Source organism: Marinobacter sp. L-80 (genome assembly GCF_056859395.1).
This window is the reverse complement of record NZ_JBSXOI010000070.1, coordinates 115,344-230,686: the sequence shown is the minus strand read 5'-3', so window position 1 is coordinate 230,686 and position 115,343 is coordinate 115,344. Positions and strand designations below refer to the sequence as shown.

At 57.8% G+C, this 115,343-nt stretch carries 101 protein-coding genes (2 of these 101 cut by a window edge); 39 read left to right on the top strand and 62 right to left on the bottom strand.

Annotation, left to right across the window (positions count from 1 at the left end; translation table 11 throughout):
* Positions 1-779: the 3' portion of an MBL fold metallo-hydrolase gene (locus AC13E3_RS14135; protein ID WP_008173589.1), read on the top strand. It extends 22 nt beyond the left edge of the window; the window shows 779 of its 801 coding nt (coding positions 23-801); its start codon lies beyond the left edge, outside the window; it ends in the stop codon at positions 777-779.
* A gap of 20 nt (positions 780-799) precedes the next feature.
* Here the strand turns inward: AC13E3_RS14135 and AC13E3_RS14130 are convergent, their stop codons facing one another.
* Complete coding sequence (locus AC13E3_RS14130; RefSeq protein WP_139043669.1) at positions 800-1,210, bottom strand: hypothetical protein; 411 nt, start codon at positions 1,208-1,210, stop codon at positions 800-802.
* Between the two features lie 339 nt (positions 1,211-1,549).
* Here AC13E3_RS14130 and AC13E3_RS14125 point away from each other — a divergent pair, with 339 nt between their 5' ends.
* From AC13E3_RS14125 to AC13E3_RS14095, 7 genes are all read left to right on the top strand, one after another.
* Positions 1,550-2,377, top strand: a complete 828-nt coding sequence (locus AC13E3_RS14125; protein WP_405417342.1) for a CHAD domain-containing protein — start codon at positions 1,550-1,552, stop codon at positions 2,375-2,377.
* 41 nt (positions 2,378-2,418) lie between these two features.
* A complete protein-coding gene (locus AC13E3_RS14120) occupies positions 2,419-2,661 on the top strand; it encodes a hypothetical protein (protein WP_008171491.1) in 243 nt (80 codons plus the stop codon).
* Positions 2,662-2,850: 189 nt separating this feature from the next.
* Entirely contained in the window at positions 2,851-3,129 is a 279-nt protein-coding gene (locus AC13E3_RS14115; protein ID WP_008171489.1) for a hypothetical protein, read from the top strand.
* 147 nt (positions 3,130-3,276) lie between these two features.
* The gene (locus tag AC13E3_RS14110; RefSeq protein ID WP_482902162.1) at positions 3,277-3,783 is read left to right on the top strand and encodes a hypothetical protein; all 507 of its coding nucleotides are present in this window, start codon (positions 3,277-3,279) and stop codon (positions 3,781-3,783) included.
* A 110-nt stretch (positions 3,784-3,893) separates the two neighbouring features.
* Positions 3,894-5,435, top strand: a complete 1,542-nt coding sequence (gene istA, locus AC13E3_RS14105) for an IS21 family transposase (RefSeq protein ID WP_008172940.1) — start codon at positions 3,894-3,896, stop codon at positions 5,433-5,435.
* Between the two features lie 11 nt (positions 5,436-5,446).
* The gene (gene istB / locus AC13E3_RS14100; RefSeq protein WP_008172942.1) at positions 5,447-6,202 is read left to right on the top strand and encodes an IS21-like element helper ATPase IstB; all 756 of its coding nucleotides are present in this window, start codon (positions 5,447-5,449) and stop codon (positions 6,200-6,202) included.
* A 1,098-nt stretch (positions 6,203-7,300) separates the two neighbouring features.
* On the top strand, positions 7,301-8,104 hold the full coding sequence (locus AC13E3_RS14095; RefSeq protein ID WP_039881979.1) for a dienelactone hydrolase family protein: 804 nt from the start codon (positions 7,301-7,303) through the stop codon (positions 8,102-8,104).
* Between the two features lie 50 nt (positions 8,105-8,154).
* Here AC13E3_RS14095 and AC13E3_RS14090 read toward each other — a convergent pair whose 3' ends face one another.
* The 6 genes from AC13E3_RS14090 to cysZ all read right to left on the bottom strand — a co-directional run bounded on the left by AC13E3_RS14090 (position 8,155) and on the right by cysZ (position 16,073).
* Positions 8,155-8,850, bottom strand: a complete 696-nt coding sequence (locus AC13E3_RS14090) for a lysophospholipid acyltransferase family protein (RefSeq protein ID WP_008172949.1) — start codon at positions 8,848-8,850, stop codon at positions 8,155-8,157.
* 170 nt (positions 8,851-9,020) lie between these two features.
* Positions 9,021-9,227, bottom strand: a complete 207-nt coding sequence (locus AC13E3_RS14085; RefSeq protein ID WP_008172950.1) for a cold-shock protein — start codon at positions 9,225-9,227, stop codon at positions 9,021-9,023.
* Positions 9,228-9,466: 239 nt separating this feature from the next.
* Positions 9,467-9,847 (bottom strand): fluoride efflux transporter CrcB, encoded by a 381-nt coding sequence (gene crcB, locus AC13E3_RS14080; protein WP_008172952.1) that lies wholly within the window; start codon positions 9,845-9,847, stop codon positions 9,467-9,469.
* A 17-nt stretch (positions 9,848-9,864) separates the two neighbouring features.
* Positions 9,865-12,315 (bottom strand): acyl-CoA dehydrogenase, encoded by a 2,451-nt coding sequence (locus AC13E3_RS14075; RefSeq protein ID WP_008172955.1) that lies wholly within the window; start codon positions 12,313-12,315, stop codon positions 9,865-9,867.
* Positions 12,316-12,445: 130 nt separating this feature from the next.
* Positions 12,446-15,307, bottom strand: coding sequence for an RNA polymerase-associated protein RapA (gene rapA, locus AC13E3_RS14070; RefSeq protein WP_008172956.1), 2,862 nt, complete (start codon positions 15,305-15,307; stop codon positions 12,446-12,448).
* A 16-nt stretch (positions 15,308-15,323) separates the two neighbouring features.
* On the bottom strand, positions 15,324-16,073 hold the full coding sequence (gene cysZ / locus AC13E3_RS14065) for a sulfate transporter CysZ (protein WP_008172957.1): 750 nt from the start codon (positions 16,071-16,073) through the stop codon (positions 15,324-15,326).
* Between the two features lie 97 nt (positions 16,074-16,170).
* Here cysZ and AC13E3_RS14060 point away from each other — a divergent pair, with 97 nt between their 5' ends.
* Positions 16,171-16,575 (top strand): VanZ family protein, encoded by a 405-nt coding sequence (locus tag AC13E3_RS14060; RefSeq protein ID WP_039881983.1) that lies wholly within the window; start codon positions 16,171-16,173, stop codon positions 16,573-16,575.
* A gap of 444 nt (positions 16,576-17,019) precedes the next feature.
* Here AC13E3_RS14060 and AC13E3_RS14055 read toward each other — a convergent pair whose 3' ends face one another.
* Positions 17,020-17,679, bottom strand: a complete 660-nt coding sequence (locus AC13E3_RS14055) for a class I SAM-dependent methyltransferase (RefSeq protein WP_008172959.1) — start codon at positions 17,677-17,679, stop codon at positions 17,020-17,022.
* A 133-nt stretch (positions 17,680-17,812) separates the two neighbouring features.
* Here AC13E3_RS14055 and mnmH point away from each other — a divergent pair, with 133 nt between their 5' ends.
* The 5 genes from mnmH (at position 17,813) to AC13E3_RS14030 (ending at position 22,404) form a co-directional block, all read left to right on the top strand.
* Positions 17,813-18,916, top strand: coding sequence for a tRNA 2-selenouridine(34) synthase MnmH (gene mnmH / locus AC13E3_RS14050; protein ID WP_008172960.1), 1,104 nt, complete (start codon positions 17,813-17,815; stop codon positions 18,914-18,916).
* 141 nt (positions 18,917-19,057) lie between these two features.
* On the top strand, positions 19,058-19,891 hold the full coding sequence (locus tag AC13E3_RS14045) for a mechanosensitive ion channel family protein (RefSeq protein WP_008172961.1): 834 nt from the start codon (positions 19,058-19,060) through the stop codon (positions 19,889-19,891).
* Between the two features lie 170 nt (positions 19,892-20,061).
* Positions 20,062-20,619: an aminoacyl-tRNA deacylase gene (locus AC13E3_RS14040; protein ID WP_008172962.1), complete on the top strand. Its 558-nt coding sequence runs from the start codon at positions 20,062-20,064 to the stop codon at positions 20,617-20,619.
* Between the two features lie 82 nt (positions 20,620-20,701).
* Complete coding sequence (locus AC13E3_RS14035) at positions 20,702-21,997, top strand: FAD-dependent monooxygenase (protein WP_008172963.1); 1,296 nt, start codon at positions 20,702-20,704, stop codon at positions 21,995-21,997.
* Positions 21,998-22,038: 41 nt separating this feature from the next.
* Entirely contained in the window at positions 22,039-22,404 is a 366-nt protein-coding gene (locus AC13E3_RS14030; protein WP_482902161.1) for a histidine triad nucleotide-binding protein, read from the top strand.
* 155 nt (positions 22,405-22,559) lie between these two features.
* On the opposite strand, the gene phoU is transcribed toward AC13E3_RS14030, so the two are convergent.
* From phoU to AC13E3_RS14005, 5 genes are all read right to left on the bottom strand, one after another.
* A complete protein-coding gene (gene phoU / locus AC13E3_RS14025; RefSeq protein ID WP_482902160.1) occupies positions 22,560-23,282 on the bottom strand; it encodes a phosphate signaling complex protein PhoU in 723 nt (240 codons plus the stop codon).
* A gap of 33 nt (positions 23,283-23,315) precedes the next feature.
* The gene (gene pstB, locus AC13E3_RS14020; RefSeq protein ID WP_482902159.1) at positions 23,316-24,203 is read right to left on the bottom strand and encodes a phosphate ABC transporter ATP-binding protein PstB; all 888 of its coding nucleotides are present in this window, start codon (positions 24,201-24,203) and stop codon (positions 23,316-23,318) included.
* A gap of 11 nt (positions 24,204-24,214) precedes the next feature.
* Positions 24,215-25,489, bottom strand: a complete 1,275-nt coding sequence (gene pstA, locus AC13E3_RS14015; RefSeq protein ID WP_482902158.1) for a phosphate ABC transporter permease PstA — start codon at positions 25,487-25,489, stop codon at positions 24,215-24,217.
* Positions 25,482-26,870 (bottom strand): phosphate ABC transporter permease subunit PstC, encoded by a 1,389-nt coding sequence (gene pstC, locus AC13E3_RS14010; protein WP_482902157.1) that lies wholly within the window; start codon positions 26,868-26,870, stop codon positions 25,482-25,484. The genes pstA and pstC overlap by 8 nt, the downstream gene beginning before the upstream one ends.
* Positions 26,871-27,007: 137 nt before the next feature.
* The gene (locus tag AC13E3_RS14005; protein WP_414673567.1) at positions 27,008-28,048 is read right to left on the bottom strand and encodes a substrate-binding domain-containing protein; all 1,041 of its coding nucleotides are present in this window, start codon (positions 28,046-28,048) and stop codon (positions 27,008-27,010) included.
* 197 nt (positions 28,049-28,245) lie between these two features.
* Between AC13E3_RS14005 and AC13E3_RS14000 the strand changes: the two genes are divergently transcribed.
* Complete coding sequence (locus tag AC13E3_RS14000; RefSeq protein WP_482902156.1) at positions 28,246-28,650, top strand: acyl-CoA thioesterase; 405 nt, start codon at positions 28,246-28,248, stop codon at positions 28,648-28,650.
* Between the two features lie 12 nt (positions 28,651-28,662).
* Here AC13E3_RS14000 and AC13E3_RS13995 read toward each other — a convergent pair whose 3' ends face one another.
* The 6 genes from AC13E3_RS13995 to AC13E3_RS13970 all read right to left on the bottom strand — a co-directional run bounded on the left by AC13E3_RS13995 (position 28,663) and on the right by AC13E3_RS13970 (position 37,055).
* Complete coding sequence (locus AC13E3_RS13995) at positions 28,663-29,655, bottom strand: dihydroorotate dehydrogenase-like protein (RefSeq protein ID WP_286811129.1); 993 nt, start codon at positions 29,653-29,655, stop codon at positions 28,663-28,665.
* The gene (gene nifJ / locus AC13E3_RS13990) at positions 29,648-33,241 is read right to left on the bottom strand and encodes a pyruvate:ferredoxin (flavodoxin) oxidoreductase (protein WP_482902155.1); all 3,594 of its coding nucleotides are present in this window, start codon (positions 33,239-33,241) and stop codon (positions 29,648-29,650) included. Before nifJ ends, AC13E3_RS13995 begins: the two co-directional genes overlap by 8 nt.
* 110 nt (positions 33,242-33,351) lie before the next feature.
* Positions 33,352-34,470, bottom strand: a complete 1,119-nt coding sequence (locus tag AC13E3_RS13985; protein ID WP_273157397.1) for a tRNA-queuosine alpha-mannosyltransferase domain-containing protein — start codon at positions 34,468-34,470, stop codon at positions 33,352-33,354.
* A gap of 11 nt (positions 34,471-34,481) precedes the next feature.
* Positions 34,482-35,666, bottom strand: coding sequence for an MFS transporter (locus AC13E3_RS13980; protein ID WP_482902154.1), 1,185 nt, complete (start codon positions 35,664-35,666; stop codon positions 34,482-34,484).
* Complete coding sequence (locus tag AC13E3_RS13975; RefSeq protein WP_482902153.1) at positions 35,663-36,460, bottom strand: ABC transporter permease; 798 nt, start codon at positions 36,458-36,460, stop codon at positions 35,663-35,665. Before AC13E3_RS13975 ends, AC13E3_RS13980 begins: the two co-directional genes overlap by 4 nt.
* Positions 36,447-37,055: an ABC transporter ATP-binding protein gene (locus tag AC13E3_RS13970; protein ID WP_482902152.1), complete on the bottom strand. Its 609-nt coding sequence runs from the start codon at positions 37,053-37,055 to the stop codon at positions 36,447-36,449. The genes AC13E3_RS13975 and AC13E3_RS13970 overlap by 14 nt, the downstream gene beginning before the upstream one ends.
* An 89-nt stretch (positions 37,056-37,144) precedes the next feature.
* Here AC13E3_RS13970 and AC13E3_RS13965 point away from each other — a divergent pair, with 89 nt between their 5' ends.
* Positions 37,145-37,771 (top strand): hypothetical protein, encoded by a 627-nt coding sequence (locus AC13E3_RS13965; RefSeq protein ID WP_482902151.1) that lies wholly within the window; start codon positions 37,145-37,147, stop codon positions 37,769-37,771.
* Positions 37,772-37,778: 7 nt separating this feature from the next.
* Here the strand turns inward: AC13E3_RS13965 and arsJ are convergent, their stop codons facing one another.
* The 3 genes from arsJ to AC13E3_RS13950 are packed head-to-tail and all read right to left on the bottom strand — an operon-like array spanning position 37,779 to position 40,789.
* On the bottom strand, positions 37,779-38,972 hold the full coding sequence (gene arsJ / locus AC13E3_RS13960) for an organoarsenical effux MFS transporter ArsJ (RefSeq protein WP_482902150.1): 1,194 nt from the start codon (positions 38,970-38,972) through the stop codon (positions 37,779-37,781).
* Position 38,973: 1 nt separating this feature from the next.
* Complete coding sequence (locus AC13E3_RS13955) at positions 38,974-39,978, bottom strand: ArsJ-associated glyceraldehyde-3-phosphate dehydrogenase (protein ID WP_008172982.1); 1,005 nt, start codon at positions 39,976-39,978, stop codon at positions 38,974-38,976.
* Positions 39,979-40,024: 46 nt separating this feature from the next.
* Positions 40,025-40,789 (bottom strand): metalloregulator ArsR/SmtB family transcription factor, encoded by a 765-nt coding sequence (locus AC13E3_RS13950; protein WP_482902149.1) that lies wholly within the window; start codon positions 40,787-40,789, stop codon positions 40,025-40,027.
* A gap of 91 nt (positions 40,790-40,880) precedes the next feature.
* Here AC13E3_RS13950 and arsB point away from each other — a divergent pair, with 91 nt between their 5' ends.
* Positions 40,881-41,951, top strand: a complete 1,071-nt coding sequence (arsB, locus tag AC13E3_RS13945; RefSeq protein ID WP_273018403.1) for an ACR3 family arsenite efflux transporter — start codon at positions 40,881-40,883, stop codon at positions 41,949-41,951.
* A 129-nt stretch (positions 41,952-42,080) separates the two neighbouring features.
* Entirely contained in the window at positions 42,081-42,878 is a 798-nt protein-coding gene (locus AC13E3_RS13940) for an undecaprenyl-diphosphate phosphatase (protein WP_459419725.1), read from the top strand.
* 37 nt (positions 42,879-42,915) lie between these two features.
* Here the strand turns inward: AC13E3_RS13940 and uvrD are convergent, their stop codons facing one another.
* Both uvrD and AC13E3_RS13930 read right to left on the bottom strand, forming a co-directional pair.
* Entirely contained in the window at positions 42,916-45,081 is a 2,166-nt protein-coding gene (gene uvrD / locus AC13E3_RS13935; protein ID WP_405417364.1) for a DNA helicase II, read from the bottom strand.
* Between the two features lie 239 nt (positions 45,082-45,320).
* Positions 45,321-46,772 (bottom strand): NAD-dependent succinate-semialdehyde dehydrogenase, encoded by a 1,452-nt coding sequence (locus tag AC13E3_RS13930; RefSeq protein ID WP_273069549.1) that lies wholly within the window; start codon positions 46,770-46,772, stop codon positions 45,321-45,323.
* Positions 46,773-46,957: 185 nt separating this feature from the next.
* On the opposite strand from AC13E3_RS13930, the gene AC13E3_RS13925 reads away from it, so the two are divergent.
* Entirely contained in the window at positions 46,958-47,971 is a 1,014-nt protein-coding gene (locus AC13E3_RS13925) for a histone deacetylase family protein (RefSeq protein ID WP_405417368.1), read from the top strand.
* A gap of 4 nt (positions 47,972-47,975) precedes the next feature.
* Here AC13E3_RS13925 and thiI read toward each other — a convergent pair whose 3' ends face one another.
* Entirely contained in the window at positions 47,976-49,430 is a 1,455-nt protein-coding gene (gene thiI, locus AC13E3_RS13920; RefSeq protein ID WP_273094864.1) for a tRNA uracil 4-sulfurtransferase ThiI, read from the bottom strand.
* A gap of 110 nt (positions 49,431-49,540) precedes the next feature.
* Between thiI and ppnN the strand changes: the two genes are divergently transcribed.
* Positions 49,541-50,923, top strand: a complete 1,383-nt coding sequence (gene ppnN / locus AC13E3_RS13915) for a nucleotide 5'-monophosphate nucleosidase PpnN (RefSeq protein WP_474545945.1) — start codon at positions 49,541-49,543, stop codon at positions 50,921-50,923.
* Between the two features lie 25 nt (positions 50,924-50,948).
* Here the strand turns inward: ppnN and AC13E3_RS13910 are convergent, their stop codons facing one another.
* Complete coding sequence (locus tag AC13E3_RS13910) at positions 50,949-51,284, bottom strand: c-type cytochrome (protein ID WP_474545946.1); 336 nt, start codon at positions 51,282-51,284, stop codon at positions 50,949-50,951.
* A 219-nt stretch (positions 51,285-51,503) separates the two neighbouring features.
* Between AC13E3_RS13910 and AC13E3_RS13905 the strand changes: the two genes are divergently transcribed.
* Positions 51,504-52,607, top strand: coding sequence for an enoyl-CoA hydratase/isomerase family protein (locus tag AC13E3_RS13905; RefSeq protein WP_474545947.1), 1,104 nt, complete (start codon positions 51,504-51,506; stop codon positions 52,605-52,607).
* Positions 52,608-52,618: 11 nt separating this feature from the next.
* Here the strand turns inward: AC13E3_RS13905 and AC13E3_RS13900 are convergent, their stop codons facing one another.
* The 3 genes from AC13E3_RS13900 to AC13E3_RS13890 form a co-directional block, all read right to left on the bottom strand.
* Entirely contained in the window at positions 52,619-53,116 is a 498-nt protein-coding gene (locus AC13E3_RS13900) for an ankyrin repeat domain-containing protein (protein ID WP_288367424.1), read from the bottom strand.
* A gap of 81 nt (positions 53,117-53,197) precedes the next feature.
* Entirely contained in the window at positions 53,198-55,354 is a 2,157-nt protein-coding gene (locus AC13E3_RS13895; protein WP_482902148.1) for a tRNA(Met) cytidine acetyltransferase TmcA, read from the bottom strand.
* Entirely contained in the window at positions 55,354-55,731 is a 378-nt protein-coding gene (locus tag AC13E3_RS13890) for a DUF2237 family protein (protein WP_008173000.1), read from the bottom strand. The genes AC13E3_RS13895 and AC13E3_RS13890 overlap by 1 nt, the downstream gene beginning before the upstream one ends.
* Before the next feature lie 38 nt (positions 55,732-55,769).
* On the opposite strand from AC13E3_RS13890, the gene AC13E3_RS13885 reads away from it, so the two are divergent.
* The 3 genes from AC13E3_RS13885 (at position 55,770) to AC13E3_RS13875 (ending at position 60,017) form a co-directional block, all read left to right on the top strand.
* Positions 55,770-58,091 (top strand): ATP-dependent helicase, encoded by a 2,322-nt coding sequence (locus tag AC13E3_RS13885; protein ID WP_482902192.1) that lies wholly within the window; start codon positions 55,770-55,772, stop codon positions 58,089-58,091.
* A gap of 160 nt (positions 58,092-58,251) precedes the next feature.
* A complete protein-coding gene (locus tag AC13E3_RS13880; RefSeq protein ID WP_053113221.1) occupies positions 58,252-59,460 on the top strand; it encodes an OmpA family protein in 1,209 nt (402 codons plus the stop codon).
* Between the two features lie 50 nt (positions 59,461-59,510).
* Positions 59,511-60,017 (top strand): DUF4124 domain-containing protein, encoded by a 507-nt coding sequence (locus tag AC13E3_RS13875; RefSeq protein WP_288944928.1) that lies wholly within the window; start codon positions 59,511-59,513, stop codon positions 60,015-60,017.
* Here the strand turns inward: AC13E3_RS13875 and AC13E3_RS13870 are convergent.
* Positions 59,974-61,248 (bottom strand): methyltransferase, encoded by a 1,275-nt coding sequence (locus tag AC13E3_RS13870; protein WP_482902147.1) that lies wholly within the window; start codon positions 61,246-61,248, stop codon positions 59,974-59,976. The two genes, AC13E3_RS13875 and AC13E3_RS13870, sit on opposite strands and share 44 nt — an antisense overlap.
* Here AC13E3_RS13870 and AC13E3_RS13865 point away from each other — a divergent pair.
* On the top strand, positions 61,247-61,975 hold the full coding sequence (locus AC13E3_RS13865; protein WP_008173009.1) for a tRNA/rRNA methyltransferase: 729 nt from the start codon (positions 61,247-61,249) through the stop codon (positions 61,973-61,975). The genes AC13E3_RS13870 and AC13E3_RS13865 overlap by 2 nt on opposite strands.
* Positions 61,976-62,100: 125 nt before the next feature.
* Here AC13E3_RS13865 and AC13E3_RS13860 read toward each other — a convergent pair whose 3' ends face one another.
* Positions 62,101-63,372, bottom strand: a complete 1,272-nt coding sequence (locus tag AC13E3_RS13860; RefSeq protein ID WP_273018543.1) for a D-amino acid dehydrogenase — start codon at positions 63,370-63,372, stop codon at positions 62,101-62,103.
* Positions 63,373-63,389: 17 nt separating this feature from the next.
* Complete coding sequence (locus AC13E3_RS13855; RefSeq protein ID WP_014578597.1) at positions 63,390-64,223, bottom strand: polyphosphate kinase 2 family protein; 834 nt, start codon at positions 64,221-64,223, stop codon at positions 63,390-63,392.
* A 128-nt stretch (positions 64,224-64,351) separates the two neighbouring features.
* Here AC13E3_RS13855 and AC13E3_RS13850 point away from each other — a divergent pair, with 128 nt between their 5' ends.
* The 3 genes from AC13E3_RS13850 (at position 64,352) to AC13E3_RS13840 (ending at position 68,051) form a co-directional block, all read left to right on the top strand.
* Positions 64,352-65,161, top strand: a complete 810-nt coding sequence (locus tag AC13E3_RS13850) for a TatD family hydrolase (RefSeq protein WP_482902146.1) — start codon at positions 64,352-64,354, stop codon at positions 65,159-65,161.
* Complete coding sequence (locus AC13E3_RS13845) at positions 65,158-66,366, top strand: cyclic di-GMP phosphodiesterase (RefSeq protein WP_482902145.1); 1,209 nt, start codon at positions 65,158-65,160, stop codon at positions 66,364-66,366. The genes AC13E3_RS13850 and AC13E3_RS13845 overlap by 4 nt, the downstream gene beginning before the upstream one ends.
* Before the next feature lie 68 nt (positions 66,367-66,434).
* Positions 66,435-68,051, top strand: coding sequence for a Na/Pi cotransporter family protein (locus AC13E3_RS13840; protein WP_482902144.1), 1,617 nt, complete (start codon positions 66,435-66,437; stop codon positions 68,049-68,051).
* On the opposite strand, the gene AC13E3_RS13835 is transcribed toward AC13E3_RS13840, so the two are convergent.
* From AC13E3_RS13835 to AC13E3_RS13800, 8 genes are all read right to left on the bottom strand, one after another.
* The gene (locus AC13E3_RS13835) at positions 68,021-70,300 is read right to left on the bottom strand and encodes a diguanylate cyclase domain-containing protein (protein WP_482902143.1); all 2,280 of its coding nucleotides are present in this window, start codon (positions 70,298-70,300) and stop codon (positions 68,021-68,023) included. The genes AC13E3_RS13840 and AC13E3_RS13835 overlap by 31 nt on opposite strands.
* Positions 70,297-71,256 carry an ABC transporter substrate-binding protein gene (locus tag AC13E3_RS13830; RefSeq protein ID WP_482902142.1) on the bottom strand — a complete coding sequence of 320 codons (960 nt, stop codon included), beginning with the start codon at positions 71,254-71,256 and terminating at the stop codon, positions 70,297-70,299. Before AC13E3_RS13830 ends, AC13E3_RS13835 begins: the two co-directional genes overlap by 4 nt.
* A 103-nt stretch (positions 71,257-71,359) precedes the next feature.
* Entirely contained in the window at positions 71,360-72,268 is a 909-nt protein-coding gene (locus AC13E3_RS13825) for a LysO family transporter (protein ID WP_482902141.1), read from the bottom strand.
* A 30-nt stretch (positions 72,269-72,298) separates the two neighbouring features.
* Positions 72,299-72,667 (bottom strand): PA4575 family protein, encoded by a 369-nt coding sequence (locus AC13E3_RS13820; RefSeq protein WP_482902140.1) that lies wholly within the window; start codon positions 72,665-72,667, stop codon positions 72,299-72,301.
* A 12-nt stretch (positions 72,668-72,679) separates the two neighbouring features.
* Positions 72,680-73,000, bottom strand: a complete 321-nt coding sequence (locus tag AC13E3_RS13815; RefSeq protein ID WP_482902139.1) for a DUF2288 domain-containing protein — start codon at positions 72,998-73,000, stop codon at positions 72,680-72,682.
* Between the two features lie 91 nt (positions 73,001-73,091).
* Positions 73,092-73,463 carry a response regulator gene (locus tag AC13E3_RS13810; protein ID WP_482902191.1) on the bottom strand — a complete coding sequence of 124 codons (372 nt, stop codon included), beginning with the start codon at positions 73,461-73,463 and terminating at the stop codon, positions 73,092-73,094.
* A gap of 40 nt (positions 73,464-73,503) precedes the next feature.
* Entirely contained in the window at positions 73,504-74,634 is a 1,131-nt protein-coding gene (locus AC13E3_RS13805; protein WP_482902138.1) for a response regulator, read from the bottom strand.
* A gap of 29 nt (positions 74,635-74,663) precedes the next feature.
* On the bottom strand, positions 74,664-76,352 hold the full coding sequence (locus AC13E3_RS13800; protein ID WP_482902137.1) for a diguanylate cyclase domain-containing protein: 1,689 nt from the start codon (positions 76,350-76,352) through the stop codon (positions 74,664-74,666).
* 106 nt (positions 76,353-76,458) lie between these two features.
* Here AC13E3_RS13800 and AC13E3_RS13795 point away from each other — a divergent pair, with 106 nt between their 5' ends.
* A complete protein-coding gene (locus AC13E3_RS13795; protein WP_482902136.1) occupies positions 76,459-78,252 on the top strand; it encodes an ATP-binding protein in 1,794 nt (597 codons plus the stop codon).
* Positions 78,239-80,308, top strand: coding sequence for a GAF domain-containing protein (locus AC13E3_RS13790; protein ID WP_482902135.1), 2,070 nt, complete (start codon positions 78,239-78,241; stop codon positions 80,306-80,308). The genes AC13E3_RS13795 and AC13E3_RS13790 overlap by 14 nt, the downstream gene beginning before the upstream one ends.
* A gap of 36 nt (positions 80,309-80,344) precedes the next feature.
* Here AC13E3_RS13790 and AC13E3_RS13785 read toward each other — a convergent pair whose 3' ends face one another.
* From AC13E3_RS13785 to AC13E3_RS13765, 5 genes are all read right to left on the bottom strand, one after another.
* A complete protein-coding gene (locus AC13E3_RS13785; RefSeq protein WP_372988490.1) occupies positions 80,345-80,884 on the bottom strand; it encodes a ferritin-like domain-containing protein in 540 nt (179 codons plus the stop codon).
* A 69-nt stretch (positions 80,885-80,953) separates the two neighbouring features.
* Complete coding sequence (gene acnA / locus AC13E3_RS13780) at positions 80,954-83,713, bottom strand: aconitate hydratase AcnA (protein ID WP_482902134.1); 2,760 nt, start codon at positions 83,711-83,713, stop codon at positions 80,954-80,956.
* 260 nt (positions 83,714-83,973) lie between these two features.
* The gene (locus tag AC13E3_RS13775) at positions 83,974-85,494 is read right to left on the bottom strand and encodes a methyl-accepting chemotaxis protein (protein WP_273017536.1); all 1,521 of its coding nucleotides are present in this window, start codon (positions 85,492-85,494) and stop codon (positions 83,974-83,976) included.
* On the bottom strand, positions 85,491-86,078 hold the full coding sequence (locus AC13E3_RS13770; protein WP_273017535.1) for an SCO family protein: 588 nt from the start codon (positions 86,076-86,078) through the stop codon (positions 85,491-85,493). The genes AC13E3_RS13775 and AC13E3_RS13770 overlap by 4 nt, the downstream gene beginning before the upstream one ends.
* Positions 86,079-86,247: 169 nt before the next feature.
* A complete protein-coding gene (locus AC13E3_RS13765) occupies positions 86,248-88,071 on the bottom strand; it encodes an ABC transporter ATP-binding protein (protein WP_482902133.1) in 1,824 nt (607 codons plus the stop codon).
* 144 nt (positions 88,072-88,215) lie between these two features.
* Between AC13E3_RS13765 and AC13E3_RS13760 the strand changes: the two genes are divergently transcribed.
* Positions 88,216-89,670, top strand: coding sequence for a hypothetical protein (locus tag AC13E3_RS13760; protein WP_482902132.1), 1,455 nt, complete (start codon positions 88,216-88,218; stop codon positions 89,668-89,670).
* A 120-nt stretch (positions 89,671-89,790) separates the two neighbouring features.
* Here AC13E3_RS13760 and AC13E3_RS13755 read toward each other — a convergent pair whose 3' ends face one another.
* Positions 89,791-91,239: a rhomboid family intramembrane serine protease gene (locus AC13E3_RS13755; RefSeq protein ID WP_092030596.1), complete on the bottom strand. Its 1,449-nt coding sequence runs from the start codon at positions 91,237-91,239 to the stop codon at positions 89,791-89,793.
* A gap of 322 nt (positions 91,240-91,561) precedes the next feature.
* Between AC13E3_RS13755 and AC13E3_RS13750 the strand changes: the two genes are divergently transcribed.
* Together AC13E3_RS13750 and AC13E3_RS13745 are read left to right on the top strand one after the other, a co-directional pair.
* On the top strand, positions 91,562-92,002 hold the full coding sequence (locus AC13E3_RS13750) for an OmpA family protein (RefSeq protein WP_014578618.1): 441 nt from the start codon (positions 91,562-91,564) through the stop codon (positions 92,000-92,002).
* Positions 92,003-92,310: 308 nt separating this feature from the next.
* A complete protein-coding gene (locus AC13E3_RS13745) occupies positions 92,311-92,964 on the top strand; it encodes a DUF2202 domain-containing protein (protein WP_482902131.1) in 654 nt (217 codons plus the stop codon).
* A gap of 65 nt (positions 92,965-93,029) precedes the next feature.
* Here AC13E3_RS13745 and AC13E3_RS13740 read toward each other — a convergent pair whose 3' ends face one another.
* The 5 genes from AC13E3_RS13740 to AC13E3_RS13720 form a co-directional block, all read right to left on the bottom strand.
* Entirely contained in the window at positions 93,030-93,431 is a 402-nt protein-coding gene (locus tag AC13E3_RS13740; RefSeq protein ID WP_041645712.1) for an MAPEG family protein, read from the bottom strand.
* Positions 93,432-93,433: 2 nt separating this feature from the next.
* Entirely contained in the window at positions 93,434-93,676 is a 243-nt protein-coding gene (locus AC13E3_RS13735) for a GlsB/YeaQ/YmgE family stress response membrane protein (protein ID WP_008175780.1), read from the bottom strand.
* A 95-nt stretch (positions 93,677-93,771) separates the two neighbouring features.
* Positions 93,772-94,470, bottom strand: coding sequence for a lysophospholipid acyltransferase family protein (locus AC13E3_RS13730; protein WP_014578620.1), 699 nt, complete (start codon positions 94,468-94,470; stop codon positions 93,772-93,774).
* Between the two features lie 48 nt (positions 94,471-94,518).
* Complete coding sequence (locus AC13E3_RS13725) at positions 94,519-95,109, bottom strand: class GN sortase (RefSeq protein ID WP_053113239.1); 591 nt, start codon at positions 95,107-95,109, stop codon at positions 94,519-94,521.
* Positions 95,106-97,175, bottom strand: coding sequence for a marine proteobacterial sortase target protein (locus AC13E3_RS13720; RefSeq protein WP_482902130.1), 2,070 nt, complete (start codon positions 97,173-97,175; stop codon positions 95,106-95,108). The genes AC13E3_RS13725 and AC13E3_RS13720 overlap by 4 nt, the downstream gene beginning before the upstream one ends.
* A gap of 367 nt (positions 97,176-97,542) precedes the next feature.
* On the opposite strand from AC13E3_RS13720, the gene pdsR reads away from it, so the two are divergent.
* The 3 genes from pdsR to AC13E3_RS13705 are packed head-to-tail and all read left to right on the top strand — an operon-like array spanning position 97,543 to position 101,604.
* Complete coding sequence (gene pdsR / locus AC13E3_RS13715; protein ID WP_008175773.1) at positions 97,543-98,244, top strand: proteobacterial dedicated sortase system response regulator; 702 nt, start codon at positions 97,543-97,545, stop codon at positions 98,242-98,244.
* Positions 98,245-98,247: 3 nt separating this feature from the next.
* Positions 98,248-100,278 carry an ATP-binding protein gene (locus tag AC13E3_RS13710; RefSeq protein WP_008175771.1) on the top strand — a complete coding sequence of 677 codons (2,031 nt, stop codon included), beginning with the start codon at positions 98,248-98,250 and terminating at the stop codon, positions 100,276-100,278.
* Positions 100,279-100,296: 18 nt separating this feature from the next.
* On the top strand, positions 100,297-101,604 hold the full coding sequence (locus AC13E3_RS13705) for a DUF3422 family protein (protein ID WP_008175769.1): 1,308 nt from the start codon (positions 100,297-100,299) through the stop codon (positions 101,602-101,604).
* On the opposite strand, the gene AC13E3_RS13700 is transcribed toward AC13E3_RS13705, so the two are convergent.
* Positions 101,605-102,396, bottom strand: a complete 792-nt coding sequence (locus tag AC13E3_RS13700) for an ATP-binding protein (RefSeq protein WP_008175767.1) — start codon at positions 102,394-102,396, stop codon at positions 101,605-101,607.
* A gap of 83 nt (positions 102,397-102,479) precedes the next feature.
* Between AC13E3_RS13700 and AC13E3_RS13695 the strand changes: the two genes are divergently transcribed.
* The 3 genes from AC13E3_RS13695 (at position 102,480) to cysK (ending at position 106,921) form a co-directional block, all read left to right on the top strand.
* On the top strand, positions 102,480-102,923 hold the full coding sequence (locus tag AC13E3_RS13695) for a methylglyoxal synthase (RefSeq protein ID WP_008175765.1): 444 nt from the start codon (positions 102,480-102,482) through the stop codon (positions 102,921-102,923).
* 67 nt (positions 102,924-102,990) lie between these two features.
* Positions 102,991-105,906: a transporter substrate-binding domain-containing diguanylate cyclase gene (locus AC13E3_RS13690; protein WP_339624318.1), complete on the top strand. Its 2,916-nt coding sequence runs from the start codon at positions 102,991-102,993 to the stop codon at positions 105,904-105,906.
* A gap of 43 nt (positions 105,907-105,949) precedes the next feature.
* Entirely contained in the window at positions 105,950-106,921 is a 972-nt protein-coding gene (gene cysK / locus AC13E3_RS13685) for a cysteine synthase A (RefSeq protein WP_008175762.1), read from the top strand.
* 38 nt (positions 106,922-106,959) lie between these two features.
* Here cysK and AC13E3_RS13680 read toward each other — a convergent pair whose 3' ends face one another.
* The 10 genes from AC13E3_RS13680 to AC13E3_RS13635 all read right to left on the bottom strand — a co-directional run.
* Complete coding sequence (locus AC13E3_RS13680) at positions 106,960-107,538, bottom strand: porin family protein (protein WP_008175760.1); 579 nt, start codon at positions 107,536-107,538, stop codon at positions 106,960-106,962.
* Between the two features lie 166 nt (positions 107,539-107,704).
* Positions 107,705-108,058 (bottom strand): hypothetical protein, encoded by a 354-nt coding sequence (locus AC13E3_RS13675; RefSeq protein ID WP_008175757.1) that lies wholly within the window; start codon positions 108,056-108,058, stop codon positions 107,705-107,707.
* Positions 108,059-108,399: 341 nt separating this feature from the next.
* The gene (locus AC13E3_RS13670) at positions 108,400-109,257 is read right to left on the bottom strand and encodes a nucleotidyl transferase AbiEii/AbiGii toxin family protein (RefSeq protein WP_405417421.1); all 858 of its coding nucleotides are present in this window, start codon (positions 109,255-109,257) and stop codon (positions 108,400-108,402) included.
* Positions 109,223-110,278: a type IV toxin-antitoxin system AbiEi family antitoxin gene (locus AC13E3_RS13665; RefSeq protein ID WP_039882122.1), complete on the bottom strand. Its 1,056-nt coding sequence runs from the start codon at positions 110,276-110,278 to the stop codon at positions 109,223-109,225. Before AC13E3_RS13665 ends, AC13E3_RS13670 begins: the two co-directional genes overlap by 35 nt.
* A 164-nt stretch (positions 110,279-110,442) precedes the next feature.
* Positions 110,443-111,708 (bottom strand): glycerophosphodiester phosphodiesterase family protein, encoded by a 1,266-nt coding sequence (locus AC13E3_RS13660; protein ID WP_008175750.1) that lies wholly within the window; start codon positions 111,706-111,708, stop codon positions 110,443-110,445.
* A gap of 100 nt (positions 111,709-111,808) precedes the next feature.
* Positions 111,809-112,066, bottom strand: a complete 258-nt coding sequence (locus AC13E3_RS13655) for an HP1242/YdcH family protein (RefSeq protein WP_008175748.1) — start codon at positions 112,064-112,066, stop codon at positions 111,809-111,811.
* Between the two features lie 115 nt (positions 112,067-112,181).
* On the bottom strand, positions 112,182-113,036 hold the full coding sequence (locus AC13E3_RS13650; protein WP_008175746.1) for a DNA ligase: 855 nt from the start codon (positions 113,034-113,036) through the stop codon (positions 112,182-112,184).
* A 77-nt stretch (positions 113,037-113,113) separates the two neighbouring features.
* Positions 113,114-113,563, bottom strand: a complete 450-nt coding sequence (locus tag AC13E3_RS13645) for a DUF4124 domain-containing protein (protein WP_227497864.1) — start codon at positions 113,561-113,563, stop codon at positions 113,114-113,116.
* A 20-nt stretch (positions 113,564-113,583) separates the two neighbouring features.
* Positions 113,584-114,459: a hypothetical protein gene (locus AC13E3_RS13640; RefSeq protein ID WP_008175742.1), complete on the bottom strand. Its 876-nt coding sequence runs from the start codon at positions 114,457-114,459 to the stop codon at positions 113,584-113,586.
* Positions 114,434-115,343, bottom strand: the 3' portion of a protein-coding gene (locus AC13E3_RS13635; protein ID WP_405417425.1) for a toxin VasX. The gene runs 1,958 nt beyond the window's last position; 910 of the gene's 2,868 nt are visible here — the last part of the coding sequence; its start codon lies off the right edge, out of view; the stop codon is at positions 114,434-114,436. The genes AC13E3_RS13640 and AC13E3_RS13635 overlap by 26 nt, the downstream gene beginning before the upstream one ends.

The window sequence follows — 115,343 nt, the reverse complement described above, 5'->3', positions numbered from 1 at the left end:
TCGGAACAGGAGGCGCGCACAGTGAGGACCTGGGAAGCTCAAGCGCGAAGATCTGCTTGCCCAATCACCAATCGATGCTCATCGATTTCGGCCCAGACACGTTCTTTGCGGTAAAAGAACGAAAACTCCAGTTCGATGCAATATTCCTGACCCACGCCCATCTTGACCATGTTGGTGGCCTCGAACGCTTGTTCTTTAACATCGCTTTCAAAGAGCAACGCTCAATAAAACTCTTTATACCTGTCGGCCTTGTAACCCGATTGCATCAGATATTCGGTTCGGCCGGCTCCCAGGTTGCGGAGGGCGGTATGAATTTTTGGGACAGCTTTCAGCTGATCCCAGTCAGCGATGCGTTTTATTTTGGAGGTTACCGTTTCAATGTCTTCCCAGTGCGGCATCACTTTCCTGGCGAGGCATTCGGTTTGGCTTTGCCCGGTTGTTTCGTTTACACCGGCGATACTCGGCCCATTCCCGAACAGCTCGTCGCTCATGCAGGACGGGGGGAGTTAATCTTTCATGATGCTACAACTGCAACAAACCCGGCCCACTCAGCATTGAACGATCTTAAGAGGGAATATGCTCTGCATAATGTTCTTGAGCGATTGATTCTTTATCATTTTGACAGTGCTGCTGAGCGTCAGTTCGCAGAAGGTCAAGGATGGAGAACTGCAAGGCTTGGTGTGATTTATCAGTTCGGATACAACCAAGGCTTCGCGGGTTCCGCAGAGTCAACTGACGAACAGAAGGCTGCGGAGGAATTGTCAGCAAACGTGCATTGATATCTTCCCGCACTCTTTGATCAGCTCCAGTCCTGGGTCAATTTGAGCATCTGGTTCTTGTAGGGGGCGATCGTCTCAAGCAAAACGTTGGAGCGGGCAAACCAACTGCGAGCCCAAGCGATTTCGTTCTCCGCTTCATCATAAATGGTCGACTCAATGGTCCATTGGTGCAACCCGGAGTGTATGACTCGGGCAACAGTTGCAACGCGGCTTTCCCAGAGGGCCTGGAACGGCTGCAATTCAAACTTGTCACATTTAGCCAGCAGCGAGGTTTCCTGGGTATTGGCGGCTAGCTGGGAGGCATCGTGCAACAGTTGAAAGACAACAGATTCCTTGACTACTCCCCATGGGGTGTTGGAAAAGGGCGTGAGACGTACGGAAATCGAGCAATAGCCGTATTCCAGCTCAACGCTGGGACAGAATCCAGGCATCGGAGGTTGATGACAAGTACAGGGAGGTTAATGCTTTAAAATGGCGGTTTCGCTTGCTCACTGAGATCTCTCCCTTAATCTGTAACGCCCGATAAACATGGCATTTCAGGGATTGAATCAGGACCCTTCGTCTACATCGGGAAAAGTTGAGGCATTTGGTCTCCCGAGCACAAGTGTGACTGCAATTGCGACCGAGAGTAGATTCATAACACTCCTGTAAGCTCTAGGATCCTCTAATAGTATTTCAGTGTTGAGACAATCGATCCGCAACACTGTTCATTGAAGCGAGGTAAAGTCATGCGGTACAGACTCAGTCCTAACGGAAATTTTGCGAAGCAGATGAGACGGCTGATTCGTTCGATCAATGACGACATCGCTCTCTCACTTCTCCGAGCGTGCCGGGAGCCTGAAACTGGCGTTCACGAGGCCCGGAAAGGATGCAAGGAAATTCGCGCAATACTGCGGCTCGTCAAGCCCCATGTGGATAAGGCGGACTTCAGCGATAATCAGTCATTCTACAAAGCAGTCTCGGGCAAACTAGCGGGTAACCGGGATGCGCTCGTCAGGACAAAAACCTGGAACGCTCTCGTAGCTGAAACATCGCATTTGGGAGCTACGCCTGCGGATACAGTTACTCGCTTTTTATCAGCACAAGCCCAACTCGATCCCCTGTCGGAAAAAGGCAGCGACTTTTTCGTAGATCTTGCTTTGGAAGTCGATTCAAACAGCAAATCGCCGAAAGATTGGAGTCTTCCAGAGTCCCTTTCCGATCTTGTCCCAAATCTTAAAAGAATCTATGAGAAAGCCCGTAAAGCAGAAAAGAAAGCCCGCGAATCGGATGATATCGAGGACTTTCATGAGTTTAGAAAACGGTCCAAGGACCTTTTTTATTGCTTGAGAGTTCTTCGACCGATGTTCGGAAAGGGTCTCAAATCAAAAGTGTCACAACTTGAGATTCTCACTGAGACTCAGGGTAACGCGAACGATTTTGCGGTATTGATGGATTATCTCATAGAGCATCGAGAGGCCCTGGACCTTGCTGAAAAGGATTTTGAGCCCATAAAACATGAAATTCAGAAGGAACTGGACAAATTACAGAACCGTGCACATAGAGAGGCGAAAAAACTTCTTTCTGAATCTTCGAGCTCCTTCATCAAACTGTTATAAGTTCAGAGTATGCCTGACTAGACAACACTGAGGATCTAGTCATGCCCGCACAACCACAGACCAAGGCACTTATTGGATACTCGTTTTTGATCGGCTTTGCCAATGATCATGTTTTTGATGCCAAAGAACTGATTACTCTGGAAGCGCTAGCGCGTGCACAAGGGCAGGTAGATGGATCACAGGTACTTGCACTTCGCGCGCTGCTGGATCGCCTGGAGGCGTTGAACTTGCCGATGAGTATTCGCTTGGAGATTGATCAATTTCGGGAAATCAACAACATTTAGCCGGTTGCCACGACTTTAATGATCTTAATCAATGAGGATCCGGTGCGCATTGGTCACAATGACTATGAAATGGCTAATTTTCATACAAAATGAGAATGGGTTTAGGCCTTTCCCCGCGGTAAAACCGGTCTATTATTGAGCGGTAATTTGCAAAGTGACAGCTTAGTGCCTGAAATGGAGTCCCCACTCATGAACCCAGATCTTCTTGCCCTTGCACTGATGAACGACCCCAATTGTACTCTTCAGACAGTTTACGACGAGCGGACTGACACGTCTGATCCCGACGAAACGCGCGCCTCTTTCGAAATGGTGGCAGATGATGGTGAGTTGATTGGTTACATCAAAACCTGGCATGACGACGATTACGCCGGTTTCGTCCACTTTGATGCGGAGTGCAACGTTGTAGACTGGAAGACGTTTGCAAAAGGTAGCGCACCCAAGCGGTACAAAGTCACGAGATTGTCATAGAAGGCAGTTATTCTTCTGCGCTGTGGATTAGCGTCATCGTGTTTTTCCACCAGTGGATCTTCATTGCCGGGAGCGTCGTTTCCCGGTTTTTTCTGTCATGGTATCCGTAGTGCGAAATTCCACTAAGGTGTACAGAAGGGCCCAGGCGTGGATTCTTTGAACAGCCTCAAGTCTGAATTTCTCTCCTCCACTGCGGGTTTACGGTTCCGTCCGAGTGTCGAGATTACGTCTGGTCATTGTTCTCTATCGATACATCTTTCGCCTTTCTCTCTCTCACCATCCGGCCTCATTCTCGATTCAACGATCTTTCAGCTTCTGTTCAACGCAGCCTCTCTCAGCGCGAACACCGTCGTTCCGGAAGGCGAGGTGAGCTGTATCGAGTTTGAGTTGCCGCCCGCGCCTCCGTCGTGTTGTTCCACGGCTGTTGCTGTTGCCGATGTTGTACAGGCTGATCCTCATCAGATCTTTGTGACTGCAAGCCTTTATGGAGACCTCGATTTTGAGATTGCCTACGCTGTCGGCAAATTCCAAACTCTTGAGAGACCTTACACGCAGGGTATGCTGAGTTCAGACCAGGCCTGCGTATTCCAGACCAAGGTTGCCACTGATTCCAGACGAAGCCTGCCACCCATTCCACGCGAAAGCTGCCACTGATTCCACGGCAAAGCTGCCACCCTGGCAGGCTGCCTGACTCGCCCCATCGAAGCCGCGTGACGCGGGATAACTTAACGGTACTCTGATCCTTTTCATCCGGAGAAGGTCAGATGCCCGCGAAGAGGTTATCCATGCGCAAGATCAAAGATGTCCTCCGTCTCAAATGGGACAGAGAACTGAGTAACCGCCAGATTGCGGCGGTCTGCGGCGTCAGCCGCCCCACTGTGAGCGAATACCTGCGCCGCACGGTTGAGGCCGGTCTGAGCTGGCCATTGCCAGCGGATCTGGACGAGGCCCATCTGGAGCAGTTGCTGTTCCCGCAGCCACCGGATCTGCCGGCACAGGCCAGGGGCATCCCCGACTGGCAGCACATCCGTGACGAACTCGCGGGCAAGAATGTCACCCTGTTCCTGCTCTGGCAGGAGTACCGACAAGCCAACCCGGACGGCTATCAGTACAGCTGGTTCTGCGAGCACTACCGGGCTTGGCGGGGCAAGCTGGACCTGGTGATGCGCCAGGACCACCGGGCCGGTGAGAAGCTGTTCGTGGACTATGCCGGCCAGGCCGTGCCCGTCATTGACCGCACCACCGGAGAGATCCACGAGGCGCAGGTCTTTGTCGCGGTGATGGGCGCATCCAATTACACCTACGCCGAAGCCACCTGGAGCCAGACATTGCCGGACTGGATCGGCTCTCACACCCGGGCCTTCCAGTATCTGAATGGAGTTCCGGAATTAGTGGTCCCCGACAATTTAAAATCGGGTGTTACCAAGGCTCACCGGTACGAGCCGGACCTCAATCCAACCTATCAGGACATGGCCGCCCATTATGGGGTCGCCATTGTTCCTACCCGCGCCCGTAAGCCCCGCGACAAGGCCAAGGTGGAGGGTGGTGTATTGATCGTTGAGCGCTGGATCCTGGCGGCCTTGCGCCATCACCAGCACTTCTCCCTGGGGCAACTCAACGCCACCATCCGTGAGCTGTTGGAGAAGCTCAACAGCCGCCCCTTCCGCAAGTTACCCGGCTGCCGGCGCGACCACTTCGAACAGTTGGATAAACCGGTTTTACAGCCATTGCCGGTAGAGCCGTATGTCTACGCCGAGTGGAAGAAGGCCCGGGTCCACATCGACTACCACGTCGCCATCGACAGGCATTACTACTCGGTGCCCTACACCCTGATCAAGAAAGAGGTGGAGGTTCGCATCACTCACAACACCATCGAATGCTTTTACCGGGGCAACCGGATCGCCAGCCACCGGCGCTCCGACCAGAAGGGACGGCACACCACCATCGCCGCGCACATGCCCGAATCCCATCGCCAGGCGGGCGAGTGGTCGCCGGAAAGGCTGATCGGCTGGGCCGCCAAGACCGGACCGGCGACGGAGAAGCTTATCCGCACCGCACTGGGTGCCCGCAAACACCCACAGCAGGCGTACCGCTCCTGTCTGGGCATTCTCCGGTTGGGGCAGAGCTACGGCGAGTCGCGGCTGGAAGCCGCCTGCCAACGCGCCCTGATGCTGGGCAGTTGCCGGTACAAGAGCATTGAATCCATCCTCAAACACCGTCTGGATCAGCAGCCTCTGGAAGAGCAACAGGAACTGGCTTTACCGGACACTCACGACAACATCCGTGGCCCCGCCTACTACCACTGAAGGAACCTGACATGTTGAAACATCCCACACTGGATAAACTCCACGCCCTCAAACTGGCCGGCATGGCCGCCGCCCTGGCGGATCAGTCGACCATCCCCGACATCACCGATCTGAGCTTCGAGGAACGCCTCGGGCTACTCGTGGATCGGGAAATGACCGAGCGAGATAACCGACGCATGACCAGCCGGCTGCGCCGGGCCAAGCTGCGACACACGGCCATTCTCGAAGACCTGGACTACCGGAACTCACGGGGCCTGGATAAAGGGCTGGTCCAGTCACTGGCCGGTTGCCAATGGGTGAAGGAACATCTGAACGTGCTCATCACCGGCCCCACCGGGGTCGGCAAAACCTGGCTGGCCTGTGCTCTGGCGCACAAAGCCTGCCGGGAGGGTTACACCGCCCAGTACGTCCGCCTGACCCGACTGCTGCGGGAGCTGACCATTGCCAAGGGAGATGGCCAGTACGCCAAGCTCCTGACCAACCTCGCCAAAGTGGATGTGCTGATCCTGGATGACTGGGGGCTCATGAAGCTGAGCGCAGAGAACCGAAGAGACTTGCTGGAGGTGCTGGAAGACCGCCATGGCAGACGCTCCACCATCGCCACTAGCCAACTGCCCATGGATCAATGGCATGACGTGATCGGTGACGCCACTCTGGCAGACGCCATTCTGGATCGGCTCGTACACAACGCCTACAAGATCAATCTGCGGGGCGAATCCATGCGAAAACAGCAGGCAAAGTTGACGAGCACTGAGACTTCGGAGTAAGAAGAGAAACCCCGCGTCGCTACGCTCCGATGGGTGGCAGCCTTGCTCCGGTCCGGGTGGCAGGCTTCACGTGGAATGGGTGGCAACCTTCAGCGGTTTACGCACAGGCCAGCCCAGAAGGCTTCACCTCCGCATTTGACATCGTTCGGCCTTGAGATTCTGGAAACGCTACTGCACTGGCACTATTTCCGTAACCAAATCGTCATTCTCTGCCTTCACACTACCTGCTCTCTCGAAGATCAGATGCTGATCTTATTGTCCGGCTTCCTGGACTGGAGCCGGTTTTTTCTTTCCCCACAGTGCTTTTCACGATCCCGAAACAAAGGATTGCTTGAATAGTCGCGTTGAAAGGAAAATCCGTTAAACACCGTATTTAGGGTGATGCGCTCAGGATGAGCCCTCTGAAGCAGATTTATCTGCGCGTCGTTTCAACGAGGGCATATATGTCAATCATGGAAAACGCGATCGAAGGTGTGGAAGCCCGTGTCCTTTGGTCCTGTAAGCAGAGATGTGTAGAGCTATTGGAACTAGGCTTCAAGGAGGTGAGTGGCTTCTTCAAGCCATTCCGGTACGAAGTTCACATTAAAGGAGAAAGTTCACTTTTCCGTAGCACGAGTGAACACGCTGCCAGGCACTACCTGACAATGCTATTGGGGGATCCGATAGACGAGCTTGAGCATTGCTCCGGCTAAACTACTCGAACGATACGGTCTTCCGCCTTTCTGTTCTTCAGGAAAAATTCCAGCCCTTTAGTTAGCGACACATCGTGACGCCTGCTACTTGCTCAAAAAATACCCAATTGTCGCAAGACTGACATATTTCTCTGGGATGCTGAAAGTGAGGACGGACTAAGCCACTGTTCTTGAATCCAAGCGTTGCTCATCTGATTGCCGGGCGTGACACTCCCGGCTTTTTTGTGCCTTTGACGCCATCAGCTAAGCTTTTGAAAAAATCGTTTACAGTTGCTCATGATGGACAAGCTCTCGGAAATCCTCCATCTCACCATCTGCTACCTTTTTCAGGATGACTCGTAGTATCAGGTTGGCAACTGGATGTTCGGAAACAAAACAATTGGATTCAAAAGGAGCAGGACTGATCATGAAGACCATGAAAACAATAGCGGCAGTGGCAACCTTCTCACTCACTCTGGCAAGCACGCAGGTACTGGCAGAAATGCAAACTGAGACCGTCGAGTACAAGATCGGCGAAACCACCTTCACCGGTTATATGGCCTGGGACGACGAATTTGAAGAAAAGCGCCCGGGTGTTCTGGTGGTCCACGAATGGTGGGGCCACAATGAATTCGCTCGGGAGCAGGCAGAGCGGCTTGCGACCTCTGGCTACACGGCGTTTGCCCTCGATATGTATGGCTCCGGCAAGCTGGCGGACCACCCTGATACCGCCCAGAAGTTCATGCAGGAAGCGACCAAGGACATGGATCAGGTGAAGGCGCGCTTCATGAAGGCGATGGAGATCCTGCAAAACCATGAAAGCGTTGATGCGTCCCGCATTGCTGCACAAGGCTACTGTTTCGGCGGCGCGGTGGTCCTGAATATGGCACGTATGGGCGTGGATCTGGACGGCGTCGTCAGCTACCACGGTGCGCTTGGCAGCCCCATAACCGCCGAAGCCGGAACAGTGAAGGCCAGGGTTCAGGTGTACACCGGTGGTGCCGACAAGATGGTTCCCTCGGACCAGGTCGCCGGCCTGGTGAAGGAGATGCAGGATGCAGAAGTCGATCTCACCCTGGTGAGCTTTCCCGGCGTGCTGCACTCATTCACCAATCCTGGCGCTGACAAGGTCGCCGAGGAGTTCGGCATGCCGATAGGTTATGACGAAGAGGCCGCCACCCGTTCCTGGGAGGGAACCATGCGTTTCTACGAGGCTATTTTCGCCCGGTAACACCGTGCGCTGAACACCGGAACCCGGCCTGGCGGCCGGGTTCTTCTGCTTCAGAGGGACGACGCAATACTGTTGCGAACGTCTGTCATCAGATCATCCAGCGGCAAAGCCCCGGACGCCATCGGGGGATGAATGACGATTTCAATGTCACCGCTGCTGAAGGCAGCACTTCCCTTGGGCAATCGCTGGTGGGACCCACAGATGGTGACGGGAAGAATCGGAAGCTCGCCATCCTGTGCAATGACGAAACCACCCTTCTTGAAGGGTAGTAATTTGCCATCCCACGAACGGGTTCCTTCCGGGAAAATCAGAATGCCGGTGCCGTCCGGGAGCTGGCCGACACCCCGCTTGATGCTCTCCAGTGCATCACTGCCTTTCGAACGATCGATAAACAAATTCCGCGAGGCTTCCAGTGCCAATCCGAACAGGGGCACCTTGCGCAACTCTTTCTTGATCACCCACCGATATTGCAGACCAAGGGCGAGCACCAGCGCCGGGGGATCAAGATAGGAGGCATGGTTGCTCAGAATGACATATCGCTGACCGGGCTCGATGTTTTCCCTGCCACGAACCTTGAGGCGGATACCGCAGACTTTCAGGATAATCCATGCATAGATCTGGGTGCCGTGGAACGCCGCATCCCCTCGCTTCCCCAAAAGGGCCGCAATAACAATCGGGAAGAACAGAATCAGGGTGAGCAGTATGGCCCAGAACAGGATCCAGGCGGCCTTGAGCAGTCGGAGCATGTAATGATTCCTGGAGATCTCGACTTCCGGTTAAACAAGCAGCAGGTCGGTAAAGATTACACAATGATGGGAAAATGACAAAAGCGTGCCACCTTGCCAGGCGTTTTTCAGCCATTAAAAAAGGCAGCCGAAGCTGCCTTTTTGGCGGTTATTGCCGAATCCATCAGGGATTACAGGGCAACAACGTTCTCCGCCTGAGGACCTTTCTGGCCCTGGGTAACGGTGAACTCAACCTGCTGGCCTTCTGCCAGAGTTTTGAAACCGCTGCCCTGAATAGCGCTGTAGTGAACAAAAACGTCCGGGCCGCCTTCACGAGTGATAAAGCCAAAGCCTTTTGCTTCGTTGAAGAACTTAACAGTACCGGTAGTAGTAGACATACTTAAACTTCCTGAAATCAATCATATTATCTGCCGCCTCGCACCTTCATGGTGTCAGGTCAGCGTTTTGCGGAAATACAGAACTCGCGGAATCAAAAACAGGACGGTCACTACTAACTGCGGAGGTACGTCTTATTCATGAAATGCTTTACTGAATCTTTCCTACGCCCTTCACTCTACTCCTGAATCCGAAGCTTGCCAAGGGTATTTTCGAGAATTTGTGTAGGTAGTGGTACCCATCATCCCTTCACCAGGCCAAAGGTGTAAATTCCCAGTGCAGTCATGAGGATGGAGCCGACAACGTGGGCCAGAATACCGGTGATGGCCATGGCCCATTTTCCGTCCTGGATTGCAGCAAACATCTCGAGTGAAAACGTCGAAAAGGTGGTCAGCGCACCGCACAATCCGGTTATGGCAAAGAGCCGCCACTCCGGTGCCAGCGTGGTGCCATGGCTGAAGTAACCGATCAGCAGCCCGATCAGCCAACCACCACTTAGGTTGGCAACCAGCGTTCCGTAAGGAACGGCATGGTATGTCGTGTTCAACCACAACCCCAGAGCCCAACGAAGGTTGGCGCCGATAACGGCGCCAACACTCACAGCAACGAACGACAACCACATGTCAGGGCTGTCTCCTGTCAGGCAGGGTTGTGATCAATCACTGTCTCCTTGTTGCGCGCAAACTCATCAAACGGGAAGTCATCGACCGTCAGCATCTCAAGTACAACGGTCTCATACTGGCGCATGAAATCGGCCTCTTCCTTGGTATAGATACCAGCCTTCAGGGCCGCCTCAAACCGCTCTTCCGGATGCAAGGCGGTCATCGGCAATTCACCCTTGGCGTAGGCCTTGGTCGCTTTCCGGTATAGCTGTTCTGCCTTGTCGTAGTCCTTGAGCAGACCGTTGTAGCGAGCCACCGGATTCTCCACGGTACCCTCGCCATTGGTATGCCAGATGCTGGCAATCAGCTTGTTGCGGATAGGCGTGTCTGTGGAGATTGCACGAGCCAACTTGCGCGCAAGGTCGTCCTGCGGACTACCCCAGCGACGGCCGAGCGGCATCGTGACGCCCCGCAGAACCAGCGCCACGGCACGATTCGGCAGGTTCTGGAGGAACTCATCCAGGGCGTTTTCAGTGCGATGCAGCAGCATGCCCAGGCTGTACTCCATTACTTCCTTCTCACCCTCTACCGGCTGAGTCTCGTGCCAGTTCTTGAGGACCATGGAAGCCAGGTACAGGTTGGACAGCATATCCCCCAGCCGTGCAGAGATAAGCTCCCGCATTTTCAGTTCGCTGCCAAGCGTGGTCATCGCGGCATCCGAGCACAGACCAAAGGCCGCACTGAAGCGGGCCACGGCCTGCGCGTACTTGCGACTGGCACTGTCAAACGGCACATCTGCCCGTCCAAGACCCAGAGCCTGGGTGAAGGCGCGGGCGGCATTGCCGAAAATCAGCCCGGCGTGGCCGAAGAACGCATCGTCAAACGCATTGATATCATCGTTGTCCTTGGCCGCCAGCTCCTTGAGCACATACGGATGGCAGCGAATGGCGCCCTGACCGAAGATCATCAGGCTGCGGGTCATGATGTTGGCACCCTCAACAGTGATCGAGACAGCGGCACCGCTGTAGCCTATGCCCAGGTAGTTACGCGGGCCAAGCGTGACGGTCTTGCCACCGTGAACGTCCATGGCATCGGTCAATACACCGCGCTGGAACTCGGTAAGGTGGTATTTAAGGATGGCAGACGGCACTGCCGGCTTCTCACCTTTATCAATCATATTGGCAGTGTGGTTTACAGCTGCCTGAGAGATATAGGTCTTGGCGGCGATTCGGGCCAGAGGCTCCTGCACACCCTCCATATCAGCAACCGGCGTATTGAACTGACGGCGGATACGGGTGAAACCACCAGCGGTGCCAACGGCCGACGCAGCCGCACCGGCCGCACCGGAGGGCAGGGTGATGCAGCGACCCACCGACAGGCACTCAACCAGCATACGCCAGCCCTGACCGGCCATATCCACGCCACCGATGATGTAGTCCAGCGGAATGAAGACGTCTTTACCCTTGATCGGGCCATTCAGGAACGGGCTGCCAATCGGGCAATGACGACGGCCGATCTCCATGCCTTTGGTGTCCCTGGGGATCAGTGCGCAGGTAATACCATAGTCTTCGGTTTCGCCCAGGAGCCCGTCCGGATCGAACATGCGGAAGGCAAGGCCAACAACCGTTGCGATGGGCGCCAGGGTGATCCAGCGCTTCTCGAAATTCAGCCGGATACCGACAACTTCCTTGCCATCGACTTTCTGTTTGCAAACGATACCGGTGTCCGGAAGCGACGTCGCATCTGAACCAGCCCTTGGGCCCGTCAGACCAAAGCAAGGAATTTCACGACCGTCTGCAAGCCTTGGCAGGTAATGGTTTTTCTGCTCCTCGGTGCCGTACTTGACGAGCAGCTCGCCAGGACCAAGGGAATTGGGTACGCCCACAGACACCATGAGCGTCTCGTTGGATGCCAGTTTTTGCAGAACTGCAGACTGCGCCTTGGCAGAGAATTCGAGGCCACCGTATTCCTTGGGAATGATCATCCCGAAGAAACCTTCCTTCTTGAGGAAGTCCCACAGCTCTTCGGGCAGATCAGCCCGCTCGACCGCCACGTCCCAGGTGTTACACATGGAAATTGCCTGGACACACTGATTGTCGACGAAGGCCTGTTCTTCCTCGCTCAGGCCGGTATTGCGGTTGATCAGCAGGTTGTGCCAGTCAGGCCGACCAGTGAACAGTTCACCGTCCCAGCCGACCGTACCGGCTTCGAGAGCCACTTTCTCAGTCTCGGAAACCTTCGGTGCGACCTTCTTGAACATCGCGAAAATGCGGGGTGTCAGCCAGCTTTGGCGAAACCCGGGGAGGCCGGCAGCAGCTGTTAGGGCGGCACCAATAAACAAAACCAGGGCCAGCAAACCAGAGGCAAAAATCAGCGACAGCAGGCCGGTAACGGCCATTACGCCAATCGCGGACGTTGCACCAGACTCGCGCCGCATCACAATCAGCAGGCCAGCCAGTGCCACTACAAACAGTATGAAAGTCATCATAGGTTCTCTCTGTCATCCATGGTTCGGGAATGTCGAAGACTATAAACCGTTACGTTTACGGTACCGCATCAGATGAGGGCTGACCAGCAAATGCCGCACAGTCAGCCAGTTACGGAGATCACACCTGGCATTATGCGGTCACGATCACACGAATGCCTTCCAATGCCAGACTGGCGTGCCCTATCGCCTCTTTTGCCGCTTCGAACTGATCGCGGAAAAAGTCGATTTCCTCCTCACGAATCGCCGGATTCACCTTTTGCAATGCTTCCAGCCGACGGATTTCCGGTCCGAAACTGGCCTCCAACTGCTCAAGCGCCTGAGACTTCAGGGGCTCCAGATGAGGCTCCGACAACCGCTCCACGTGGTCCACCATGGTTTCCACCTGGGGCCGGATCTGCGGAACGATGGCCTGGGCCGTGCGCCGCCGGATATTCGAGCACATCTCGTTGAGCCGGTCGTGAGGCAACGCGCCCGAAAGCTCCTTGCCATTGACATCCACCAGCAGCCGAAGTGGCGAGACCGGCAGGTAGCGGGTCAGTTGGAGCGCTTCCGGTGCCGGGCAGTGCACAGTAAACAGGGCCTCCATCAACAGCGTTCCGGGCGGCAGCGCCTTTACGGAAAGACTGGCGAGGGCGGCCTTGCCAAGGCCGGAGCTGGTCACCGAGTCCATCACCCCCGTGACCATCGGGTGCTCCCAGCTCATGAAAGCCAGGTCTTCCCGCTCCAAGGCATTCTGTCGGTCCCAGGTCACGGTAATCCCGTCTTCCGGTAATTCGGCGACATGGCCGGCCTGATATTGCTCGCCGGGTCGCAGAATGTCGGAGTGATCGGCATGGTCTTCGACATCCACGCCGAGGATGTCAAAAGCCTCCATCATGTAATCCCGAACCCGGGCCTCGGATTCTTCGTCTTCGATGGCGGCGATCAGATCCTCTGCCACCTCAGGGCGACAGGAATTCAGCTCGATCAAGGCATCACGGCCAGCCTGCAAGAGCGTTTTCAGGCGCGTTGCTTCGTCCGCAGAGGCCTCGACGAGTCCATCAGCCACATCAAGGTCGCCATCAATAGCCTGCTGCCACTGGGCCTGCACCGCTTCCTGAACGGCAACGCCCACCGCGCAGCTCTCGGCAAAGGCGTTCAGGCCCTCGTGGAACCAGCGGAACTGCACCTCCTGACTGGTGCCACTGAGATAGGGCACGTGAATATCAATCGCTTCTGTCTGACCGATCCGGTCCAGCCGCCCGATGCGCTGCTCGAGCAAGTCCGGGTTTGCAGGCAGATCGAAGAGCACGAGATGATGGGCAAACTGGAAATTGCGGCCTTCGCTGCCGATTTCAGAGCAGATCAGCGCCTGGGCACCCTGCTCCGTGTCGGCGAAATAGGCGGCGGCGCGATCACGCTCGATCAGGCTCAGGTGTTCATGGAAGGCAGCACTGCGGATACCCGCCCGCAGCTGGAGATAATGTTCCAGGGCCATGGCGGTCTGGGCACTGGCACAGATCACCACCACTTTGGCCGGGCGCAGGCCGACCAGCTTTTTCTCAAGCCACTCAACCCGGGGATCGTCCGCCAGCCACTGCTCCTCGGGCACCAGTTGCTCCGGGGCCAACCCCTGAATACCTGAGGCCTGCCCTTCGTACATGGCCGGACAAGGCAACGGTGCAGGATCGGGTCGGCGCTCGGGAAATCCCTGGATGGCCGCCCGGGTGTTACGGAACAGCACGCGACCGGTACCATGCCGGTCCAGCAGGGCATCGATCACCGATTGCCTCGGATTGTCACCGGCAAACAGCTGGTCCAGCTCTTCACCCAACCATTCCCGCAGCAGCTTCTGATCACCCTCGCTGATATCGGAGCTTTCGTCCTGAAGACGCCGGACAACACTGTTGATGGCTTCATACTGCTGCTCTTCTCTGCGGAAGGTTTCCAGATCATGGAAACGGGCCGGGTCGAGAAGCCGCAGGCGGGCAAAGTGACTGGCGATACCCACCTGCTCGGGCGTTGCTGTCAGCAAGAGCAGGCCGCGGCTGACCGCCGACAGTTCCTCAACGATCCGGTATTCCGGGCTAACCTCTTCAGGGCTCCACGCAAGATGATGGGCCTCATCAACAATCATCAGGTCCCAGTGAGCCTTGAGGGCATCGTCCTGCGCCTTCTGGCTTTTCTTCAGGAAGTCGAGACTGCAGAGCACCAGCTGTTCGCTCTCGAACGGATTCACCGCATCTTCATCGCCAAAAATATGGTTTACCAGCGCATCCACGTCGCTTTCCTGCTCTTTCAGAGCGTCGTAGCGACCCTGATCCACTATGGAAAATCGCAGATTAAAGCGGCGGAGCATTTCCACCAGCCATTGATGGGTGAGGGAATCCGGCACCACGATCAAGGCACGCTTTGCCCGGCCAGTGTGCAGCTGATAGTGGAGGATCAGCCCCGCCTCGATGGTTTTGCCAAGACCGACCTCATCTGCCAGAAGAACCCGTGGCGCATGGCGCCGGGCAACTTCATGGGCAATGTATATCTGGTGTGGCAGATGCTGCGTGCGGGCGCCGATCAACCCCTGGGCTGACGATGCCCGCAGGCGGTTCATGTGCTGAAGCGTGGCAAACCTCAGGCGAAAGGCACCGTTGCGATCGAACTGGCCCGCGAACAGCCGCTGGTGCGGTGCAGAAAAATTCACGGATCCGGCGAGTTTCACCTCGGATATTTCGTGCAGATCGGTGCCGTCGTCCCCGTGATACAGGAGCACCCCGCCCCGGTCCTCAACTGCACGGACGGTGTACCGTTCGCCATCGAAGGTCTCAATCTCTTCCCCCAGCTGATAGATGATGCGGGACAGCGGGGCGTTATCAATCGCGTAGGTGCGCTCCTCATCGGCGGCGGGAAACCCGAGGGTCACCCGGCGCCCGGAGATATCCGTGACGATCCCGAGCCCCAGGCCGGTGTCACTGTGGCTGACCCAACGCTGACCAATAACAAATTCCGATGTATCCAAGAAACCTCCAGACCAATTAAGTTCTTGTGGCGCCGTTCTCACGCACCCAGTAAGCCGTCGCCCCACATACCGCCGCCGGAACGACAAACAAATTCAGCACCGGCACCATGGCAGCCAGCGCCACCGGCAGGCCAAAGCCAAAGGCAGACAGGCGGGTGTCGCCGAGCAACCGTCGCAGTGCGGGGAAACTGACCTTGTGGTTGTCTGCCGGGTAGTCCACGTATTGCAGCGCCATCATCCAGCTGTTGAACAGGAACCAGAGAACAGCAGCCACCAGATTAACAACCGGTATAAGACCGATGATCAGTAAACCGATAGCCCGCGGCAGGTAATACAGGATCTTCTGAACCTCGCGCCAGAGTGCGCGGGGAATATCCTTGATGATCGATGCCCAGCTGTCATCGGTATTCACCTCCTGGCCGGTCAGGTGCTTTTCTGTCAGCTCGGCAAGATAGCCATAGAAAGGGGAACCAATCAGATTGGCAACGATCACAAAGCCGTAGGCGAGCATCAGTACGATGACCGCCCCATACAGAATCCAGAACAACCAATCCAGTGCCTGAAGCCACGCCCAGTCCGGCAACCACGACATCGCGGTGGCAATCAGGCCTGCAAACAGCTCTCCCATGAAGAAGAACAGCAATCCGAAGAGCAGAATATTGATAACCAGTGGAATGATGACGAACAGCCGAAGACCGGGCTGACGAATCAGGCGGAAACCCTCACCCAGGTAGCCCAGTCCACGAAAAAAATTACCCTTGAGCATAGCTGGCAGGACCTCCGCTTCAATGACAATGACGGGGCGCAAAGCATATCATGTTGGCAACATTCCCACAGCCCGAGAACGCTCAGTGACTTCCCCGATGGATACATTGAAACAACAACTGACCAGCCTGCTGCAATTCCGCCCCCTCTGGCAGGCAGCCTTTGTGGTTTCCGTTCTGGCCATCGGGTTTCTGGCGACAACCGACAGCCCTCATGCCATACCTTCATCGTCGAACGACAAGGTGAACCATCTGATCGCCTTCCTCGAGCTCACCATCCTCACCCGGCTGGCCTGGCCGGAGCTCCGGCCCATCTGGTTTGCGCCGGCCCTGCTGGGCTTTGGCCTTGGCATTGAGCTTATCCAGGCAACCCTGCCCTATCGGGAATTTTCCCTGGCCGATCTGGCTGCGGACGGCGCCGGCATTGCCATCGGACTTCTTCCCTGGCCCGGCATCCGAAACGCCGGAAAACCGGATTTGCGAAATTCGCCAGAGTCGCTGTGAGATATCTCTTACAAAGGCGTGAGATCTTGCAGCGACGTTGTGTGCGCGGCAGTGGCAGAAACTCTTTAGAAAAAAGCTAACTCACTGATAACTTTGTTTTATTGGAGACACCCACGCTGACATCTCCTGCGATGCGTGCACAGTTCACACGTTTGTCAGAATCCAGTTGGTATATTGTTGTTGTCAAGGATGACAGGGAAATGGACGACGCACTGGATGCACCCCGGCAAGGATCGCGGGGAGAGGTAGGGACACAAGGACGCCTCGCTTAAGGGATAACTATTCGGATAGCCGGCTCGGATGCCGGCACCACGGAGTGGCTCAAGGATCTCGCAACAAGGCTGTTGCCAAATGCGCAAGGATGCGCCGACCTGTTCCGAGAAAGGGTAACCGTTTGGTTGCCCTTTATTTTTTTATACCTTCTTTTTTCTCACCTCTGATCCATCACTGGTTGTTCTCGGCCAGGTAGATACGAACCTGATTGAACTCCTCGAATTCGTTAAGATCCGGCCAGGTCCGGGCCTCAAGCGTTGTCTGCTTGCGGTAGGCATCGTCACCCAACACTTTCATCCGCGAATCCGCCAGCAGCACCCGAGGAGCCGCCTCGCGTAAAACGCCGAGCAACGGCCGGTTTTCCGGATCGTAGAGCACATCCGCAGCGGCCACGACATCTATTTCGTCCGGCCGGGCTGCCCAGTCAGGGCAAAGGCCAACGGAAACACCATTGAGAGCCGCATTCGCATTGGCCGCGTCCAGCGCAGCCGGATCAATGTCACAGGCGATGGCTTCCCTGGCTCCGGCCATTGCCGCCGCGACAGCCACGATTCCGGATCCCGAGCCGAAATCCAGGACGCGCTTGCCCTCAACCCAATGGGGATTGTCCAGAATCCAGTTGGCGAGCACCTGGCCGCTGGCCCAGCAGAACGACCAGTAGGCGGGTTCGGCAACGACCGCCTGGGCCTCTTCGTGCGATAACGGCCCCTCAAGCACCCTCGGGTCAAAGAGGTACAGGGCAATGCGCTCACAGCCGGCAGGACGGGAAACGGCCACCCGGCCTCGGGAGAGGGTTTTGCGCAGGTGCTGATTCAGACTGTCCACTGACATGGGGTACCCAACCTCAATTTTCCGGAAGGCGTCATTGTACCCGTGACCAGTCCGGGAAACAGGCGGCGACAAGCAGAAAAACCCCATTTCCGCTATACTGCCGCCTCCATCTGACAACTGGTTTACCGCTGAAATGGCAAGCAGACCCGACACCGACGACTACCTTTCCCTGTTCCTGAATGATGTGCCGCTGATGGACGTCCGGGCACCGGTAGAGTTCAGCCGTGGCAGCTTTCCGAATACCGAAAACGCGCCCCTGATGAACGATGAGGAGCGCCATCGGGTTGGCATCTGTTACAAAGAGAAAGGTCAGGACAAGGCGATTGAATTGGGGCACCAGCTTGTGTCCGGTGACATCAAGGCCCAGCGCATTGAAGCCTGGAAACGTTTTGTCGCCCGCCACCCGAACGGCTACCTGTTCTGTTTTCGGGGCGGCCTGCGCTCCCGGCTCACTCAGCAGTGGATCCGGGAGGCCGGCATTGACTACCCGCTGGTCAAAGGCGGCTACAAGGCATTGCGGCGATTCCTGATCGACAGTCTGGAAGCGCAGATCGAATCCGGCGAGTTCCGCATTCTCAGCGGGCGCACTGGAACCGGCAAAACGCGGGTTCTGCAACAGTTACCCAATCCGGTGGATCTTGAAGGCCTGGCTAATCACCGGGGCTCCAGTTTCGGGCGTCAGGTAACACCGCAGCCTTCACAAATCGATTTCGAGAATCGGCTGGCGGTAGCCATGCTCAAGGCCCGCCATCTGAACAGTGGTCCGGTCTATCTGGAAGATGAAAGCCGCCTGGTGGGCCGTTGCGCCCTGCCCGAATCCCTCAAGGAGCGCATGGCCAGGTCGCCGTTGCTGATCCTCGAGCAACCGATGGAAGAGCGTATTGGCATCATCCGTGAAGATTATGTTGAGGGAATGTACTCGGATTACGTGGACCGCGACGGGGCCGAAGCAGGGTGGCTGAATTTCCGGGATTATCTGCTGAGCGCCATTGACCGCATCCGCAAACGCCTGGGCGGGGAGCGACACCAGCAGCTGCGCGGCCTGATGGAACAGGCACTCCTGCAGCAGGAAGCCACTGGAGAGACAGCGGCCCACAACGCCTGGATCCAGTCACTGCTCCAGGATTATTACGACCCAATGTACGACTACCAACTGGGCAAGAAAGAAGGCCGGATTCTTGTCCGCGGAGGCCCCGAGACCATTCTCGACTGGGCCAACAAGAGCTCGGTTGCGTAAGGCCCTGACTGAATATTACGCCTGCAGTACACAGCCCTGACATTTGTCTGCTATATAAAGGAATAGACGAATCAGGTTGTTGCAGTAATTTGTCCGTTAATCCGACACTTATGAAAAATACCAACGAACAAGGAGTCCTTTATGGAAGACCTATTTGGCGCTGAAGGCGGTGCCTCGGAACTCATGAATCAGGCCATGTCTCTGGTCATGACATACGCACCCAAGGTCGTGCTGGCCATTGTCACTCTGATTGTGGGCATGTGGCTGATCAACCGGTTTGTCGGCGTTCTAGATAACAAGCTGGGCAAAAAAGACCCCACCCTGAACAAGTTTCTCTGCGGCCTCATCGGAGCAATCCTCAAGATTCTGCTGCTGATCTCTGTCGCCTCCATGGTCGGCATTGCCACCACCTCCTTCATTGCCATTATCGGTGCTGCCGGCCTGGCCGTCGGTCTTGCGCTTCAGGGCAGCCTCGCCAACTTCGCCGGCGGCGTGCTGATCCTGATCTTCAAACCGTTCAAAGTTGGTGACGCGATTGATGCTCAGGGCTACCTCGGCTCCGTCCGCGAAATCTCCATCCTGTACACCATCGTCGACACCTTCGATAACCGCCGGATTGTGATCCCCAATGGTCAACTGGCCAACGCCAGCCTGACCAACCTGAGCGCCTATGAAACCCGTCGCTGCGACATGAGCTTCGGCATCGGCTACGGTGATGACATCGACAAGGCCAAGGCCATCTGCAAGCGCCTCATTGAAGAAGACGAGCGCGCACTGAAGGACCCCGAACCACTGGTCGTTGTTGGTGCCCTGGGCGAAAGCTCCGTCGATCTGACCGTTCGGGCCTGGACCAAATCAGGTGATCTCTGGCCCTTCTACTGGGACATGCATGAGAAAGTGAAGAAAGCATTCGACGCCGAGGGCATCAGCATTCCGTTCCCCCAGCGCGATATTCATATGATTAAAACCGACTGAGATTCGCGATCGGTTTCTCATTGATACATCCGGTTACTCGCAAACTGCGTAACCTCGACTAAGCTGACCATTAATGGCGGGGTTGACCAACCCCACCAGGCCATCGGGGCCAGGCAATCAGATCAACACAGGCTCCGGAACGCTGTCATTGCTGGTAGGAGGTTGTCACTATGCCGGTACAGCAGTTGAAGGAATTCCTCGATGAGGCAGGTGTGGAATACATGTGCCTCTCCCACCCTCCTGCATTTACCGCCCAGGAACTCGCCCACCACGTCAAGATTGCCGGCGACCGTGTCGTCAAAACGGTGATCATCGAACTGGATGGCAAAATGGCAATGCTGGTGATGCCGGCCACCTGGCGAATCCGCTGGGACAGGTTATCCCGCATCCTCGACACCGACTTTCTTGACCTCGCTGACGAACAGGAATTCCAGGACCGCTTCCCGGATTGCGAGGTAGGCGCCATGCCCCCCTTTGGCAACCTGTTCGGAATGACCGTGTACTGCGCGGAAGCCTTGACCGAACAGTCGGAACTTGCCTTTGCGGCGGGCAGTCACAGTGAATCTGTCCACATGAAGACCGCCGATTTCATTAACCTCGTGCAACCGATGGTACTGAACCAGGGCTTCAACAAACCCGGAGCCCAGAAGCCCGCCTGGCTGGTCAAAGGCCGTCGCCGGCCGGACGACGTTGCCAAGCAACGGGTATCAGGAATGGCCGGCTACTGAGGCTTTTCCTGCCGGCTTGATCCCGGTCTCTTGTCTGGCTGCCGCCATCGCGTAAACTGAGGGCATCAGACAGGAAACCGATATGACTCAAGCCTTTGATATTGTGGTAGTTGGTGCCGGCATGGTCGGTGCTGCCCTCGCCACTGGCCTTGGCCAGAATGGCTTCCGCGTTGCCCTGGTAGACCGGGCTCCGCCGCCCGCCTTCGATCCAGAAAACGCCCCCGATATACGGGTATCTGCCCTCAGCGCCGGCAGCGAGCGCTATCTTCAGAGCCTGGGCGCCTGGGACCATATCCTTCACATGCGGGCAACGCCCTACAAACGACTGGCCGTATGGGATGAAACCCGCTATCCACTGCAGAACCTGGTGCCCCGGAAGCTGGCCGAAGTCCAGTTCGACGCCACCGAGCTTGGCGCACAGCACCTGGGGCATATTGTCGAGAACTCGGTTACCCAACAGGCACTCTGGCAAACCGCCGAGGCCTGCCCCCAGGTATCCCTGTTCCACGGTCAGGGTGTCGCCTCACTGGCGCAGTCCGGTGATACCGCGACGGTCACCCTTGATGATGGCCGCGAGCTGCTCGCAGCCCTGGTGGTCGGAGCCGATGGCGCCCAGTCCCGAATTCGCGAGCTGGCCGGCATTGGCACCACCCGGAACCAGTATGAACAGCAGGCGATGGTCGTCTCGGTACGTTATCAGGGGCCGGTTGAAGACATTACCTGGCAAGGCTTCCACCCTTCCGGACCACGCGCCTTCCTGCCCCTGCACAGCGCCGGCCCGGACCATCCCGGCGAGAGCTGGGGCTCCCTGGTCTGGTACGATTCGCCGGAGGAACTGGCCCGCTTGAAAGGCCTGGACGACAGGGCCCTGATGGAACAAATCCAGTCATCGTTCCCTGCAAGCCTGCCACTGCTGACCCACATCGACAGCAAGGCCTCGTTTCCCATCGCCCGTCAGCACGCCAAACACTACCACGCCGGGCGAGTGGTCCTGGCCGGAGATTCAGCCCACACCATCAACCCGCTGGCTGGCCAGGGCGTGAACCTGGGCTTCCAGGATGCCCAGGCCCTACAGGCAGTCCTCAAGGAAGCCAGGCGCGCCGATGATGATCTGGCCGCCCAGAAGTGGCTGAACCTTTACGAGCAACAGCGCCGACCAGCGAACCGCAGAATGATGCTGACCATGGATGTGTTTTACCATCTGTTCAGTAACCGGATTCCGCCCGTCCATCTGCTGCGCAATCTGGGCCTGGGCGCCGCCCGCGCCCTGCCCTTCGCCCGCAACCGGGTGGCCCGCTACGCCATGGGCATCGACGAGGAACTGCCGGCCGTGGTGCGGCAGATAGCCTCCCGGATTCCGGGCCTGAATCAGCTTTAGAGCCAAACAACAATCCCAAGGACAAGTGAAAAGGAGCCACCATGTCAAAGACGATTTTCACCAAGATCATCAACCGGGAAATTCCCGCGGACATCCTCTACGAAGACGACATCGCCCTCGCTTTCAGTGACATCAATCCTCAGGCACCGGTGCATTTTCTGGTCATCCCGAAGAAGGCCATCGCCACCATCAACGACATTACCGAAGAAGATCGGGAGCTGGTGGGGCATCTGTATCTGGTGGCAGCGAAGATTGCCAAGGAGAAGGGGTTTGCGGACGACGGCTATCGCGTTGTCATGAACTGCGGGGAGAATTCTGGGCAGACGGTGTTTCACATCCACCTGCACGTTCTCGGTGGCAAGCCGCTGGGCTGGCCGCCCTATACCGACAAAATGAAGCAGGCCTGATTGTTTTAGGCCTTGGGTGCCGGCAAGCGGTCCGGTAATGCTGTTTGGGACACGCTCAAGGCATCCATGCGCGCTTAGCTTTCGCCATCCATGGACGGCTCGAGCGTGTCTCGGAAAGCCGCACCACACGGCGGCCCTCCTCCCAGGCCAAAAAATCAGCGGCCGACCACCTTCTCAGCCTCTTCCACCGGCGTATGACGAACGTCCTCGCCTTTGACCATGAAGATCACGTTCTCGGCAATGTTACATGCGTGGTCACCCACCCGCTCCAGGGCACGGAGCACCCACATTACGGACATGCACCGTGAGATGTTGCGGGTATCTTCCATCATGAACGTCAGCAGGGTACGGGCCGCGGCCTGATATTCCTCATCGACGCGCTTGTCTTCCTTCATGATCCGCAACGCCTGCTCCGAATCCAGGCGAGCGAAAGCATCCAATGCGTCGTGGAGAAGCGTCAGCACGTGGCTGCCAATATGTCTGACCTCGACATAACCCCGGGGAGCATGACCTTCCTCACTCAGACTGATCGCCAGTTTGGCAATTTTCTTGGCTTCGTCGCCAACGCGCTCAAGATCGGCAACCATCTTGATGACCGAGATCACCAGGCGAAGATCTCGTGCTGTCGGCTGGCGGCGGGCGATGATCAGTGTGGCCTCTTCATCGATATCAATTTCCATCTGATCGACTTTCTTGTCGTTGGCACGGATCTCATCTGCTGCGTGCCCGTCACCATCAACAAGCGCCTCAATGGCTCTCTCAAGCTGGGCTTCAACCATACCACCCATTTTCAGGAACTCGGTTTTGAGCTCCATCAGTTCGTCGTTGAACTTGTGGGAAATATGATCCCCGTAAACGTCGTCCTTATTCGTAGGCATACTGTTCTTCTCCAAAATTCCTCAGGGCCGGAATCAGCCGAAACGGCCAGTGATGTAGGACTCGGTCAGTTCATGTTCCGGCGAGGTGAATACCTTGTTGGTCTCGTTCACTTCCACCAGGTGCCCCAGGTGGAAGTAGGCCGTGCGATGAGATACCCGGGCCGCCTGCTGCATCGAGTGAGTCACGATAACGATCGTGTAACTTTCGGACAGCTCAGCAATCAGCTCTTCCACTTTCGCGGTCGCAATAGGATCCAGGGCCGAGCAGGGCTCGTCCATCAGCACGACTTCCGGGCTCACGGCGATTGCACGCGCAATGCACAGACGCTGCTGCTGACCACCGGACATTCCGGTTGCGTTGGCGTCCAAACGGTCTTTCGCTTCTTCCCATAAACCGGCTTTACGCAGGCTATTCTCGACAATCTCGTCCAGATCCGACTTACGGTTGGCGAGGCCGTGAATGCGAGGGCCGTAGGCCACGTTGTCGTAAATGGACTTGGGGAACGGGTTGGGTTTCTGGAAAACCATTCCAACGCGAGCCCTGAGTTCAACAACATCGCGCTTGGGATCGTAGATGTCGTGGTCGTCCAGATGCAGAGACCCCTTCACGCGACAGATATCAATGCTGTCGTTCATGCGGTTCAAACAGCGCAGGAAGGTGGATTTACCACAGCCGGATGGTCCGATGAAGGCGATGACTTCGTTACGGGCAATATCCAGGCTGATTTTCTTGATTGCACGAGTATCACCGTAGAACACGTCGACGTCGCGAAGTTTAAACTTCGGATCATCGGCGAACGGTTTGCCAACCGTTTTGCCTTCCTCGATGACGGTCTCCGCCGGTTTTTCATCCGAAATTGGCACCACGGCTTCTTCAGGTTGACCAACTTCACTGGTAATCGTTGTGTTGACAGTATTCATTCAGATTCTCCTTACCACCGGCGCTCAAGTCGTTTACGCATCCAGATGGCCAATGCGTTCATGCTGATCAGGAAGGTCAACAGCACCATGATGGCTGCCGACGCACGTTCAATAAAGGCCAGCTCAGGGCTACCTGCCCACAGGAACACCTGCACCGGCAGAACCGTGGCCGAGTCGAAGAAGCCATCGGGTACATCCACGATGAACGCCACCATACCGATGAGTAGCAGCGGCGCGGTCTCACCCAGTGCCTGGGCCATACCGATGATGGAACCGGTCAGCATGCCCGGCATGGCCAGCGGCAGTACATGATGCAGAACCACCTGCATCTTGGAGGCACCGATACCTTCAGCGGCCTCGCGAATCGAAGGCGGTACGCTTTTGATCGCGGCCCGGCTGGAAATGATGATGGTCGGCAGGGTCATCAACGTCAGCACCAGACCACCAACCACTGGAACCGAACGCGGCATGCCGAACAGGTTGATAAACACCGCCAGGCCGAGCAGACCAAAGATGATGGAAGGAACCGCCGCCAGGTTGTTGATATTCACCTCGATAAAATCGGTGAACTTGTTCTGGGGAGCGAATTCTTCCAGGTAGATCGCCGCTGCCACACCAATCGGGAACGACAGGATCAGGGTAACGAACATGGTCAGCAGCGAACCGACAATGGCGCCAAGAATACCTGCCTTGGACGGATCCCGGGAATCACCGACGCTGAAGAACACATCGTTGAATGATGTGTCGATAACGCCCCGCTCCTGCAGTTCGTCCACCCAGGCTCTTTGCTGGTCGTTCAGCTTGATCGAGTAGGCATCATCCCCCGCGTGCTTCACGTAGACATCCACATCGGTGTGACTCAGGAATGTCAGGGTCTGCGTCGTACCCAACCACTCCGGATTCGCCTTGAGTGAATCGCGCAGCTCCACCGAAGCATAGGGATTAATCAGTTCGCGAACCTGCTTACGATCCTCTTCGCTCGCCCCGGGAATCTCTTTGATCAGGGCCTGAACCAATGGCTCAACAAAATCGGCCATCTTCATCTGGCGCTCGTCCGTGGGGTCGTCCAGATACATCATTTCACCATCCAGCTGCACATCCATGGTGATGGTGGTCTTCATGAAGCCCGTATAGCCCTTCCCGATGATATCGGTAAACAGGGTTAACAGAGCCCCAAGAGCAATCGCAATCGCGATTACACCGTAGGCACGGAACCGACGTTCCTTTCGGTAGCGGCGCTTGAGCGACTGGCGGACAATTTCCGCCTGTGAACGTTGATCAGTCATACTGTTCCCGATATTTGCGTACGATTTTCAGTGCAATGACGTTCAGCAGCAGGGTTGCCAGGAAGAGCATGGCGCCCAGTGCAAAGGCGGCCAGCGTCTTGGCGCTGTCGAACTCCTGGTCACCGGTGAGCAGGGTCACGATCTGGACGGTGACGGTGGTTACCGTTTCCAGCGGGTTGGCCGTCAGGTTAGCAGCCAGACCAGCGGCCATGACCACGATCATGGTTTCACCGATGGCCCGGGAGACCGCCAGCAGAATACCGCCCATGATGCCGGGCAGTGCAGCCGGGAAAATCACCTTTTTCATGGTCTCGGACTGGGTGGCTCCGAGCGCAAGAGAGCCATCACGCATGGCCTGGGGCACGGCATTGATCACGTCATCCGACAGGGAAGACACAAACGGAATGATCATGATGCCCATAACGGCACCAGCGGCCAGGGCACTCTGGCTTGATGCCTCGATACCCATGGATGCGGCCAGATCGCTGATAAACGGCGCAACGGTCAGCGCGGCGAAGAAACCGTAAACCACGGTGGGAATACCGGCCAGCATTTCCAGCAGCGGCTTGACCACACCACGAACTTTTTTGCCGGCATACTCGGACAGGTAAATCGCTGAAAGCAGCCCCACCGGCACGGCCACAACCATGGCAATAGCGGAAATCAGGAGGGTGCCGGTGAACAGGGGGATCATGCCGAATGCACCCTGGGACGCAACCTGATCAGCCCGAAGTGCGGTCTGGGGACTCCAGTGGCTGCCAAAGAAAAATTCGGTAAACGGTACCTTCTCGAAGAACCGGAACGTCTCGAAAGCCACCGAGAAAATGATGCCGATGGTGGTCAGGATTGCCAGGGCCGCACAGGCGAAGAATACCCACTTGAGAATGGCTTCAACCTGGACACGGGCATTCAGGCGCGGCCGGATTCTCAACCAGCCCAGGAAACCCGCGAGCACGGCTACCGAGATAACCAGCGCTGACATGAGGAACCGGCTCTGGGCGCGCAAGGCCTGCAAGCGTTCAGCGGCCTCAGCGATCGGCGCCTCCACGAACCCGGGAGGTAACGCCCCGCTGGCCACGTTACTGATTTTACCCAGCAGCAGGCTGGCTTCACCATCGGTCGCCGGCACCATGCCGTCCGGCAGGCCACCAATCACAATCAGCTGAATGACTTTGCCCTGGAATGCTGCCCACAAACCGAGCACGATAAGCGCGGGAATACCACTCCACAATGCCGCCCGGGCCCCATAATAGAAAGGAAGGGACTTGAGATGACGGATCCCACCCATCGGCATCGCCAGCGACCGGGAGCGGGCGTAACCAAGCCAATAGGCCACGATCGTCAGCACCAGTGTCAGTAATAAAAGATTAGCCGGTTGCATGAAAATTCCTGTATTCGACTTCGTATTGGCGCACAGTTTACAGATTCAGCTCTGCACTGGCACCGGATCGTCCAAACGTGCAAAAGGTGCGGGCCTCAATCGAGACCCGCACCTCTGTTCTTGACCGGACGGCGGTCTTACTTGAGCTCGTCCAGGGTCAGGTTCGGCATGTTTTCTGCCTTTTCCATCAGGTCCATCAGGGCAGCACGGGGCGGCACGATCAGACCAACATCTTTCAGGTAGCCGTTCTGGCCCATGGCAGCGTTGCTGGTGAACTCGCTAACGTACTCCTGGATGCCGGGAACCACACCAACGTGTGCTTTCTTCACGTAGAAGAACAGTGAACGGGCTACCGGATACTCATCCGCAGCAATGGCTTCAGCAGTCGGTACCTTGCCATTCAGGGTAGCGGCCTGCAGACGGTCGGAGTTTTCTTCCATGAAGCTGTAACCGAATACGCCGTACATCCCGGCATCCCCAATCAACTTCTGCACGATCAGGTTGTCGTTCTCACCCGCCTCGATAAATACGCCGTCTTCACGAACGCTTTCACAAATGGAAGCGTGCTCGTCCTTGCTCAGGTCAGCGGCTTCGGGCAGCTCATCGCAACCAGCAGCCAGGGCCAGCTCGTTGAACGAGTCACGGGTACCGGAAGTCGGGGGAGGACCCATCACACGAATCGGCTTGTTCGGCAGGCTGGAATCAACGTCGCTCCAGTTTTTGTTCGGGTTGGCTACCCACTCGCCGTTAACAGGCACTTTGGAACCCAGGGCCAGGAACAACTGCTCAAGCGTGAGTTCGAGGTTCTCGGCATTCTTGGAGCTGGCAATAACAATGCCGTCAGAACCGATGCGAAACTCGGTGATGTCTTTTACGCCGTTGCTCTGGCAGAGCTCGAACTCGGAAGTCTTCATCCGGCGCGAGGCGTTGGTGATGTCCGGGTGCTGGGTACCGATACCCTGACAGAACAGCTTGAGACCACCACCAGAACCGGTGGATTCCAGCTTGGGTGTGCTGAAGTCGGTCTTGGTACCGAATCGCTCGGCAACAACAGTGGCGAACGGATAAACAGTTGAGGAACCCACGATGCTGATGGTGTCACGGGCCATGGCCGGTGCAGACATGGCGGCTACGGAGCCGGCCAGTGCAACAGTCGCGAGTGCTTTGTTCAGTTTCATCACGTCAAGTCTCCATTATTCGGTTTGGACGTTGTGTCGGATGTGTTTTACCGATGTGTGCAGACTAATAGCACTCTGTGACAACTTTGTTACAGCATTTGAAATATAGTCAGGAATGTTCAAATTTGCTTGCAGCGGCGCTTCAGCCCGTTACCATGCGTGTTAAAACAATTCCAGGCTCGCAAGAAGGCAGTACTATGACCGCGCTAGACGATGACAAACCCATGCCCCGTGGTGACCTCACTCTTCAGGTAATTCCTCTCCCCGCTGATACCAACGCCAATGGCGATGTCTTCGCCGGCTGGCTGGTGAAACAGATGGATCTCGCCGCTGCCACCATGGCCGGGCGCATTTCCCAGGGACGCAATGCCACCGTGGCCATGGACCGGATGGAGTTCCTGTCACCGCTGCGGGTTGGGTCGCAGGTGGGTTGCTACTGCGAGCTGGTGGATATCGGTCGCAGTTCCATGAAAATCAGCGTGGAAGTGTGGACCCTTGACCGTACTGCCAAGAATCCACGCAAGGTAACCGAGGGCCTGTTCGTCTACGTTGCCATCGATGAGCACGGTCGAATAAGGGAAGTGCCAGAGCAAGTTCTCTGAACCTGCACCGCTCTATTTCCAGCCGTGCAGAAGGCGGGCGTAATTAAGGCGCTCCCAGGTTCGGGCATTGGGGGCGTTCGCCATAGACAGAACGCCCTGTGCTTCTGCCAGCGAGCGGTATCCCATTCCGGAGAGCCGAGCATTCATTTCCCGGGTAATCCTCGACAGGGCGCCGGCACCCTCCGATAGCAATGCGGAGACCACCTGCACTGCGGAAGCGCCCGAAAGAATCGCTTTTGCCGCATCATCACCACTGTGAACGCCACCCGAAACGGCCATTTCCAGTGATGTCTGGCCATACAGCATGGCCGCAGCGTGCAAGCGCAACGGCAGCTCGGCGCTGGATGAAAGCACCACTTCCCGGCTCAACTCCAGCTCGTCCAGGTCCATATCGGGCTGGTAAAACCGGTTGAACAGAACCAGCCCGTGGGCGCCAGCCGCTTCAATGCCTGCCACAAAAGCCGGCAACGCCGAATAGAAAGGCGATAGCTTGACGCTGACCGGAATGCTCACCTGCTCAGCCACTGACCTCACAACCGCAAGTTGCCGCTGTTCCAGTGCTTCAGCTGTTTCCTCCGGATCCGATGCCAGGTCATAGAGATTCAGTTCGATGGCATGGGCGCCTGCCGCTTCCAGCTCGCGTGCATGCCTGGTCCAGCCACCTGTCGAGATACCGTTGAGCGAGGCAATCACCGGCACACCCAGTGAGTGTCGCAGCAGCTCCAACCGCTGCAGGTAGCTGTCCGATCCCATCTCGAATAGCTCGGATTCCGGAAAAAACGATCGGGCCTCGGCGTCCATATTGATCCGGGAATCAATAAACCGGTGGGCCGCCATCTGCTCCTCCACCAGCTGCTCCTCAAACAGCGAGTGCATGACCACGGCGCCGGCCCCTGCCTCAACGCAGGCTTTCAGGGCGTCCAGGTCATCGGTCAGCGGACTGGCGCCAACCACCAGGGGCGAGCGGAGTTCCAGCCCCAGCCAACGGGTTGCCAGCTCAGTCATGACGTTCACCCTTCTCGTTACCTGCTTCCGAAGATTCGTGGGGCTCAAAATGTATCCCCGCCAGCTGCTTATAGAGCTCACGCTGTTCAGTGGCCGCCTCCGACGCCGCAGCCACCAGCTGTTCGTAGCGTCGGGGATCCCTCAGCTCCAGCATCCGGAACCGGGCTTCTTCCTGCATGTAGGCTTTCATGGTGACTTTCTGGCGCAGGGAATCCAGTTGCAGGGGCGGCAGCCCCTCGTGAATACGCCGGGGATCAAACCGATACAGCGGCCAGGCCCAGCTGTCCACCGCCCGCTTCTGCTGTGCCGGGGAGTGCACCAGGTCGTAACCGTGGGCAATGCAGGGGCTGTGGGCAATGATCAGCGCCGGGCCATCGAAGCTCTCCGCTTCCTGCAGGGCCTTGGTGGTGTGGTTGCTGTGGGACTGCATGGCGATCTGGGCCACGTAGACATGGCCATAGCTCATGGCGAGCAGACCCAGATCCTTCTTGCGGGTGGCCTTGCCAGCGGAGGCAAACTTGGCAATGGCACCCATCGGCGTGGCCTTGGATTGCTGGCCGCCGGTGTTGGAATAGACTTCGGTATCCAGCACCAGCAGTTTCAGGTTCTGGCCCGAGGCCAGAGCGTGGTCCAGGCCGCCATAGCCGATATCGTAGGCCCAGCCATCCCCGCCAATCACCCAGACACTTTTCGGGCAGAGCTCGTCGGCCAGGCTGTCGAGTTCCCGGGCCTCTGGCCCCTGCTGGTCCGCCAGCCAGCTGCGAAGCTGCTCAATCGCAGTGCGCCTTGATGCCATTGCCGATTCATCAACGGTGGTGCAGGCGCTGGTCAGCTCAGAGTGCAGCGCTTCAGGCAGTTGCCCCTGGAACCCGTTCAGCAATTGCCGGGCCCGACCCACGAGTTTGTCCAGCCCCAGACGCATGCCCAGCCCCAGTTCCGCCGCGTCCTCAAACAGCGAATTGTTCCAGGTCGGGCCCCGACCATCGGCATTGACCGTGTAGGGTGTGGTGGGCAGATTGCCACCGTAGATCGAGGAGCAGCCGGTGGCATTGGCAATCAACAGCCGATCCCCCACCAACTGGGTGAGCAGCCGGATGTAGGGCGTTTCACCGCAGCCGGAACAGGCGCCGGAATATTCGAACAGGGGAATCAGCAGCGGCAGGGATTTGAAGTCGCGGGGGATACGATCCCTGGGCACATCCTGCAACTGCCGGAATAACGCCAGGTTGTCCGCCTCCACCTCACGGTGTTGCTCGATCGGCTGCATATTGATGGCTTTGCGTTTGGGCTGGGTCCGGTCCTTTGCCGGGCAGACCTCGACACACAGACCGCAACCGGTGCAGTCATCAGGCGCCACCTGAATGCGGTAATCCAGCCCCTCCAGCTCCGAGGTGTGGGTTTCCGGCACCACCTCGAACGCCTCCGGCGCGCCTTTGACCGTCTCGGGCTCAAACACCTTGCTGGTGATCGCGGTGTGCGGGCAGATCATTGCGCAGAAGTTGCACTGCACGCAGAGGTCGGATTCCCAGATGGGTATTTCCAGGGCGATGGTTCGCTTCTCATACTGGCTGGTTCCCGTTGGCCAGGTACCGTCCGGCGGGAACGCACTGACCGGCAGTTTGTCCCCCTGCCCCTCCAGTAACAGGCGAGTGATTTTCTGCACAAAGTCCGGCGCATTCTCGGGCACCCTTGGCGGTCGGGTGCGTGTTGCCGTCACCTTGTCCGGGACCGGCACCTCATGCAGGTTGTCCAGGGCCGAGTCCACCGCTTCCACGTTGCGGCGCACCACCTCCGGCCCACGGCGGCCCCAGGTTTTGCGAATGGATTCCTTGATATGGGCAATGGCCTCTTCCCGGGGCAGTATATCTGCCAGGGCGAAGAAGCAGACCTGCATCACGGTGTTGATCCGCCGCTCCAGACCCGCCTTTTCCGCCACCTCGGCGGCATCAATCACGAACAGCCGAGCCTTGCGCTCGACCAATACCCGCTGGACCTCGACCGAGAGCCGATCCCAGATCTCGTCCTTTGACCAGGGCACATTGAGCAGCACCGTGGCGCCCTCGGCAGCGTGTTCGAGCACATCAAACCGCTCCAGAAACTGGGGCGCGTGAATGGCGACGAACTGGGCCCTGTTGATCTGGTAACTGGAGCGGATCGGCAGCGGCCCAAATCTCAGATGGGAGACAGTGGTAGCGCCGGATTTCTTGGAGTCATAGACAAAATGGCCCTGGGCAAACAGCTCCGTGCCCTCACCCAGGATCTTGATGCTGGCCTTGTTGCTGCTGACAGTGCCATCGGCACCGAGACCGAAGAACAGCGCCCGGCGGGTTTTCGGGGATTCAATATCCAGTTCGCTATCCACCTCCAGCGAAAGGTGGCTGACATCGTCCCGCACGCCGACGGTGAAGCGGGTTTTCGGCGCTGCCGCTTTAAGTTCGTCGAAAATGGCGCAGACCATGGCCGGCGTAAACTCACGGGAAGACAGCCCATATCGGCCGCCAATCACCCGGGGCAGTACCTTCCGATCCCCCCGGCTGTAGGCCTCCATCAGGGCACCGCTGACTTCCAGCAACAAGGGCTCACCCTGGGCTCCCGGTTCCTTGGTGCGATCCAGCACCGCGAGATGTTCGACGGTATCGGGCAAAGCGTCCAGAAAACGCGACGTGGCAAAGGGCCGGAACAGGCGGACCTTGAGAACCCCGACCTTCTCACCCTGCGCCAGCAGCCACTCCACCGTTTCATGGGCGCATTCGGCCCCGGAACCCATCAGGATGACCACTCTGTCGGCCTCAGGGTGCCCAACATAATCAAACAGACGGTATTGCCGACCGGTGATACCGGCGAAACGGTCCATCACGGCTTCAAGCTTCCCCGGGAATGCCTGATAGAAGGGATTGATGGCCTCCCGGGCCTGGAAGAAGGCGTCCGGGTTCTGGGAGGTGCCGCGAACCACTGGCCGGTCCGGTGTCATCCGGCGGCTGCGATGTGCTTCAACTCCGTCGTGCGATACCAGCGCCTGCAAATCCTGGTCACTGAGCGCCGCAATCTTGGAGATTTCATGGGAGGTGCGAAAGCCGTCGAAGAAATGCATCACCGGCACCCGGCTTTCCAGGGTGACGGCGTGGCCGATGGCCGCAAGGTCCTGGGCCTCCTGTACCGACCCCGAAGCCAGCAGGGCAAATCCGGTACCGCGGGCACTCATGACATCGGAATGGTCGCAGAAGATAGACAGGGCGTGGGTGGCAATGCTGCGGGCGGCAATGTGCATGCAGAACGGCGACAGTTCACCGGCAATCTTGTATAGATTGGGCAGCATCAACAGCAGCCCCTGGGAGGCAGTAAAAGTGGTCACCAGGGAACCGGCCTGCAGCGCCCCGTGCATAGCACCGGCCGCACCGGCCTCGGACTGCATCTCCACCACACTGGGCACCTGTCCCCAGAGATTGGGTTTGCCCAGAGCTGCCCAGTCATCAGCGTGTTCGCCCATCACTGAAGCGGGCGTAATCGGATAGATGGCAATGGTCTCGCTCAGGCGGTAAGCCACTGAGGACACCGCTTCATTGCCGTCGAGGGTATGAAACTCCATGGCCACGACTCCCTGTGGTGAGGCCGGCAGACAGCTTTGAGTCTAGTATCGACGGTGACAACCGCAAGAGGGCGGGTTTGATCTGAGACAGGTTTGGGGAAGAAACAGGATCAGGACTTGCCTGCTCCGGTTTTGATCAGGTGCTGAAACAGGAACTGGTAGTCTCCGGCCAGTCTGGATGCCCGCCAACCTTCTGGCGGACAGGCTGATGCGCCCTTTTCCAGCATGGCTTCGAGGCTGTCGGCGGCAGCTTCAGCCTCTCGCTCCGCATCCTGTTCATGGCTGTCATAGCGACACAGTTCCGGCACGTACTCGCGATAGGCCAGGCGATCCGGCGCCAATGGGACACAACCTGACGCCATGGCTTCGAGCATCGACAGCCCCTGGAAATCGTGCAAAGCCGTGGAGATCACAATATCCGCCTGACGCAGCAAATGATCGTAGTCTTCACGGCTTTCCAGAAACCCCCAGTGTTCGATGCAAGGACCAAACTGTTCCCGGATCCGGTCAAATGCTTTCGGATAGCTTCGAAATCGCTCACCCACCACACTCAACCTGAACGGCATCGAACGCTGGTCCAGCGCCTGCAGGAACTTCAGCAGACGATCAGGCCCCTTGTCGTATTCCCAGCGATGGTTCCAGAGCAGATGGGGGCAGGCCCGGTTCATAAGTGGACGGCGATCAACAAACAACCGGGCCTCGATCGGCACCGGTATCACCCTCGACTTGTCCCGCAGGGTTTCGATCAGGCCCTCGGGCACTGCGTCGGGCAGCTTTTTGAGGAAAGAGTCGGCGCCAGCCAGAAAACTGTCCCGGTTCCAGCCACTGTTGAACACCACACAATCGGCCGAAAGCGCGCTGTACAGGTTCACCATCTGCGGGTCAGCACTGGCGTTCTGGCCGCTGGATACCGGGAAGGCGAACTGGTTTTCGTGCATGTAGAGCAGGCAGGGAGTGTGAGCAACACGCGGGTGCAGCCCTCGGAGGGTTGCCAGATCCACCATGGATGTCGCAATGATCAGATCCCAGTGTTCCTGCAGGAGTGACTCGTTCAGCCAGCTCAGTGGATTGCCACGGATACGCCAGCGGAAGAATCTTGGCGGCAAAGCAAGAAACTGCCATTCATAACGCGGAAACATGGCGCTCAACTGCTCCCGCCAGCGCCTGTGACTGGCGGCATCGTAGCCAGACAGAAGGAGTATTCTCGGCGTGGTTCCAGAGGTCGTCATACGATGTCTCACTAACCAGCCTGAACCTCAGGCCAAGCCCGGGAGAGCGCCCAAAGCCCGAGCACCGGACCGGGGAACAGCAGGAGAACCACCCAGACATTCAACTGGCCCCAGAGCCCACTGGTCAGCCAGATGGCAGGCAGCGTCAGACCAAACCCGACCGCATTCATCACCGCCAGAGAGGAGCCTACCGACTCCCTCGGTGCCGTTGCCGAGGCCAGCGCCGAGAATTGAGGTGAATCGGCCACCACAGCAATGCCCCAGACTATCAGCAAAACGATCAGCAAGGCCGGCGATAGTCCGTTCAGCCAGGGGTAAACCAGGCAGAAGGCTCCGGACACCATCAGGGCTCGCTGGGCCACCCATTCACTACCCCGTGTTCGGCTGAGCCGGCCACCACCGACGCAACCTGCCGCACCAATGCCAATGACAGCAAACGACAACCAGGGAATAAGTGCGTCACTCTGCCCCATCCGCTGCAGCTCCCGGCCGATGAGCAGGGGTGTTAATGTCCAGAACGCGTAGAGCTCCCACATATGGCCGAAGTAACCACCGGCCACTGCCCGGAATCTCGGGATGCGCAGAGCCGCCAACCCCTGGCTGAGGGGCAATCGCCCGCTGCTTTTAGGAAGGTGCGGGCCGTCACCCAGCAGAAACACTAGCAGCCCTCCGGCCACGGCAAGACAGGACGCAGCCATCAGCGGCCACTCCCAGGGCATGCCCAGGGTTGCTCCGCGCATCAGGTGGGGCAGCGCCGTTCCGAGTGTCAGCATGCCCACCAGCCAGGCAAGGGCGGCCCCGGCATACTTTGGCGTCCAGGCAATTACCATTTTCATGCCCAAGGGATAGATGCCGGCCAGACACAGCCCGGTGGCAAAGCGCAGGAGGAAATCGAGCGGCGGCGCATCGGCAGCGAAAATAAATCCACCGTTAACCAGAGCCCCCAACAGGCTCGATAGCGCAAAGATCCGACTGGCGCCAAAGCGGTCGGCCAGGCCGGTCACCGCAATGGTCAGGGTGCCCGCGATAAACCCGGCCTGCACCGCCAATGTCAGCCGCCCGAGATCACTCTCGGTCAGGCCCAGCTCGCCGGCCAGCGACAACCAGACACCGTTGATACTGAACCAGAGCGAGGTGCCGAAAAGCTGGGCCAGAACGATCACAGGGAGGGGGTAACGTCGTAGCAGGTCGATCATTGTTTCACCAGTCGGTCCAGTCGCAGGCGCTCCCGGTCGTCGAACAGTCTTCGCCCGCCCCAGGAAACTGCCATCAGGGCACCAAATCCGGTGCCGACGGTGATGATCAGCATCACCAGGATCTGGTATTTCACCGCCACTGCCGGCGGGCTGCCTGCGAGAATCTGGCCGGTCATCATACCGGGCAGGCTGACGATACCGGCAGCGGCCATGGCGTTGATGGATGGCATCATACCACTGCGCATGGCGTCTCTCCGGATATCTTCCAGCGCCTGCTTCCAGGTCTGGCCCAGCATCAGGCGGTTCTCGATGACGGCCCGCTGCCGCCAGACCGATTCGTTCAAACGATCCAGCGCCAGGCTGACGCCTGTCATGGTGTTTCCGAGCATCATGCCCAGAAGGGGAATGGCATACTGTGGGGTGTACCAGGGGTCTGGGCCGATCACGACAGTCAGGGCCAGGATGGTGACGGAAAAGGACGACACAAACATCGCCCCTGTACCGATACTGAACGCCCACCAGCCCCGCAATCGTCGCCCCTGGCGCGCGACCACTTCCCGGCCGGCAACCAACAGCATGACCAATGCCAGCAGCGCAATCCAGTAGAACGCAGAGGATGCGAACAGAGCCTCCAGAACCAGCCCGATCAACGCCAGTTGAATGACCGTGCGGAGTGCCGCAATCAGCAGACTCCGGGTAATACCGAGCCGGGCCAGATAGCCGGTACCGGCCAGCGCCAGAATTAGCAAGGCCGCCAGGCCCAGCTTCCACCAGGCCAAATCAATCACTTCCATTAGCGCGCTCCAGCCTGGTGCCGTGGATCCGGTAGTGGGCATCCGCCACCCGATAGATCTGCGCCGGGTCGTGAGCGACCCAAAGCACCGCGATCTGCCGCCTCCGGATCACATTGAGCAGCCAGGTTTCAATGGCTTCCGTGCTGTTGTTATCCAGATTGGCAGTGGTTTCGTCCAGCAACAGAACCTCAGGCTCAAGCACCAGGGCCCGCCAGAGCGCCAACCGCTGTCGCTCACCAGAGGACAGCCGACTTACCGACCACTCCATAACGCCGGGCGGAAAGCCCAGCGCTGACGGCAATTCTGCCTTAGCATCATCCGGAAAGTGACCACCCACCTCATCAAACCACCATTGACTGTCTGCCGGTACCATAACCACCCGGCGTCGCCACTGGTGTGCGGGAACATTCAACTGGGCGGTATCACCCAGAGAAACCTTGCCGCCGTGTGGTTCCAGATCAGCCACGGCCCTCAGCAGCCGACTCTTGCCACTGCCCGAAGGACCGGACAGGCAGACAACCTGCCCACCAGGTACCGTCAAAGACACATTACGGAGAGTGCCAACGCAGAGATTTTCTAGCACCAAATCTGTCAAGATAGCCTCATCAGGGCTCGCCAATGTTCATAACGGATATACCATTGCACAGTGTCCTGCCAACAACCAGCCACACAGGCCAGGGATGTATGAAGCTTCGATCTCTTGTTACGTTCACACTGGCAGTTGCACTGATTGCCCCGCCGTTGGCAGCAGAGGTCAGTCTGGCACCGTTTGCCGGTTTTCGCATGAGCAGTTCGGTGGATATCGAGACCGCCGGCGCCAGCACCTCAGACCAGATCGACTTCCGGGATTCCGCCAGCCAGGGACTGGTGTTCAATTTTGATCTGGCAGAGCCCGGCAAACAGGGAGAGATTTATTTCGGCCGGCAGAGCACCTCGGCCCGACTGGACAATGGCCTGTTCGCACCGGGCCTGGATTCCATCGACCTGACCATCTACCAGCTCCAGTTCGGCGGGCTGTATTTCCCGGGTGGCCAGAATCACGGCGGGTTTGTCTCCGGTGTGTTCGGCGTTACCCGCCTCGAGCCGGACGATTCACGGTATGAAACCCATCACCGGGCCGCCCTGTCCATTGGCGGCGGGTACCAGTTTTTCGTGACTGAACAGCTGCGCCTGAGGCTGGATCTGCGCGGTGTTTACACAGCCCTGAACTCGGGCGGCTCCGCGTTCTGCTCCGGCGGCTGCGAACTCAGATTCGACAGCAGCGGCTACCTGCAGGTGGAAGCCGCCGCAGGGCTGGCCATTCGGTTCTGAGGCGTGCTCAGGCTGTCACTGGTCGCCGCTCGGGCAACATCAGCGACAGCAACGCGGCCATGGCCATCAGTCCGGACGATATCCACAAGCAGGCCTCCAGGCCATAAGCCTGATAGACCCAGCCGGACAGAATAGTGCCCAACAAACGCCCGGCAGCGTTCGACATGTAATAGAAACCCACATCCAGCGACACGCCATCCCCACGGGCATAGCTAACGATGAGATAGCTGTGCAGGGACGAGTTGACGGCAAACAACACGCCAAACAACAGCAGACCACCAACAATCACCAACTGGGGCGACCAGCCCGCCGTCAGGCCAATGGCAATGGCGGTAGGAACCAGCGCCAGCGCTGCCGCCCAGAGCACAGCGGGCTGTTTGCCTTCCATGTTGCCGGTGATGCGCGGGGCAATGGTCTGGATAAAGCCATAGCCGATAATCCAGGTGGCCATAAAGCCGCCCACTTTCCAGAAGTCCCAGCCAAAGATGGTGTGCAGGTAGACCGGTAAGGCCACCACAAACCAGACATCCCGGGCACCGAACAGAAACATCCGCGCCGCCGAGAGCACATTGATGGCACGGCTTTTGGAAAGGATCTCGCTGAACTTCGGCTTGGCCTTGCTCTTGCCCAGGTCCTGCCCCAGCAGAAACAGGCTGGCCAGCCAGACCAGTCCCAGCGCCACTGCCATGATGATGACTGCGCCCTTAAAGCCGGCGGCCATCAGCAGCACGCCACCGAGGAAGAAACCCACCCCTTTTAGAGTGTTCTTGGAGCCGGTGAGAATCGCCACCCATTTGTACAGTGTGCCCTGCTGCTCATCCGGCACCAGCAACTTGATGCCGCTCTTGGCGGACATCTTGTTCAGGTCCTTGGCAATCCCTGAGAGCGCCTGCGCCGCCATTACCCAGGGTACCGTGAGCATCGCCGCCGGCACCGCCAGCATGCCCAGCGCCACAATCTGCAGGAACAGCCCGATGTTCATGGTGCGGTTCAGCCCCATTCGGGCGCCCAGGTAACCGCCCACCAGATTGGTCACCACCCCGAAGAATTCGTAGAAGATGAACAGCAGGGCGATTTCCAGGGGCGAGTAGCCCAACTGGTGGAAATGCAGTACCACCAGCATCCGCAGGGCGCCATCGGTCAGAGTGAAGGCCCAGTAGTTGCCGGTGATCACCAGGTACTGTCGGATGGCAGCCGTCATATCAGGCAGCACCCACCCTGCGCGCCAGTTCCGCGGTGCGGTTGGCGTAGCCCCATTCGTTGTCGTACCAGGCGTAGATTTTCACCTGGGTGCCGTTGACCACCATGGTGGACAGGGCATCGACGATGGAGGAACGCGGGTCGGTCTTGTAGTCAATGGATACCAGTGGGCGCTCTTCGTAGCCCAGAATACCGTTCAGTTCACCCTCGGCAGCCTCTTTCAACAGCTGGTTTACGGTGTCCCTGTCGGTAGCCGATTCCACTTCAAACACGCAATCGGTCAGCGACGCGTTGGTGAGCGGCACGCGCACGGCGTGGCCATCCAGGCGCCCTTTCAGTTCCGGGAATATTTCGATAATCGCCGTTGCTGAACCGGTGCTGGTGGGGATCAGTGAACTGCCGCAGGCTCTCGCCCGGCGCAGATCCTTGTGGGGCGCATCGATAATGGTCTGGGTGTTGGTCAGGCTGTGAATGGTGGTGATGGAGCCGTGCTTGATGCCCAGCTTCTCATGAATCACCTTCACCACCGGTGCCAGACAGTTGGTGGTGCAGGAGGCGGCGGTCACAATGCGGTCGTTGGCCGGGTCGAAAATATCATCGTTCACACCAACCACAATGTTCTTGGCGCCCGCCTCCTTCACCGGTGCCGTGACCACGACCCGTTTCACGCCCTGGTCCAGGTACGCCTGCAAAGCACTGACCTTCTTGTTCACGCCACTGGCCTCGATCACCAGATCGCAGCCGGACCAGTCGGTTTCACCGATGCTCCGGTTGTGAGTCACGCGAATGCGCTGGCCCTCGATGACGATATCCGTTCCGTCGGCAGTGGCTTCCCGACTCCAGCGACCATGGATGCTGTCAAAGTTGAGCAGGTGAGCCAAAGTACCGGTATCGGCGCCCGGATCGTTGATGGCCACAAACTCCATATCTGGCCAGCCCCAGGCGGCCCGCAAGGCCAGACGACCGATTCGGCCAAATCCATTAATGCCTACTTTGATCTTGCTCATGTTGTGCTCCTGATAAACCTGTTCCGTACATTAGACCCTGCGGACATTACAGACATTGGACAGATGGGCGGTCTGCCATGGCCTGCAATCGCGCAAGCGGGTTCTCTATCAATCGGCCGTTATGGCTGGCGGTTTCATCCAGCACCCGGGCCAGCCACTGCGGAATGCCCGGGTTCAAGGAATAGTAGATCCACTGGCCCCGACGCTCCGTGGCCAGCAGGCCGGCATCCCGCAACGTGGCCAGATGCCGGCTGACTTTCGGCTGGGGCGCTTCAAAGGCTTCGGTAAGCTCGCAGACACAGAGTTGCCCCTGGCTGCGGATCATTAACAGCGCCGCAAGGCGGAAATCGTCGGCCAGCGCCTTGAACACCGTGACCGGGTCATAGCTGGCGGGTTTCGCTCCAGTTTCTTTCTGATGAATGAGTGCGAACAGGGCGACTCGCTCTTTGATCTCCTTAAACCTGAGGGCGAAAGTGGAATGGCGGTTTGCTGGTACCGGATCGGCAAAATCCCAGGCAATCTGCTGGGCCGGCTGGCAGACCGCACCGCACTCGCTGGAAGCTTTCTCGCAGAGGGTAATCACGTAATCCCAATACTGTTCCTGCAAATCTGCCAACCGCTTGCTAGAAAGCCCTTCCGTCGATACGCCGGCTTCCTCAAGAACCTGCAATGCCATCGGGTGGGGCTCGGTTGGCTCGGTACCGGCGCTGGCCACTTCAAACCGGTCCCCGGCTATGTCCCGCAGCAAGGCTTCTGCCATAAGAGAACGGGCACTGTTGGCGGTACAGACAAACAAAACGCGGCGCTTCATATCTGCTTCCCCATATATTCGGCTTTATGGATATCCAATTTTGTGCATAATAGATTCAGTCTCCCTACGAGTAAAGGAATCATCAAATACGATGAGCACCAACACAGAAATAACCCGGGCTGAAGACGCCGACGGCGGCATGGATTTGTTCGGCAAGTTCCTGTCGGTATGGGTAGCCCTGGCCATCATCGCCGGCGTGGCGCTCGGTCAGCTCGCACCAGTGGTACCCGAGACCCTGTCCCGTTTCGAATACGCGCAGGTCTCCATCCCCATCGCCATTCTGATCTGGGCGATGATTTTCCCGATGATGGCGCAGATTGATTTCAGTGCGGTGGTCGGTGTACGGAAAGAACCGAAAGGCCTGGCGATCACTACCATCGTCAACTGGCTGATCAAGCCCTTCACCATGTTTGCCATTGCCTGGTTCTTTCTGATGGTGGTGTTCGAGCCATGGATCGCGCCGGGACTGGCCAGCGAGTACCTGGCCGGGGCGATCCTGTTGGGTGCGGCGCCCTGCACCGCCATGGTGTTCGTGTGGAGCTTCCTGACCAAAGGCGATGCCGCCTACACTCTGGTGCAGGTATCGCTTAACGACATCATCATGCTGTTTGCCTTCGCGCCTATTGTTGTTTTCCTGCTGGGCATTTCCGACATCCAGGTGCCCTGGGATACCGTGCTGCTGTCCGTCGTCCTGTACATCGTGATTCCGCTAACAGCCGGCTACCTGACCCGTCGCGCCCTGATTTCGCGCCACGGTCAGCAGTGGTACGACGATGTCTTTATGAAGCGGCTCAGCCCGGTCACCCCGGCAGCGCTGATTGTCACTCTGGTACTGCTGTTCGCCTTCCAGGGCGAGGTAATCCTGAACAACCCCCTGCACATCGTGCTGATTGCCGTGCCGCTGATTGTTCAGACCTTCCTGATTTTCTTCCTGGCCTACGGCTGGGCGAGGCTGTGGAAAGTACGCCACTGTATCGCAGCGCCTGGCGCCATGATCGGTGCCAGCAACTTCTTCGAACTGGCCGTGGCCGCAGCCATCGCACTGTTCGGCCTGCAATCCGGCGCAGCGCTGGCCACCGTGGTTGGTGTGCTGGTGGAAGTACCGCTCATGCTGATGCTGGTCAAAATAGCTAATCGCACCCGGGACCGGTTTCCGGCATAAGCCGCAGAGGCCAGCGCCAGACTTCGGATCATGGCGCTGGCTTCACTCGCACTATCTGTTCAGCCCACCCCCACCCTGCTAATATCCCGCCCACATTTCTGACGCACCGAATCTGACGGAATCCACGCAATGGATGTTTTCCAGGCCCTTTTCCTTGGCCTTCTCCAGGGACTGACCGAATTCCTGCCCATCTCCAGCTCCGCTCACCTGATCCTCACCCCGGCGCTGTTCGGCTGGACCGATCAGGGCGTAGGCTTCGACCTGTCGGTGCACGTCGGGACCTTACTGGCGGTTGTGCTCTATTTCCGGAGGGATGTTTTTGGTATTGCCCGGGACGGACTGATTTCCGTCAGCCGCCGCAAAATCGTTGGCCAGGGCGCCCTTGCCTGGTACCTCGTCATCGGCACCATCCCTGCGGGCCTGGCCGGCCTGGCGTTGCTGGATATGATCGACAACGAACTGCGGGCGGTGGAAGTCATCTTCTTCACCACCCTGTTCTTCGGCCTGCTCCTCGGCCTTGCAGACTGGTTGCCCAAACGTCAGCGCACCCTCGACAAACTGAACTGGAAAGACGCCGTCCTGGTCGGCATCGCCCAGGCCATGGCCCTGGTCCCCGGCACCTCCCGCTCCGGCGTTACCATCACCGCCGGCCTGTTCCTCGGCATGACCCGCGAAACCGCCTCCAGGTTCTCTTTTCTGCTGGCAATTCCCATCATCGTGCTGGCATCGGCGGTGAAACTGCTGGAAGTGGCAACTTCGGATGTGATCGTCGATTGGAGTGGTTTTCTGATTGGCGGGGTTACTTCGTTCGTGATGGCCATCACTGCGATCCACTTTTTCCTGAAGTGGCTCAACAAAGTCGGGATGTGGCCGTACGTAATCTACAGAATTGTTCTCGCAGGCGTGATTTATGCAGTTCTGATGTAAGCTCGGCGTCCAGCACGGAGTCTGCAGCGCACCCAAACTAGCAGGCCTCCAAAGGCGCATAAGCCAGAACCAGCCACTTGGCGCCCTCATCAAAGTTCACCTGCACCCGAGTATGGTGCCCGGTGCCCTCCGAATTCATCACGATGCCCTCGCCAAACTTGGGATGGCGCACCCGCTGACCCAGGCTGAAACCGGATTGCTGGGCCGAATCCTGGCTGAACATGCTCTCATTCGGACGCGCCACCATAGCGGGGCGGGTCACTGTGTTGCGCAGCCGCACTTCCAGCAGACAGTCACCCGGAATCTCCCGGACAAACCGGGACAACGCGTTGAACTTTTCCTGACCGTACAAACGCCGGGATTCGGCGTAAGTAAGCACCAGCTTTTTCATGGCCCGGGTGATGCCCACGTAGGCCAGGCGGCGCTCCTCTTCCATGCGACCAGGTTCTTCCAGGGACATGCCGTGGGGGAACAGCCCCTCTTCCACGCCCGCCAGGAAAACCAGGGGGAACTCCAGACCCTTGGCGGAATGCAGGGTCATTAACTGAACGCTGTCCTCATGGTCCTCGGCCTGGGATTCACCGGCATCCAGAGCCGCCTGAGCAATGAATTCCGACAGCGCGTCCACGCCGTCCTCCACCTCATAGTCAGACAACGCATTGACCAGTTCCTCGAGGTTCTCCACCCGGGCCTGGCCTTTCTCTCCTTTTTCGCTGGCGTGATAGTCCTTCAGCCCGCTGTTTTCGATGGTCTGCTTCATCAGGCCATGCAACGAAGCATCGCCCACCATGTCGGAGAGGCCTTCGATAATGGCAATGAAAGACTGCAGCCCGGTTTTGGCCCGGCCTTTCACCTGCCCGGCTTCCAGCAGACGCTCGGCGGATTCCCACAATGAGATACTCTGCTCGGTCGCGTATTCCCGAAGCTCCGCCAGGCTCTTGGCGCCGATGCCACGGGGCGGCACGTTCACCACCCGCTCAAACGCCGCATCGTCGCGGCGATACTGCACCAGCCTCAGGTATGCCAGAGCGTTGCGGATCTCCTGGCGATCGTAGAAACGCAGACCTCCATAGACCCGGTAGGGAATGCCCTGGCGCATCAGGGATTCTTCCAGAACCCGGGACTGGGCGTTGGAGCGATAGAGAATCGCGGATTCACTGCGCAGGTTACCGTCCTGCACCCAGGCAGAGATGCTGTCGGCAATGTAGTTGGCTTCGTCCTGCTCGTTGAACGCCGCGTACAGGCTGATCGGTTCGCCTTCCGGACCGTCGGTCCAGAGCTCCTTGCCCAGCCGGCCCTGGTTGTTGGCGATCACCGCGTTGGCCGCCTTCAGGATCATCTGGGTGGAGCGGTAATTCTGCTCCAGACGCACCAACCGGGCATTGGGGAAATCCCGCTGGTACTGCTGGATGTTTTCGACCTTGGCGCCCCGCCAGCCGTAGATAGACTGATCGTCGTCCCCCACCACCGTCATTGGCACGCGATTGCTGGCCAGCACCTGCAGCCAGGCATATTGAATGGTGTTGGTGTCCTGAAACTCGTCCACCAGGATATGCTGGAACCGGCTCTGGTAATGGGCCAGCAGCTCCGGACGATGCAGCCACAGTTCATGGGATCGCAGCAACAACTCGCCAAAATCCACCAGACCACCCTGCTGGCAGAGTTTTTCGTACTGGCGATAGATCTTCAGCATGATCGACAGGAAATGGTCGCCCGGATTCTCCTGGATGTGATCCGCCCGCAGCCCCTCGTCCTTCTGGCTACTGATAAACCACTGGGCCTGCTTCGGTGGCCACTTGCTCTCATCAATCTGGTTTTCCCGTATCACCCGCTTGATCAGTCGCAGCTGGTCGTCGCTGTCCAGAACCTGGAAGTTCTCCGGCAGCCCAGCATCTTTCCAGTGCGAACGCAGCAGTCGGTGCGCGATACCATGAAAGGTGCCAAACCAGAGGCCGCGGGCCGGAATGTCCATCATCTGCTCGATGCGGTAACGCATTTCCTTGGCGGCCTTGTTGGTGAAGGTCACCGCCAGGATTCCAGTGGGCGGCACCCGATCCACGGTCATCAACCAGGCGATCCTGTGCACCAGAACACGGGTTTTGCCACTTCCTGCGCCGGCCAGAACCAAAAGGTGATCGTTCTGAGCGGTAACAGCTTCACGCTGGGCATCGTTCAACGGATCGATGATGTGGGAGACGTCCATAAAGAATCGGTTCGCTACTGGTTAAATAAACAGGTTTACGAGTATAACAGGAGAAAAGGGGGATTTCTTTGGGGTCTGGGTTAGCCCTTATCCAGGGAGGAACGCACGAGGGCGGGGCTCTGTTCAGGACACGCTACGAGCACATCCATGTGCGCTTGGCTGTGGCCATCCTTGGCCACAGACAGTCCTGAACAGAGCCCCGCCCCCGCGCTTATCTCGCTTTGGAGATGGCTTCTCTGTTAAAAACCTCTTGGTACAGTCTGCGCTTCTACAAACTCGAACAGACCTTCCAGGCCGCCTTCACGACCGATGCCGGAGGCCTTCATGCCACCAAACGGCGCTTCCGGTGTCGGGCCGGTGCCGGTGTTCCAGCCACAGTGGCCGAAGCGAAGGCCGGCAGCCACACGCTGGGCGCGTTCGGCATCGTTGGTGAACACGTAGGAGGCCAGGCCGAACTCGGTGTCGTTACCGGCTTCGATGACTTCCTCTTCCGTGCGGAACAGGGCCATGGGTACCAGCGGGCCGAAGGTTTCTTCCTGGTAGCAGGACATCTCCCGGTTCACACCGTGGACCACGGTGGGCGGGAAGAACAGGTCGTTGCCAAGATCTTCCGGTTTCTTGCCGGCAACCAGGGTGGCGCCTTTTTCAAGGGCGTCCTGTACGTGGCGTTTGACCTTGTCGTAGCCAGCCTGGTTGATCAGCGGGCCAAGATCCACGTCGCCGTTGATGCCGTCACCGACGGTCATCTTGTTAACACGCTCGGCAAGCTTTTCACCGAAGGCATCGGCCACTTTCTCATGCACGAAAATCCGGTTGGCACAAACACAGGTCTGGCCACCACCACGGAATTTGTTGGCGATGAGGTTATCCGCCGCAGCGTCCAGATCGGCATCATCAAAGACAATGAACGGTGCGTTGCCGCCCAGCTCGAGGGCCAGTTTCTTGACCTGATCTGCGGTGTCGACAATCAGCTTACGGCCCACTTCGGTGGAACCGGTAAAGCTGAGCATGGGCACGTCGGGGCTCTCACAGAGAACCTTGCCGATCACACTGGCTTTACCCATCACCAGGTTCACCATGCCGTCAGGTATGTCGGTGTGCTTATCCATCAGGCTGAACAAGGCAATCATGGTCAGCGGGGTTTCACTGGCCGGTTTGATCACCGAGGGGCAGCCTGCCGCCAGCGCAGCGGAGAGCTTCTTCGCGATCATGCCAATTGGGAAGTTCCAGGGCGTGATCAGGCCGGTGACGCCAATGGGCCGGTAGTGAACGGTCCAGGTGCAGTCTTTCGGCTTTTCCGGAATGGTATGGGCATCCAGGGCCTGGATGTGCTTGGAGCAGTAATCGAAGAACCCGGCGGCGTAATCCACTTCGCCCTGGGCCTCCTGCAGCGGCTTGCCATGCTCCATGCACAGGATCCGACCGACTTCCTCCTTGTTGGCCTTGAGCGCATCCCGGATGTCTTCCAGCCACTTCCGGCGGGTCTCGATGCTGTAGGGACTGGTCAGTCGCAGTGCCGACTTGCCGGAGGCAACGGCGGCGTTCACTTCGTCTTCCGACATGGATGCGACCTGGGCGATCACCTTACCCGTTGCCGGGTTATAGACATCGAAGGTGTTGCCATGTTCATTGTCAGTCCAGCGACCACCGATATAGCCGGTCAGCTTTTCCAGCAGGGGTGACTCGATCATCTCGGCTCCTCTTCTGTGATTGGCTCCGCCCCGAGTGGGGCGCAGTAAAGGTAATCTGGTTGCGTCAGTGTTTTATGTCTTTCATAGTGGATGTTGTATCCCAACCTGTAAAGTCAAGGGCAGGCTTTTGATCATCGCCTGAGTGTGCCTATACTCGGGGGATCAGCCACCCAGGAGACCGAACAATGAAGGCATTTTTCCATCCCGCACAGGATGAGCATGTTCCACAGACCTACTTTACCCGGGGACAGATGCGCCAGCCCCAGGAGATTCCTGCTCGAACCGGTGAAATGCTGGGCGGACTGAAGGAAATGGGTATTTCTGTGCTGCAGCCTGCGGACCAGGGTGCGGGGCCGATCTCGAAAGTTCACGATCTTGGTTACCTGCGTTTTCTGGAATCCGCCCATCGGCGCTGGAAACAGATGGATGACTGGGGCGATGAGGTCATCTCGAATATCTTTGTACGTTCCCCCAATCACCTGACTGGCATACTGGCGGAGGCAGCCCGATACCAGGCCGATGGCAGTTGTCCGATTGGCGAGCACACCTGGCATGCCGCCTACTGGTCGGCCCAGAGTGCGCTGGGTGCCGCCGACGCGCTTATTGCCGGCGACCGCACGTCCTACGCGGTATGCCGCCCGCCGGGACACCATGCGCGCCGGGATGCCGCAGGCGGGTTCTGCTACCTGAACAATGCCGCCATTGCCGCCGAGCACATGAAAACACGGTTCCCCAGGATCGTAATTCTCGATACCGACATGCATCATGGCCAGGGCATCCAGGAAATCTTCTACGATCGAAGCGATGTGCTGTACATCTCTATCCATGGCGACACCACCAACTTCTACCCGGTCGTCAGCGGCTTTGAGAACGAACGTGGCGAAGGGGAAGGTTTTGGCTACAACATCAACATGCCGATGCCCCACGGTTCAACGGAAGAAGATTTCTTCGCAAAACTGGATGAAGCCCTGGCGGCCATCAAACTTTTCCAGCCGGATGCCCTGATCCTTGCCCTCGGCTTCGATATCTACAAGAACGATCCACAGGCCAAGGTGTCAGTCTCTTCCGAAGGGTTCTGCAAGCTCAGCACCCATGTGCGTCAGCTGGGGCTGCCGACGCTGGTGGTTCAGGAGGGGGGCTACGATCTGGAGGCTCTGAGCGAGAACGTCCAGCAGTTCTTCAAAGGTCTGGCAGGCTGACGCTTCAGCCTGCGGGCACGTAAACCTTCACGTTTTCGTGCCCTTCGGCCTTCAGATGCCCGGCGTGCATGCGGCTCATGGTGCCACGATCGCAATACAGCAGGTACTGCCGGTTCGCCGGCAGTTCTGGTATCTGCTGGTTCAGCTCATAGAATGGAATCTGCAGAATCTCGTTGTTGGTCAACATCAGCGGTGACTGCTCGCCTTCCGAGGGGTGACGCACGTCGATGATCACATCATCCACCGAGGGTGTCTGCACGAGCTCCACTTCCTCTGGCGTTACCGTGGTTTCCAGCAACCGGTTTACCGGCGTTTCCTCACGTGCCTCAATGGCGTTTGCCAGAACCGCGGCGTCCATTTGGGCCTCGTCTTCTTCCACCCGATGCAGCTTGGCCCGGGTGGCAGGCTTCTGGGAGATCACTCCGCAGTATTCAGGCATGGTTCGTGCGAAAGATTCCGTGCCGATTTCCCGCGCGATGCGGATAATGGATTCCTTGTCCATGGAAACCAACGGGCGCAGAACCACCTCGTCACTGGCCCTGTCTACCACGTTGAGGTTGCTCAGAGTCTGACTCGATACCTGGGCGACGGCATCGCCGGTTACCACGCCCACTGAGTTGTTCTTGCGAGCAATCTCGGCAGCTGCCATCAGCATCTGTCGTTTCAGAACCACCCCCCAGTGACGGTGATTCACCGATCGCATGATTTCGGCAACCACGCCCTCGAAGGGTACCGAGATAAACTTGGCGCTGTGAGAGGCGCCATAACGGTCCCACAGGTAGTGCACCACCTGGCGAACACCCACCTCATGGGCAGTGCCACCGAGATTGAAAAACAGAAAATGACTGCGCAATCCACGACGCATCATCAGGTAGGCGGCCACCGAAGAGTCGTAGCCACCGGAAATCAGAGTCAGCACATTCTCGACACTGCCCAACGGATAACCGCCGAGTCCCCGATGCCTGCGATGGGCAATATGGAACTGGTCGCCGTGCACCTCAATGCGCACCTCGACCTCGGGTGATTTCAGATCAACACCCCGGGCCCCGGATGCCTGCATGAGGGCGGCTCCGACAGTACGCTCAAGATCAATGGAGCGGAAGCTGTGTTCGCCATGCCGACGGGCCCTGACGGCAAACGTCTTGCCATTCAGACGCTCCGAAAAAGCCGCTACCGCCTTTTCCGCAACATCCTCAAGACTGACAAAGGGGAATGCCCCGATCTCCTGAATGGTGGAGATGCCCGGAATACGCAGGAGTGCCTCGATGACAGGCCCGGACAGGCTACGCCCGTCGGGCACAGCCACGTCTACCCGATCCCAACTGCCCTCAACGCGGATTTCAGGATCCAGCCGTGCCAGCAGTTTGCGAATGTTCTGCCGCAGATGACGCATTTGCTGACGGCGGACGGGTTTACTCTTGATAGCAACTTCCGGAGCGGGACGAATAAGCAGTTTCATAAATCGGAATTTTGTCGGGTGGCGTATTGTACTGAAAGGCCTTAGTCTACCCTTTTGACTGCGTGCCTCAAAATCGGGCATTACCGCAACGTTCAGGAGCTTCACCGTTAATGCAGGAAATGACCATCAATGCCCTGGTCTCCCCCGAGGGCAGTCTTGAGATTCTGTCCAATCATGAAGTCAATCGGCTGAAGGACCGCAGCGAGGGCGGTCTTTACAGGCTGTTTCGTCAATGCGCACTGGCCGTTCTTAATACCGGTATCGAAACAGACGACTGCAAGGCCCTGATGGAATCCCACGCCGACTTTGATGTCCGGCTGGTGCCCCAGCCCCGCGGACTGAAACTGGAACTGATCAATGCGCCCGCCCACGCGTTTGTTGATGGCCAGATGCTCCGCGCGATTCGTGAGCATCTGTTTTCAGTTCTGAGGGACATTATCTATTCGTATTCGATCCCGCAGACGGCCGCAGGTTTCCGCCGTGACGATCCCGAGGATCTGACCAACTATGTCTTTCACATCCTGCGCAATGCCCGGGTGCTTCAGGCCGGGCGGCAACCGGATCTGGTCGTCTGTTGGGGTGGCCATTCCATCGGGCATGATGAATACCAGTACAGCAAGGATGTCGGTCATCAGCTGGGACTCAGAGCCCTCAGCATCTGCACCGGGTGCGGCCCCGGTGCCATGAAGGGACCCATGAAGGGCGCCACCATTGGTCATGCCAAGCAGCGGGTTAAAAACGGCCGCTATATCGGTATTACCGAGCCCGGCATTATCGGCGCGGAGGCCCCCAACCCCATTGTCAATGAGCTGGTTATCATGCCGGACATTGAAAAACGCCTGGAAGCTTTCGTTCGCTGCGGCCACGGTGTCATTGTGTTCCCGGGCGGTGTCGGTACCGCCGAGGAAATTCTCTACCTGCTGGGCATCCTGCTCCATCCGGACAACGTCGATCTGCCCTTCCCGGTGGTATTTACCGGCCAGCAGGAGAACGCCGAATATTTCGAGATGATCGACAAGTTCATCCGGAATGCGCTGGGGGACGAAGCCGCCAGCAAATACGAGATCATTATTGACGATCCGGTGCGCGTGGCCCAAACCATGAAAAAGGGTATGAAGGAGGTCGAGACTTTCCGGCGCGCCATGCAGGATGCCTACTACTTCAACTGGATGCTGAAGATTGACCCGGTATTCCAGTTACCGTTCGAGCCCAATCACGACAACATGCGGGCGCTTGAGCTTCACAGGGACCAGCCCGTGCACCTGATTGCCGCAAACCTGCGCAAGGCATTCAGTGGCATTGTTGCCGGCAATGTGAAAGAAGGCGGTATTCGACAGGTCGAGGAGAAAGGGCCGTTCGAAATTGCGGGCGACCCGAGCCTGATCAAACCACTGGAAGCAATGCTGGAGCAGTTTGTGGCGCAGAACCGCATGAAGCTTCCGGGGTCATCCGCCTACAGGCCGAGCTATCGCATCGTCAGCGGAGCGGCCTGAGCCGCCTCGCTGACAAAGCGGGCCGTTACTTGCCGCCGTCTGCAGGCAGACTGGCATAGTAAGCTGCCAGGTTAGCGATATCCTCGTCGCTCAACCCGGTAGCCTGACCCTGCATGATTGCGGCCTGACCACCAGAGCGCTGCTTGTTCTTGTAGGCCTTGAGAGAAGACACCAGGTATTGCTCGTTCTGGCCCGCCAGGTTCGGATAGGTCGGAATCTGCGCGATACCGTTCTGGCCATGGCAAGCAGCACAAACAGCCGCCTTGGCCTTACCGGCTTCAGGATCGCCAGCAGAAACTACAGCAGGCACAGCAGCGCCAAGCGCAAAAATACCCGCAACAGCGTAGTGTTTCAGATTCATTGTCTTTACCCTCTCATCATCGTTTTCAAGATATTCAGGCCGGTTCGGAAGCCGGACAGTAAACTTACTAGCACTTATAGCACAGAGCCGGGGAACCTCAAATGCGATAGGTCAAGGACCTCCTTTCGACGTTCGTCCTCTTTTCTGTTCTGGCTATTATGGTGAAAGTACGTTCGATTCCGTATCCAAGATTGATTTAATTCTCCGGAGATAACCTCAATGTCTGTAGAGGCCCAGGAACTTGCCTGTCAGGAAGGCCACATTGGTGTCCTGACGCTGAACTCCCCAGGCACGCTCAACGCACTGACCGAGCGCATGATCGAGCAGACCCAGGAAATCCTTGACCGCTGGGCCGACAACGACCGGATCTGCATCGTGGTGATCCAGGGGGCGGGCGAGAGAGCCTTCTGCGCCGGCGGTGATATCCGGGAACTTTACGATACCATGCTCACGTCCGAGGACCGGGACAAACCGGCACGGGTTTTCAACCGCGAATACCGGATGGATTACAGCATTCACCGCTTTCCGAAACCTGTGCTTGGCATTGCCCACGGCGTGGTGATGGGTGGTGGACTTGGCGTGTTTGCCGGCTGCCGGTATCGGCTGGTGACGCCGGATGTCACCCTGGCCATGCCCGAGATCGCCATCGGTCTGTTTCCCGACGTGGGCGCCAGCTGGTTTCTGAATCGACTGCCCGGCCGGCTGGGTTTGTTCATGGGTTTGACCGGCGCCCGCCTGAACGTAAGCGATACCCTTCGGGTTGGCCTCGCGGATATGGCCATTCTCCAGGAAGACCGGGAACGTTTGCTCGACCGCCTGGCGTCAGAGCGCTGGACCGGGCAGACCGCTGCCGATGACAACCGCCTGTTCCGCTTACTCAATCAGATCCAGACACCGGATTACCGGGCTCTTCCACCCAGCAATCTTGCTACGCACGAACAGCGGATTGCCCGGCTGAGCGCCGGTGATGAACTGCCTGAGATTGTCGATCAATTGCTGACAGCCGAAGTGGACTGCGACTGGTGGCATGCGTGCATGAACACACTGAGAACCGGATGTCCGGTGTCGGCGTGGCTGGTGTGGACGCAGTTGAAAAAAGCCCAGCAGATGTCCCTGAAGGATATTTTCCGGATGGAACTGGCCATGGTCTCGGAATGCATCCGGCGTCCCGATCTGGCAGAGGGAATCCGGGCTCTGGCTATCGACAAGGACCGTCAGCCAAAATGGAGTTACCCGAGCGTGGCCGATGTGCCGGAAGACGTGGTTGCGGCTCATTTCACCCCGGAGTGGGATGACGAGACGGATCCGATGGGCCTGGAGTAAGCCGGTCGGCGCTAGAACTCGGCGCCCGCCTGCACCAGCAACATTTCCAGATCCCGATTGTTGGTGGCGCGGGCAACGTCCAGTGCCGTTTGTCCGTCGCTCGCCTCGTAATTGACGTCGGCTCCGGCCGCCACCAGCCTCTCCGCCGTCAGCAAATCCCCGTTGGCCACGATTTTCATCAGCAAAGATTCGCCTCCCTGACTCACGTTGACGTTGGCACCGGCTGCCACCAATACCTTCACCACCGACAGATGGCCGTTTTCCGCCGCCCGCATCACGGGGGTATACCCGTACGGGTCACTGGTGTTCACATCGGCGCCGGCCGATAACAACAGCTGCACGCGCCGCTTTTCACCATTCCCGGCGGCTGAAACCAGCAGTGCATCCGCCTCGGCCAGGGCCTCGGGGCTCAGGGCAACCGGTTGGTTCGGGGAGGCGCAGGCGGACAGGAAAACAACAAGCGGAAGCAATATGAGCAAAAAACGGAAGGCGCCGGTTCCCTTGGCCATAAAAAACAGTCTCTGTGGATCTCGTTAAAGGATACGAGGGCCCATTCTGGGCAGACACCGGCGGAAATTAAATCGAGCGAGTCACAAACCCCGGCCATCCTTCAAAAGATCACGCACCACCTGTCGCAGACGATCTTCGCCTTCTCTCTGGCCCAGGCAAAGCCTGTCCGCCTGCAGCGCGGACCAGGGCCGCCCCTGAAGAACACCCTGGCACCAGACCGCAAGCGCCTCATGGCTATTCAGCCACGCCATGATCCCGGGCACCTGACTCAGCTTCCGCAATACCGGGACAGTAACCTGAAAGCCACGATGCCCATTGGCGAAATTGCGGAGATCCCGCAAATCATCCTTGTCCAGTGTCGGCCCGGTGGGCAGATCGGCGGTTATCCCGGCCAGCAATGTTGGCTCCAGCCCCTGCCAGTTGCCGGGCAAGAGAGTAAGCCAATGATCGGCCAGGCGGCTGCGGATGCGTTCTTCCAGATCGCGACCAGCCTGCGAAAAGCCGGCCACCATCTGCAGTGGGTATTCGCCACTGGATGCTTCCTGCTGCAAGCCAACCCTGACAACGTGCAGACCGCAGGTCTGCCAAAACGCGAGCAGGTCAGCGCTGCCACCGAAGCTGGTTCCGAGGTAATCAACATCCTGCTCGGCGGCATACGCCCTGGCAGCCTGCACCATGCTTTGGCCAATGCCCGCGCGTCTGACCTCGTCTGATACTGCAATGCGGACAACCCTCAGACCCCGCAGGACCGCGGCCTCGGGATAGCCGCTGTGGCTGGCCAACGATTGCGGCAGCAGATGGCCCCGTATTCGCCGGGTACCCAGACTGACCTGCTGTGCCAGCTCATCCGGAAGGCCACCTTCGAGCGCGCACCAGAGCACACCAACCATCTGATCGCCAATTCGCGCACGCCAGCTACGGGCGGCCGGGTCATCCAGCCACTGCCTCAGATCAGCGGGGCTGGTCCGGTAATGGGCATCCACCAGCAACCCAAAGGCACGGGACAGAGCTTCGTCACTTGCCGTTGCCGGCTCCCAGGGTTCGATGACCAGCTCGCCGGCGCTGTATTCAGTTTTCCCGGGCAAGCGACCACCGTCGGCCGCCAGCAAAAAGAGTCGGCTGATCAGGGCTTCCAGCGGATCGTTCATGGCCCAGCGTACCGGCTCGCTCAACGTTACCGACTGCCACTGGGGCGTTGATTGATCAAGGACCTGTCGAAAACGAATGGCAAAGCCACGGCCAGCCCCTTCGTAACCATGGACCGTGGTGGCGAACGCCACTCTCGGCCAGCCGAGCAGAACCGATTTCAGCAGCGGCGCCGGAATCGCTGCTGCCTCATCCACCAGGACCACTTCGGCTTCCGGCCGCAAAGCCAGCAAGTCACGCACCGGAATAAACCTCAGGCGGCCACCGGTTCGGGAGGCGAGTATCCCCGGGCTGGCTTCGGCCAATTCGTCCCCGAGAGACTCACGGGCGTGGCGAAAGAGGGTCTCCACATTCTGCTCCGAGGGCGCGGTAACCACGATGTCCTGCCTGCCTTGGCGCAACAATTCGGCTGCAGCCATACCCATCGCTGCAGATTTGCCACGGCCCCGGTCCGCCGTCACTATCAGCGGCCGGCGCCGTCGGCCCAGGCCAAAACGGACGAGGCGCTGAACCAATTGTTCCTGATCCCGGGTGGCGGCGATTCGAAAGCGTTTCTCAGGCAGGGGCGGAACCGGCGGCCGTGATTCCGGACGGTCGGGTGACACCCGGATGACCGCATCATCGTCGGCAAGCAGGTCGGCCATGCGGGCAGCAAACGGATGGTTCGGACCATGCTCCAGACCGGTTCTCGAGTAATCGGGATCCGCAAAGCGGGACCACTCTGCCAGCGGCGGCATCAGCCAGAACAGCAGGCCACCAGCGGTGAGCGCACCCGAGAGCGCGGCAAAGGCATCCGGAGGATTGCCGTGCCAGCCATCCCAGACGATAAGCGAGACTTCACACCCGAGCCACTTTCGAGCCCCGGGAGGCGTGACCCGGGTCAGCCGGGTATCGGGGCTATGATCCGCTGGTCCCGTCCAGAGGCCGCTCTGTATTTCCAGCCCGGGTAACAGACCGGAAAGCCACCTGAGGTTCTGTTCCCGATCACCCTCAAGCAGAACCAGTCGGCGTTCACCGTTGGCGGTGAGGCTGTCCTGCAGGGCACGCCATGCGGACGGATCCGCTTTGGCATCGGGTCCGGAATGGCTCATCAGCTAAGGTCGGCACCATGAGACTTGAGGTCGTCCAGGGCGCATTTTTCAAGGGCAGCCCGATGGGTGGCCCGCAGTCGGACCCTGGGGGCACAGCCAGCTTCAAAGGCTTCCTGCCACCGGCCGGCACACAGGCACCAGCTATCACCCGCTTTCAGGCCTTCGAAGCCGAATTCAGGCCTGGGGGTGCTGAGGTCGTTGCCCTGGGCTTTGGAGAATTCGAGGAATTCGTCGGTGACCACGGCGCAGACGGCGTGCAGGCCAAAATCATCCGGGCCGACGTTGCAGCAGCCATCGCGGTAAAAGCCGGTGATCGGGTCTTTGCCGCAGGTTTCGAGTTTTTCGCCAAGTACGTTTACCGATTCGGACATTTCCATGTTTAAGACCCTTTCGCTCTCATGTTTTGATCGCAATTATGCGGGAGCGGTATCCGCTCTACCAGCAGGCCGTTACAATACCGGCCATGCCGACCGAACCCCAAATTCCTGAGACCACCAACCTTCCGGATTTCCTCACCGATGAGCAGCGGGCGATTATCACCGCGGGCTATGAGCATTCGGTGATTACCGCCGTAGCTGGCAGTGGCAAGACGTCGACGCTTGCGTGGCGGATTCGGTACCTGCTGGAACAGGGGCATGATCCGGACCGGATGCTGGTGTTGATGTTCAACCGCAGCGCCCGGGTGGATTTCGAGCGCAAGCTGCAGGAGGTGTGTGCTCAGAGTGGGTTGGCGTTGCCGGAGATCCGGACCTATCACGCCATGGGCTTGCGGCTGTACAAACGGTTTGTGCGGGAGGGCTATCTGCCGGGGTTTTCAGACAAGATTCTGACCGAGCAGGAGATCAGTTTTCAGGCCTGGCAGTTAACCCGGCGGCTGGCGCCGGAGGATCTGGCGGATGAGATACGGCGCAACAAGAAGGATTTTGTCGAGACGGCGACGGGGTTTATTGATCTGGTAAAGACAACACTGTCACCGGCGGAGATCGTGTTTGAGGAGTTGGGGTATTCGGACAAGCACAAGTACCTCATTGATCTGTTCCACAGCTTTGAGCAGTGGCGTAAAAGCCAGGGTCGGATCAGTTATGCCGATATGCTGTATGAGCCCGTGATGGCGATTCACCAGAACTCTCCGTTGCAGCGGCTGGTGGGCAACAAGATGGATCTGATTCTGGTGGATGAGTACCAGGACACCAATGAGATCCAGCATCTGCTATTGCGATACGTGGCCGGAGACCGGGCCCGGGTGACGGTGGTCGGGGACCCGGACCAAACGATCTATGAGTTCCGTGGCGCGAAGCCCGAGTTTATCCTCAAGCGGTTCAGCGATGAGTTCGAAAGCCCGCTGGAGCAGACCCTCAGTTACACCTTCCGCTACGGCCATCGGGTGGCGTTGCTGGCAAACCATCTGATCTGCCACAACACCGGACGCAAGGATGTGCTTTGTCATTCCCACCCTTCGACGCCCGGCACGGAGATCACCCTGCATCGGGCGGAGAGCGATGCCGATACCGTGCTGCAAATTCTTCAGGGCCAATCGGAACCGGCTCTGGCAGGCACGGCCATTCTGTTCCGGGTCTGGAGTCAGAGTGTCCCTATCGAGCTGAAGTTGCTGGCTCGTCAGATTTCCTACCGGATTGATGCCGGCAAGGGCGCGCTGTTCAGCCGGGAAGTTCAGGCGATCACTGCCCTTCTGATGGTGGTGACCGGGAAACTGGAAAACCTGCCGGACGAGGATCGCCTGGAGCTGGCACGGCAGTTGTTGCGCTTTCCTCATGTGGGTCTGAAAGAGCCGGAGCTGGAGCAGTTGGCGCGTTTCCTCGCAGGATTTTCCAGTGGCTGGCACGAACGTCTGCTGGCGATGGACTTCGACGCGCTTGCGCCCATGGCCGCCCGCAAGCTCAGGAAACTCGGCGAAGTGCTTGCCCAACTGCGCAGCTACGGAGGCCCGGTTGCAGGACTGATCAGTGTCTATGCCGAGCACACTGATCTTTACGAGGGCATCCGCAGCCTGGCGCTGACGCATGAGAGTGCCGAGGAACGGATCGATACGATACAAGGATTCCGGCAGTACCTAAAAAGCCTTGATGTCACAGCTGAAGGCGCCCTGGAGCACCTGAAAACCCTCAAGCAGCAGGCAGGTGAAAAACAGCAGGGTGGAGTGCTTCTCTCAACGATTCACCGCACCAAGGGTCTGGAATGGCCGACAGTTATCATTCCCGGACTGCAGGAGAAATACCTGCCGTACAGCCCCCGCCCCCAGGACAATGCCAGAGCATTTCTGGAAAGCGAGCGACGGCTGCTGTATGTGGCCATGACACGCACACGCCAGCAGCTGCACCTGATCACCCGACCGGCCAGCAAGCAACCGCACCTGGACGGCGATCTGGGCCCAAGCCGTTTCGTGGAAGAGTGCTGCTTTGAACTTGCCGAGGAATTCGGTCGCTGGCTGGATGATCGATCTCCGGCAGAAACATCAACCATTCGGTTAACTGCCCCCCTGACACCGGTCAGCCAGCGTTACGCCGACCGGGAGAGCGTCACCCTTGAAGGCCAGGCGGCAACATTCGAAAACTCAACGGAACCACTCTGGCATCAAAAACGTCTTGGCCACGCGATCTTTGGTCCCGGCTCGGTGGTCGCCGAAGATGAGAATTCTTTCGAGGTACATTTCGACAACGGCGAGGTGCTTAACTTCAGTAAAAAAAGCGCGCATCTGTATTTTTCCGCTCTGGCCTGAAACGACCTCGGGGTCGTAAAGGTCAGCTGGGTACAATTGCGGACGTAACAATCCGTATCATTTTTTTGTTTTTTTTGGCCTACTGGCCTAAATTCCGGGTATACAAGCACTTTTCATGTGGAAGTGCGGTACCACAACGATAACGAACAGGAGGTTCTGCATGAACGTCATGCGTCCGATTTCCGCGGCTGTACTGGCCGCTACCCTGGCAACCCCGGCCATGGCCGATCGTCAGGAAACCGTTTACATCAACCCGTTTGCAGGTTTTCAGCTGTTTGACGACAAGCGCGATCTGAGCGAAACCGGCACCTTCGGCGTTGGTGTGGAATACCGCTTCCGTCCCCACTGGTCGGTGGAGGCGCTTTACTCACGTGCCGATGCAGACCGCAAATACGTGCCGGGCGAATCGGAATTTGATGAAGTTCGGGTTGACGGTACGTATTACTTTGCAGGGCCGGACGAAGCCTGGAACCCATACGTTTCTCTGGGCGCAGGCCATGCAGACTTTGGTTCGGACAACAGTGGCGTTCGCACCGCGGGCAGCAACCATGACGAAACCCGAGTGAACGTGGGTACCGGCTTCCGCTACAACATCAGCGACGCCGTATCACTGCGCGGTGACCTCCGTGAATTCCACGGCATTGATGAAAGCACCTTCGACACTCAGGTCTCTCTGGGCATCAGTTTTGCGTTTACCCGCACCGTGGCGCAAGCAGCGCCGGCGCCTGTGCGCCCGGCAGATGCAGATGGTGATGGCGTGCCGGATTCGCGGGACCAGTGCCCCGGCACCCCGGCAGGCGCAACCGTTGACAGCAATGGCTGCGAGCCGGATTCGGATCGCGACGGCGTGGCCGACAGTCGTGACCAGTGCCCGGACACACCGCGCGGTGCGGAAGTAAACAGCCGTGGATGTGAGCTGGACAGCGATAATGACGGCGTGGTCAACAGCCAGGATCTGTGCCCAAATACGACCGCAGGCGCAGAGGTTGATGAGACAGGTTGTGAAGGTGTAACCGAGACCATCGAAACCTTCACCATTGAAGTCCAGTTCCCGAGCAACAGTTCGGTCATCGGCAATGCCTACGATGCGGAGATCCGTCGCGTCGCTGACTTTATGCAGGAAAACCCCGAAACCATCGTGGAAATCGCCGGTCATACCGACAGCCGTGGCGCTGCCGACTACAACCAGTTCCTGTCCCAGCGTCGCGCTGAAGCAGTTGCTGGCCGTCTGACCGGGCCTCTGGGTGTTGATCCGGCACGAGTGGAAGCCGTAGGTTACGGTGAGGAGCAGCCGATCGCATCCAACAACACAGCGGACGGCCGAGCTGCCAACCGCCGGGTTGAAGCGCGCATTCAGGTTCGCCGTTAATTTAAGGTTTTACCTGAGTGGTTTGAAAAGGCGCCTTCGGGCGCCTTTTTTTGTTTCTGCAAAAATGCGAGGAACCGATGCTCAGAGCCATGGCACTGATCTTCACGCTCTCTGTTCTGGCAGTGCCGGCGCAGTCCCAGGTTTTTCGCTGCGAAAAAGACGGCAATACGGTGTTCTCGGACCAGCCCTGCGGCGAGGATGCTGAATCGCTTGAGCTACGGGATAACCGCATTGGCGGCAGTTTCAATCAGAACCTCCCGGTGCAGGAGTCCCCTGATCCAGAAGAGCAGACCGAAGAGTCAGAACAAGAAAAAGAGGCCGGCACATGCCGTTTTATCAACTCTACCGATTTGCGTCGTTATCTGGTTCGTGAGCAGGTGGTGCGAGGCATGACCCGTGACAACGTGCGCCGTGCTTTCGGCAACCCTCCTGAGACCTACACCAGCCCCCAGGAAGTCTGGATCTACCAGACCAGCTATTACGGCGCGCTCTATGAGCTGACCTATGTGTATTTCAGGGATGGCTGTGTTGAACGGGTTGAGTACCGGAAACCCTGACCGCATCAAGCAGCAGGTTGCGGGGTGTCAGTGAACGGTCGCAGAAATGCCCCAGCCTGACCCTGTACCCCTGTTCTTCCAGAAAAAGCGCGTAATCCAACACCATCCAGAGTTCCAGAGGGCGCCGGAACAGATGCCTGACCAGCTCATGGCGGCGAACCTCGGCCAGCCGTTGCACGCCAAACGCCTGCCAGTGATCAAAGTCCACCGTATCGAGTAATCGGAGCTGTTTTTTTGCCGCCGCCCAACGGCAAAAGGCGGGAAAGCCTTTGTTCAAAAGGCGGGGCGGATTCGAAGGAACCGGCAGATACTCATCACACCCACGAAGTTGCCGCTGCAGACCATCAAATCCCAGGCGCCACTGGCTGACAAGGCGGGTCTGTTCCCTCACCCGGGCCGGTGCCGTCACGGTTTCCTGAACCGCAAGCCGAAGATCGTTACGGCTCGGCTGCAGCGCTTTTGGGTGATCCGCCGCCCGCTGTGAAAGCGGCCGGTAGTGTTCCATCTCGGTGAGGTGGTAGCAGCAGGGCGAGACGCTCAATCTTGGCAACCCGGCTTCACTGCCTCGCTGCAGCAACTGCCGGTGCAGATCGCCACAAGCATGCAGTGCAACACCGTGGTGACGGCTGGGAAGCGACAAATCCTCTGCCATAACATCCTGGCAGCGGATCGACACGGGATCTCCGAACTGTTGTGCCAGTCGGTTGCCATCGCGCACCAGCTCCGGATTCCACTCGAAACCCTGTATCTCACTGGGGCAAAACGGCGCCAGCGTCCTGGACAGATGGCCCTTACCACAACACCAGTCCAGGGCGGGGTGTTCCAGCGGTGTCAGTGCCGCCGTAAAGGCGCCCGACTGCAGGCGTTTCCGACCGGGCATATCCGTGGCCCGGATTTCCGGGAGAGTCGCCTCTGATGCCTTTTCGGGTGCCGGTAACAGCTCCGGCAGTTGAACCATGTCGGCGTAACGGTCGAGGGACGGCAACCATGAGGCAACCCGAGCCGCCAACTCAACCGGGCTGCCATCCAAGTGCTGGCATTCCCCATCGGTTAGTTCCGCCAGCATGGCGGCCAGTTCCGGATAACGACGCGCCCAGGCAGGCTCCGGCGTCATGAACGGCGCCGGTTGCCAAAACTCGGAATGCTGTACCAGCCAGTCGTTCAGCTGCTGCCAATGCTGGTAAAAAGATTCCGCGCCGTGGTGTAAACTCGCCGCCGGAGGTAACGTCATGCAACTGGCCTTTGTACTTGTTGAACCCAAGGTTCCGGAAAACGTCGGTGCAGCTGCCCGTGCGCTGTGCACCATGGGCTTCGGCGAACTGTGGTTGGTCAATTCCGATCTGCACACCCGCCCGGAAGCCCACTGGCTGGCCCATGGCAGCGACCATATCCTGGACAATGCGCGCATTTTCCCCGATCTGGCTGCGGTAAGAAACTCCGTAGACCTGCTGATGGGGACCTCCGCCAAGACCCGGCATCAGCGCCAGGATTGGCACGGCCCCTCAGATCTGCGGAAGGTTCTGGCCACGAAGGGTGCGTCCGTGGCAACCGCAGCACTGGTGTTTGGCCGGGAAGATCGCGGGCTGTCCAATGAAGAGCTGGCTCTCTGCGATCTGTTAACCGGCATCCCCATGAAGGTCACCTACCCCTCCCTGAACCTTGCCCAGTCGGTGATGCTCTATGCCTGGGAAATGTCCGGGCTATCGGTAGCTACGGAGAGCCAGATTGAGCCCGCAGGTGAACATCGTCTTGGCGCGCTTCGTGGACGACTCGAAACCTTGCTACCGGAACTGGACACACCGCCTGAGGGAAAACTGTCCCAGTGGGTTTTCGAGCGTTTGCCCTTGTTGTCTGATCGGGATATCGGGTTTGTTCATACGCTGTGTTCGAACATTGAGCGCGCTGTGGATTGCAGATCTCAGTCGCGCTCGAATTCCGAGGCGGAGCAGGACGGATAGCCCCTCCCGGGATACGCTGTGAATACGTCCATGTACGCTCGACGAAAACATCCATGTTTTCGACGATCCCGGGAGGGGCTATCCGCCCTGCTCTCGGGCCTTTTGCGCGCACCGGAGTATTGAGCCTACTCCTGGAATCTTCCTGGGCGGAAGGCATCCAGGCAAACGGACGGCTCCTCGCCTTCGATTACCTGGGCGATGACATCGGCACTGCCCGCGGACAGGGTCCAGCCGAAGGTGCCGTGGCCAGTGTTGAGGTAGAGGTTGTCTCGGGGACCGCGGCCGATAATCGCAGGGCCATCCGGGGTCATGGGGCGGAAGCCGGTCCAGGTTTCCGCGGCGTCGAGATCGGCGCAGCCGGGGAACCGGGACTCCACCGATTTTCGGATCGTGGCCTGCCTCGCCTCCGGAATGTCTCTGTTGAAATCCGCTAGCTCGACAAACCCTGTGGCGCGTAATCGATTGCCCAGACGAGTAGAAACCACTTTGTAGTTGTCATCGTGAATGGTGGAAGCGGGGCCTCGTTCCGGGTCCTTCATGGGGACCGTCAGGCTGTAACCTTTTACCGGATAGATGGGCAGTTCGAGGCCCAGGGGCTGAACCAGGTGGTTGGACCAGCAGCCGGCGCTGATCACCACGGCATCCACTTCCAGGGCTTCCATGACTCCATCGCTGTTTCTGACTGAAATTGCGCTGACCCTCTGGTCATCGGCAATCAGCTTTTCCGCTTCCACGTTGTAACGAACCACTATCCCCTTTGCCTCGCAGACTTTAGCGAGTTCCCGGGAAAATTTGTGGCAATCGCCGGTTCCGTCGGTGTCATAGCTCAGGGCGCCATAAAGCGGACCATTGCCAACCATGCCGGGCTCGGCGTCGCGCACCTGTTCGGGTGTGAGCAAACGGGAAGGGATGCCCAGTTCGTTCAGCAATTCATGGGTCGTCCGGTAGCCTTCCAGCGCTTCCGGTGTGCTCGCCAGGTGCAGCAGACCCTGGTGGTCGCCATCGAAGGACAGATCAAGCTCCTTCTCAAGCGCCATGAATCGCTCCCGGCTGTGGATACCGAGGCGCAACATGGCGCGGCGATTCAACCCGAACAGCCCTGGCGACCAGGCGTAACGGAGCGTGGCGAACATGAACTTGAGTGTTTCCACAGACGGCGGAAAGCGTAGCTTCAGGGGGCCATCCTGCTTGAGGATCCAGGGGATGGCCTTGAATACAATCGCGGGATCGGCCCAGGGGTACACCACCCCATAGGATCGCTGGGCCGCGTTGGCCTTGCTGGTCTCGTTGCCGGCCATTGAATGACGTTCCAGCACAGTCACCTGGTGGCCCCGGCGATTCAGTTCATAGGCGGTGGTCATTCCCACCACGCCGCCACCAACAACAGCAATGTGCATGCATTCCTCCCTCATGTTTACTCCACGCCGGTCTTCGCCAGAAGACGCCGGTACTCTTTTAAAACGCTTTCATCTTCTTTCGGATATTCCGGCGCCAGTTTCTGCAATTGCTCAGCCAGTATGGCTGCGACAATCGGGCGCGCCTGGGGCTTCCGATCGCCCGGCACGATAAACCAGGGTGCCTGCTCTGTATGGGTCGCGGCAATGGCTTCCTCGGCAAACGCTTCGTACTCCCTGCGTTTTTCCCAGCCATCGATATCGGACCGATCAAACTTCCAGCGCTTGCGCGGCTTGTCCAGACGCTTGAGAAGCCTCTGGCGATGCTCATCCTCAGACAGGTTGAGCCAGATCTTGATCACCGTGGTGCCCTCTTCCACGAGATGATTCTCGAAGTTCCGGATGGAGCGGTAACGGTTTTCCCAGTTATAGCTGTCTGCTTCATGAACCGGCCAGACCCGTTCTGCGATCACAGCCTCATGATGGCTGCGATTGAAGGCGACCATCTCACCAAAGCCGGGCAGAAACGGCGTGACCCGCCAGAGAAAGTCATGGCGGGTTTCGGCCCCCCTCGGCCGGCTGAACGACCAGGCATGGAAACCAGCGGGGTCGGCGTAGGTTGCCAGAGTACGGATCAGGCTGTCTTTTCCACTGGTGTCCGGGCCGTGGGTAACCAATAGAACCGCCCTGGACTGGTTGGCCCAGAGCCGGCGCTGGTATTCACCGATCTGATCCAGACTGGCTTCCAACCCTGGCAGGGTGGTGTCATCGCCATCCAGAAAAGTCGGGTAATCCCGGAATCTGGGTTTTCCAGGGTCGTAGAGAAAAGAACTGGCAAACGCCGACAATTTCATCCAATGCTCCGTGCAAGTCCCTATGAATGTAATACAGGTCAACAATCGTACAAACTGGTAAACTTGTGAGATTGAATTCACAGAATAGCAGCCCGAATACAGGTTGCGATGGAGTGTAGTACCCGGCAATGAGTAAAAAACGTCGCGAGATTCCCGTATTCGATCACCCGATCATCGAAACCCACTGTCACCTGGATTACCTCAAGGACCGCGCGCTTGAGGAAACCCTGGAGCAGGCAAAAGGGGTCAATATCGAGAAAGTGATCACCATTGCGGTGTCCCCGGACAACCTTGCCAGAGTACGCGAACTCAGCCAGATGGCGCCTTGGGTTTATGGTACTCAGGGGATCCACCCCCACGATGCTGAAAGCTATTCTGATGACGTAGAAGCCGAAATCCGTGCCCACGCCCGGGATGAGAAGATCGTTGCCGTGGGTGAAATCGGCCTGGACTATTTTTACGACAACGCCGACCGGGGCGTGCAGCGCGAGGTGTTCCGGCGCCAGCTCCAGATCGCCTGTGACACAGACAGACCCGTGGTGATTCATAGCCGGGAAGCCGACGAGGATACCATCGAGATCCTGGGCGAGTTTGAGGCCACCCTCAAACGCCGGGGCGTAATCCACAGTTTCACGTCCGGCCCTGGGCTTGCCCGGTATGCCCTGGATCAGGGCTGGTGCCTGGGCTTCAACGGCATCACCACGTTCAACAAGGCCGAAAATGTAAGGGACATCGTGCGCATGGCTCCGATCGAGCAGATCCTGCTGGAAACCGATTCACCGTTCCTGACTCCGGTACCCTACCGCGGTAAGGAAAACGCACCTTTTTACCTGCCCTTTGTCGCCGAGAAAATCGCTGAGGTGAAAGAACTGCCTCTGGACGAAGTGATTGGCAAGACGTATCACAACAGCCTGAGGACGTTTTTCTCCAGCGAATGATCAAGCGCGTCCCCATTTCCGCACTCAAGGTCGGCATGTACATAACCGACCTGAACAACGACTGGATTCCCCACAACACCCAGCGCAAGCGAGGTGTTATCAAAAAAGAGGAAACCATCGAGAAAATCCGCCGTATGGGCGTGGAGTTCGTCTATATCGATGCCTCGAAGGGGCTCGATACCCAGGACTCGGAAACCGCCGCCGAGGTGGATCGCCGGAATGAGTCGGCCCTGCAAAAGGCGGGTGAACTGACGCCCGGCCTGCGGCCCTATGTACCACTTGCCGAAGAAATGGTCATCGCCCAGCAAATCCACAGCCAGGCCCAGGGGCTGGTGGGCGAGTTCATGAACCACGCCAAGGTGGGCAGCGCTATCGATGTGGCGCCCATCCACCAGTTGGCGGACGAACTGCAACACTCCGTGCTCAGGAATGCCAACGCACTAAGCTGCCTGGGGCGCATCCGGGAAAAAGACAATTATCTTCTGGAACACTCGGTAAATCTGAGTGTGTTGATGTCCCTGTTCGGGAACTACCGCGGCCTGTCGTCTGACGTCCTGCACCAGACCATTGTGGGCGCACTTCTCCACGACCTGGGAAAAATCCTCACACCCGACGAGATACTGCACAAGCCCGGACGCCTGACCCCGGAGGAGTTTGAAGTGATGAAACTCCACGCCCGCCATTCACGGGACATTCTGGCTACCACAGAGGGCATTGGCGAGCTCACCGTCATCACGGCGGCCCAGCACCACGAACGCCTCGACGGCACAGGCTATCCAGAGGGTCTGAAGGGTGATGAGATCTCGGAATACGGTCGCATGGTGGCGATCAGCGATGTATACGATGCCATCACCGCAGACCGGGTCTATCACAAGGGCATGACACCAACACAGGGTCTGAAGAAGCTTCTGGAGTGGAGCGGCACTCACCTCGATCCCAGTCTGGTCAAACAGTTTATCCGGTGCCTGGGCCTTTACCCGGTGGGTTCGCTGGTGCTTCTGGAAAGTGGTCGCCTTGGCGTCGTGGTTGAAGCCAATGAAAGTGACCAGAGGCTGCCGACTGTGCGCATTATGTACCACACCAAATTCCGCATGCCGATCACGTTAGAAACCCTCGATCTTGCGAAACCGGGCACACAGGACCGGATTCTGCGAGCCGTTGATCCCGATGAGCACAAAATCGATGTCCGGAAATTCCTGCTCTGACCACCAATAGCATCCCCCTGTTACTCTGCTAAGCTCAAAGAGACCTCTTCCAGATCGATAGCTCGCACATGATCGCAACGCTTTTCCAGGTTCTCGGCGGCCTTGCCCTGTTTCTTCTGGCCATGGAGATGATGACCGACGGATTGAAAAGTGCTGCCGGGCATCATTTGCGCCACATGCTGGGCCACTGGACCAAGACCCCCTTGCGTGGCCTGGCGGCCGGGTTTCTCATCACTGGAATTGTTCAGCACTCAGGCGCGGTGACCGTCGCCACCATCGGTTTTGTAAACGCCGGTTTGTTAACGCTGGCCCAATCCCTGGGGGTTATTTTCGGTTCCAATATCGGCACCACCATGACCGGTTGGCTGGTGAGCCTGGTCGGTTTCGGCTTCAAGATCGAAGCCTTGGCTTTACCTCTTCTGGCTGGGGGTGTCGGCGTAAAGATGATCAGCCGCAATCCGAGAAACCGATCTCTGGGCCAGGCATTGGCCGGATTCGCCCTGTTTTTTCTGGGCCTTTCAATCCTGAAATCGTCTCTGGAAACACTGGCGGGCGGCCTCGACAGCAACGTTTTGATAGACGCCGGCTACGGGCTGCCCACGTTCGTTCTGATCGGCTTTCTGGCGACCGTGCTGACCCAGTCCTCCAGCGCTTCACTGGCGATCGTACTGACGGCAGCCGCAGGCGGACTGATACCCCTCAATAGTGCGGCAGCAGCGGTCATTGGCGCGAACCTCGGTTCGACATCAACAGCTGCCCTGTCTGCGCTCAAAGCAACCGCCAACGCCCGCCGGCTGGCCGTCGGCCACATCCTGTTCAACGCTGTCACTGGTCTTATTGCCCTGCTCGTTCTGCCCATTATGCTCTGGGTGGTGGCATTGCTTGCAGACTGGCTGGCACTGGATGCCAACGTGGCGGTGTCCCTGGCCCTTTTCCATACCCTGTTCAATGTCCTCGGGGCATTCATCATGCTGCCCTTTACACCGCAATTCGCACGTTTTCTGGGGCGGCTGTTCCGTAGCAAGGAAGAAGACAACGCCGAGCCCAGATTTCTGGATAACACCCTGGTAACCACACCGGAACTGGCCATCGGCGCTGTCGACCAGGAAATGAAACGGCTGATCGGACTCACTCGGGGGCTTTTAAGGGTATGCCTCGACCGCGAGGATCTTCAGCCAACTCAGATTCGCCCCAAGTCCGAGGCCTGTCGCAACCTCAATGATGCAATCACCGATTACATCTCGAAGCTGCGGGCCGAAAAGATGCACCCGAACACAGTAGATGCCCTCACCGAGACCATACGAACCTGTCGTTACCTGACCGAGGCGCAAGGGTTGGCGCCTGCCCTGCTCCAGCTGCATGAAACAAGAAAGCTTGGCCAACTGACTCCGCTTGCCCGACAAATGGACGAATACACGGAGCTGTTAAGGGCTCTTCTGGAGGCTGACGAGCCCGCTCCTGCCACCTTTGCCGATACTGAGAAAACGTACCATATGCTCAAGTCGCGTATGCTTGGGATGATCGTGAGAGGTGAGTTTTCGGCCATCGCCGGGGAGCGCACCCTTGATACGCTAAGCTCTGTGCGCAGATTAACGGACCAGTGGCAAAAATCGCTGGCCTGGCAGCCGGCAACCGAGCTGCTCAATGGGGATGTTCACGCAGAAGGTTCAACGAACCGGACATAGCGGTTACGGCCCTGATGCTTGGCCTGATACATGGCCTGATCCGCCTGCCGCAACAGCTGATCTCCATCCAGATCCCCGATTTGCGGGAACAGCGTGTAGCCGATACTGGCTGAAACCTCGACGCTGTGATCGGCGACCCAGACCGGCTCGGCCACACGGGTCAGCAGACGCACCAGCAGACTCTCCAGGGATGCGTCATCCTGAACGTTCATGACAATGGCCGCGAATTCGTCACCCCCAAGTCGCGCCAGGGTGTCCTCTTCCCGGAGCACGGCGCGCATTCTGGTAGCTATCTCCACCAGCAACTGGTCGCCCGCCCCATGACCGAAGGCATCGTTAACCGGTTTGAATTCGTCCAGATCAATGTAAACCACTGCCAACTTGCCGCTCTGCCTTTTGGTCAGGGCCATGGCCTGTTGCAACCGGTCGGCAAACAGGACCCTGTTTGGCATACCGGTCAGGGCATCGTAGTGGGCCATGATCCTCAGCTTTCGCTCCTGCTCCTTGAGCCGACTGATGTCACTGAAAATACCGACGAAATGCGAGACCTCGCCATGATCACTGCGGACACTGCTCAGTGTCACCGACAAGGTAATCCTCTCTCCGTCGTTTCGTCGGCTTGCGAACTCACCAGACCAGAAACCCTGGGCCCGGGCGCTGGCAAAAATGCCGCTTCCCTCATCCACCGGTAATGGTGGCAGACGCCCTATTGCGCGGTTCCGTGGCCGGCCTGTGATTGCCAGATATGAATCGTTGGCATCAACCACAATACCGTGGCTATCGGTAATGAAGATGGCCTCGCGGGCATACTCGAAGACGCTGGCGGCCAGGCGCTGACGCTGTTCGGCCCGCTTCCGGCGGGTAACATCGTACAGGGAGCAAAGAATCAGGCCTTCCGGTTCCCCCTCTGCATGAATGGGCGCCATGGTAGTCTCAACCCAGACTTCAGTGCCGTCCGAACGATTCAACACCCACTCGCATTGTTCTACCTGGCCCCCGGAGACCCGGGCCAGCATGTGCGCCATTTTCTGTCGTGAAATCTGGCCGTCGGGCTGGTATTCAGGAGAAAAAACCGCCAAATCCTTGCCAACGAGGGATTCACTGGAGGTGTACCTGAGCAGATCGACGGAAGCGCGGTTGGTATCGCTGAACAAACCATCGCGAATCAGCAGAGCAGGCTGGGGCCAGCCACGAATCAGCTGGCGCAGACGCTTCTGTTCCGAGGCAAGCTGACGCCTGCTCCTGCCCAGCCACAGAGACGTCGCCAGCAGCAGGGTTACCAGGATCAGAATGGTAAAGACCCAGAGCCTGTACTGATGCAAGGCATCCACCCAGGTTAGCTGTGGCGCCTGATCGTAGGGCGGGAAACGCAACGTTCGAGCAAGGTACTCAACCGCCTGGTAATCCGCGGGGGGTGAAAACCCGGAAATACCCGCAGCCTGGGCAACCTCGTCATCGGGCTCAATCGCGAAAACCGCGGAGGCGATCTTGCGAACAATTCGCTCATTCACATGGGGCAGCGCCACCAGCGGCCATTCCGGGTACAGGCGAGTTGAAACGATGTACGGAAATCCACCCAGCCGCTGACGGTTCAGAACCTTCACCTTGTTAAACAGATCAGGGTCAGCCTGCGCCATTTGCTCCAGAATGCTGGTGCGAATGAAACCAACATCCGAATCCCCTGAAAGCACCGAGCGGACCACCCGGTCGTGGGTGCCCAGAAAACGAATCAGGTTCACTCGCCGGATATCAATGCCGGCGTCCAGAAGCTCCAACACCTGGGTCTGAAAACCACCCAGGAAATGAACACCGGGCGAGGCGATCGTCCTGTCACTGAGATCAGCAAGTTGCTCAATGTCGGCACGATCAGCTCTGGTAAAAATAACGCCACCAAGACTGGCGGTTGAGGTGTCACCCGCCCGCCTGACCAGCGTTGCCAGAACGCCAGTCAGGCTACGTTCACTGCGAATCAGGAGAAAATGGCTCGGATTGGTCAGAAAGAAATCCAGCCGATTGGCTGCGATCGCCCGGCTCATATTTTCCTGATTGAGGACCTCCAGATTTATCTGAAGCCCGGTCTCGCGGGAGAGATAATCTGTCAGGGGCTTGTAACGCTCCTGGAGGATATGGTCAGGCCGATAGGAGAAAACACCAAAGGTCAGCGCCTGGCTCGCACTGACAGCCTGGATCGCGACAAGCTCACCGGCCAGGAGCAGGACAAGGCTGATGACACACCTTCGGGCGTTCAAGAAGTCCTCCTGGGCAGGAACGAGGAATCCGACAGGTGCTGAAATTCGGGAGCTCTGGTAATCAGCCCTTCTTCTACCATAAGGCGGGACAGCGAGCGCGCCACTGTTTCCAGCCGACCCGAGGCCACCAGGTAACGCTGGTTTGCTGCCAGATCCGGCAACATGACGGTCGCAAGTGCCGCCCGGACATCATCTGGCGCTATCCCCTGACGGTCCGCTATCCGATAAACGGAATCATGCATGCTACGCACCATATGTTGCAGACCGGCAAAGTGGGCACTTACCAGGTCCAGAACCGCGCTACGGTTCCTTTCCGCGGTCTCCCGGGTCACTACCAGGAGATCAAAAATGGTTTCCGGTATATCACTGCTATCAAAAAGCCGGACCCCTCCGGAGTTCTCGATCACGGAAGCGGTGGGCTCATAGCATACCGAGGCATCCACTTCACCGCGTGACCAGGCTTCCGCGTGTTGGTCCACCGGCAAATCCACCTTTATGACCTCATCCGGACCAAGCCCTGCCACCTCAAGAATTTTCAGCAGCATAATGCCGGAGACCCCATTCAGCTCTGCAGCAATTCGCTGCCCTTTCAGGGCCGACAGGTCTGCAATCGTTGGCCTGACCATTAACACATCGGCACCTGCTGACACATCGGCCACGGCAACGACAACCAGCTCCAGGCCCCTGGACCAGAGCCGTATGGTTTCATCGAGAGTCAGCGCCGCACCATTGAGAGCCCCGGACAAAAGCCCTTCCATGGAGTCTTTTGCAGACGTACCCGGCACCAGCGCAACCGTCGCCGGCAGCCAGTTGAAATCACCAGCAAGATAGAGCGGTTCGTAGCCAATCCAGGGGTGAATTCCGAATCTCAGAGGGCCGGAATCGCTGCAACCCGGCAATCCCGCCGCGGACAGCCCGGCTGCTATCGATAAACCAAGAAATTCACGGCGTTGCATCAGGATCTAGACCGGGCTTGGACATTAACAATTGTCAATAAACGTTAGTTTACTGTTTCACATACTACCCGTAAAACCGCAGCATGCATTGCACCGCGTCAATTTATCCCAAGGACAGGAACACGCCCATAAGAACCGGCGACAGAAAAGACAACAGAAAACCGGAGGCAATCGCCACCGGCACACAGGGCAGCCCACCACTGCTGCGGATAACCGGCAGCGTGAAGTCCATGGCAGTAGCACCACCGTAACCAATGGCCATTGCCGGTCGACTGGCAATGAGCAGGGGAATAATAGCCAGTGCAACGATCTCCCTGAGCACATCGTTGAGGAAGGCAACTCCACCCCAGGCAGGGCCGAGGGCTTCGCCAATCACAATACCGGACAGCGAGTACCAGCCGAACCCGGAGGCCACCGCCAGGGCATCGTGCCAGGGCAACCCAAGCCAGGGTATCAGCAGCGCCCCGGCCACCAGGGAGCTGAGCGTCAGAGCCAGTGCAATCCCCAGACCCTGACGATTCATCAGCAGCTTTCGCAACGACAGGCCGGCATTACGCAATTGGAGACCTATGAGGAACAACAGAAACATCAGCGCCCAGGTGGCCAGTTGTTCCGCCATGGGCATGTCCGGCAACAGGTAGTATCCGGCCAGCAGTCCGGCAATAACCGCCACCAGGGGTTTCAGGCCGGCAAGGAACAGCCTGCGGTAGCCGGGACTGACGCTGCCTTCAACCCGCTCAACCGACATTGGCTGCCAGCGGTGAAACAGCCATAGTCCGAACATGTTGGCGACAAAAAGCACCAGCACCAGTGCCAGTACCTGGGTTGCCATGCCGCCCAGCTGTGCCGCCAGCCCCTCCATCTGACCTAGCCCCAGGCCGAGCAACAGCAGGATAAAGTAGACCAGCCCCTCCACCGTGTAATGGATTACGGTCATGGCCCTGCGATTCTCAAGGGCAATGGCAAACCCCAGAAAAAGGGGAGCAAGAATGAGCAGGGCTCCGGTCAGCATGGTGTCCTCAAAAAACAGAAGGGGTGGTTATCAGGTTAGCGGTTTGAACTGGTCGGGGTCGGCCTCGGAGCTGGCCTGTTCAGGCTCAGGGGTTCCGATGGTGCGGGCAAGGCGTTGGGCCGTCACGGACCACACCACATAGTCACCGGGCTTTGGATCATAGCCTTTTCCCATCATGGTGCCGGCAACGCTTCTCAGAACCGATTCAGCGCGGGCCTGGGTTGGCCAGGGGCCCCGGCAAAACTGGCCATCAGGCCGACCCTTATCCGGGCCCGCCAGTGCCACCAGCCCCCAGCGACCATCGCCAACGGGCCGGATATGCAGCTCAATCCGCTGGCTGTCATTCACCATCACAAGGTCCCGGAGCGGGCTGCGGCCGTGGAAATAGTGAAGCTTCATGGTGCCGGGCTGTCAGTGCAGAACATGACCTGACCTGTCCTGAACCAGAACCCAGGGCGCGATGACCACCGCCCAGAGCTCCGCATTGCGGTCGTACCAGCTTTGCGCGGTATCCGGCGCAACCTCGCCAACCTTGCTCTCTTTCATCCATTGTTCGAAACGGGGTTTGTTATCCGCAGCCAATTCGGTGGCCACCTCGAGCAGATCCAGTTCCGGCGCCACCCTGACAACCTGCCCCCGGGCAAAATAGGTCTGCAATTCATGCCAGCGGATGCGGGAAGTCTCGAGATTCAGTTTGGTTTTCAGTTCGTCCCGGGACGGGGAGGATGACATGGGTACCTCTTCAATCAAAACAGGGCTCAGGGAGGCCAGACTACCGGAAATCGCACTCGTCCGCATCTGTTCGGAGCCAGCCAGGAAGCCCTTATGGCCTCATTTGGGCGCTGGCCAGAATCTCCGAAATCTGCTCCGATAGCGTCATGGGGTCAAACGGTTTGGGGATCACGCCTGCTGCACCCAGGGCCCGGTACTCTTCAATCTCGGAGCGCTGCAGCCTTGCAGTCATGAAAATCACCGGCACTTGCGCCATGCCCGGCAACTCCCTTAGCGCCCGCAGGGTTTCAGGCCCGTCCATACCGGGCATCATGACATCAAGCAGCACCAGTTCCGGGTCAAACTCTGGAGCCACCTTCAGGGCGTGTGCCCCAGATTCACAGAGCCGGGCCGTAAACCCTCCCACGTCCTGCAGCGCGATTTCAGCAATTGCCCGGATATCCGGATCGTCTTCCACATACATAACCCGTTGAGGCAAACCTTCCCTTTCAGCCACCACGGCCCTACTCCTGTAACTGGTTTTCGGTTTCCAGACCAATACGCCGAAGCAGCTTCTGACACTCCCCGGTCGCCTGTTCGTCAGCGGCAATCATGGCAGCCGCGCGCATGATCAACCGTTCGTCCCGCGTGCAATCACCCGGAATGAAGTGGACAGCCCCGATCAGCTCCCGCAGACCAAGCGGCAGTCGCCACTGCACTTTCAATCGGTTGCCATAGGCTTGTGACCACTGGTTCAGGGCCTGCTCTGCTTCGTTTTCCCCGAGAGAACCTCCGGCCCCAATATGCTGGTTAAGCACCTTGAGTACCGCCAGCTCCCCCAACCGACTGAGCAGCCCGGCCTGTTGGAACACGACTGGCTGTTTTTTCAGCCTGATCGCCAGACGCTGGGCCTCCTTGGCCACCTGCAGCGACATTTCATGATGCTTTACTGCCAGCTCCCTGAGTGATTCGTGCTGCAGTTTATTGGACACATCCAGGGACAGGGCAAGGGCCTGATTGAGGGCCAGCGCCACACCAATCGACGCTATGGCGTCCCTGAGGGTTTCCACCGGCTTGCCAGTCCGGCGGAACGAACTGCTGTTCGCCACATCCATCAGGCGAGCGGTCAGGCTGGTTTCCTCCCGCCACCGTTCGGCCAGCTGCGCCGGTGACAATTCGTCCTGCCGCTGTACGAGCTCGAGAATCTCCTGTGGGTCAACATCAGACGGTAGCTGAATCACCTGTCCCAGCGAGTTTTCCAGCAATTCAGCGACTGGCTTCAGCTCCCGGGACTCGATCTTCAGAAGTTTGGCAAGGCGCTCGTGCAGCAGCTGTACGTCGAAGGGTTTGGTTATGTACCCGTTAATACCGTAATGCGCCGCCTGCAAAACCGACTCGCGATCAGAGCGCCCGGAAACCATCACCACCGGCACGTCGCGATCTGAACCGCGAATCTTCCTGACCAGATCGAGACCCGACCCATCAGGCAGATTCCAGTCTGCGATGACCAGATCAAAACGGTCTCTGGCCGCCCGTTGATGTGCCTCAGCAAGCGTCGCCACAACCGTCACCGCAACTCCGGGATACAGCCCGGCCACCACGGTTTCCAGCAACTCGGCAATGAGATCATCATCTTCAAGTATCAATGCTTTCAAGAATCCACCTCTGGGCTACACGGCAAGGATTATTGGAGAGAGTAAACGGTAACGCCATTACGGCCGCCGCGCTTTCGTTGATAGAGGGCCTGGTCAGCAGCTTCCAGGGCGTCCTCTCCATTCGGAAAGTCGTTAATCGCGGCAATGCCAGCGCTGAGCGTTACCTGGAAACTGCTCTCGCCAACGGAGAACGCCAGTTCGGCGAAACTCTCGCCGATACCCTGAATCAGCTCTGCCGCTGCCGGAACCGGGCATTGCGGCAAGACCACGAGGAATTCCTCGCCTCCATACCGACCAATCATGTCGGTTTCCCGCAAGCGGTTCCTCAGCAGATTCGCAAGGGTGCGGATGACTATATCCCCGTACCGGTGGCCCCAGGTGTCGTTGATACGCTTGAAATGATCCAGATCCAGCATAACCAGGCTGGAAGGATGTCCGTCCCGACGACACCGGGCGAGTTCCTTTTCCACTTCCTGCTTGATCAGTGAATGTTTAAGCAGGCCGGTCAGGCTGTCCCGGTTCATGAGTTCCGACAACTGCCGTGCCCGGTAGCACCGGATCCTGACCGACCGGACCAGGTAATCATCGGAGACCGGCTTCATCAGGAACTCATCCGCCCCCTTGGACAGCGCCTCCAACTGGTTGTCCGGATCATCCTCGGACGAGAGGTAGATGATCGGCAGGCTCAGCCAGCGCGGCTCAAACCGGATCAACCGCGCCAGGGTCACCCCGGAGTAATCACCAATCTGGACATCCATCAGGACGATATCCGGCTGAAAGGCTGACAAAGTGGGCATGAGATCGAGAGGGTCCGATACTGTCTGCGCCTCGATACCCGCCGACTGCAGCACCAGGCAATAATGCTCGGCCAGCTCTGTGTCATCTTCAACAATCAACACCCGGCCCTGAACGCCAGCGCTTCGCTCAATCGCCAGAGATTCGATGCGTTCGGCAAGTTCGGGAACATCCACCGGCTCCGGGAAGAATGCGTAGGCGCCCAGTTTCGCCACATGGTATTTATTGCCGAACGACGCATCAGCGCCTACGCAGATCACCGGCAGGCGCCTGCGGGCCCCCTTTGCCATAAACTGGTTGCGAAGCGCCATCACATCCGCCACCGCTGAGTCGCTACACAGTATGGCGGCAGCACCCGGGGTGTCCGCCAGCGCTTCCTGCACCGCGGCCGTAGCATGTCGATCGACGGTCCGGCAGTCAAAGCCATAGCGAGCCATCTCGGCACCGAGCGAGGCCAATCCCTCGCGGCCGTCGTCCATGACAATCACGCTTACCTGCATACCGTGACTGCCCTCGAATGCGTCGCCCCTTGAAACGGTGGTCTGGCCCTGGTCGCGGTTTTCGCTTTTTACTTCGATGAGTTTTGCCAGGGCATCAATGCCGTCGGCAAACCCGTCGTTCACCTCAATGGTCTGACTGTGGCTGTTGTCGGCATCTGTGAGCTCTTCGGCCTGACTTTTCAGCTTTTTTTCCAGGGCCCGGGCCGCAACACCCAGCTCCGCCAAACCAAAAGTACCGGCTGAACCGGCAAGGCGGTGCAGTTGCTGATAGCACTGGATAAGGCCCTCCGCAGACAGTTCACCACGGCGGGCCTGCTCTGCGTATGCACGCAGAGCTTCAATGTCTGCGCTCGCGCGAACGAGGAACTTCTGCCTCAGCGCTGCCAGTTTTGCCGAGACATCGCTGTTTTCCTGCGAAGCCAAATCAATTCTCCCGATGAATGTATTTTGCCGCCCTGACAAAATCCACTATTCTCGCCCCAATAGAACCATGTTTGCGCTCGCCCGGCCATAACCTTAAGGAAGTATATTGCGAAACCTGTCCCTAGGCAGTCGCGTCGCCCTGATTGCCATCTTCAGCAGCATTGTTACGGTCGCTGTGTTGTTAGCGATCGCTTATAACCAGCTGGTGCGGGACTTCGAAAATGTGCTGACCCAGCGCCAACTGCTCGAGACCGAAGCCAACGCCAACCGGGTAAACCAGGACCTGCAGGTTCGGCTGCAGGCTCTGGAGACCTTTGCTGCACTACTGACGGACGGTGAGGACCGACTACCACTGCCACGAATCGAGAGCCTTGTGGGCCGGCAACCATCCCTGCAGTCCTACTTTCAGGAAGGCCTGGTGGTATTTGATGACAACGGCGTTGCCATCGCTGAGAACGTGCATGTTCCCGGTCGCCTGGGCACATCCTACGCAGACCGGCAGCACTTCCGGACAGCGTTTTCATCACGGAGCCCGGTTATCAGCCGGCCGATCATTGGCCGGACCACCGGTCTCCCCCTGCTATCCTTCCTGGCTCCCATTGAAAGTGATGACGGCGATCTGTTGGGGTTTGCCGGCGGCATTATCAATCTTGCCGAAGCGAGCATCATTCCAATGGAGGACGCCAACCGTCCGGATACGGTGTTCAAGGTCCTCGATACCGACCATTTCATACAGGTGGATGCCCTGTCCGGCACAAATATCATGCCGGACCTCCCCGCCCCCGGTGAAAACCTGATCGTCGACGCGGCGCTGTCCGGCGTCACCTCTGGCGTTGTGACTGATCGGGCCGGGGAAAAATGGATCTACGCCACCCGTCACCTGGAGCGGGTGGGCTGGATGTTCCTCCGCGCGGTGCCTTACGAACAGGCAACGCAGCCGGCCTGGGCTTCGTTCCGGGCGTTCTTTGTCATCAGCATTGTTGCCATGCTGATACTTGCGATCACTGCCTGGACGCTGGCCCGCGCCGCAACCCGGCCGCTGGAAAAAATGTCGTCAAAAATCCGCGCCATGGCCCGGGATGGTTTCGTCTCTGCCCGGCTTAAACCTGCCGGGCCACCAGAAATCCGGAGCGTCGCCAGCGCCTTCAATCAACTGATGGAAGAACGGGAGGCCCTGGACGTGCTCAAGGACCAGTTCGTGTCCACCGTAAGCCACGAACTGCGCACGCCACTGACCTCGATCAACGGCTCCCTGAAGCTTCTCAACTCCGGTGCCTCCGGCGATCTACCGGTCAAAGCCCGGGCCATGGTGGATGTAGCACTCCGCAATAGCGAGCAGCTGCAACGGCTGATTTCCGATCTGCTGGACTTTAACAAGGCTTTGGCCGGCCAGATGCCCATCAACCTGGAAACCATCGAGGTCAACTCAGCCATTGCCGATGCCTGCGACAGCAACGGGGCCATGGCCAGACATTACCGAGTTCCGCTCACTGCGAAACAGGGCGAATCCCGGTATGTAAGCGCGGATCCTCTGCGCCTCCGGCAAATTCTCGACAACTTTATCAGCAATGCCCTCAAGTTCTCCCCTCTTGAGGGGACCGTCGAAGTCCGTTCCGAATTAACCACATCTGGCCAGGTCCGTATCACAGTGACCGATCAGGGCAAGGGTGTGCCAGAAAGCTTTCTACCCCGTCTTTTCCACCGTTTTGCCCAGGCGGAGTCCGGCTCAACCCGGGCCAGGGCAGGCACAGGTCTGGGCCTGGCGATAACCCGGGAGCTTGCAACGCTCATGAACGGTGAGGTCGGCTATTATTATCAGAATGGGGCCCATTTCTGGGTGGAATTGCCCGCCGTGAAGCCTGAAAAGCCGGAATCCGGAGACCGCCATGAAAACGCCTGACCTGCCACCGGATGAAGCGCACCGGCTATGTGCCCTGGACGAACTGAAACTTCTGGACACACCGCCAGAGGAAAGATTTGACCGGCTCACCCGGCTTGCCGCCCGCACCTTCGATATTCCTATCGCGCTGGTATCGCTGATTGACAATAACCGGCAGTGGTTTAAATCAAGGCACGGACTGGAAGCTCCGGAGACTGCCAGGGATATTTCGTTTTGCGGCCATGCCATTCTGCGGGAAGAGCCCCTCGTCATCGAGAATGCCCTGAACGATGAGCGGTTTGTGGACAATCCTCTGGTAACCGGCGCGCCCAACATCCGTTTCTACGCCGGTGCGCCGCTTCACGACCGCCACGGCCATCGCGTTGGCACTCTCTGTGTGATTGATCGCAAACCCCGGTCGTTCTCCGACGACGACAAAGCCACCCTGCGGGATCTCGCCGACCTGGTTGAGCGGGAGTTCGGGCTGGGTGAGCTGGGCAACTTTTACGATGAGCGTAACCGGGCCCTGAATCTACTTACTGAAATTGCCCTGGATACCCAGGGAGACGCCAGCCAGAGAGTGACACGGGCCCTGGAAATTGCCTGCAACTACCTGGGACTGGAGACCGGTATCGTCAGCCGGATAACCGGCGGCGCCTACACGGTGCACTGGCATTTCACGCACCTGCAGGACACCCTGACCAACGGCACCACCATTTCCATGGAGCGCACCTACTGCTCACTGATGGTGGCAACCGGACAAGTGCTGGCCATTAATCACATGGGGCAGTCGGCCTATCGCAACCACATCTGCTACCAGGTTTTCGGGCTGGAAAGCTACCTGGCTGCCCCCATCTGGATTAACGGCGAGATATTCGGCACCATCAATTTTTCCTCCAGAGATCCAAGACTGACCCCGTTCAGCGCCACCGAGCGCATGTTCGTCACGTTACTGGCACGCTGGGTCGCGGACACCATATACCAGCAGCAGCATACGGAAACCCTCAACAAGCTGGTGACCCAGACTCCCGGCATGCTCTACCAGTACCGCCTCTGGCCCGACGGACACAGCAGCTTTCCCTACACCAGCCCTGGCATTCAGGACATCTATGGGGTTTCGGGGGAGGAAGTAGCCTCTGACGCCTCCCCTGTGTTCGACCGGATTCATCCGGACGATCTGGCAGGAGTGGCGGAATCCATCCAGCGTTCTGCAGAGTCACTTGAGCAGTGGCAGCATCAGTATCGCATTCGCTGGAAAACCGGTGGCTGGCACTGGGTAGAAGGGCTCGCTCGGCCTGAACCACTGCCCGACGGCAGTACTCTGTGGCACGGCTACATTGCCGACGTGCACGAGCGCCACAAAATTGATGAAATGAAAAACCAGTTCATTTCCACGGTGAGCCATGAACTGCGAACACCGCTGACCTCCATCTCGGGCTCTCTGGGGTTGATTCTGGGCGGCGCCACCGGGCCACTCACCCAGAAAACCACACAAATGCTGGACATTGCCAGACGCAACACCGATCAGCTCAGGCGTCTGATTGATGACCTGCTGGATATCGAGAAACTGGTCACTGGCAATATGACGATTGATGCCTCCGTGCAGGACCTCGAAAGCGCGGTACGGGTGGCACTGGAGGAAATCCAGCCGCTTGCAAACCAGCACAGCATTGAGATCCAACTGAACAACGCCAATCCCGGGGTCCGTGCCAATTTCGATGGCACCCGGCTGACACAGGCCCTGTCCAACCTGCTTTCCAATGCCATCAAGTTCTCGCCGGAGGGCGACATCGTGGATGTGGACATTCGGCAATCCGGAACTCGGATAAGACTGGAAGTCAGGGATCGTGGGCCCGGCGTGCCGGAGAGTTTTCGGGACAGGATATTCCAGAAGTTTGCCCAGGCAAACGCCTCATCGTCACGCAGCAAGGAAGGCACCGGTCTGGGTCTGGCCATCACCCGGGAGCTGATGTATGCCATGGGAGGGGAAGTCGGCTTCGACTCAGAAGAGGGCAAAGGCGCCTGCTTCTGGCTAAGCCTGCCCCTGGCCGACGCAGACGATAAAGGCGCTACCTGAGAGGCAGCGCCCTTGCTCGGCACTGGTCCGCGAAGTTCAGCTATCCAGCCCTTCCAGCAGACCGGCCATATCGTCGGCGTGCTCTTCTTCCTGGGCCAGGATTTCCTCGATAATCCGCCGGGAAGTCGGGTCCTGGTCGCCGAGATAACGGGCAATCTCGCGGTAGCTGTCGATCGCTATCCGCTCAGCCACCAGATCCTCAACCACCATTTCCCGAAGCGTTTCGCCTTCGACGAACTCCGCATGTGATCTGGTCAACAGGCCTTCTGGCGAAAAGTTTGGCTTGCCACCCAGCTGCACAATACGTTCTGCCAGCCAGTCTGCATGCTGCTGTTCCTGGTCCGCGTGCTCGAGGAATTCCTGGGCAGCAACATTGGCGTTGATACCCTCGGCGCGGAAATAGTGGCTCTTGTAACGCAGCGTGCAGACAATTTCGGTAGCCAGTGCCTCGTTAAGAATCTTCACCACATTGTCACGGTTGGCGCCATAGCCTTCAGTCATAGCCCCTTCTTCAATGTGTTTGCGGGCCCTTTCGCGAAGGGTTTTGACGTCCGTCAGAAACGGTTGATCAGTCATAAAGTCTCTCTCGTTTATCTATTGAATTCGGCATAGCGACAGACCGCTATGCCATTTCATTCTTTCCACTCAGGCAGTGCGCAGCATCTCCCGCACAACGTAATGGAGGATGCCCCCATGCTTGAAGTAAACGGCTTCGTTCGCGGTATCGATCCGCGATTTCAACTCACAGGTTTCTGTAGAACCATCCTTGTATTTCACCGTCATCGTCAGGGCCTGACCCGGTTTGATCTCGCCAGACAGGCCCTCAATGCTGATGGTTTCCTCGCCGGTGAGTTTCAGGCTCTTGCGATCCGTACCCTCCGGGAACTGCAGTGGCATAACGCCCATACCAATCAGGTTGGAGCGGTGAATGCGCTCATAGGATTCAGCCACCACGGCTTTCACACCGAGCAAACGTGTGCCCTTGGCCGCCCAATCCCGGCTTGAGCCGGTACCGTATTCCTTGCCGGCAATGACCACCAGCGGCGTGCCCTGCTCCTGATACTTCATGGCAGCATCGTAGATGGCCATCTGCTCGCCTGTGGGAACGAATTTGGTGAAACCGCCTTCCACGCCGTCGAGCATTTCGTTCCTGATGCGCACGTTGGCGAAGGTGCCGCGCATCATCACTTCGTGGTTACCCCGGCGGGAGCCATAGGAGTTGAAGTCTTTCGGCTCAACGCCATGCTCCTGCAGGTATTTACCGGCAGGGGTGTCCGGCTTGAAGGAGCCCGCCGGTGAGATGTGGTCGGTGGTCACCGAGTCGCCCAGCAGTGCCAGGATGTTGGCGTCCTTGATATCGTCAATGGCGTCCGGCTCTTCCTTCAGGCCTTCAAAGAAGGGCGGATGCTGGATATAGGTAGATTTGTCAGACCACTCATACACCTTGCTTTCCGGCACCTTGATGGACTTCCAGGTGGCATCGCCGTCGAACACTTCCGCATACTCCTTGCGGAACATGTCGGTTTTCACTTTCTCCACGGCTTCAGCGATCTCCTGCTGGCTGGGCCAGAGGTCTTTCAGATACACCGGGTTGCCGTCCTTGTCGGTGCCAAGGGCCTCTTTCTCCAGATCAAGGCGCACATTGCCCGCCAGCGCATAGGCCACCACCAGGGGCGGCGACGCCAGCCAGTTGGTCTTCACCAGCGGATGCACCCGGCCTTCGAAGTTTCGGTTACCGGAGAGCACCGAGGCCACCGTAAGGTTGCCATCGTCAATGGCCTTCTCCACGGCGTCCGGCAGTGGACCGGAGTTACCGATGCAGGTGGTGCAGCCATAGCCCACCAGATTGAAGCCAAGCTGGTCCAGGTCGTCCTGGAAACCACCCACTTTCAGATAGTCGGTAACCACTTTGGAGCCCGGCGCCAGGGAGGTCTTCACCCAGGGTTTGGTTTTCAGACCCTTCGCGACCGCCTTCTGGGCAATCAGGCCGGCCGCCATCATCACACTCGGGTTGGAGGTGTTGGTGCAGGAGGTGATGGCGGCAATCACCACCGCCCCGGGATCCAGCCGGCTTTTCTCACCGTTCATTTCCAGCGGCTGGCTGGCGTGGTGTTTGTAGCTGTCATCGACACCCACTGCGGTCTGGCCGCCCTCAGATTCCAGACTGGCTTCCCGGTTCTCGGCCGGACCTTCGGCTGTCTCCATCAGCAGCTCAAAGGACGACTTCATGTTCTTCAGGGCAACCCGGTCCTGCGGGCGTTTGGGGCCGGCAAGGCTGGCCTCAACCTCGCCCATGTCCAGTTCCAGGTTGTCGGTGTACACCGGCTCATGGCCAGGCTCACGCCACAAGCCCTGGGCCTTGGCGTAGGCTTCCACAAGCTCGAGCTGCTCTTCTTCACGGCCGGTCAGGCGCATGTACTTGATGGTCTGCTCATCCACCGGGAAAAAGCCGCAGGTGGCACCGTACTCCGGCGCCATGTTGGCGATGGTGGCACGGTCGGCCACTGGCATATCCTTCAGGCCGTCGCCGTAGAATTCCACGAACTTGCCCACCACGCCTTTCTTGCGCAGCATTTCGGTGACGGTCAGCACCAGATCTGTGGCCGTAATGCCTTCACGGAGCTTGCCGGAAATCTTGAAGCCCACCACTTCCGGAATCAGCATGGAGACCGGCTGGCCCAGCATCGCGGCTTCCGCTTCGATACCGCCAACACCCCAGCCAAGGATGCCCAGGCCGTTGATCATGGTGGTGTGGGAGTCTGTGCCCACCAGGGTGTCCGGATAGGCAATGGTCTTGCCGTCCTGGTCCTTCTGCCAAACGGTCTTGCCCAGATACTCCAGGTTCACCTGGTGGCAAATGCCGGTACCCGGCGGCACCACCCGGAAGTTATCGAAGGCTTGCTGCCCCCAACGCAGGAATTCATAGCGTTCCTGGTTGCGCTCCATCTCAATGGCCACGTTGTCCTTGAACGAAGACGCATCGCCAAACTTGTCCACCATCACCGAGTGGTCAATCACCAGATCCACCGGGGACAGCGGGTTGATCATGGCCGGATCCTTGCCAGCAGCCTTCACTGCCTCGCGCATGGCGGCCAGGTCGACGACGCCGGGCACGCCGGTGAAATCCTGCATTAACACGCGGGCAGGCCGGAACTGGATTTCAGTGTCGGAACAGCGATCCTTCATCCACTGCACCATGGCATCAATGTGGCTTCTGTCCACGGTGGTGCCATCCTCATTGCGCAGAAGGTTTTCCATCAGCACTTTGAGCGAAAACGGCAGGCGATTCAGGTCGCCGAGGGTGTCCGCAGCCTTGGGCAGGCTGTAGTAATGAAAGGTTTTACCGCCAGCATCCAGGCTGGAAAGGGTATTCAGACTGTCTTTACTGAGACTTTCGTTCGACATGTGGTGCCTCCTTTTTCGTCGTTATCCGCGTAGTCCGGAAGGCTCTTTCGAAGCCCTTTCAGCAACGCATCGACCGGGAAAGCAATCCCATACCGGGCAATAGCCTGATGAAAGGACTCCACAGCGTGAAGTCACCTTTAACTATTGCAGCAATTAACGAGAGTTCAACCGCGGGCCGGTGAATGTTCGGCATCAGCGCGGTGAATATCAGACCAACGTCGGAGAGCCGGACGACTCTCCGACATCAGTTCCTGGAAGGTTTAGATGCGATACAGCTTCACCAGTTCATTCAGTTTTTCGGTGACCGCCTCAAGGTCTGAAGCCATGGTTCTGACCCGCTCCGCCTCGGATACCACATCGTTGTTCCGGTTGGCGATGGAATGGATGTTCTCATTGATCTGAAGCGACGTGGCTGCCTGCTCTTCCGAGGCCGATGCGATCTGGTAATTCATTCGCGAAACCTCGCCGATGGCTGCTTCAACTTCGCGAATTGCCTCGCCAGTTTCTCGCATGGCCCGTGTTGACTCGGCAGAACGGGTCCGGCCCATCTCCATCGAAGCCTTGGTGGCTTCTGATATGTCGCTCAGTTCGCCGACGGTAGCCCGAATCTGGTCAGTAAATTCCTGGGTTCTCAGGGAAAGCGCCCTGACCTCATCCGCCACCACGGAGAATCCACGGCCATGCTCTCCGGCTCTTGCCGCCTCGATGGCGGCGTTCAGAGCCAGCAGGTTGGTTTGTTCGGAGATCGCATTGATAGAGCCGACGACAGAAGAAATGGATTCGATTTTTTCGCTCAGCTCATCGACCCGATTAGCACTGCTTTCAAGAGCTTCATCGGTAGACTCCGTGAGTTTCGACGCGTTAGCCATGGCCTCACCACCTCTGGTGGCGGCCTCGGAAGCATTGCTGGCCGCATCGGACGCCAACTGCGCGTTACTGGCGACTTCCTGGATACTGGCGGACATTTCATTGGTTGCCGTGGCCGCCTGATCAGTCTGAACCTGCTGCTCGTTGGCAATCTGCGTGGTTGTGTCACTGACACTGGTCATGTCATCAGCGTTTGAGCGAAGTTGTTCTGACAGCTCCCGGAGCCTGGAAATCAATTCGACAAACCGCTCCAGCATGTTATTGAACGAACCGGCCGTCACACTTTTGTCCGCGTCATCCAGACGTGTCGTCAGATCGTTGTTGGAATCGAATCCTCGAATAATCTCGATTATCTGGATCGACTGCTTTTGCTCCGCACCCATTCGAATCGCGAAGAACACCAGAATCGCCGCCTCGAAAACCACGAAAGCTGCGTGCAGAAATGCGATCGACCAGCTGCAGTCATAGTTGAAGATCATCAATGCCATGTTGCCAAAGGACGCACCGCTCAGCTGCAGGCCCGTCAACGCCAAATGATGAACAGCGATGGTACCTGCCGCGACCACCACCGGCAGCCAGTCCCGATAAATGATCACCAGAGCCAGGGCGGCAAAGATGTGGAAATGCATTTCAATGCGACCCAACTGCGCCTGGATCATGATGGCTGAGAAGAGCATCAGGCAGATTGCGAACAGTGACGACAAGGCCCTTGTTCCACGCATCGTAAAGAAACCGGCAGTTGCAAGACCTCCCACTAACAACGACGCAATCAGAGCAAACGTGGTGGTGCCATAGCCCATCGGCACCAGCAAGCCGACCACCGGAATATGAGCCAGAAGGATCAACAACATCTGGCGATCGGTGCGCTCCCGGATTTCAACTTCATAAGACTGACTGTTTACTGCGGTCGTCATGTGGAACTCTCGCTATTTTTGTCTTTTAGTAAGCGGCGAAGATCCTGTTCAACCAGCTTGAGATTCAGATCTGGTGTTGTGTAAACCAGCCTTCTGCGGAACTCTCCCGTCACTACATGCAGATGTGCGCTGTGAGCAATGAGATCATCCTCGGAACTACCCTGTTTAACGGCAAAATCGTTGTAAGCTGAAGCAAGTTTTTGAGCGGCCCGGTGAGTTTCCGGCCGGTAGTATTTGAACGCCTGCCCAAGACTCTCCATGGTCTGGTCAAGGACTTCCGGTGTGTCGTTTTCCGGGTCAAGGGTGACAAACAGGAACTCGATCTCAGTCCCATCCAAAAGCTGGCTCAGCTCCATCAGATTGACCAATTGAACCGGGCAAACGGTTCCGCACTGGCGATAACCAAAGAAAATAACGGAAAGCCCGTTCTGCGGAGGCTGGTAGCCATCCAGGTTCTCCCCCGGCTCATCAATCGCCATCCCGTAAAACCCGCTGTTGTTGAGCAGCGACGGCATCACCGGGAGCGCGAGTGCCAGCAGGAAAGCTGCGGCGAAAAGCAGAATACTTGTCGTTTTCCTGTTCACTTTTCCTGTCCGTGAAAGATCGGCGCAAGTTTGCAGAGAAGTTTGAAACCGGGCTATAGGTGCATTACGCAACGTTTAGCCCCTAGAACTTGCATTTCCAATCTTTTACGGACGCAAAAAGCGACAGATCTTTTTTTGTTGTAATGAGAAGTAAACTTTAGGGACAGGATTACATCTGGCGCTCGCCATAAAGTTGGGCGTATAGCCCTTCCCTGGCAATGAGCTCGTCGTGGTGACCCTCTTCAATAATCCGGCCATCTTCGAAAACACAGGCACGATCTGCCTGTTTAACGGCGCTGAGGCGATGGGCAATGATCAGCGTTGTGCGCTGTTTGAGGAAAGCTTCGAGGTCCCGATGGAGCTGAAACTCGGTTTCCGCATCCAGAGCCGAGGTGGCCTCATCCAGGATCACCACTGAAGGCTCTGACAGGATCATCCGGGCAATCGCCAGGCGTTGACGCTGTCCGCCCGACAGGCGCACGCCCTGTCGGCCGATAACGGTATCAAGCTGGTCGTGCATTGCCGCAACCGTGCCGTCCAATTGGGCGATTCGCAGGGCATCCCAGAGCGCGGCATCGGGCTTGTCCCGGCCAAGGGTCAGGTTCTGGCGAACGGTGTCGTTGAACAGCGCCGGGTGCTGAAGCACGGTCGCGACATGTTCACGGAGGCAGGGCAAGCCAATGCGCTCAACAGGCACTCCATCAATCAGCACCTCGCCCTGCTGCGGTGTGTACATGCCGAGGATGACCTGAATAAGGGTCGACTTGCCGCCACCGCTGGCGCCCACCAGAGCCACTTTTTCGCCGGGCGCCAACTCCAGATTGATGCCCCGGAGCACCTGCTCCTCGCCATAAGCGAAGTGGATATTGCGCAGGGTAAGCCCCACGGTATGACGGTCGCGGAACGGGTTCTCCAGCGCCGGATAGCGGGGCTCTTCTTTCAGATCCATTAACCGGTTGATACGCCCGAGCGCCGCATTGGCGGCGAACCAGGCGTACTGCATGTTGAGCATTTCCTGAACCGGCGTCAGCATGAACCAGAGGTAGCCGAAAATGGCGAACATCATGCCGATGCTCAGGTCGCTGAACAGCACGGTTACCATCGCGGCGGCCCGGAACGCGTCGACGCCGAACTGGAACAGGGCAAAACTGGCCCGGCTGGCTGCATCGCTGCGCCATTCGAACTGGATCGCGTGGTCCCGCACGTTGCGGGCGCGGTCGATCAGCTGGCGAAGGTAATGCTTTTCCCGATTAGCCGCCCGCAGTTGGTGAATCGCATCCAGGGTTTCGGTCAGGTCGCCCTGGAACTCTTCGTAAGCGCTGTTCTCCCGGCGCTTCAACTCCTTGACCCGCTTGCCGATCAGAATCGTGGCGAAGATGACCAGCGGGTTGAACAGCAGAATCAGCAGGCCCAGTTGCCAGTGCACCCAGAGCAGGACCATGGCGGTACCCAGCACAGTCAGGCTCGCCACCAGGAAACGGCTGATGGTGGTGCCCAGGAACTGGTCTACGGTGTCCAGGTCAGTGATGAAGTGACTGCTGATTCCGCCCGAGCCGCGGGTCTCATACTCGGACATAGCAACCCGTTGCAAACGCCCGAGCAGCCGGGAACGGATACGGAACACCACATCCTTGGAGACTTTGGAAAACTCCCGGGACTGCAAGACGTTGAACGACAGTGCCGCCACACGAAGCAGAAAAGCCGCCACAACCATCAGGCCGATGTAGACCACCGGCGTTTCCCAGCTCCCCGGCAGGAAGGAATCCATTACCGGTAACACCGGGCCCGGCTCGTCCAGCAACACTTCGTCCACCAGAACCGGCAGCAGCAGCGGAACTGGCACACTCATGATGGTAGCCATGATAGCCAGCAGATTGGCACGCACCAGTCTCGGCTTGTGCTTGAGCGCAAGGCCAAAGATATCCCGCCAGGTGTATTGCTGCCGGGTTTCACGGGTGTCGATACCGGTTACGCTATTCTGGGGGTGTTCCAAGCAACCTCCGGATAATGAAATGTGCCCGGTTGGATACGCCCGGGAATTCACAATAGTCTACCTGTTAACTGGTTTGCTGCGATCAAAACCGACATCTGTCATCATGACCCAACGATTTTCTGATGGACCAGGACACAAGCACCTGTGAAACACGATTGCCACTATCACCCCGGCGACCCTGCCAAATGGCACTGTGGGGAGTGCCAGATTCACTACTGCAGCCGCTGCATGCCCGACGCCGATACCCGACAGCGTCGGGCCCTGTGTCCGCACTGCAGCAAGGCTATGCGATACCTGGGCGCCGCCACCGAAGTGGTCCCGTTCTGGCAGCGACTCGGCGCTTTCTTCCGCTACCCGTTCCATACCGATCCGCTCATCGTGATCGCCATTTGTACCCTGGTGCCGGTAGTCGCCCCCGCCAACCTGATTGGCATTCTGATCTGGCTGGTGCTTGCCCTGGCTCTGTTCAAGTACACCTATGCGGTGATCAACCACACCGCTGAAGGCCATCTGAAACCGCCCGCCGTGTCCGTCGCCTTCACCGGCAGCGGGTTCGATATCGTCATCCTGCAGTTGCTGGTCTTCGTGCTGATGGGCGGGCTGGTTGGCGCTGCCGCCATGCTCGGCGGCCCCATCCTGATGCTGCTGGCGCTGGCGTTCGTGATTCTCGCACTGCCGGCCAGCATCATGGTTCTGGCCATGGAGCGTTCGGTGGGCGCGGCGGTAAATCCGATGAATCTGGCGGTGCTGATCTCGCGAATTGGCACCCCCTATTTCCTGCTCTACGGCTACCTGATCCTGCTAACCCTCGCCTCGGGCGCGGCCCAGGACTTCGCGGTGAATCATTTTCCGTTCTGGGTTGCCCAACCCCTGGCCGGTTTCCTGAACAGTACCTTCACCCTGATCCTGTTCCACATGCTGGGCTACCTGCTGTTCCAGTACCAGGAAGAGCTGGGTTTTGCCTCGGATATCCAGGATGACACCGCCGGGCAGGACACCCATCAGCGCGACCGTAGCGCCCGCTTCGATGCCGATATCGACATGAACCTGAAAGACGGCAACTACGATCGGGTGCAGAGCATGTTGAAGGAGGCGTTGAAGCGAGATCGTGATCACGCCCTGAGGATCGGCCAGCTGTACCAGCTACTCACCGCCCGCCAGGACACCGACGAACTCTACCGCTACCATCCACGAATCCTGGGCTGGCTGGCCGACCGCAACGACGGCGAAGGCATCGCCGGTGCGCTGAATACGATCCAGAAAGCAGAACCCGGCTTCAAACTGGAGGATCCGGACCTTTCAGTGCGCTGCGCCCGGGCCCTGTACCACCGGGGCCAGTTCAAACCGGCCTTGCGAGTGCTTCAGGATTTCCACAAACGCTTCCCGGACAGCGAACAGCTGGCCCCAGCCTATCTGCTGGTCGCCCAGACCCTGGCCAACGGCTTGTCCCAGTGGGAAAAGGCAACGGCCTTCCTGACGTTTATCCAGAAAAAATGTGTGAATCATCCGCTGCATGAGCAGATTACGGTTTATCTGGAGCAGGCGCAGAATAAAGAGCCGCTGAAGGGACCGAAAGCAACGTTTTCTGCCCAGGACTGACACAGGGTATGGGAGGGGCTTCCCAAAACCGTGCGGAGCCATGGATGGCGGAGCCGAGCGTACAGGGACGTATTCACAGCGTGTTTTGGGAAGCCCCTCCCATACCCTGCTGCCCCGAGGCTAGCCGGCCTGAAGAAGTTGACGATAATGACGAGCTTTGGGCGCCATCTGGCGCTTTTCAAACTCTTCCACAAGCAACCGACAGGCCTCGGTAGTCAGCATGTCATCGCCTGTGCTTCTGAGCCGCTCGAAAGCTTTCTCTGCAGCCTTGAGGTCATGTTGCTTGAGACTGGTGAACAGGACCCGGTTATGGTCGTCTGCCGCTAGTGGCTGATAACTCTCCCCCTTGCCGAGGTATTCCTGCCAAATCGCAATCATCTGCTCTGGCTGGCGCCGGCTGAGGGCATCGTTCATCAGCTCTTTGGCGCGATCACGATATTCGGGCAAGTCCGGGCGGAGTTTGGCCAACTGGTAAAGGTGTTCCAGCAGAATATGGCGTTCCGGATAGTGCTCACGAAGAGCCTCGAATTGCCGCCGGGCCAAATCGAACTCCATTCGGCCGAGGCTGGCCATGGCCTGGGCGTAACCGGTGGTAAACCGGGCATCCTGCTCTTCCTCTTCCGGTTCAAAAAATTCCTCTCGCACCTGCAGCCAGCTTTTGCCAAGCAGCCAGACCAGGCCGGCACCTGCGATCAGACCGCCAGCGTGGGCCATGTAGGCGATACCGGTGGCACCGGCATACCAGTAATCGTAGATTTCCTTGCCCACCCATACCGGTAACAGAGCAATAGCCGGAGCACGGAAATAGTTGAAGTAAACGCCGAGAAAGTAGAAGAAACGGATCTTCTGCAGGCCATAGATGGCTACGTACATGCCCATCAGGCCGGAGATCGAGCCCGAGGCACCCACCAGGGGTACATAGCTACCCGCCGAAACCGCGGTAAACATCAGGCCGGACAAGGCACCGCAAACCAGATAGGCAATCAGGTACCGACCCGGCCCCAGGGCTTTCTCAACGGTGAATCCCAGCAGGAACAGGAAGATCAGGTTACCGATGATATGGCCCCAGCCGCCGTGCAGAAACTGGTAGGTGATCAGGGTATACAGTGACAGATCGGCAGGAACCAGTCCCAACTGGTTGGCACTCAGCTTCTGGATGTACTGCTGCTCTATCGCAGTGCGCTGCTCCTGCCAACGGGCCCTTTCTGTCGGCGCCCAGATCACATCACGGTTCTGCAGCAGATACTGGTAGAACTCCCGGTCCATCATCAGATTGATGGCCAGCCAGAAGGTTTCGTTCTCTTCCCGGAGTTGCTGAAACTGCTGTAGTTCGTATACCCGGCCTTCTTCACCCTGGAACTGGATTTGCCGTTGCAGGTAATCCTCGTAGGCCGGCGCCTCCAGCTCATGTAGGTCGGCGGCCAGGTACTGTTCAACGGCCTGCTCGAGTTTCCGGCTGTCGTCCCCCTGATAAAACAGGAAAACCAGCAGGCAGGCCATGATCAGGCCCAGGGTGACCCAGGGCGGGCGTTTCCAGTTGATGGCGTTCTCGGCGGGGATAATCAGCATGGGCGGTCACAATTCATCATAATCTGTCCCTGAAAGTCTGCTTTTTACCACAGCCACGCCTTCTTTTCGCGCTCAAATGGAATCCAGCGCAAAGGTCGCTATGGGTCAATCCCGGAAATGTGGCACACCCCACAGAGTCGGAAAAGCCCGGACTACCGGTGAGACTGTCATTGGCGCGTCACACAAATGACATTAAATCATTTCCAGCGACGGACTGTGCCGGGACATGTATCGACTTTTCGCCAATTGCCGTTATTCCTGCTCCGGCCAATAGTGAACAGGAATAACAAGAAAAACCGGATACCGAACCAAGGATTTTCAGATGACCGTACTTGTATTGGATAACCCGGGCCTGATCGCCAATGCTGCGATGGCCGCAGGCTTCACCGCTGCCACTTACGATGCCGGGACCAGACGCCCGCACCGCATGAAGTTCCATTACGGCTTCAACAAGCACTCACTGGACAAGGATGACATTGCCTTCCTGCAACAGCACGCCGCCTACCTGAAGGAGCATCCTTCCGTGAGCGTGCGGATTCATGGCCATTCCGACAACTTCGGTTCGGAGGATTACAACCAGTTTCTGTCACGATTGCGGGCCAATGCAGTGGCGCGAAGTCTCATTCAGGAAGGCGTGGAGGAATCCCGGATTCTAATGCGGCACTGGGGCTCAGCGCGCCCTCTGGCAACGCCGGAAGACAGGGCTGCCAACCGCCGAGTAGAATTGGAATACATGGACATGGATGTCGCCCAGGCACTCTGAGCGGCAACACCAACCCCATAGGCCGCCCCCGGACTTACCGCATAGCGGGGGCTGGATGCACCCTGCACAGGCGTGATGGAACACCCTGCAACCGCTGTCGGCGGCTTTTATGAAATCTTAATTATTCCGATTTCTGAAGCGGTAAACGGATCAATTTCATTAAAACTGAAAATTATTATTCAATAAAAACAAGATTTTATTTACAAACTAGAAAGCAAACTTACATTTATTTAACGAACCTTTTGCCCGAATTCCTCGTCTTAGTCATGTATCCAGGGTTTAACTGTTACCTGACTAGAGAGGTCACTATGAACGCAAAAACCTTCACCACTGCCGCACTCATTGGTTCGATGTTCCTTACCAGCGCCACATTCGCTGCAGGCGGTCCGCGCAACAGCGACGGCGGGGGTCGATCGGCAGAAACTGCCGATTCGGAAGATCTGACCACCATTGAGGTGAGCGATCTGCAGTTCATGCGCGAAGAGGAAAAGCTGGCCCGAGACGTTTATCTCACAATGGACCAGTACTGGGGTGACAGAACGCAGGTATTCGCCAGAATCGCGCTGTCCGAGGAATCTCATACCAGCACCGTAGACTACCTGTTGAAAAAGTTTGGTGTTGAAGACCCGGTAGTGAATGACACGATCGGCGTATTCACCAATCAGGAACTTCAGGCCCTGTATGACGAATTGGTTGCCAAGGGAAAAAACTCGTTTGTTGATGGCCTGTTCGTAGGGGGCCTGATCGAAGAGAAGGATATGAGAGATATTCTGGCTGCGATTAATCAAACCGATGAGCGCGCCATCATTCTTGCCTATTCCAACCTGCTGGATGGATCAAAAAGCCACCTGAAAGCCTTTGTAAGCGTGATCGAGGCACAGGGACTGACCTATGAGCCTCAGGTACTGGATGCGGAAGAAGTAGAGCTTATCCTGGAGGATGAGAGCCAGGTTGAAGACTGACCGGGTATAAAACCGGGTTGCTGAAAGCAGAACGGGCGGCCATTGGCCGCCCGTTCTTTTCTGGTCTAGCCATAAACCTGCCAGACGTTCCACAACAGCAATAAGGCTGTCACCAGAATCGCCAGCCAGGTCAGCAGAATGCCGATCATACGGGCCCAATGGGTGCCACCGCGACCGTTGATCATGCCGAAGGCATGAAGAATGCGGCCAACCACCAGCGCCATACCGGTCCAGTAAATCAGAGTACTGGAAACGCCGTTGAGCTCAGCGATAGCCAGCATGAGCAGACCGAGTGGCGCATACTCCACCAGGTTGGCGTGGGCCCGGACCGCGGCCTCGAAATCCCGATCATCGGTGACGCCCAGGCCCTTTTTGTACTTCAGACGAAATTTGACGACCTGCGCCGACAACACCAGCAAAAGAATGCCGATAACTGCGGCAAACACTCCGGTTACGGGTACGATCATGCTCAGGCCTTCTTGATTGCACTAACAATAGCGAGAAGCAACACAGCGCCTACCGTTGCGGTGACCAGCTCACCAACAGCACCCTGGGCCGCCAGACCCAGAAGGCGGAACACAAAACCGCCGAGAAACGAGCCGACAATACCGATACCGATGTTGGCCAGAATGCCAAAACCACGGCCCTTCATGATCAAACCAGCCAGCCAACCGGCCACACCGCCTATAATCAAAAACAAAATCAGATTCATCTCTTGCCTCTCCCTGAGGGTCGTTGAACGAAACGATCAGTCCCGCAAGACTGCCCTGTTTACCGAAGTGCTTCAAGCACTTCCAGACGAGGCGATTACAATGTGGCAATCGTCTCCGACATTTTTTTGTGGCAACGCTCGATCAGCTCCGGAATATCATCAGCCGTGAGACCCTCGGTTTCGATGGGCGGTAAAACCCGAATGGCCACTGACTCACGCCGGCCGGTCCAGCCGACGGCCTCATCGGCGTACTCCTGAACACAGACCATGGTGATGGGCGCGCCCGATGCTACCGCTGCGTGAAACGCGCCTTTCTTGAATTTCTGCAGTCCCCGGCCTCTGCTGCGAGTGCCTTCGGGGAACACCCAGAGGCTCTTTCGATCCCGTGCGATGGCGCTGCTGGTGGCCTTCATGACCGCAATGGCCTTGTGGGAGCGTCCGCGATTAAGGATAACGTTACCGCCCAGCCAGAAGACCTGGCCAAAGAAAGGCACCCAGACCAGTGACGATTTACCAACCGTGACGGTGCGCGGCGGCAACAAGTCGCCCACAACAAACAGATCGTCATTGTGCTGGTGATTGGCAATGACGACGGTAGGCCGGTCCTGCGGCATGTTTTCCCAGCCTTCAAGAGGGCGCTCCATACCCAGAACCGCCCGCCCGAAACGAGCGACGACGCGCGCCAGGATACGGTTGTTGTCCGGATTGAACGGCCTCGCCGCGTAGAACACGAGCGCGAACAGGCAAATGATCGGTACGCTCAGCCACGCCAGCAGTTTTCTGATAATACCCATGCAACCAAACTCTGCAGCGAAATTTTGGCGCACAAGTGTACGCCAACTTTATATTCCGGCAACAGTGTCAATTTGTTCCCTTTGTTTACCCTTTGCCGAGGCTCTGACGACGTATCGCAGTGGCCCACCGGCGTCGACACTGTCGAACGGGTAACAGGTCACCAGCAGAAGCGTCCCCTCTGGCAGACGCTGGGTATCGATCAGCTCTGAACGGCTGTCCACCACCCGGGCACCCTCCACCAGGTAACTCTGCCAACGGCCATCCCTTCCCTGCAGACGCACCTCATTGCCGGTCTCCAGTGCTTTCAGGCTCCGGAAATGTGTATCCCGGTGTCCGGCAATGATCACGGCTCCCCCGACATCTGCGCCTCCGGTTAATCGGCCCGGCCCAAAGGCGAGGCTCTCACCATGGGTATCGGCCAGAACAATCATCGAGTCGTTCAGTTCCGGAATAGCCAGCCGGGCTACCGGCCAGGTGTCCGCCCACGGCCAGGGGCGCGATTCCGTCTGCCGGGCCTGGCTTTCAGCCCAGGCGATCGCCAGCAATTCCTGGGCGATAACCGCCTTGAGCGGAATCCATAACCCGAATACCAACAAGGTAGCAGAGCTGGTCAATAACAGAAGCAGAAGCCGGGTCATGAGAACGCCCTCCTCTGCAGCAGCACAATCGCCAGTGAAAACATCAACCCCACCAAACCGAGCGCGATCAGCAACGGCGCCGATGTTGCCGTCTGTGGATAGCGCAGCATGCCCGCCTTGCTGCCCGCCGGTAGAAGAGTGGGCAAACTATCCGATTCCATGGGCGCCTCTGAACTTCGGGCGGGTGTGGAATCCACGGCCACAAAACTGGTGTAGGCAGACATCAGGCCGTGCTGAACCGCCAGCTCGGTCAGGCCGGCCTTATCGGGCTCCCGGCCTGTGACCTTAGCCTCATCCTCCAAACTGTCGATTTTCTCCCTCGCCCAATGCCGATGCAGCCCCGTTGCGGGAGCGGCCTGCTGCAGATCGAGCGTTCTGGTCCAGTCCCTGCCACCCGGCAGGCGCCCCGACACCTCCAGCTGCCCCATGGCCGGGACGCCACGAACCACATGAATCAGCGGCTCGCCCTGGAACAAATCGCCCGGGCGTCTCGGAAACGACTCCTGACCGGCTTTCTGGCCGGGCCAGTTGACCCCGATATCGGTCAGAACCGGTGACTCCATGGCTGAGAACAGGGCCTGCAGAGGTCCATCCACATCGGAAGGCGAGTGAATCGCCGTGTAGGTACCCCGCCCCCAGCGGGCGGCTTCGCGCATGAAGTGCCGATTCGGCGCAGAGCCAATAGCCACCGTAAACAGCCTCTGGTTTCCAAGCTGCTGGCGGATCTGCCGGAACAGCGCAGCTTCATTTCCCACCGCGCCATCGGTAATGAAAATGACCTGGCGCACCCGTGCGCCGTCTTCAGTCTCGCCTCCGCCTTCCAGGGCTCTGGAAAGGGCTGGAGCCATCTCGGTGCCACCGTCGGCACGAAGGCGATCCACATACTGACGCGCCCGGGCAAGGTTGTTACCGGTGGCCACTTCAGGCTGCATGAACAGGGAATGCGTCTGGCTGTTGAACTGGATGACATTGAACCGGTCCCTCGGTGTCAGTGTGTCCAGACCGGCCTGAAGAGCATCTCGGGCCTGGCGGATCGATTCGCCCGCCATGGAACCGGAGGTGTCGATCACGAACACCAGATCCCGGGGCAACGCCATGGCGCCGTTTTCGCCCGGCACCAGCATCGCCATGAGATAGTCCTCACCCTGCCAGGACTGGTGAAAAACCGCTGCGGAGGGTTCCAGCCCGGCAACCGGACGCCACCGCACCACGAAATCACGATTCATCAGGATCTCGCCGCCATCGGGACGAATCCTGAAAGTCTGGCCATCCTGACTGGTCGCGAGACGGTGGGACGGGCTGGAGACGCTCTCCAGCGGCAGCCCGGAATCAATCACCAGATTAATCACCGCCCGGTGGCTGTCGGCCGCCACATCATCCGGGGTTACCGTAAACGGACTGATGGCACCGGCATCCGGCACCTCGGTCGTCGGCAGCGCCCACCCGCCTTGCCACTGATCCGGTGCGGTGCTGACCGGCGCTCCCGGCATGTAACGCGGCGTCAGCGTGGTCGGCACAGTGAGCTCGAACACCCCGGCCTGATACTGCACCGGTTGCTGGTACTTCAGCTTAACCGAAACCGTCTCCCCCGGCGGGATATTGGCAACCCGGGCAGTAAAAAGATTCGGACGCTGCTGCTCCACATTCGCCGCATGCTGCCCGGCCTGCTTTGCTTTCTCATAGGTCTGCCGCGCCGTCTCCCTGGGCTGCACCTTGCCCTCAATGGTCCGCTCCCCCACCGTCATCGTCAGACCGTACACACTGGCCTTCTCGGGCAACGGGAACACGAAAACGCCTTCGCGCCACTGGTCGCTGGTATTCTGGAAACTGCGCAGCAACCGAGTGTCGGCAATCAGTCCGCTGACCTGAATGTCGAATTCACTGTCCAGCACCAGCGCCGGTTCCTGCCATTGCCCCTGGCCGTCGACAAAATGCAACTGGCCGACCTTGTCTGCCTCATTCGCCTCGGCATACAGTGGGTGAACAAACAGCATCAGCAAAACTGCCAGCCAGAGGCTAATTCCCTCACAGATCTGCTTGAAACGACGGTGCAGAAAGCGGCTCATGAAAGAGGCCAGCGCCGGGTACCTTCCGAAACCGTGCGGAGCCATGGATGGCGGAGCCGAGCGTACAGGGACGTATTCACAGCGTGTTTCGGAAGGTACCCGGCGCTGGCCGGGCGGCAGACTCTTATCAGAAGAAGTCGAGTAGAGCTGCAAGAGAGAATTGGAGAGCATCATGAGAGAATCCTTGTGACTGCATGACTGTGCGAAACACCGCCATTTCAGCAATCCGGAGAGGAACTCCCATGGCAGAAAGCGACAAACCACCCTCAAAAAATGATGAATTATGGCAACAACGACCTGCGCGCTTGTTATCAGCACCTGCCGTGGTTAAATAGGCACACACCGGCAACGGGAAGCAGCCGCCACCATGAAGAAACACGTTGTACTGATCGAAGACGAACCCGCCATCCGCGACAACTACCGCGCCGCATTCGAGCGCCGTGGCTATCGCGTGACCGCCCATGGCGACCGGTCGTCGGCCTGGCAGGTGTTGCGGCAGTCCTTGCCGGACCTGGCCATCATCGACGTTGGCCTGGGCGATGAGCCGGAGGGTGGCTTCGCCCTGTGCCAGGATCTGAGGTCACTGTCCCAGACCCTGCCGATTATCTTCCTGACCGCCCGAGACAGCGACATCGATTCCGTCCACGGTTTGCGCCTTGGGGCCGATGATTACGTCACCAAGGACATGAGCCTGGACCACCTGCTGGCCCGGGTTACCGCCCTGCTCAGGCGGGCCGACGCCTGGGCCGAAGCCCTGCAGAAACCGGACGAGGTGCTCGAGCGGGGCAAACTCTCCCTCAATGTGGATCGCATGACAGTGGCCTGGGATGAAACGCCCATCGACCTGACCGTCACTGAATTCTGGATGCTGCACTCGCTGGTTCAGCACCCCGGCCATGTCCGCAGCCGGGAACAATTGATGGAAGCCGCAAGCACGGTGCTGGATGACAATACGGTCACCTCCCACATCAAGCGTATCCGCCGCAAGTTCCAGCAGATTGACGCAACTTTTGACGGCATACAGACCGCCTACGGCATGGGCTACCGGTGGAACGCCCGTGAGGTCTGAGTCTTGAATCTCAAGCGCCAGCTGTTCGTTGCCAGCCTTCTGATGCTGCTGATCCCCTGGGCGGGCCTTCAGTTTGTTCTGGAGCTGGACGATGCCCTTCGCCAACAGGCCCGGCAGCAACTCCAGGCCCAGGCCGAAAGACTGGCCGCGACTGCCGGCGATCAGATCATCGGTACGCCGGTGGTCCGGCCCGGTGAGCCCGCCATCTACGTGGAACCTTTTGCCGGCAACCTGAACCTGGATGGTTACGCTGACGATTGGCCAGGATATGACGAGGCAAACCAGACCAGAAACTGGCAAAGGGTCACCAGCGGCAAAGCCGGGGAAACGGCTCTGCAATGGCAGGCCGCTACCGATAGACGGAACCTGTACCTGCTAATTCGCGTTAGCCATAGGCAACCCGTGTTCTTTAATCCCGGCAGCCCGGAACAGGCCCATGACCGGCTGAGGCTCTGGCTAGAGCCCTCAGGCGGCAACCTGGCCCAGGAATCCGGCCGGCAGTCCTGGTTACTGCGCACACCGGCTCCCGGCCAGCTCTATGGCCTTGAAGAGAAAGGCGGCCAGCCTGACTATCGCCTCTCCGGCTTTTTGCAGGGCGCCGGTGATGGCTGGCAGCTGGAACTGAAACTGCCCATGCCTGTCGACCGCAGCCGCCTGGGTTTTGCCGCCTTATGGGGCAGTGATCAGGTAACCGGCGTCTCCACGTCGGTTGACCCATTGCCGGTGCTGGTCAGTCGAAATCTCGCCCTGGAGCGACAGCTGGAACCACAACTTAACCCCGGCCAGCAGGCCCGACTGGTTGAACCGGCCGGATGGGTCATCGCGAGACAACAGGCTGACTCAGCCGTCACAGCGCCAGAGTTCGACAGTCTCAGCCCGGTGCAGGTGATCGAAAAGATCAGTCTCAATGCACTCAGGGGCCTGGTGCGCCTTTACCAGCCAGAACCCACCTCAATCGAAACCGACACCAACCGTGTGGACGTTGAGGCGCTACCGGAAACGAGCCTGGTCCGTCATGAAGATGACAGCGTCTGGCTGCTGACCACCCGGGAGGTTTTCGGTGGCCGCACGCTGATTCTGGAGCAGTCGCTGGATCAGCTTCTTACCCTCTCCGGCTCTGCCCTCGGCTCGGTCATTGCCCGCAGCACCCTCATCATTGTCGCTCTCACCCTGGTTCTGCTTGGCTATGCCAGCTGGTTGTCCTGGCGGATTACCCGGCTGCAGCGTGCTGTCAGCGCCAGTATTGATGAAGACGGCCGGATCACGGGCAGAGTGCCGGATGCCCGAAGCAAGGACGAACTGGGCCAGTTGCAGCGACACTTCAGCCTGATGGTGGATCGTCTCCACGGGTACAACCGCTACCTGGAAAGCTTCTCCCGGCGACTCTCTCACGAACTTAAAACACCTGTCGCTGTGGTTCGTTCCTCGCTGGAAAACCTCAACCACAGCGATTCGGAGGAAGAGCGCAGGCAATACATCGAAAGGGCCGCTTCCGCCACCGAACGCCTCCGGCAGATACTCCATGGCATGAGCGAAGCGGCGCGTCTGGAGCAGAGCCTGGACCATGCGGATAAAGAACAGTTCGATCTGGCGGAGGTGGCCGCAGAAGCAACCGCTGCGTATCAGGCCCTCGACAGCAGCCATCAGATCCGCTACTCGGGGCCGCAGGCAGGCTGCAAGATCACGGGTTCGCCAGAACTGATGGTGCAACTGCTCGACAAGCTGGTGGATAACGCCCGGGATTTCACACCACAGGATGGACTGATTGAGGTAGGCCTGGAAACAACTTCGGAAGGGCTGTGTCTGTCGGTCTTCAATGAGGGTTCAACGCTGCCCGAAGACACAACAACTGACATCTTCAGCCCCTTCGTTTCAATGCGGGACGGCCAGGAACAGGGCCACCTTGGACAGGGGCTACTCATTGTCAACCTGATTGCCGACTACCATGGTGCCCATGTGGAAGCCCGGAACCGCGCCCAAGGTGGCATTGACGGTGTGTGCTTCCGGGTTATGATCCCAGCTATCCACTCTTGACCACAGGACCACCCTGCCGTGAGCGCACGCCTGGAATCCCTCGACATTCACCCGCTTCGGAACGATCTCTACAACGAGCTGCACTCAAGGCCGTTCCAGGTGCTACCGACACCGGCGCGGGTTACCCAGATGGCGGTTCTGACAACACCTGAGCAACGGCAGGAACAATTCCGGCACCTGCAGGAACTCCATCGGCTGATGGGGCATCCGGTACCGGAGAACGAGGTGGGCTGCTTTGAACATACCTTCGGTGCCCTGCGGGTGCGTCGCGAGATGCACATGGAATTCGCGTCCTACACCTTTATCAACCTGGCTGCGGGTGAGGAAACACCCTTTAGCGAGACCGGCATTACACCGTTGCCGGAGGGGTGGCTGGAACAGCTGACCGGTACAGTGATTGCGGCATTCCACCTGGAAGTACGGCCGGCCGCTGACGGAACCGAAGGCGACCTGGACTATGTACGCAAGCACTTCGAAGGCATGCGACTGGTCGGGAGCAGTCCCCAGGAGGGTGCCGCCAGGGTGTGGGGCACCTTCCGGCTACACAGTGACGGCTTTGGCCGGTTCATGGTGATGAACCACCACATGTCGGACAGCCAGCTGGGCCGTCTGACCCAGCGCCTGATGGAAATCGAAACCTACCGCCTGATGTCACTGCTGGCACTCCCCGTTGCCCGGGAAATCACACCGTCACTGAACGATATGGATGAAAAACTGGCCGTGATCACCCGGTCACTGGCGGAAAATGAGGATGTGGACGAAGAAAAACTGCTGGCCCAACTGACCAACATTGCGGCCCGTATCGAGGCCTTCCGGGCCCACTCCACGTTCCGTTTCTCTGCCACCCGCGCCTATCACCGGCTGGTACTGACCCGCCTGGAAGAATTGCGGGAAGACGAACTCTCCGGCCACCTGACCCTGACCGAATTCATGACCCGCCGACTGACTCCGGCAGTGAAAACCTGCGAAGCGGTGAGCGAACGGCTGGAAGACCTTTCCCGACGGGTCGACCGGGCCTCGGACATGATGCGCACCCGGGTGGAACTGGCCATCCAGAGCCAGAACCAGCAATTGCTCAGTTCCATGGACCGGCGCTCCAAGATCCAGTTGATGATGCAGCATACGGTGGAAGGCTTCTCGGTGGTGGCCATCACCTATTACCTGATCGGCCTGCTCAAATTCGGGCTGGATTCGGTTTACGAAGCCGGTGTTGTCTTCAACAAGACCCTGGTTCTGGGCATCGCCATTCCGGTGGTAATGACCCTGGTGTTTCTCGGGGTTCGGGTGGTCCACCATCACTTCATCAAGATGGCAAAACGGCAGTAGCTACTTCAGCCTGCCGAGATCCTGCTCGCCGGCAAACTGCCGGTAAAACTGCTGGGCCGTGCGACCATTGCGTACGCCCTTGGCAGTGGCGAAGCGGATCGCCTCCCGATGCAGGCCTTCCCGGTCATCAAAGTCGGGGAACAGCGCGTCCACCGCCTGCAGGTACACAGCCTGCGAAAACGCATAGAACGAAAGCTGAAGACCGAACCGGTCCGCCAGGGACACCTGCTCTTCGATGGCTTCGGCCGGGTGCAGCTCACCGTCGCGCATTTCGCTCTTGAGGTTATCGGACATGAACTCCGGCATCAGATGACGGCGGTTGGAGGTGGCATACACCCTTACATTCTCCGGGGGCAGTTCCAGGGAACCTTCCAGTACACTTTTCAGGGCCTTGTAGCTGGACTCACCAACGTCAAACGACAGGTCGTCGCAGAAGATCACAAACCGGAACGGCAGCTCGCAGATCTCATCGACAATTTCCGGCAGGTTGACCAGATCATCCTTGTCCACCTCGATCATCCGCAGCCCACGCTCCTGGTAGCGGTTCAACAGCGCCTTGATCAGCGACGACTTGCCGGTGCCGCGTGAGCCCCAGAGCAACGCGTTGTTGGAGGGTTCACCGGCCAGAAACCGTTCGGTATTGCGGGCCAGAGCCTGCTGCTGTCGGTCGATGCCCTTCAGATCCTGCCATTGCACCGGATCGAGCCGTCGGATGGCGCGCAGCCCCGACCGATGCCGACGCCAGACAGCCGCCGGTGTGGATTGCCAGTCAAACGATGTTGTCGCGGACATAAACCTCTTTCCTATTCCGAACCGGGCCAGCCTGTGAAACACTGGCACCGTAAAAACCTTGATAACAGGAGACTTTACCCCAAATGGCCGTAAAATCCGTCGCTTTGGTGGCACACGACAACAAGAAAAAGGAACTGGTGGACTGGGTTGCCGAAAACCGCACCCGATTTGCCCCGCTGAAACTCTACGCCACCGGCACCACGGGCCGGCTGCTTCGGGATAACCTGGAGCGGGACGATATCCATTGCCTGCTAAGCGGTCCGCTGGGCGGCGACCAGCAAATCGGCGCCAAGATCGCCGAGGGCGAAATCGACCTGCTGGTGTTCTTCTGGGACCCTCTGGAACCTCAACCCCATGACCCGGACATCAAGGCACTGCTGCGCATTGCCGCGCTCTGGAACATTCCCGTGGCCTGCAACCGCGCAACTGCCGAATTCATTCTTACCTCGGCGTACATGACAGACGACCAGCATCATCCGAAAAAGCCGGACTTCTCCGATTACACCGGCCGCCCAGTGAGCACCTGAGTAATGTTCAATCGAGTCGGTTAAGGCTACACTTAAGTCGAAGCAGTAAAGGATCGCCGGCTCGCCGATGAAGACTCCCGCTACTCACAAAGAAACTCGATACCGGAGCGTGGCCGCGACAGTCCTCTGGGCCCTTTGCCTTTTGCTCGCATCCCCACTGGCGATGTCCGAACAGGCCGACGACACCGTGACTGTCGGCATCGTGGGCGACAACAAACCCTTCTCGTTCGACGATGGTCCCGGCGCCTCCGGTTTTTCTGTTGATGTGCTTCGCGAGGTCGCCCGAAATGCCGATCTGAACTTCCGATTTCGCGCTGGCAGCTGGCCGGAAATCTACGATGCATTTTTGCGGGGCGAGCTTGATGTTATCGACGGCATCTCGTTCAGTGCGGAGCGGGCAGAAAACATCCTGTTCACAGAGCCCTACCACCTTCGCCAGACCTATCTGATGCACAACAACCAGAGGCCACTGGGGGACATCCGCACCCTCTCGGATCTGAAGGGACTTCGGGTAGGTATAGTGCGCGACGTCTACTATCGCGAAGCACTCGATGCACAGGGTGTATCCCTGACGAGCTATGATTCGGTCCACAGCCTCATTCGCGCTCTGGCATTTGGTTGGGTGGATGTCATTATCGGGCCGCGGCTGACGCTGCATTATTATGCCAACCAGGCCGGGTTCGGTTTTCTTGAGATTGCCGGCACCGCCCCCCTCGGTGATCTGGCGACCGAAGATTTTCGAATTGGTGTTCTGAAAGCCAAGAGCGAGCTGTACCAGAGGATTTCCTCTGGCCTGGAGCAGGTTCCGGCGAAACGCATCAACGAACTGCTTCAGCGTTGGCAGGAACTGGGAGGCAATAGCTTAGCCCGGGGCACCAGCTTTTCGTTGGGACCAGATCAAAAGGAATTCATCTCCGAAACCGGCCCCGTGCGCGTTGGTCTGATGCGGGATTACGCACCTTACAGTTTCGAGAGCGCAACTCGAATTCACGGTTTGAGCGTAGACGTGCTGAGCCGGATATCCGATCTGACCGGGCTGCAGGTAATACCGGTCGAGGGCCAGTGGATAGAGCTACTCCCACTATTCCGCGATGGCGAGATTGACGTGTTGGCTAACATGTCTTTCCGGCCTGATCGTCAGGCCTTCACCCGATTTACCCAGCCCTACCACACCATACCCAACGTCGCCTTTACCCGGGATCCCGCGTTAAGAATTCAAAGCCTGGAAGACCTGAAGGACCAACGCGTTGCTCTCGGCTCCGGCATTTACTACGAAGAGCCTGTTACCCAGGCCCTCGGCAACAACGCCCGGATTTTTACGACCCAGGATGCCATGTTCCAGGCTCTGGCCAGAGACGAAGTGGATGTTGTACTCGCTGCTCTTCCCAACGGCAACTTCTGGATCCGGGAGCTGGGCATACCAGGCGTCAGAATCGCGGGAGAGCTGGTTATCGAGGGACAGTCCGGGGAAGACCTCCGGTTTGGCGTCAGGCCCGGTCTCGCGCCCCTGGCAGACATACTCGATCAGGCGCTGGCTGCAATTTCCCCCGAAGAGATGCACACCATCGAAAGCCGCTGGCTGGGCGCGAGCGTAGACCTGGAGCTACAGGAAACGGGTGAGGTTTCCCTGAATGCGGTTGAACTGGCGTGGCTCAAGGTCCACGACAACCAGTTGAACATGTGTATTGATCCGAACTGGCTCCCGCTCGAAGGCATAGACGAAGAGGGCAACCACGCAGGCTTATCCGCAGAAGTGGCCCGGTTATTCTCCTCACGGGCACCGGTTCGGTTCGAGCTGGTGCGCACCGACAGCTGGACCGAATCGATCGGAGCAGCCCGGCAGGGCAAATGCGACATTTTCACCATGGCCATGAAAACTCCGGAGCGGTCAGAATTCCTGAACTTTACCGAACCCTATCTCGAGGTACCGACAGTTGTGCTTGGCCGGATTGAAGCCCCCTTCATTGAGCGGGTCGGGGACTTGCGCGGACAAAGAGTCGGCGTTGTCAAAGACTATGCCTTCGCAGAATTGCTTCAGAGTCGCTACCCCTCCCTCAATCTGATCGAGGTTGCCAACGAGCAGATGGGCCTACGTAAACTACAGAACCATGACCTGGACGGCTATATTACAACTCTGGCAACAGCCAGCTATTACATGCAGGAGCTGGGCCTTGCGGATGTGAAAGTCATCGGCCGCATTCCGGCAGACTGGTCGCTTTCAGTCGCCACACGGAAAGACGAGCCTGTCGTCCTGGGAATCATGCAAAAACTGGTATCCAGCCTGACCGCGCAGGAACGCAAAGATCTCGAGAGGCAGTGGCGCAACATCCGTCTCAAGCAGTCCGTTGATTACACGCTGATCTGGCAGCTTTCAATCGCAGCCATATTGATTGCTCTGCTTCTGGTTTACTGGAACCGCAAGCTGAACCGGCTCAACAAAAACCTGACCGACGCCAACGAGACACTCGCGCGGCTCAGCGTGACAGACGACCTCACCAGACTGGGCAACCGAAGCTACTTTGATCAGGAATTCCGAAAGAGCTTTCAGTGGTGCCAGCGCCACCATTCTGGCTTCGCAGTGGCCATGGTGGATGCCGACCACTTCAAAAGGATCAACGACAATTACGGCCATGAAGCGGGCGACATCTGCCTGCAAACACTGGCAGAGCTTATGCGCAAACATTTCCGGCGGGAAACCGACCGGCTCTCGCGCTTCGGTGGCGAAGAGTTTGTTATTTTCGCCAGCTATGATGACAGTACCGAAATTCGTAACCGGCTGGAATCCTTCCGCAAACACGTCGAAAAAAGCTGCTCGGTATGCGGAGAACACAACGTTCACCTCACCATCAGCATTGGCCTTGCCACTGGCGTACCGGGCCCCGACGACTCGCCAGCAGAGTTTCTCAGACAGGCAGACCAGGCGCTCTACCAGGCCAAGCAGAACGGTCGCAACCGGCTGGAAGCGCGCTCAGTGGGTTCCTGAGTGGTGCTAGACTGAATAAAAACAAAGTAACAAGGAGAACGCCATGGCTCGCATCTACGAGGACAATTCCCTGTCCATCGGCAATACCCCACTGGTCAGACTGAACCGCGTGAACGACGGCGCCACGATCTGGGCCAAGATTGAGGGCCGAAACCCGGCCTATTCCGTTAAGTGCCGGATCGGCTCTGCCATGATCTGGGACGCCGAGAAGCGCGGTACCCTGAAGGCGGGCATGACTATTGTGGAACCCACCAGCGGCAATACCGGGATCGCCCTGGCCTACGTGGCAGCCGCCCGGGGCTACAAACTGATCCTTACCATGCCCGCTTCCATGAGTCTTGAGCGTCGCAAGGTCTTGAAGGCACTGGGAGCAGAACTGGTGCTGACCGAACCTGCCAAAGGCATGCCGGGTGCCATCGCCAAGGCCGAAGAGATCTTCTCGTCAGACCCGGATAACTATTTCCTGCCCCAGCAGTTCCAGAACCCGGCCAACCCCCGAATCCACGAGGACACCACCGGCCCGGAAATCTGGGAAGACACTGATGGTGAAATCGATATCTTCGTGGCGGGCGTGGGCACCGGTGGCACGCTGACCGGCGTTTCCCGCTACATCAAAGGCACCAAGGGCAAACAGATCGCCACCATTGCCGTCGAGCCTACCGACTCACCGGTGATCACCCAGATGATGAACGGCGAAGACATCAAGCCGGCGCCCCACAAGATCCAGGGCATCGGTGCGGGCTTCGTGCCCAAGAATCTGGATCTGGAAATGGTTGACCAGGTGGAGACGGTTACCAACGAAGACGCCATGGACATGGCCCATCGGCTGATGCAGGAAGAGGGCATTCTCTGCGGCATTTCCTGCGGCGCAGCGGTGGCGGCTGCGGTACGCATCAGCAAGCAGCCGGAGTACCAGGGCAAGAACATCGTGGTGGTGCTGCCGGATACCGCCGAGCGTTATCTTTCCACAGCGTTATTCGCCGGCCAGTTTGGCGAGCAGGAAAACGTTCAGTAAAAGAGAAAGGCGCAGCCCCGCGCTGCGCCCTGCACTCATCAGAACTGATGTTTCAGGCCGACCCGACCGGTATCAAACTCCGGACCGCTGTTGGTTACCTGGCCGTTGAAGTCCTCTTTATCAATGTCGACGTTGTAGCGATTGTATTCCGCGAATGCCGTCAGCGCGGGCGTTACCCGGAAATCCACACCGGCGCCGACAAAGGGCGATACTTCATCGTAGGTTTCACTTGCGTTGAATGCATCAACATCAAACGCAGACGCAAACGCGCCGGCCTTACCATAGACGCCGAAGCTATCGGTCAGAGGCAGACGGCCAACAGCGCTCAGGCCAAAGCCTTTCAGCTTGCCTTCAACCTCGTCCTCGCCAAAGTTGCCGAAATCAATGTATTCGGCCTCCAGGGCAAAAAACGGATTGAACTGGTAGCCGACAGCGGCGCCAAGCAGATCGTTTTCATCCTCGAACTCGCCGCCGTGTGATTTGTAGCCACCGTAACTGCCGCTGACATAGGGGCCTGACTGGTCCCTCTCCGCGTTGCTCTGAGCTAAAGCGACGGGCGCAGTAACAAGCGAGGCTGTGAACAGTGCGGCGCTGGTAATACGGATTGCGGAATTCATAGGGCGTTCCTCCTAATGAGTTCAAATATCCTTTCATTCCATGGAAATCGAAAGTTGCCTTTCAATTACCTGAACTCACCCTACTAGGAATTCCTGCCCTACCGGGTTAAACCCGGACTAAGATCCCGTAATCCGCAATTAACCTCGAAAAAACAACAACTTTGACTTATTGAGGGGTATTAGAATCTGGCTTGGTTTCACTCTCGTTCTCGGGAGTCTTATATGCAACGACCCGGTCGGGGTCAGACGACTCGGCCCGTTTCATCAGCACCATGCCACCTTCCATCAGCAATGATTTGAGCCTGGGATCCTTCTGCTCTGCGATACCCACTGCGAACGCCATCAACGCGGCCTCCAGGGGATTGGCTTTGATCAGATTGCGAATGGCATCGATACCTAAACCTGATTGCGCCTCTACCCCTTTTTGCCGTTTTCTGGAGGAAACCGGCCGTGTCAGGCGGTAGAAGACAAGCGCAAGGAAGAGAATGCAATCAGAACTGGCTGAGCCATAACACCACATTGGTGACTTCTTTGCGGAATTTAGCCGCCACGAATATCAGGCGCTAGGAACTGCTCAGATTCGCGGAGTAGCCGCCGTACTTCAGCGCCTGCCAGACCACATAACGATCGGATGTCATCCAGCTTCTTTTCGATAATGACCAGGTTGCCGTCTTTGTCGAGAACAAGTGAATCTCGGCGTCCACGGGTATCTTCAAAACCGTCGAACTCTTTCTGGATAATCGGAAGCTCTTCGCCGAAGGCTTCGGGAGCGTTTTCGAGCCATTCCTGACAGTGATTTCGCTCTAAAATCTTGCATTCTGAGAAGTTACCGCCATTGGTGTTATGCGGTTGGCTTCTGAGTCAATTTTGTACATTTGTTACTTCTGAGCCAAAAAGTCCGCCAATAAACGCTGACACAACTTCTTCGGTGAAATCGCCGCACGTGTTGCCCGAATCCCTAGTCAGGTTGGCAATCAGATCCTTACTGAGCAGGCGTCGCAGGACTTTCATCGTTGATTTGTTGGCAATCTGTGCCGTTTCCTTGCCGAGCAACTGAGCGCCCGCAAGTCTCGTATCCCAGCCGTAGGCTTCGAGGATGCTTTCATGCTGTTCGAAAAGCCGGTCCATCTGGCCAGGAATATTTTCATAGTTGGATGCCAGATAAGCGATATCGGCCGCGTCTTTGCGTCTTGTTTGCGCATCTCTTTCGGACCAGGCCACCAGTTTCAGAAGGGCCAATCCCTGAGGACTGGCAACAGGCAACTCCAGCTCTGACTCTGACTCTGCTGCTATCATCAACCAGTCGGCGTTATTCAGGGCATCCTGAAAACCGACCACGCTCATTTGCACTTCGCCAGAAGGCGGCCATTGAATAACTGAATCGTCACTTTCAACAGCTCCAAAAGGAAGAATGTCGATGGGTGCGCCGTTCGGGCCGTGCAAACGATGAGGGAGATCGGTTTTGGTATAACCTTTGCCAATCAAACTATCCCGGATGCGTTCAAAATCAGCCCAATCCGGGACCTGAACGGCAAGATCGATATCCATTGTTGCCCGTTGAATGGGTGCTCCATAGGCGTGATGCATTACCAGATCACGGGCGGAGGCGCCGACAATGATGAATGGCACATCCTGATCCACGGCGACACACTTGATGGCTCCGTAGGTCTTCAATTGAGTCGGATCAATATTCTTGGAATCGATCTTTAATCTGGGCATAAAGCCGCTCCGCTGCTTCCAGGTTACGCGAGTCGCCGGTCATCAGGAGGTCAGCATAGACAAGAATATCTGGGGCAATCCCAGGAGTTTGGTTTACGTTGAGTGAATCAGCGAGCCAGAATTTCTCGTTGATCTGCAATGTCTCGGACGTATTGGGTGAATTGCCCGGGCTTTTACGAAGCCTATATTCCATCACCAAGCTTTTCAGCTTTTCTCGGGGCAGATAAATAGTCCCCTGGGCAGGCGACAGATAGTTGCCCAGCCGAGAGACGGCAACTTCCCCGCCCCAACACCCACCCAGAAGCTCCGGCCGGATTTTCTTCCACGGCATCGCAGAGGTTGCCTGAAATAGCCCCATGTCCAACTCGGGTAGCAGTTTTTCCGGGTAGGACTCGGCCCAGCGATCAAGCAGCCCCATAGGGTTCTCAAGTGACCTTGCGCCCTTCTTTCCATGTTCTCGAACATAGCCCTTGTCTTTCAGGTCATTCAGAACCCAGCCGATGGCTCCGAGGGAAACACCGCTGACTTCTGCCATTTTTCGATAAGTTTCACCGACCAGATGAGGGTCCATTAGAAAACTGAAAATCAGCTTTAAACCAGATGAATTAAAGGCTCGGGAGGTTTTCCTTGCTGATGCATGAACCGGCCTTTTGCGATTACCTTTTACGAAGATGAAGAATGTCTTTTCGTTCAGATAAGCATTGCCGGCGGCGTCAATGAACTGTGCGCCGGCTTCTCGAAGGCGGTCTGCCATATTCGGGTTTACGTAATCAGCGACCAGCAATGCGGGCGGCGGCATTCGCCGTAGCTGAGCGACAATAGTGCCTATATTCGCCTGCTGCGCCCAGCGCTTCAGCTCAACGCTGTACTGGATGCCCGTATCGCCCAGTTCAAGAATGAGGCCATCAGAGCAGGGCATCACTTCACTCTCGACAGTAGGGTGTAAGTCTAAACCTGTCTCTTGATGGAACGCGCGGATTGCCTGGCTTAGAAATGCGCGCTCGTTGATTGATGGTTTCATAGCCTCTCCAACATTATGTTCACAAAATAGCACTGTTCATTAATAATGAACAAGACTTTTAAGTGAACAAGAGCTCAGGAGCGCTATTGTCTGTCCTCCGGAGAAACAGGCCATAGATTCACATTCTCTCCGGGGGGCCAACTTGGCGCTGCGCCGTCCCTACCTCAATGCTTAGACAACCCCATACAATTGGCATAGAAGGTCGTTGTCGCCGGCCAATCCGAGAAAACCCCAATCACACCTACCTCACGGGCCAGAACATCGATCACGGTGAGCACGTCGCCGTCGTTGTTAATGGCATCGGTCACCGTCTGGTAATACCAGCCGCCGCCCTTTTCCAGCGGACCGCTGCGCTCAACGGTCCAGGCAATCAGGTCCAGGCCGGCTTCGCGCGCATTCTCCGCGTACCGGGACGGAACGATTTGCCTCTGGCTGTCCAGAGTCAGCAGCTTCCAGAGCGCCGGCGCCAGAATGTTCACACCCCTACTTTTAAGGTAAGCCATATAGGTTGCGGACGCGTTCACAAGGGTAGACTCAGATTGGTCGAGGAAGACTGCTTGCCGACCAAATTCCGGCATCTCGTCTACCCAGAAAAGAACGTCCTTCAAATTGAAGGACTGGGGCCAGACGTCTTCCGGCTGCACACCGGCATCGATGTAATCCTGGATCATTTGGCGGGCATAGTCTTGCTGGCTGTAATCCCCCTCAAAGGGCATAGCAACCACCGGTGATTTCAATTCCGGAGTGAACTTCGCGCCCAGAGCCCTGAACAACTCGATGCTCTCCTGATGAGTCATCAAGGTGCCCCGGCTGGAGTAGAGATCAGTGCGCCAGTCTGCGGTGCCAGCCAGGTATTCCTCCGGCGTGGTTGCCATTGGGTTGTGGGCATCCATCTTGCCCTCCAGTGACTTGAACTCGGCCAGAGTGATATCGCTGGTGCGACACTCGGCCTGTGCCGGCGTGCCCGTGGCAGGATCGGCGGGCACAAAAGGCTGGGTACACTTGGCGTTCAATGCAGGGACGGCAACGATATTGGTGGTGGTATGAAGGTCGTCCTGGGCATGTCGGCAAACCAGTTCCCGATCCCTGGTGAAGGCGACATCACATTCCAGAATACCCGCACCCATGCGCGCTGCCGCAATGTAGGATTCACGGGTATGTTCGGGAAACTGCAGGGGCGCGCCACGATGGCCGATGGAGAAATCCGTTTTCTCGACAGTGTCGGTATTGCAGGCTTGCAGGCGCTCTTTGAGCGGACTGTCGTCCATTGCACCAACCAGCCAGAAAGGCCGTGGTCCCAGATGGACCGAGGGCTCCGACTGTTCAGGCGCCAGCGCAATTGATTGCGGGGAGAGCTCTTCAACGGTCGCCGCTTGTACCAGGGAAAGTACCGAGCACAGCACCAGCCCCGAAAGGATCCGTAACATCATAACCTCCTCCTTGTGAGACCGATGATACCCTATCAACAGTCTCCCCAAGGAGGATTACGGCCAATTGACAGCCGATGCTGGATTATCTGGCAGGTTGCCCTCAGCTAGCCGCCGAAGCCTCATACTCGCGAATCATGGCAAACAACTGGTCCTTCAGATTCAGCCGCTTCTTTTTGAGGTTTTCCAGATACTCATCGGAGGTGTTTTCAGCGCCCGTTTCAACGCGATGAACGGCATGGTCCACTTCATGATATTCGTCAAACAGCTTGGCGAAGTGAGTGCTGTTGGTTTTCAAAAGATGAATGGCTTCTTTGGATTCCGGCAGTTCGTGAATCAGATCGTGTTTTTCGAGGGACATTCGCGCAGTCTCCATGACTGTGGGGGATGAGATGTATTTGACTCATTCCAGTGTATGGCTAGCTGCGCTTGCCAGTCTTGACCCCCGTCAAGCGCCAGTGAGCCTGTGCGCTCAATTACCGCGCAGGTTCATCATTCCGGATACGGAGAAAGCTGGCAAAGCGAGGCAGCCCCGTGGCTGTGAGGCCATAGTGCTTGAATGTAATCGTGGTTCCGGGTCTCGGAGGAGACGCTCGCTCGGAATCGCTGAACCCCGTACCAATCCGGAATCGCCTGCCATCGTCCAACTCCACCAGCAGTGACCCCATCAGCCCCTCGTATTTGCCCTTTCCCGGCAGATGATGAACAACCACCGCTTCGGCATCCTGATACTGTTTTACTTTCAGTAGATCATCGGAGCGCCCACTTCGGTAATGACTGGACCCCAGCTTCAACATCAAACCCTCTGCGCCGCCGTCGACGATCTTATCCAAACGCTGCATCAGTTTCTCATGGGTGCTCGCCCGTTGCTGATCGACAAGCGCCATGTAGGGTGATTCAACCTCTTGGATTAATACACGCAGCCGGGCCAAACGTTGGTCGAAGGTTGCCTCCTTATCCGGAAGATCAAACACCATGAACCGAATCCGCCGCCAATCGTTGTCATCGGGCACCACCTGACGCACCGCCCCTGACAATTCCGCAAAACGGCCCCGCCCCATCCAGAGCTCACCGTCCAGGGGACGTGCCGGAAACCCTCTGGTGAACCAACCGGGTGCCCGATACTCATGACCGCCACGGGAAAGAAATCGCTCGCCAGTCCAGTATGCTCGCACCCCGTCGAGCTTTTCACTGAACCAGTAGCCGTCCAGCGGCATGCCCTTTTGATACACGTTGGCGAGTGTCAGCTCGGGCTGTTTCGCTACCGCCACGGGGGAAAACAGAAGGGAAATCAGCACCGGCAGCGCGGCGCTGAACAATCGAAACGGCATGGCAATTCCTTTGCTCTCAGTTGCTTTTTCCTACAGAGGTCAGACTTTCCTTTCCGCCCCTGGTCAGCATCCGCGTATTAGTCGTTTCCGCAGGTGCTCCTCACCTTTTCCCGGAAATCCTCACGAATACGGGTATTCTCGGCCTCATTGACATAAATCCGCTCGCCCTGATCGTTGATGTTGTAGAAGGTCGAAACGCTGGCAAGAAACTTGAGGCGCGCCCGAAGCTTTCTGCACAGCTCGGCTTGCTTCTCCGCCTTCTCCTCGGCTTTGGCATTGGCAGCCTGCCGCGTCTCACGCTCTTCCTGCTGCTGCTCCAGAAACTCGGTCATCTTCTGATGCCGCTCCCGGGCTCCCGCATCCACGCTGGCCGGGGCGGCCTTTACCGTAACTTCACTTGATGCTGCCTGAGCTGGTGGACGGTCCCCGAAATGGGTCTGACCGTTGGCATCGACCCATTTGTAGACGCCGGCGTTTGTGGAGAGGGGAATAAGGCAGAGGAGCATTAGAGCGATTTTTACAGACACCGCGAATTCCTTTTCAATGGCTAGTAGTAATTGGCTTTACCGAAAATGGCTTCAATTTCCTTCGGCCATTTGTATTTAAAGGGGGTAAAATTCCACCAAATAATACTCGGAACAAATAAAATGACCCCCAAACACTCAACAATTTTGATCCCAATTGATTTCTTTTTCAGATCCTCTTTATAGAAATCGTAATTAACCCAGGCAAGATTATCGAAGTCCTCTCTAGTGGTTCCTTCATCATAATACCTGACAATAAAATTCCATTTCTGGTAAATACGTTCTTCTTTAAAACCGGAAGATATTTTTTTCCGCTGCAGGGGCATCTTTGGGGGCTTTCCACAAAAGTAATGCTTTTCCCGCATAAAAAGGTGGGCGTAGTACTGTCGTTCCCATACAACCCCGGAGCCTAAATATTGCCAGTTGTAAGAAAAGGTCACTTCCAATTCGTCCCAAGGAATCCGGTAGAACGTCCCTCTATGCCCTACGTAAACAAATCCTTCCTTTCGGTCGATCCGGACGGGCAACGTGAGGGGAAGAAAAATTTCGAACACATAGACGGCCACCCAGACTGGCCCAAAAGCAATCAACATCGCAAACAGTGCTTTTGAATAAAAAAAGCTAATAACCCAACCCAATACCATAACAATAATCATGAAAATATTGATGATTGCTGGCAAGCCTGAGCGAAGAGACATTAAGGCAGTGCGAATGTCCACGAAACGTTCACCGATGCAGGCAAAACTGTGCTCCATCTTTTCCGACGAATCGGACACCCCCCTCACTTTTCGTGCCGGCGGACTAGCAAGCCGCGCTCCGTGGGTTCGGTACAGCTTCTTTTCCAGTTGTTGTTCCAGGTTCGTGTCCGGAAAATCACACTTCAAAGGCAAGTCTTTCATCGATACCCAGTTCCTCTACATCGTTGTTATCCAGAATGACTCTAAGCCCGTTTTCACCCGTTACGCTCCTGCCGTCTTTCTCATACTCGATCAGCATTTCGAGCTGTTCCCAATTATCGTGATTGTAGTGCGTGAACCGATACATTAAGCCCTGCGAAGTGGAGTCTATCCTCGCTGTTCTATTAAACAGATCTGTGATTTCCCTCGACTCGTTCTCCACTAACCAGTTTCTATTAGCCACGAAAAGCTTGATGGAGACAGCGCAGTTACCTTCAATGTAACCTGGAAAATGCACGATGAGACTGGTGAATTCTGATAGAACTCGCTGCTCACCCTGTTGGGTTACCGCCCAATGCTTGGGCATGTACTCAGTTATCTTTACCAGGGGGGAGAACAGCAAATAGTAGAATCCATCCAGTTCCGCTTCGAAATATCGCCTGACATCGACACCCTCACCCTGAGAAACAATGGTTCGGCTATCTTCCAGAAGCTCTGCGCTTGATGGCCTGGATTGCTCATCCCAGTACCGCAATGTAGGCGCGTTACCCCAGAATGACAGTGAAATGAAATCCTCGATCCTAGATCGGGCTATATATAGCTGTACCATACTGATGACGAAAGAGATCGCGACCAGTACTGAACCCACCACAAGCACAACGGGTAAACCCGCCCCGGTAACGGCGCCCGCTACTGCCAAAGACGCCAGGTAAGTGATGCCGATACTCAGCCCAATCTGGACCCCGGATAGCGACGCCATTGCGTAATGGCCTGTGTTCAGAGCCTTGTGGCTCGTCCAGCCTTCCAGACCTATTGACAGTATGACACCGACGTAAGGAAGGGGCTTTAGGCTGATTCTCGCAAGACTCACCGTAATATCTGCGACC

Excerpts from the sequence above, each read along its gene's own strand:
- AC13E3_RS14130 (WP_139043669.1), bottom strand. The coding sequence starts at position 1,210 with ATGCCTGGATTCTGTCCCAGCGTTGAGCTGGAATACGGCTATTGCTCG.
- AC13E3_RS14125 (WP_405417342.1), top strand. The coding sequence starts at position 1,550 with ATGAGACGGCTGATTCGTTCGATCAATGACGACATCGCTCTCTCACTT.
- AC13E3_RS14120 (WP_008171491.1), top strand. The coding sequence starts at position 2,419 with ATGCCCGCACAACCACAGACCAAGGCACTTATTGGATACTCGTTTTTG.
- AC13E3_RS14115 (WP_008171489.1), top strand. The coding sequence starts at position 2,851 with ATGAACCCAGATCTTCTTGCCCTTGCACTGATGAACGACCCCAATTGT.
- istA (WP_008172940.1), top strand. The coding sequence starts at position 3,894 with ATGCCCGCGAAGAGGTTATCCATGCGCAAGATCAAAGATGTCCTCCGT.
- istB (WP_008172942.1), top strand. The coding sequence starts at position 5,447 with ATGTTGAAACATCCCACACTGGATAAACTCCACGCCCTCAAACTGGCC.
- AC13E3_RS14095 (WP_039881979.1), top strand. The coding sequence starts at position 7,301 with ATGAAGACCATGAAAACAATAGCGGCAGTGGCAACCTTCTCACTCACT.
- AC13E3_RS14090 (WP_008172949.1), bottom strand. The coding sequence starts at position 8,850 with ATGCTCCGACTGCTCAAGGCCGCCTGGATCCTGTTCTGGGCCATACTG.
- AC13E3_RS14085 (WP_008172950.1), bottom strand. The coding sequence starts at position 9,227 with ATGTCTACTACTACCGGTACTGTTAAGTTCTTCAACGAAGCAAAAGGC.
- crcB (WP_008172952.1), bottom strand. The coding sequence starts at position 9,847 with ATGTGGTTGTCGTTCGTTGCTGTGAGTGTTGGCGCCGTTATCGGCGCC.
- AC13E3_RS14075 (WP_008172955.1), bottom strand. The coding sequence starts at position 12,315 with ATGATGACTTTCATACTGTTTGTAGTGGCACTGGCTGGCCTGCTGATT.
- cysZ (WP_008172957.1), bottom strand. The coding sequence starts at position 16,073 with ATGCTCAAGGGTAATTTTTTTCGTGGACTGGGCTACCTGGGTGAGGGT.
- AC13E3_RS14060 (WP_039881983.1), top strand. The coding sequence starts at position 16,171 with ATGGATACATTGAAACAACAACTGACCAGCCTGCTGCAATTCCGCCCC.
- AC13E3_RS14055 (WP_008172959.1), bottom strand. The coding sequence starts at position 17,679 with ATGTCAGTGGACAGTCTGAATCAGCACCTGCGCAAAACCCTCTCCCGA.
- mnmH (WP_008172960.1), top strand. The coding sequence starts at position 17,813 with ATGGCAAGCAGACCCGACACCGACGACTACCTTTCCCTGTTCCTGAAT.
- AC13E3_RS14045 (WP_008172961.1), top strand. The coding sequence starts at position 19,058 with ATGGAAGACCTATTTGGCGCTGAAGGCGGTGCCTCGGAACTCATGAAT.
- AC13E3_RS14040 (WP_008172962.1), top strand. The coding sequence starts at position 20,062 with ATGCCGGTACAGCAGTTGAAGGAATTCCTCGATGAGGCAGGTGTGGAA.
- AC13E3_RS14035 (WP_008172963.1), top strand. The coding sequence starts at position 20,702 with ATGACTCAAGCCTTTGATATTGTGGTAGTTGGTGCCGGCATGGTCGGT.
- AC13E3_RS14030 (WP_482902161.1), top strand. The coding sequence starts at position 22,039 with ATGTCAAAGACGATTTTCACCAAGATCATCAACCGGGAAATTCCCGCG.
- phoU (WP_482902160.1), bottom strand. The coding sequence starts at position 23,282 with ATGCCTACGAATAAGGACGACGTTTACGGGGATCATATTTCCCACAAG.
- pstB (WP_482902159.1), bottom strand. The coding sequence starts at position 24,203 with ATGAATACTGTCAACACAACGATTACCAGTGAAGTTGGTCAACCTGAA.
- pstA (WP_482902158.1), bottom strand. The coding sequence starts at position 25,489 with ATGACTGATCAACGTTCACAGGCGGAAATTGTCCGCCAGTCGCTCAAG.
- pstC (WP_482902157.1), bottom strand. The coding sequence starts at position 26,870 with ATGCAACCGGCTAATCTTTTATTACTGACACTGGTGCTGACGATCGTG.
- AC13E3_RS14005 (WP_414673567.1), bottom strand. The coding sequence starts at position 28,048 with ATGAAACTGAACAAAGCACTCGCGACTGTTGCACTGGCCGGCTCCGTA.
- AC13E3_RS14000 (WP_482902156.1), top strand. The coding sequence starts at position 28,246 with ATGACCGCGCTAGACGATGACAAACCCATGCCCCGTGGTGACCTCACT.
- AC13E3_RS13995 (WP_286811129.1), bottom strand. The coding sequence starts at position 29,655 with ATGACTGAGCTGGCAACCCGTTGGCTGGGGCTGGAACTCCGCTCGCCC.
- nifJ (WP_482902155.1), bottom strand. The coding sequence starts at position 33,241 with ATGGAGTTTCATACCCTCGACGGCAATGAAGCGGTGTCCTCAGTGGCT.
- AC13E3_RS13985 (WP_273157397.1), bottom strand. The coding sequence starts at position 34,470 with ATGACGACCTCTGGAACCACGCCGAGAATACTCCTTCTGTCTGGCTAC.
- AC13E3_RS13980 (WP_482902154.1), bottom strand. The coding sequence starts at position 35,666 with ATGATCGACCTGCTACGACGTTACCCCCTCCCTGTGATCGTTCTGGCC.
- AC13E3_RS13975 (WP_482902153.1), bottom strand. The coding sequence starts at position 36,460 with ATGGAAGTGATTGATTTGGCCTGGTGGAAGCTGGGCCTGGCGGCCTTG.
- AC13E3_RS13965 (WP_482902151.1), top strand. The coding sequence starts at position 37,145 with ATGAAGCTTCGATCTCTTGTTACGTTCACACTGGCAGTTGCACTGATT.
- arsJ (WP_482902150.1), bottom strand. The coding sequence starts at position 38,972 with ATGACGGCTGCCATCCGACAGTACCTGGTGATCACCGGCAACTACTGG.
- AC13E3_RS13955 (WP_008172982.1), bottom strand. The coding sequence starts at position 39,978 with ATGAGCAAGATCAAAGTAGGCATTAATGGATTTGGCCGAATCGGTCGT.
- AC13E3_RS13950 (WP_482902149.1), bottom strand. The coding sequence starts at position 40,789 with ATGAAGCGCCGCGTTTTGTTTGTCTGTACCGCCAACAGTGCCCGTTCT.
- arsB (WP_273018403.1), top strand. The coding sequence starts at position 40,881 with ATGAGCACCAACACAGAAATAACCCGGGCTGAAGACGCCGACGGCGGC.
- AC13E3_RS13940 (WP_459419725.1), top strand. The coding sequence starts at position 42,081 with ATGGATGTTTTCCAGGCCCTTTTCCTTGGCCTTCTCCAGGGACTGACC.
- uvrD (WP_405417364.1), bottom strand. The coding sequence starts at position 45,081 with ATGGACGTCTCCCACATCATCGATCCGTTGAACGATGCCCAGCGTGAA.
- AC13E3_RS13930 (WP_273069549.1), bottom strand. The coding sequence starts at position 46,772 with ATGATCGAGTCACCCCTGCTGGAAAAGCTGACCGGCTATATCGGTGGT.
- AC13E3_RS13925 (WP_405417368.1), top strand. The coding sequence starts at position 46,958 with ATGAAGGCATTTTTCCATCCCGCACAGGATGAGCATGTTCCACAGACC.
- thiI (WP_273094864.1), bottom strand. The coding sequence starts at position 49,430 with ATGAAACTGCTTATTCGTCCCGCTCCGGAAGTTGCTATCAAGAGTAAA.
- ppnN (WP_474545945.1), top strand. The coding sequence starts at position 49,541 with ATGCAGGAAATGACCATCAATGCCCTGGTCTCCCCCGAGGGCAGTCTT.
- AC13E3_RS13910 (WP_474545946.1), bottom strand. The coding sequence starts at position 51,284 with ATGAATCTGAAACACTACGCTGTTGCGGGTATTTTTGCGCTTGGCGCT.
- AC13E3_RS13905 (WP_474545947.1), top strand. The coding sequence starts at position 51,504 with ATGTCTGTAGAGGCCCAGGAACTTGCCTGTCAGGAAGGCCACATTGGT.
- AC13E3_RS13900 (WP_288367424.1), bottom strand. The coding sequence starts at position 53,116 with ATGGCCAAGGGAACCGGCGCCTTCCGTTTTTTGCTCATATTGCTTCCG.
- AC13E3_RS13895 (WP_482902148.1), bottom strand. The coding sequence starts at position 55,354 with ATGAGCCATTCCGGACCCGATGCCAAAGCGGATCCGTCCGCATGGCGT.
- AC13E3_RS13890 (WP_008173000.1), bottom strand. The coding sequence starts at position 55,731 with ATGGAAATGTCCGAATCGGTAAACGTACTTGGCGAAAAACTCGAAACC.
- AC13E3_RS13885 (WP_482902192.1), top strand. The coding sequence starts at position 55,770 with ATGCGGGAGCGGTATCCGCTCTACCAGCAGGCCGTTACAATACCGGCC.
- AC13E3_RS13880 (WP_053113221.1), top strand. The coding sequence starts at position 58,252 with ATGAACGTCATGCGTCCGATTTCCGCGGCTGTACTGGCCGCTACCCTG.
- AC13E3_RS13865 (WP_008173009.1), top strand. The coding sequence starts at position 61,247 with ATGCAACTGGCCTTTGTACTTGTTGAACCCAAGGTTCCGGAAAACGTC.
- AC13E3_RS13870 (WP_482902147.1), bottom strand. The coding sequence starts at position 61,248 with ATGACGTTACCTCCGGCGGCGAGTTTACACCACGGCGCGGAATCTTTT.
- AC13E3_RS13860 (WP_273018543.1), bottom strand. The coding sequence starts at position 63,372 with ATGCACATTGCTGTTGTTGGTGGCGGCGTGGTGGGAATGACCACCGCC.
- AC13E3_RS13855 (WP_014578597.1), bottom strand. The coding sequence starts at position 64,223 with ATGAAATTGTCGGCGTTTGCCAGTTCTTTTCTCTACGACCCTGGAAAA.
- AC13E3_RS13850 (WP_482902146.1), top strand. The coding sequence starts at position 64,352 with ATGAGTAAAAAACGTCGCGAGATTCCCGTATTCGATCACCCGATCATC.
- AC13E3_RS13845 (WP_482902145.1), top strand. The coding sequence starts at position 65,158 with ATGATCAAGCGCGTCCCCATTTCCGCACTCAAGGTCGGCATGTACATA.
- AC13E3_RS13840 (WP_482902144.1), top strand. The coding sequence starts at position 66,435 with ATGATCGCAACGCTTTTCCAGGTTCTCGGCGGCCTTGCCCTGTTTCTT.
- AC13E3_RS13830 (WP_482902142.1), bottom strand. The coding sequence starts at position 71,256 with ATGCAACGCCGTGAATTTCTTGGTTTATCGATAGCAGCCGGGCTGTCC.
- AC13E3_RS13825 (WP_482902141.1), bottom strand. The coding sequence starts at position 72,268 with ATGCTGACCGGAGCCCTGCTCATTCTTGCTCCCCTTTTTCTGGGGTTT.
- AC13E3_RS13820 (WP_482902140.1), bottom strand. The coding sequence starts at position 72,667 with ATGAAGCTTCACTATTTCCACGGCCGCAGCCCGCTCCGGGACCTTGTG.
- AC13E3_RS13815 (WP_482902139.1), bottom strand. The coding sequence starts at position 73,000 with ATGTCATCCTCCCCGTCCCGGGACGAACTGAAAACCAAACTGAATCTC.
- AC13E3_RS13810 (WP_482902191.1), bottom strand. The coding sequence starts at position 73,463 with ATGTATGTGGAAGACGATCCGGATATCCGGGCAATTGCTGAAATCGCG.
- AC13E3_RS13790 (WP_482902135.1), top strand. The coding sequence starts at position 78,239 with ATGAAAACGCCTGACCTGCCACCGGATGAAGCGCACCGGCTATGTGCC.
- AC13E3_RS13785 (WP_372988490.1), bottom strand. The coding sequence starts at position 80,884 with ATGACTGATCAACCGTTTCTGACGGACGTCAAAACCCTTCGCGAAAGG.
- acnA (WP_482902134.1), bottom strand. The coding sequence starts at position 83,713 with ATGTCGAACGAAAGTCTCAGTAAAGACAGTCTGAATACCCTTTCCAGC.
- AC13E3_RS13775 (WP_273017536.1), bottom strand. The coding sequence starts at position 85,494 with ATGACGACCGCAGTAAACAGTCAGTCTTATGAAGTTGAAATCCGGGAG.
- AC13E3_RS13755 (WP_092030596.1), bottom strand. The coding sequence starts at position 91,239 with ATGCTGATTATCCCCGCCGAGAACGCCATCAACTGGAAACGCCCGCCC.
- AC13E3_RS13750 (WP_014578618.1), top strand. The coding sequence starts at position 91,562 with ATGACCGTACTTGTATTGGATAACCCGGGCCTGATCGCCAATGCTGCG.
- AC13E3_RS13745 (WP_482902131.1), top strand. The coding sequence starts at position 92,311 with ATGAACGCAAAAACCTTCACCACTGCCGCACTCATTGGTTCGATGTTC.
- AC13E3_RS13740 (WP_041645712.1), bottom strand. The coding sequence starts at position 93,431 with ATGATCGTACCCGTAACCGGAGTGTTTGCCGCAGTTATCGGCATTCTT.
- AC13E3_RS13735 (WP_008175780.1), bottom strand. The coding sequence starts at position 93,676 with ATGAATCTGATTTTGTTTTTGATTATAGGCGGTGTGGCCGGTTGGCTG.
- AC13E3_RS13730 (WP_014578620.1), bottom strand. The coding sequence starts at position 94,470 with ATGGGTATTATCAGAAAACTGCTGGCGTGGCTGAGCGTACCGATCATT.
- AC13E3_RS13725 (WP_053113239.1), bottom strand. The coding sequence starts at position 95,109 with ATGACCCGGCTTCTGCTTCTGTTATTGACCAGCTCTGCTACCTTGTTG.
- AC13E3_RS13720 (WP_482902130.1), bottom strand. The coding sequence starts at position 97,175 with ATGAGCCGCTTTCTGCACCGTCGTTTCAAGCAGATCTGTGAGGGAATT.
- pdsR (WP_008175773.1), top strand. The coding sequence starts at position 97,543 with ATGAAGAAACACGTTGTACTGATCGAAGACGAACCCGCCATCCGCGAC.
- AC13E3_RS13700 (WP_008175767.1), bottom strand. The coding sequence starts at position 102,396 with ATGTCCGCGACAACATCGTTTGACTGGCAATCCACACCGGCGGCTGTC.
- AC13E3_RS13695 (WP_008175765.1), top strand. The coding sequence starts at position 102,480 with ATGGCCGTAAAATCCGTCGCTTTGGTGGCACACGACAACAAGAAAAAG.
- AC13E3_RS13690 (WP_339624318.1), top strand. The coding sequence starts at position 102,991 with ATGAAGACTCCCGCTACTCACAAAGAAACTCGATACCGGAGCGTGGCC.
- cysK (WP_008175762.1), top strand. The coding sequence starts at position 105,950 with ATGGCTCGCATCTACGAGGACAATTCCCTGTCCATCGGCAATACCCCA.
- AC13E3_RS13680 (WP_008175760.1), bottom strand. The coding sequence starts at position 107,538 with ATGAATTCCGCAATCCGTATTACCAGCGCCGCACTGTTCACAGCCTCG.
- AC13E3_RS13675 (WP_008175757.1), bottom strand. The coding sequence starts at position 108,058 with ATGTGGTGTTATGGCTCAGCCAGTTCTGATTGCATTCTCTTCCTTGCG.
- AC13E3_RS13670 (WP_405417421.1), bottom strand. The coding sequence starts at position 109,257 with ATGCCCAGATTAAAGATCGATTCCAAGAATATTGATCCGACTCAATTG.
- AC13E3_RS13665 (WP_039882122.1), bottom strand. The coding sequence starts at position 110,278 with ATGAAACCATCAATCAACGAGCGCGCATTTCTAAGCCAGGCAATCCGC.
- AC13E3_RS13660 (WP_008175750.1), bottom strand. The coding sequence starts at position 111,708 with ATGATGTTACGGATCCTTTCGGGGCTGGTGCTGTGCTCGGTACTTTCC.
- AC13E3_RS13655 (WP_008175748.1), bottom strand. The coding sequence starts at position 112,066 with ATGTCCCTCGAAAAACACGATCTGATTCACGAACTGCCGGAATCCAAA.
- AC13E3_RS13650 (WP_008175746.1), bottom strand. The coding sequence starts at position 113,036 with ATGCCGTTTCGATTGTTCAGCGCCGCGCTGCCGGTGCTGATTTCCCTT.
- AC13E3_RS13640 (WP_008175742.1), bottom strand. The coding sequence starts at position 114,459 with ATGAAAGACTTGCCTTTGAAGTGTGATTTTCCGGACACGAACCTGGAA.